The organism is Pseudocitrobacter sp. CD920760 (assembly GCF_057782505.1).
Genome location: NZ_CM173490.1, coordinates 1,499,060 through 1,613,164 on the forward strand (window position 1 = coordinate 1,499,060; position 114,105 = coordinate 1,613,164).

Here is a 114,105-nt window from a genome sequence, read left to right on the forward strand (position 1 = left end):
ACGGAAATCGTGGCCAAAATCGATACTGGCGCGGAAAAACGCGCAGCGGAAGAGCTGAGCACCCGTGATGCTTATGAAGTGCTGATCGTGGGTTCCGGCCCATCCGGTGCCGCTGCCGCTGTCTACTCAGCGCGTAAAGGCATCCGTACCGGCCTGATGGGCGAGCGTTTCGGCGGCCAAGTGCTCGATACCGTTGATATTGAAAACTATATCTCCGTACCGAAAACCGAAGGTCAGAAACTGGCTGGCGCACTGAAAGCCCACGTCAGTGAGTATGATGTTGATGTGATTGATAGCCAGAGCGCATCGAAACTGATTCCGGCGGCACAGGAAGGTGGCTTACACCAGATTGAAACCGCGTCTGGCGCTGTGCTGAAAGCGCGCAGCATCATCATCGCGACCGGTGCAAAATGGCGCAACATGAATGTGCCGGGCGAAGATCAGTATCGCACCAAGGGCGTAACCTATTGTCCGCACTGTGACGGCCCGCTGTTTAAAGGCAAACGCGTAGCGGTTATCGGTGGCGGTAACTCCGGTGTGGAAGCGGCAATCGACCTGGCGGGCGTGGTTGAACACGTTACTCTGCTGGAATTTGCCCCGGAAATGAAAGCGGATCAGGTTCTGCAGGATAAAGTCCGCAGCCTGAAAAACGTTGATATCATTCTGAACGCGCAAACCACGGAAGTAAAAGGCGACGGCAGCAAAGTGACCGGCCTGGAATACCGTGACCGTGTAAGCGGTGATACGCATCAGATTGAACTGGCGGGGATCTTCGTCCAGATTGGCCTGCTGCCGAACACCACCTGGCTGGAAGGCGCGATTGAGCGCAACCGGATGGGGGAAATTATCATCGATGCGAAATGTGAAACCAGCGTTAAAGGCGTCTTTGCCGCGGGTGACTGCACCACCGTTCCGTACAAACAGATTATCATCGCCGCCGGCGAAGGCGCGAAAGCGTCACTCAGCGCCTTTGATTATCTGATTCGTACGAAAACGGCATAAAAAAAGAAGTAAGACGACACCTGCAAAAGTAAAAGGCTACCGAAAGGTAGCCTTTTTTTTTATCTCACCACCATCACCGGCACATGGGCGTGGCGAATAACGCTGGAGGCATTCGAACCCAGCAGGTGAGTGGAGATGGACGGATTACGGGAACCGATAACCACCACGTCAGCTTTCAGTTCTTCAGCGAGCTCGTTCACCACGTCGCGAACGCTGCCGATGCGCACGTGCAGTTTCAGGCGCTCGGGGTCGATACTGAAGTGGCTTTTCATCGTTTCTAAACGGTTGATCGCTTCCTGATGAAGGTGCTCTTCAAAGCGACGCACATCCGCCGCGAAACGGCTCATGGTGTAGCTGGCGGAGCCGGGCAGCACGTGGAGCAGATGAATAATCCCATCCTGCTGCGCCAGAAATTCAGCGTGAGCGATAGCCTTATCACTCAATTCCATCTCGAATACGTCAACGGGCATAATGATTGTCTTGTACATATGCATTCCTCCTTGTCTCTGTATTTGATATCAAAGCATATTATGACTTTTTAGTTTGTCATTGATATCTCAAATTTATCGTTCGCTGCGTGGAAGGGTGTAAAGTTTTTTCAATCTCGCCAGATACCGCCACCAGAGACAGAAAGAGGATGCCGGGGCATCCTCTTAATTCATCGCAATTAGCGTTGGTAATCACCGGCTGCTTCCGGCTGGTAGAGCAGTTCCAGCACCTCAAGATGCGTGGACGTGCCGCCGGGGAGTTCCCAGTGAATCGTGCTACCAACGCGCAGCCCAATCAGCGCCGCGCCCACCGGGGCCAGCACTGAAAGCTGCGTGTTGCTGTCTGTCATTTGCGTAGGAAATACCAGAGTTCGCACGCGCTCTTCGCCGCTGGTCAGATCGCGAAATCTCACCTTGCTGTTCATGCTCACGACATCAGGCGGAACCTGTTCCGGCGGGCACATTTGCGCGCGGTCCAGTTCGTCGTTCAGCGCGCCAGCCACCGGAGAGTTTGCGTAAGCAGGCAGTTCCAGCAGTCTGTCGATACGCTCCGCATCGAACTCATTAATGATGATGGCAGGTCTGGTCATAGTTACTCCATGTCGTTCCAGAAACGTCTATCCAAAAGAAAACCCTCACCGCCAGCGGCAAGGGTTCATCTCACACCATCATACGCATTCAATCATCAGGTTTGAAGTGATACAACGCACATTCAATCACTGAAAATTATCGATTTATCTCGATTATTGTCAGTATCCCACTTTATCCAGCACAAACTGTTTACCACAGTTGCCTGGGTGCGGCTGAGGCAGGAACGACGCGGCAGAAAGTGGCGCGTTGATGTTCCCGGCTTTTAGTGAAATTTGCATTTCGGTAAGGTAGTTTGGGTTGCCATTACAGGTCAGTTTAAACGCTTTGACGTTCTCTTTACCGAAGGCGCTGGCAACGGCGGCATCAAAGTCGCTGCGCTTCACTTTTTGCCCATAATTAGCGGCTAAAAATTGCCCCAGCGCGCTGGCTTTCACTTCGCTGTTCAGGCGCACCATGGTGCCGAAATACGTGTCCGGGTCGAAACCAAAACAGACGCCATGTTTGGCATATTCATAACGCTCAAGGCAGGATTTTCCACCGCTGCCGGGCATCACACCGTTCAGCTTGTTTGCCATTTCCAGCGATAAACCGGTTTCGGGGGCTGAACATTTACGGCTGCCTTTGGCTTCCGCCATATTCGGAATCGGGCGCGTCGCGCAACCAAAGCGCATCCAGCGGCCTTCATCAACGCCGCGAGAGGCGATAGATTTTGGCAGCCCCGGCCAGAGACCGTGGACGGTGAGATGATCGGCTTTGTTGGCCGTCTCTTTCTGGATTTTGCACTCCTGCGGCTCTTTGCGATTTCTGTCGTTCATGCTCTGACAAAAACCGGTTTGCCACGAAAGCGCCAGCACATAGCGGTCAAAATCGCCATATTGCGTGGGAGTGAGGGGGGCAGCACTGGCGCATTGCGCGACGAGCAGCAGGGTGCCTACGCATCCGGCCAGAAGATCCTTCCTGAACATAGTACGTATCCGGGGTGTTAACGATTCAAGGCAATTATTAAAGCATAAAAAAGGCGTCGTTAGACGCCTTTTATCAGTTTCGCGAATACTTACAGCGCGCTACCCGGTACCAGAATTTCAGTCGCGATGATCACCACGACCAGGCCAACCAGCACCGGAACGGAGGTGCGTTTCACCACTTCAAACGGCGAGATTTTTGCCATCCCGGCTACCGCAACCACGACGCCGGAAACCGGGGAGATGGTACGGCCAAGGTTGGATGCCTGCAGCATCGGAATGGAAAGATAAGCCGGGTTGATACCCGAGGTGTGCGCCAGCTTAGGAATCATTTCGACGAACGCATAGAACGGCGCGTTACCGGAACCGGTGGTCATCGCCGCCAGCATGGTCAGCACCACCAGCACCAGCATCAGAATAATGCTCGCGGAACCAAACGAGGTGGCGATGGAAATCAGGCTATCGATAAAGCCGATCGTGCTCAGGCCCTGGGCAAAGACGCCTGCGGCAACCAACAGCATCACCACGCCGGCGAAGGCGTCCGCCATGCCGCGATAGGCCACTTCCAGACCGGAGAAGACGTTCTGCGTGTTGAAACTGCGGCAGAATTCCAGCACCGCCGCCAGCAGCATGCAGATAACCAGAATGGTAATAATGTGCAGCTGCGGGCCCCATTTACCGTCGAAAATCAGCACGCCAATGATCGGCGCAAAGGGCAGAATGGCGTAAAAGCTCGGTGCGGTGGTGGTGATTTCATTCACATCGAGCATTTCATGGGACACGTTCTCTTTTTTATCGAGATAGCGCTGCCAGAAGAAGTGCGCAATCGCCATTGCGATAATCGCTGCGATTGAGATTGGGAGCGTCGTTTTAAAGGCAAAATCAATTAACGGCATCTCCGCCGCTTTTGCCGCCAGCACGACGTCACCGGAAGTAGGAGAAAGAATAATCGCCGCCGGAGAGGCGCAAATAGCAGCAGCCGCACCACGGCTAATGCCGACGTTTACCATCACCGGGAACAGTGTTGCCATTAACAATACGCCAAGGCCCGTCGCGGATGACACAGCCAGCGACATCAGGCAGGCGACGAAATAGGCGGCAATCATCAACAAATAGGGTGAGTTAATATAACGCAGCGGTTTTGAGGCCAGTTTTACGACCATGTCGTTGGCGCCAATATGCGTCATATAGGCGGCAAAACCACACAGCATCATGATCATCATGCCGAGGTCGCCGCCGCGGCTCATCAGCAGGATTTTGATGTATTCAACGATATCCGTTGCGGAATAGCCGGTGCTTGCTTCGCTGGCGGGTAACACTTTATGGCCCATCAGCGCGCTTGCGATCAGCAAGACAATCCCACCGACGAACAACACGCCGGTGGCGGAAAAGCCTTTAATGATATAGCGGGCAACGCCCACAATGACCACAACCCCAATCAGGAGCTCAAATGCCGTTAACATGAGTATACCTATCACCATTGTCGAAAATATGCGCTACAAATGGCGCATAAAAAAGAATAATAAAGGGAATGTGCCGAAATAAGCGGCAATACTTGCTGATGGAAATCAATAAAATGATTATTTGTAGTAATACAACAGGCAATTGATCGAGTAAATCACAAAGCTGAAAACCTCTTGATTATAGCGGGGCAGGGCGTATCTGAAAGCAATAAGTGAATTAATTGTTATAATTATTTCCAGTTTGTTGAATCGTAAAGCAATTAAAAAAGACTTTATTTCACGAATATTGCCTGCGTATACTCCGGTTACTTTCATTAACCGAATCGTGATTATGTACGCATCCTGGAACTGGCGCTTACGCTTCATCAGAAAACATTTTCTGATGCTTCTGCTCGCGTTCGGTTTTTGGTTTATCCAGTGCCAGGTAGCAATTGCTTCTCATGACTGTCAGTTAAGCCCGGCGGGCGAGGCGGCGATGATCCAGCATATGGATCACCAGATGTCATCGCATGCGACGGAAAACAACATGTCGCTGTGCGGGCAGCACTGTGTGCCCGACTCCTCGCAGAAAACGCACGATAACTCCTCTTTAGTCGCGATTCCGGTGGTTTCCAGCCTGGCGTTAGTTATGCCGACCTGTGAAGCCGTCCAGGAAGACGCGTGGTCACTGGCACCTCCCGCCGTAGGGCCTCCGGCAACGATCCGTTTTTGCCGGTTCCGCGAATAGAAACCTGATAATCCGTTTAACTATCAATTAATTAACGATTATCAGGAGTTTACTATGTCTGCAATTTATACTCGTGCGCTGGCTGGCGTACTGTTTGCTGTATCCGCATTTTCCGTTTCTGCTCACGAGATGAGCGCACACGCCACAATGACCATGCCGTCCGCCGCCAGTTGGCAGGGGGAAGGTGTTATCAAAAAAGTGACCCCCACTTCCATCACCATTGCCCATCATCCCATCCCCGCGCTGAACTGGCCTGCGATGACGATGCAATTTGCCCAACCGACAAGCCAACCCGTGACCGCGCAACGCGTGGGCGAGGATGTGGATTTCACCTTTACCGAAGGTGATAGCGGTTACCAGATTGTATCCCTGAATCCGCACCGCTAAGCCGGAGGTGATATGAAACAACGCACGTTGAGCCTTTGGCTCGGCGGGGTGTTGCTTGGGTTTTTTGGCTCCGCCGTGCAGGCGGAGTCATGGACACTCACGCAAACTCTGTCGCAAGCCCAGCGCTATTCCGCTGAACTTTCCGCTAATCGCAATGAAGCGCGGGCGCTGGAAAATATGGCGGATTCCGCAGGTGAATTGCCGGATCCGAAACTGAAATTTGGTATCGAGAACGTCCCGGTACAGGGCAGTAATAACCAACGTCTGACCCGCGAAGGGATGACCATGCAGCGCGTGGGCATCATGCAGCGTTACGTCAGCGCCGAAAAACGCGAACGCAAGGCGCAGACGTTACAGGCGCAGGCGCAAAGCGTTAGCGCGAAATCAGAAGCGATTCGTGCCGCGCTGCAACGCGATACCGCGCAAGCGTGGCTCGATCTCGCGCTCTCGGAAAAAGCGCTGCAATCGGCCAAAAAGCTGGTGGCGGAAACCGAGCGACAGCAGGGAACGCAGCGCGCCAGCGTCGGCAGCGGAACCGCCGCACCGGACAGCGTACTGGCGCTAAAGGTCACGCTGAACGCAATGCGCAATAACGTCACACTGGCGGAGCGCGATGTGCAGGTGGCGCGGGCAAAACTGATGAAGTTTACCGGTCAGCCGATTGAATCGGTTTCCGGCGCACTGCCGCCGTATCAACGCTTGCCTGCGGATGAAGCCACGCTGCTGGCCGGTGTGGATCAGCACCCGGAAGTGATTGCCGCCGCGCGGGAAGCCAACGAGGCCAAAGCGCGCTCGGCGCAGTCGGCGGTGGCGGCCATCCCCGATGTCGATGTCGAGGTGTACTACGGCCATCGCTCGGAAGGGTATGACGATATGGCGGGGGTGATGTTTACCGTCGATTTGCCGCTGTTCAAAGATAAACGTCAGGATAAAGATTACGCGGCGGATGTCTCTCGCACTATGCAGGCCAACGATCAGCTTTCGCTGACTGAACGCGATCACGCCGCCCAGATTAGCTCGCTGATTGCCGAATATCAGGCCGCGCAAAATATCTGGTTGCGCCTGCGCGATGAAACACTACCGCTCCAGCAGCAGCGCCTTTCCTTACTGACCGCCCAGTATCGCGCCGGGCAGTCTGACCTTTCCTCCTTGCTCGCCGCGCGTCGCGATGTGCTGGACAGCACCCTTGCCACCAGTCAGGCCGAACGCGAGGTCGCCCGAACCTGGGCGGCCATTCACTACTTAATTCCACAGGAGCTGGCGCTATGAACAAGAACTTACTGACGCTGGCGATTGTGGCCGTGCTGGCGGCGGGAGCGGGCTATTACGCCGGACATCGTAGCCCGGCGACAGACTCCGCCGCCACGGATGCGACGGCGCGCAAAGTGCTCTATTGGTACGACCCGATGGTCCCCGGCCAGCGCTTTGATAAGCCGGGAAAATCACCATTTATGGATATGCAACTGGTGCCGCGCTATGCCGATGAAACGCCGGATAACGGCGGCGTTAGCATTAGCCCGCAACAGCAGCAAAGTCTCGGCATGCGCATCGGCAGTGTGGAAAAACGCGCGCTGGTACAGCCTTTTTCCGCGTTTGCCACGGTCACCACCGATGAGCGTAGCCTGCAAATTATTCCGTCTCCGGCCAACGGCGTCGTCGAGAAACTGTTTGTTCGCGCCCCGCAGCAGTGGGTGAAAGCCGGTGAGCCGCTGGCGCAGCTGTGGATCCCCGAATGGACGGCGGCGCAGCAGGAGTATCTGGCTGTACGTCAACTTGGCGATGCCGCGCTCAGCCGGGCCGCTCGTGAGCGCCTGACGCTGACCTTTATGCCGGAATCCGTCATTCGCCAGGTGGAACGCAGCGGCAAACCGCAGTCGCGAATGGTGCTGCGTGCCGAGCAGGAGGGGTACGTTTCGAAGCTCGATACGCGTGAAGGCGCGCAGGTTACCGCCACCGCGCCGTTGTTTGAACTGGCAAGCCAGGACCCGGTATGGGTGGTGATTGATTACCCACAAACCCAGGCGCAACGCCTGATACCGGGCAGTGACGTCGTGGCGAGCGCTGACGGTTGGCCGGGCGAGCAGTTCCACGGCAAGGTAAGTGAACTGCTGCCGCAGATGGAAACCACCACACGCACCCTGAAGGCGCGCATTGTGCTGGATAACCCGCAGCACAAACTGAAGCCCGGGATGTTTTTAACCGTGCGTTTGCAGGATGAATCCGCGCAGCCGCCGGTGCTGGCTATCCCGGAAGAAGCGCTGATTGCCACCGGCAGTGAAAATCGGGTGATTGTCGCCACCGGAGACGGGCACTTCGCACCGGTACGCGTCACCACAGGCGTAACCGCCAACGGCTGGACGGAGGTAAAAGAAGGGCTGAAAGAGGGCGATAAGGTGGTGACCTCCGGTCAGTTCCTGATTGATTCCGAAGCCAGCCTGCGCAGCGCCTTGCCGCAGGAAACGAAAAAGGCGCAAGAGTATGTCGGCAACGGCGTCGTCAAAGCTATCGAAGGGAGCACGGTAACGCTGTCGCACCAGCCAATTCCTGAACTGCACTGGGGCGCGATGACCATGGACTTCACCCTCAGCGCCAGCGCGGCAAAACCGAAGCCTGGCGATAACATCATGTTTCACTTTACGCTGGATGATGCGCAGGGGCCGCTGATTTCACAATGGATGCCAATGACGGGAGGCGAGAAATGATTGCCGCCGTGATTCGAGCTGCGTTGCGTAATCGCCTGCTGGTGATTTTTGCGGCGCTGGGGATGGCGCTGTGGGGCGCCTGGGCGGTGCAACGCGCGCCGCTGGATGCGCTGCCGGACCTCTCTGATGTGCAGGTGATTATTCGCGCCAGCTATCCGGGAAAAGCGCCGCAGATTATTGAAGATCAGGTCACTTATCCGCTTACCACCACCATGCTTTCGGTGCCTGGCGCGAAGACGGTGCGCGGCTTTTCGATGTTTGGCGACGCTTATGTGTACGTGTTGTTTGAAGACGGTACTGACCTTTACTGGGCGCGTTCGCGCGTGCTGGAGTATCTGAGTCAGATTCAGGCGCAAATGCCGGAAGGCGTCACGGTGGCATTAGGGCCGGATGCCACAGGTGTGGGCTGGATTTACGAGTATGCGCTGGTTGACCGTACCGGCAAACACAGCCTTGCGGATCTGCGTGCGCTCCAGGACTGGACGCTGAAGTACGAACTGAAAACCGTGCCTAACGTTTCGGAAGTCGCCAGCGTCGGCGGGATGGTGCGCCAGTATCAGGTGATTGCCGATCCGACGCGGATGCGGGCGCTAAATGTGACGCATCAGCAAATTGTCGATGCGCTGAAATCCGCCAACCAGGAGGGCGGCGGCGCGCTGATGGAGATGGGCGAAGCAGAATACATGGTGCGCACCACCGGTTATCTGCATTCGCTTGATGAGTTCCGCAAGGTGGTGGTGACCAGCCGTGATGGCGTGCCGGTGCTGCTGGCAGATGTCGCCGATGTACGGATGGGGCCGGAAATCCGGCGCGGCGTCGCGGAGCTTAACGGCGAAGGGGAAGTGGCCGGCGGCATTATCATCATGCGTTATGGCAAGAATGCCCGTCAGACCATTATGGACGTGAAAGCGAAACTTCAGTCGCTGCAAAAAACGTTGCCGGAAGGGGTGGAGATCGTCCCGGTTTACGACCGTTCGCAGCTTATCGACCACGCGATCGAAACGTTAACCCATAAGCTGATCGAAGAGTTTATCGTCGTTGCCCTGGTTTGTACCCTGTTTCTGTTCCATTTCCGCTCGGCACTGGTGGCAATTGTCTCGCTGCCGCTTGGCATACTTGGTGCGTTTATCGTTATGCACTATCAGGGGATCAACGCCAACATTATGTCGCTGGGTGGGATTGCGATCGCCATCGGTGCCATGGTGGATGCGGCGATCGTGATGATCGAAAACATGCATAAAGTACTGGAACAGTGGCGGCACGATCATCCCGATAAAACGCCTTCCGGCCCCGATTACTGGCACATTGCCGGGCAAGCGGCGACCGAAGTGGGGCCTGCGTTGTTTTGCAGCCTGCTGATCATCACGTTGTCGTTTATTCCGGTCTTCTCGCTGGAAGCGCAGGAAGGGAAGATGTTCGCGCCGCTGGCGTTCACCAAAACCTGGGCGATGGCAATGGCTGCGGGGCTCGGTATCACCTTAGTGCCGGTGCTGATGGGCTATTTTATTCGCGGAAAAATCCCGGATGAGCAAGCCAACCCGATTAACCGCTGGCTGATTCGTGCCTATGAGCCGCTGCTTGATAAAGTGCTGGCCTGGCCGAAGGCGACACTGGCGCTGGCGTTGCTGCTGCTGGGCATTACGCTTTGGCCGCTCAGCCACTTGGGCAGCGAATTTATGCCACCGCTTGACGAGGGCGATTTGCTCTATATGCCGTCTACGCTGCCGGGCATTTCTGCACGCGAAGCGAGCCGTCTGCTGCAACAAACCGATCGGCTGATTAAAAGCGTGCCGGAAGTGGCCAGCGTGTTCGGTAAGGCCGGGCGCGCGGAAACGGCGACCGACCCTGCGCCGCTGACCATGCTGGAAACTACCATTCAGTTCAAACCTCGCGACCAGTGGCGACCGGGCATGACGCCGGACAAACTGATTGAGGAGCTGGATAAAACGGTGAAAGTACCGGGGATTGCCAACGTCTGGGTACCGCCGATTCGCAACCGTCTCGATATGCTGGCGACAGGCATCAAGAGCCCGGTGGGAATCAAAGTGAACGGCAATAACCTGGCGGATATCGAACGTGTCGCCCGCGAAATCGAGCAGGTGGTGAAAGGCGTACCTGGCGTGACGTCCGCGTTGGCTGAGCGGCTTTCCGGCGGACGTTATGTTGATATCGCCATCAACCGCCAGCAGGCGGCACGCTATGGCGTGTCGGTGAAAGAGTTGCAATCGCTGGTGTCGACGCTGGTGGGCGGCGAGAACGTTGGTCAGACTATCGAAGGGCGAGAACGCTATCCCATTAACATCCGTTACCCGCGCGAATGGCGCGATAATATCGATAAATTGCGGGCAATGCCGGTGGTGACGGCCAGTGGGAGTCAGGTGGCACTCAGCGAACTGGCGGATATCCGTATCACCGAAGGCGTGCCAATGCTGAAAAGCGAAAATGCGCGACTGTCGAACTGGATCTATGTCGATTTACGCGGACGTGACCTGAAATCCGCGGTGGATGAGATGCAGCAGCGTGTAGCGCAACAGGTGGCCTTGCCGCAGGGGGTAACGCTCTCCTGGTCCGGGCAATTTGAATATCTTGAACGCGCTACGGCAAAACTGAAAATAGTCCTTCCGGTGACCTTAGTGATTATTTTTACACTACTTTGGTTAACCTTTAGACGTATTTCAGATGTATTACTGATAATGGGAACTCTTCCTTTTTCGCTGATCGGCGGCGTCTGGCTGTTATGGCTGCTGGGGTATAATCTCTCGGTGGCTGGCGCGGTAGGATTTATCGCCCTTGCAGGCGTATCTGCTGAATTTGGCGTGATTATGGTGCTCTATTTGAATCACGCGCTTGAGAAACATCGTAAATCCGATCCTGATGGCGGTACACCGCTATTAATGCGCGCAATTCATGAAGGGGCGGTACTACGAGTGCGCCCCAAAGTGATGACAGTCGCGACCATCATGGCCGGCCTGCTGCCTATCATGTGGGGCAGTGGTACGGGCTCGGAGGTGATGAGCCGGATTGCCGCACCGATGATCGGCGGGATGATTTCCGCACCGTTACTCTCGATGTTGGTTATTCCTGCGCTTTATCGCATCATCCACCGTAAACAATGAATACAAGCACCCTGCGGGGTGCTTAATTACTTTACTTTATTTACTAAGAATTACCCTAAAATAAAGAATAACCCGATATTGTTAAGCCTTGATTAAGGTTAGCATTGGTACGCTATTTCTATTATGTAATAAGCTTTGGTAATGCTAACGTGTTAATGCTCAAACGAATTTATTTAGTGGCTGCGCTAATTGCGGCTCAACTCTGCATTCTGCCTGCGGCGAATGCCTCATTTACCGAATCGGTGCGCAACGGCTTCTCCACGCTCAACGATAATATTGCGCAAACCTGGGATGAACCCCAGCATTACGATCTCTATGTTCCGGCAATCACCTGGCATGCGCGCTTTGCCTACGATAAAGAGAAAACCGACCGTTACAACGAACGTCCATGGGGCGCGGGTTTTGGTGTCTCTCGCTGGGATGAAAAAGGGAACTGGCACGGCATCTATCTGATGGCGTTTAAAGACTCCTGGAACAAGTGGGAGCCGATTGGCGGCTACGGCTGGGAGAAAACATGGCGACCGCTGAGCGATGATAATTTCCGTCTGGGACTGGGCTATACGGTAGGGGTTACGGCGCGTGACAACTACAATTATGTGCCGATTCCGGTGCTGCTGCCGATGGCGTCTATCGGCTATGGTCCGGCAACCTTCCAGATGACCTATATACCGGGCACCTATAACAACGGCAACGTTTACTTCGCCTGGATGCGCTTCCAGTTTTAATCCTGGTTTTGCGCATGGGAGCAGTGGGGTTGACTGGGTTGCTAACAAACTCGAATTAAAGTCAACCCCCGTATAAAAGTTAGAGACATTTATCACTTTTTAGCTAACCTGCACTAGACAAAACGCAGCATTATTGTTGTACTGATACCTGACACAGCATTTGTGTCGTTTTTTCATATAAAGGTAATTTTGATGTCTAAGATTAAAGGTAACGTTAAGTGGTTTAATGAGTCCAAAGGATTCGGTTTCATTACTCCGGAAGATGGCAGCAAAGACGTGTTCGTACACTTCTCTGCAATCCAGACCAATGGTTTCAAAACTCTGGCTGAAGGTCAGCGTGTAGAGTTCGAAATCACTAACGGTGCCAAAGGCCCTTCTGCTGCTAACGTAATCGCTCTGTAATCAGCGCATTAGCAGTCAGAATTCAAAACCCGCCTAATCGCGGGTTTTTTTTCGTCCATTTATCGACTGGCGTTAAACAGCCAGAAGGCCAGGGCGGTCATCGCAAACGAGCCCAGCAGATTCACCCCGACATTCAGCAGCGCCCATCCCGGCTTCCCCGCCTGTAACAGAAAGACCACTTCCGCCGAAAAAGTGGAGAAGGTGGTTAAACCGCCGCAGAACCCTGTGGTGATAAGCAGTTTCCACATCGGGTCGATATGCGTCATTCGGTTAAACCACGCCAGCCCCGCACCAATGATAAACGCGCCCAGCAGGTTTGCCGTTAACGTGCCAATCGGCAGCGCATGATGCATTGGGTTGAGCCGGGTGCTGAGCATCCAGCGCGCGACGCTACCGGTTCCGCCGCCGATAAAAACTGCCAGGAGAACGTTGAACACCTGATTTTTCCTGTTTTCAAACCATCGAAGTGGGTGAGTTTAGCGTTGAAGCTGCTAATCTTGCCAGAACCAACGTAAAAAAGAGGACGTCATATGTGGGTCGCGGCGGGTCAATTTAGCGTTTCTGCCGACTGGCAGGCCAACGCGCAGGAATGCATCTCGCTGATGCGCACGGCAGCAGAACGTGGCGTCTCATTGCTGGTACTGCCTGAGGCGTTGCTGGCGCGTGATATCGCTGACCCCGATCTCAGCGTGAAATCCGCTCAGATGCTCGATGGCGGCTTTATGCAGGAACTGAAGGCACAGAGCCGTCAGGATACGCTGACGACCATCCTGACGCTGCACGTGCCCTCTACGGCGGGCAGGGCCGTGAACACGCTGGTAGCGCTGCGTGGCGGAGAGGTGATTGCGCAGTATCAGAAGCTGCACCTCTATGACGCGTTTAACGTGCAGGAGTCAAAACTTGTGGATGCGGGCGCGGTGGTGCCGCCGCTGCTTGAGGTTGGTGAGATGCGCGTGGGGTTAATGACCTGCTACGATCTGCGCTTTCCTGAGCTGGCGTTAAGCCTGGCACTTCAGGGGGCAAATCTGCTGGTTCTACCTGCAGCATGGGTACGCGGGCCGCTGAAGGAGCACCACTGGTCAACGCTTCTGGCGGCACGCGCGCTCGATACGACCTGTTATATCGTCGCCTCGGGCGAATGTGGCAGTCGGAATATCGGCCAGAGCCGTATTATCGACCCCCTGGGCGTCACGCTCGCCGGTGCCGGGGCCACGCCGCAACTTATAATGGCGGAAGTCTTTGAACAGCAGGTGAAAGAGGTGCGCGCACAATTACCGGTATTAACTAACCGCCGTTTTGCGCTACCGCAATTACTGTGACGTTTTTTTAAACAACACTTGATTCACCTTGTTACAGATTGCTATTGTGTGCGCGCGGTAAGATGACCGTTAATACGCTATGGTCATTTAACGCATTTTGCAGCCTGTTTTAGAGAAGAAGGTATCTATGGGTGAGATTAGTATTACCAAACTGCTGGTTGTCGCAGCGCTGATTGTTCTGGTGTTTGGTACCAAAAAATTACGTACGCTGGGCGGCGACCTGGGCTCAGCAATCAAGGGCTTCAAGAAAGCCATGAACGAGGATGAGGTCAGCGCTAAGAAAAGTGTTGATGCGGATGACATCCCGGCGGAAAAACTCTCTCACAAAGAGTAAGCAGCAGACATTGGATAAGGCGTGCGGATAAATTCTGCTCTAAGCAGGTGCATGTCTTATAGCGGGCAATTATAGCCTGTTAAAAAGGCCAACGCGGAGACGCAATGGCCTTTTTTGATACCTGAAATATGACGAAAGGTATTAAGTTGCAATCAGATGTTTCTAATGCCGGTATAAAAAAGCCGCTGCTTAAAAGCAACGGCTTCGCTAAACGCTGCGTCTGCGTTTATTTCACTTCCATTCCTTTCGCCTGAAGATCGGCGTGATAGGAGGAACGAACGAACGGGCCGCACGCGGCGTGGGTGAAGCCCATCGCCAGCGCTTCCGCTTTCATCTCTTCAAACTCATCCGGGCTCACATAACGCTGTACCGGCAGGTGATGGCGACTTGGCTGCAAATACTGACCCAGGGTCAGCATGGTGACGCCGTGGCGACGCAGATCGCGCATCACTTCGATGATTTCCGCGTTGGTTTCACCCAGGCCGACCATCAGGCCAGACTTGGTTGGGATTTCCGGGTGCGCTTCTTTAAAGCGTTCCAGTAGCTTCAGCGACCAGTTGTAATCCGCGCCTGGACGCACCTGGCGATAGATACGCGGTACGTTTTCCAGGTTGTGGTTAAAGACGTCTGGTGGGGTTGCCGTCAGGATCTCTAACGCGCGATCCATACGACCACGGAAGTCAGGAACCAGCGTCTCAATTTTAATCGTTGGGCTTTTCTCGCGGATGGCGCTGATGCAATCGGCAAAGTGCTGAGCACCACCGTCGCGCAGGTCATCACGGTCAACGGAGGTGATGACCACATAACGCAGCGCCATGTCGGCGATGGTTTGCGCCAGTTTGCCCGGTTCGTTGGCATCCGGGGCTACCGGGCGACCGTGGGCAACGTCACAGAATGGGCAACGACGGGTACAGATAGCACCCAGAATCATGAATGTCGCGGTGCCGTGGTTAAAACATTCCGCCAGGTTCGGGCAAGAGGCTTCTTCACAAACAGAGTGCAGGCCATTCTTGCGCATCGCCGCTTTGATACCCTGAATACGGGAGGAGTCAGCCGGAAGTTTGATTTTCATCCACTCGGGTTTGCGTAGCAGCGCTTCGCGCTCGGTGGCCACGTTTTTGACCGGGATAAGTGCCATTTTATCGGCGTCGCGGTACTTAACACCGCGTTCCATCACAATGGGTTTACTCATAGCGTGCGTGTTCCAGTTGCGAGTCTTTAAGGAAAGCGTTTCAATTCAATGAAATGTTGCATTTATCAACTATTTTTGAATTCATTGTAAGCAGTATACCATTGAAACGGGTGTCAAAGCAGCCTGCCAGTGCGGCAAATTGTAAAATAGTTGTTGTTTTATGCTTTTTAGTTATCGGACGGGCTAACTGTTTTCGCGATCAGAATGCCTGACGAATGACATCAATGACACCCTGTAAAACCGGATCGCGCAGGCTGAGCTTGTTGTAATGCAATGAAAATTCGACTTCTTCTTGCTGAATGGGCGCAAAATCAATGCAGGCCAGCGGCCAGCACTGACGATAAAGAGAGAAGAATCGACGCGGCATGATCCCCAGCAGGTCGCTGCCGCCAATCAGTGACGCAATGGTGAACAAATTGTAACTGCTGAAACTCACCTGACGGTCTGGCAGCATCTCATGAATGCGTTTATGCAGGCTGCTGTGGCTGCTGCCATCGGGCGTCAACAGTGTATATTCATACGCCTTCAGCAATGTCAGGGTAACGGATTGCTGTAAAACGGGATGCCCATGGCGACAGACCAGCACCAGCGGGTCGCGAAACAGCGTGTGGCTGTAAAGCGCTGGCATTGTCTGAGCATGACTATCGATGATCAAATCCGTCTGGAACTGGCTGAGCTGATTGCCTGTGTCGTTGACGGCAATATTACGTACCAGAATCTGCGGGTAGCTTTCTTTAATGGCCTGGTAAATCGCAGGCATGATAAGCGCCCCGACGGAGGGCGGCGTACCAATGGTGAGGATACGCTGTTTATCATAACTGCCGGTAAGATCCAGCGCGCCAAGTATCGACTCCAGCCCCTGGCTAATATATTCATGCAGATGCGTGGCATAGGCCGTTGGCGTCACCCCCTGACCTTTACGGATAAACAGCGGGTCAGGGAAAAGACCACGCAGTTTTTGAATCGACTGGCTGATGGCAGACGGCGTGATATTTAACACTTTCGCTGCGTTAACAATCCCCTTATGGACATAGACCGCTTCAAAAATCGTCAGCAAATTAAGATCAATATTACGTAAGGTGCGGAAAATCTGGGTTGTATCATTATCGATACGTGGCGGTGATTTATTTTCTAACGGTTGCTGATATTCCACTCTATTTACCCTTTTACATTCACTATGTGAATGGTTTATTGCTTTTGTCGTTATTATTATCTTCGATACAAAATTGCAATTTGTGATTTTATTTTAATTTTATCTCATTTATTCAATGAGTTGTCTTTATGTATTGGTTGCTGTGGTAGTCTGGTATGTTATTTTTGCTGAATGAAGCTGAAGAGAAAATATAGAATTTTGATATTTTTGTAAAGGGGGGCAGGAGGGAAATAACGCCAGCCCAACGGTAAGGTTGGGCTGGGGAGAATATATATTAACTGTGAATATATTCGTGTGGTGGATTGTTTAGCAGCGCTAAAAAATGTGAGACTAAAAGCGGTGATATATTGTCAGGCGTGGCATCAGCTTTCCACTGCTGTACCTGGGTCATCTCCATACCGGCGTAACCGCAAGGATTGATGCGCAGGAAGGGCGATAAATCCATCGCAATATTCAGGGCCAGGCCGTGGAAAGAACACCCTTTACGAATGCGCAGCCCCAGGGAGCAGATTTTTTTCTCACCCACATAAACGCCCGGCGCATCGGCGCGCGGATGCGCGTCAATACCGCACTCCGCCAGGGTATTCACCACCGTTTGTTCCAGCAGCGTCACCAGTTCACGCACGCCAAGCTTACGACGCTTCAGATTCAGCAATACGTACATCACCTGCTGACCCGGCCCGTGATAGGTCACCTGGCCGCCACGGTCGCTTTGAATTACGGGAATATCGCCCGGCACCAGTACATGTTCCGCTTTACCGGCCTGGCCCTGAGTAAAGACAGGGTGATGCTCAACCAGCCAGATTTCATCGAGCGTTGTGTCGTCGCGTTGATCGGTAAACTCATGCATGGCCTGCGATACGGGTTCGTACGGCTGTAAGCCAAGCTGGCGGATGAGAAGGGTATTGGTGTCCAAAACAGCATCTCCGTAGAGAGAGGAATTCATGGACGGGGAGTATATCACAAACAATTAACGTTACCCGGCAGGCCGGGTAACGTGGCAGGGATTACAGCACCATACGAACAATTTCGATATTGCCTAACTCTTCGTACAGCGTCTCCACTTGCTCAATATGCGTCGCGTTGATGGTAATGGACACCGAGTGGTAGTTGCCTTTGCTGCTCGGTTTTATCTGCGGAGAGTAATCACCAGGCGCATGGCGCTGTACCACTTCCACCACCTGGTCAACCAACTCAGGTTTCGCCAGACCCATCACTTTGTAAGTAAAGGGAGTCGGGAATTCAAGCAGTTCGTTCAGTTTGGTTTTCATGTCAGCTCCAGTGGTAAAAAGAACAACTCCCGCCGGACAGGCGGGAGTTGCTTAACGTTACATAGTATATGGGGATCGAAATCACACTTTCAAGTGGGTGATTTTTAACCAAACCAGTGATGGAACATTAATTTAATGTAATCAATGATTTTGCCGAAGAAGTTACCTTCCGGAATTTCCTGCAGCACTACCAGTGGACGCTGTTCAATTGTTTTGCCGTCCAGCTGGAAGTTAATAGTGCCCACGACCTGATTTTTCTGCAGCGGTGCATGCAGTTCGGTGGAGGTCAGCACATAGCTGGCTTTCAGATCTTTCATGCGGCCACGCGGGATGGTCAGATAAACGTCTTTGTCCACGCCGAGGGAAGCACGATCGCTGTCGCCAAACCAGGCGGGCTCAGAGGCGAACTCTTTACCGGCTTTCAGCGGGCTAACGGTTTCGAAGAAGCGGAAGCCCCAGGTCAGCAGTTTTTTACTTTCCGTTTCGCGACCTTTGTAGGTGCGACCGCCCATTACGGCGGAGATCAGACGCATCTGACCTTCGGTAGCGGAAGCCACCAGGTTATAGCCTGCTTTATCGGTGTGGCCGGTTTTAATACCGTCTACGTTGAGGCTGTTATCCCACAGCAGGCCGTTGCGGTTAGTCTGGCGGATACCGTTAAAGGTGAACTCTTTCTCTTTATAGATCGTGTATTCGTTCGGCACATCGCGGATCAGCGCCTGACCGATTTTCGCCATATCACGAGCAGAGCTGTACTGACCGTCAGCGTCCAGGCCGTGAACGGTCTGGAAATGGGTGTTTTGCAGGCCCAGCGCGCTAACGTAGCTGTTCATCAGACCCACGAAGGAATCCTGGCTGCCTGCCACGAAGTCGGCCATCGCCACGCAGGCATCGTTACCGGATTGCAGGTTGATACCGCGGATCAGCTGAGAAACAGGAACCTGCATGCCAGGTTTCAGGAACATCAGTGAAGAGCCTTTGAAGACCGGGTTGCCGGTCGCCCAGGCGTCGTTGCCGACAGTGACCAGATCGGACTCTTTGAATTTACCCGCTTTCATCGCCTGACCGATAACATAGCTGGTCATCATTTTGGTCAAGCTGGCCGGGTCGCGGCGGGCGTCGGCGTTCTGTTCAGCCAGAACTTTGCCTGAGTTGTAGTCGATCAGGATGTAGGACTCCGCGTCAATCTGCGGTACGCCCGGGATCATGGTTTTGATGTTTAAATCATCGGCATGGGCAGCGGAGGTCAGTACGGCGACTGAGAGCGCTGGGATAAGTAAGCAAGCAGAAAGAGAGGTCTTCATGGTCAGAACAACGACGTCCGTTTATGGAATTAAAAAAAGTGCCTTACTATAGCAAATGCAGTGCGGGCAGGCATCCGACATCGCATACGACTTTGTTAATGACTTTTACATTCATTAGCAAACGATATCGGAAGCCTGGATACATCTTAGTTGGCGCGAGTGATAAACGATTGCAGTTGGGCTTCGCTCTGCAAACGTTGTTGTAAGGTGCTGGCTTCGCCTTTGCTGCTGAACGGGCCCAGTTGAATACGCCAGACGGCACCGTTCTGCGTGACGCGTCCCGGTACAGAGAACTGCTGGCTCAGGCGCTGTTGATACTGTTGCGCGCGCGCTTGATCGCTGACGGCGCCAACCTGGACCACAAAGTCGCCGGTCGCGGCAGACGCCGCTACGGGTGCAGCGACAGCCGCAGGGGCAGGCGTTGCGGCGGGCGCGGTCACCGGTGCGGCTGTTTGCACGGGTTGGGTTGGCTCGCTGCTTTCCAGCACACCGTTGTTAAGTGGAGTAGGGGCGCCGAGGAAACCGCTGCTGCTGACGGGCGCACCCGCGGTGTCTTCAGGTTTCAGTGTATCGTTGCTGATAGCGCGCACATCGCCCTGCGGCGAAGAGGCTTGCGGAGCCGATGACGCGCTGCCTAACCCGCCGCTCAGATCCGGGCGGCTGGGTAAGGCGTAAGTTTGTTTCGCGACGGTCGTACAGGCCATGCCTGGGCCGGAAAGCGTGCCGTCCTGGGCTACGATAATCGGATCGATACGCACTTTGGTATTGTTTGACGTATTCAAACGATCGGCTGCCGCGCGGGAAAGGGAAATCACGCGATCGTTGCCGTACGGGCCGCGATCGTTAATGCGCACGACGATCATGCGGCCATTCGCCAGGTTGGTGACGCGCGCGTAGCTCGGCACCGGCAGCGTGGGGTGCGCGGCAGTGATTTGCGTCGGGTCAAACGCCTCGCCCGTCGCCGTCAGATTGCTGCCGGGTTCAGCGTCGTAGATAGCGGCAAAACCCGCCTGGCTGAAGTTGGCAGGATCCTGCACGATTTTGTAGTTTTTACCGTCGCGCTGGTAATCCTGGTTTGCGGTGGCGCTCAGCGGCTCAAAGCGCGGATCGGCCCCGCTGATTTCCACTATCGGGCCATTACATACTGCGGGCTGCGGAACGGTGACGGTTTTTTGTTGCACATCATCATTCGAACAACCTGCCAGCAATCCTGCTGCGATGCAGATCCCCAGCCAAAGCTTTTGCATTGAGCACCTCTTAGACGCTTTTCGACAACATTTTTCTGTGGGTATGTATCGACATGACGATACCGAACCCGGCCATCAGTACAATAAGGGCCGAGCCCCCGTAGCTGACCAGCGGTAGCGGAACGCCCACCACCGGAAGAATGCCACTTACCATACCAATATTTACAAAGACATAAACGAATAAAATCAGCATCAGGCCACCGGCCATGACGCGGCCAAAGGTGGTTTGCGCCTGGGCGGCAATCCAGAGCCCACGCATAATCAGCAGCACGTACAGCGCCAGCAGTACCAGAATGCCAATCAGCCCCAGTTCTTCCGCCAGAACGGCGAAGATAAAGTCGGTGTGACGTTCAGGCAGGAATTCCAGCTGCGACTGGGTACCGTGCAGCCAGCCTTTGCCACGCAGGCCACCGGAGCCTATCGCAATTTTAGACTGAATAATATGATAGCCCGCGCCGAGCGGGTCCGATTCCGGATCGAGCAGCATCATGACGCGCTGACGTTGATAGTCGTGCATCAGGAAGAACCACAATATCGGAATAAAGGCGGCGATAAGTACCACGGCGATGCCGATAAGTCGCCAGCTCAGGCCGGAGAGGAACAGCACAAATAAACCGGAGAGCAGAACCAGAATGGATGTTCCGAGGTCAGGCTGCGCCGCGACCAGCAGCGTTGGCATGAAGATCAATATCAGCGCGATACCGGTGTTTTTCAGCGACGGCGGACAGACATCACGGTTAATAAAGCGCGCGACCATCAGCGGGACGGCGATCTTGGCTATCTCTGATGGCTGGAAACGCACGACGCCGAGGTCAAGCCAGCGCTGAGCGCCTTTCGAAATCGCGCCGAAGGCATCGACCGCCACCAACAGAATAATACAGAAGATATAGAGCCATGGCGCCCAGCCTTCGTACACGCGCGGCGGGATTTGCGCCATTACAACCATGATCACCAGACCCATGGCGATCTGGCCGATTTTACGCTCCATCATGCCGATGTCCTGGCCGCTCGCGCTCCAGATGACCAGCGAGCTGTAGGTCAGCAGCGCCAGCAGGATCAGCATCATGGCCGGATCGATGTGGATTTTATCCCACAGCGATTTTTTGTTCGGATTATCCGTCATGTTTATTGGTCCTCCGCCGCCGTTGCGGCCGGATTTTCGGCTGGTAAATCGGTGTTGTTATCGCCAAGCATAATGTGGTCGAGAATTTGACGCATAATCGTCCCCACCGCCGGGCCTGCGCCGCCGTTCTCCAGAATAATGGCAACGGCAACTTTCGGATCGTTGTACGGCGCGAAAGCGGTCATCAGTTTATGGTCACGCAGACGCTCGGCAATTTTATGCGCGTTATAGGTTTCATTCGCTTTCAGGCCGAATACCTGCGCGGTACCGGACTTGGCCGCAATTTTATACGGCGCGCTGGCGAAGTATTTATGCGCGGTACCGTTGCCACGGTTGGCGACGCCATACATCCCGTCTTTGGCGATTTCCCAGAAGCCGGAATGAATATCACCAACTGGCGGTTCATGTGGCTGCTCCCAGGGGATCTGTTTCCCGGCTTCGGTGGTGCTCATCAGCAGATGTGGCACTTTCACCACGCCATCGTTAATCAGGATCATCAGCGCTTTGCTCATCTGAATCGGCGTTGCCGTCCAGTAGCCCTGGCCGATACCGACCGGAATGGTATCGCCCTGATACCACGGCTTTTTAAAGCGTTTCTGCTTCCATTCACGGGTCGGCATATTACCAGAGCGCTCTTCTGCAAGGTCGATACCTGTGTAATGGCCATAGCCAAATTTCCCCATCCACTCGGACAGGCGGTCAATACCCATGTCATAGGCGACCTGATAGAAGAAGGTATCCGCTGATTCTTCCAGCGCTTTCGTCACGTTCAGGTGGCCGTGGCCCCATTTTTTCCAGTCACGATAGCGTTTTTCAGAGCCCGGCAACTGCCACCAACCGGGGTCAAACAGGCTGGTATTGCGGGTGATCACGCCCGCGCTGAGCGCGGATACGGACACGTAAGGTTTCACGGTCGAGGCTGGCGGGTAAACCCCCTGGGTGGCACGGTTAACCAGCGGTGTATTCGGGTCGTTCAGTAGCCCCGAGTAATCTTTGCTGGAGATGCCATCGACGAACAGGTTTGGGTCATAGCTTGGCATGGAAACCAGCGCCAGAATGCCGCCCGTTCGCGGGTCGGTAACCACGACTGCTGCACGGCTGCCGGCCAGCAGCGTTTCAATGTACTGCTGCAGCTTAAGATCGAGCGTCAGGTGGATATCATGTCCGGCCTGTGGCGGCACTTCCTTCAACTGACGGATGACGCGCCCACGGTTGTTGACCTCAACTTCTTCATAACCAGTCTGGCCGTGCAGCACATCTTCGTAATAGCGTTCGATACCGAGCTTACCGATATCATGCGTTGCCGCGTAGTTTGCCAGCTTGCCGTCTTTGTCGAGCCGCTCAACGTCTTTATCGTTAATTTTTGAGACGTATCCAATGACGTGGGTGAGGGCGGATCCAAACGGATAATAGCGGCGTTTATAGCCTTTCACTTCCACGCCGGGGAAGCGGTACTGATTCACCGCAAAGCGCGCAACCTGAACTTCTGTCAGGTTGGTTTTCACCGGGATAGACGTAAAGCGATGCGAGCGCGAGCGCTCCTTTTTGAAATTGGCGATATCATCATCGTTGAGATCGACCACGCCGCGCAGCGCTTCCAGCGTGTCCTGCACGCTGTCGACTTTTTCCGGCATCATCTCCAGTTGGTAGATGGTGCGGTTGAGCGCCAGTGGGGTACCGTTGCGATCGTAGATAATGCCGCGGCTTGGCGCTATTGGCACCAGCTTAATGCGGTTCTCGTTGGAACGGGTTTGATAATCGGTAAAACGGACGATCTGCAGATTATAGAGGTTAGCGATCAGCACGCCGGTAAGCAGCAAAATCCCCGTAAAGGCGACCAGCGCCCGGCGCACAAACAGCGCAGACTCAGCCGAATAGTCGCGAAAAGAATTCTGTAGTTTCATTCGCTGCTTAATTTACCCTGGTCATCATTACTCGCGGTGGTAAGGGTGGTTAGTGGTGATGCTCCACGCCCGGTACAGGCTCTCGGCGACCAGCACGCGCACCAGCGGGTGCGGCATCGTCAGATTCGAAAGCGACCAGCTCTGTTCAGCGGCGGCTTTGCAGGCCGGAGAAAGCCCCTCAGGCCCGCCAATCAGCAGGCTGACGTCGCGGCCATCCTGCTTCCAGCGCTCCAGTTCGACCGCCAGATGCGGCGTATCCCACGGTTTGCCGGGAATATCGAGCGTGACAATGCGATTTTTACCGGCGGCGGCGAGCATCAGCTCGCCTTCTTTATCGAGAATACGTTTGATGTCCGCATTCTTACCGCGCTTGCCGGCAGGAATTTCTACCAGTTCAAACGGCATGTCTTTCGGAAAACGGCGCAGATATTCGGTAAACCCGGTTTGTACCCAATCCGGCATTTTGGTGCCGACGGCGACCAACTGCAGCTTCACAACTTAACTCCAGAGCTTTTCCAGTTCATACAGGCGACGGCTCTCTTCCTGCATGACGTGGACAATCACATCGCCTAAATCGACAACAACCCAATCGGCGACGTTTTCGCCTTCCACGCCCAGCGGCATTAAGCCCGCAGCGCGAGATTCCTGAACAACATGATCGGCGATAGACATGACATGACGGCTGGACGTGCCGGTGCAGATCACCATGCAATCGGTGATGCTGGATTTACCGTGAACGTCGATAGCCACGATGTCCTGACCTTTCAGGTCATCAATTTTGTCGATTACAAAATCCTGGAGTGCTTTACCCTGCAAGTGTGTTCCCCTTGGGTGTGTGAAGAAAATAGTCGTAGAGCCCGACAGTATACCCGAACTGAAGGCGTTGTCGGGACAAATGTCACCGGACGGGTCGTAAGGCGGGCTATCATCCCATTCATTAATAACGAATGCATCGCCATTTTTGTAAAACAATTTTTGCCAATAGCTGCATCTGGAATGATTCTGGCTGCGGAGAATAACAGTCTGTCGCCGGGTGTCAATGGCTGCGCCGGACGCGGCGGTAGAAATCGGGATTATCCCGCTTCCGGCTGCCAGCGCGCGCGGCTATTGAGGACGCGAAGCGTGGTAAACGTGGGCGTAAACTCAATCACGCTCCATGCGCCCTGGTCGATGCGAAAATGCCACATTGCCGACGACGGCATCTTCAGTAAAAGTGCGGTCAAAAGGCTTAGCACACCCTGATGACTGACCAGCAGCAGGTTCTGATAATCGAGCTCGGGAAGCCTGTCGATAAAGACATTAACCCGCGCAGAGAAAGCCTGGAAGCCTTCGCCGTTGGTGGGGATAGCATTCTGCCAGTCGTTACACCAGGCGTCATAATTGGCTGCGTCTTCAACAACCAAATCACGGTGATGGCGCATCTCCCAGTCGCCAAAAAACATCTCATTGAGCTGCGGGACAATTTCAGGTTGCAGTGGGCTGCTGCCCAGCAGCAGGCGCGCCGTTTGCTGCGTACGTTCCAGTTCGCTGCACATCACATGATCAAAAGGCACCTGTTGCAGAAGCGTACCGAGCGTTTCGGCTTGCCCGATGCCTTTTGCCGTCAGCGGGGTAGGCGAGTGGCCGGAGTACAGCCCATCGACGTTTGCCTGGGTTTCTCCGTGACGAACCAGCCAGAGTTTCATTGTGTTTCTCCCTGAATCAACAAACTGAAGTAAGATACTGCTTTTTGGCGGAGAAGTATCATGGCTAAGCTTACCAGCACCCACGGCGGTAACATTCGCGAGGCGGCGCAACTGCTGGGCATTGAACCCGCTTTGCTCGTTGATTTTAGCGCGAATATCAATCCGCTGGGTATGCCGGAACCGCTCAAACAGGCGCTAATGGCGCAAATTGGCGTGGCGGAACGCTATCCGGATGTGGAGTATCAGCGTCTGCATCAGCAACTGGCGGCGCACCATGATGTTCCCGCTGAGTGGATTCTGGCCGGTAATGGCGAAACGGAGTCAATTTATACGCTGGCGCAGGGGCTCCAACCGCAGCGAGCCATGCTGGTGACGCCGGGGTTTGCGGAATATCGACGCGCGCTGGCGCAGGTCGGTTGTCAGATCAGCGAATTTTCCCTGTGCGAAGAAGAGGGCTGGCAGCTTACCGAGCGCTTACTTCCGGCCCTGACCGCTGAGCTGGATTGCCTGTTTCTGTGTACGCCGAATAACCCGACCGGGCTTTATCCTGACGCATCATTACTGGCGGCGATTGTTGAACGCTGTCGGGCGCTGTCGATAACGCTGGTGGTGGATGAGGCGTTTCTCGATTTCCTTCCTGATGAACCAGGGCTGATCCCGCACCTGGAAAATAACCCGCATGTTTGGGTGCTGCGCTCGCTAACCAAATTTTATGCCATTCCGGGGCTGCGTCTGGGGTATCTGCTGAACAGCGACGCTGACGCCGTGGCGCGAATGCGTCAGCGCCAGATGCCCTGGTCTATCAATGCGTTTGCCGCGTTGGCAGGTGAGATGGTCCTGCACGACCGCGCGTATCAGCAGGCAACCTGGCAGTGGCTGGCGCAGGAACGCGATGGTTTGCTGACGCAGCTGCGAGGCTTTTCCGGGCTTACGGTCTGGGAAGGGCGTGCGAACTACCTGTTCTTACGCTGTAATGTTCTGGGTCTGGATTTACAGCAGGCGCTGTTGATGCGCCATGTACTCATCCGCAGCTGTGCGAATTATCCGGGGCTGGACGGGCGCTATTACCGTGTGGCGATCCGCAGTCGGGAAGAAAACGCCCGACTGTGCCAGGCGTTGAATGAGGTATTTAGCGGTACAAGCCCTGCTGCATGATGTATTCCAGCACTGGCGCGGGCATCATTTCGTCGCAGGATTCGCCGTTTTGTAATCGCTCGCGAATAATGGTGGCGGAGATATCAAACCACGGCGTCTCGGCGAGGAAGATTTTCCCCGCAGGCTGTTCGTGCAGATCTTCCGAACGTAGCGTCAGCCGATCATCCAGCCACTGCTGATGTTCCGGCTGTTGCATGGTCATCGGATAACCGGGGCGACGCGTGACAATCAGATGCGCGTTCTCAAGGATTGTTTCGTACTGGTGCCAGGTGGGAAACGTCAGCAGGGAGTCCTGGCCGATAATAAACGCCAGCGCGGCTTCAGGCCCTTCTTCCTGACGCCACTCCTGTAACGTTTGCGCCGTATACGACGGCATGTCACGGCGCAGCTCACGTTCATCCAGTACAAATAACGGTTTATCGGCAATCGCCAGTTCCACCATATGTTTGCGCTGGTCGCTGGTGGCTTCCGGCTGCGGGCGGTGCGGCGGCACGTTATTCGGCATAATAATAATGCGCGATAACCCTATCTGATTTGCCAGAATTTCTACCGGCTTCAGATGACCATAATGAATGGGATCGAAAGTACCGCCAAACAGTGCCTGGAGCTTTGTCATATCATCCGTCAATAAATACGTCGGCTAAGGCTTTATGGCAAAGCAGTAGCGACAGGCTTTCCAGTTCAGCCCAAACAGACTGACCGTAATCCTGCTTCAGAGTAAGTTCCGCCTGCGTCAACAGGGTGACCGCCTGGCGTAGCTGATTGCCGCTCAGACGATTAATGGCGTCGCCAACCAGACCACGGCGATTCTGCCAGACGCGATGTTTATCAAACAAGGCGCGCAGCGGCGTGTGAGCGCTTTGGCGCTTCAGGTTCACCAGTAATAGCAGTTCGCGTTGTACGGTACGCAGCAAAATGACCGGCTCGCTGCCTTCAAGCCGCAACTGTTGCAGGATGTGCAGGGCGCGTTTACTTTTTCCCGCCAGCAGGGCATCGACCCAGTGGAAGGGCGTAAAGTGCGCCGCATCATTCACCGCCTGCTCTACGCGCGGCAGTGTCAGTTTACCGTCTGGCCACAGCAGTGATAAGCGCTCCAGCGCCTGCGACAGCGCCAACAGGTTACCTTCGTAGCAGTAACACAATAGCTGGCTGGCGGGTTCATCTAACTGAAGATTCAGCAGTTTCGCGCGCGTCGCTAACCAGCGGGGAAGCTGGGCTTGCTCTGGCGTCTGACAGCTTACCTGAACGGCATTGCTGGCAAGTGCGCTCACCCAGGCCGCATTTTCCTGGGCTTTGGTGAGCTTATTGCCGCGAATAATGAGCAACAGATCGTCATGCAGCAGCGAAACCAGGCGCGTTAGCTGTTCGTTGATGGCGGCGTTCGGGCCATTTTCCGGCAGCAGCAGCAGCAGCGTCTGGCGGCTGGAGAACAGGCTCAGGGCCTGGCTTAGCGAGAAGATCTCGTTCCAGTCGGTGCTGGCGTCGAGTGAAAAGGTGTGATGCTCGATAAAGCCCTGTTCAGTGGCCGCATGGCGCACGGCGTCCTGGCTCTCCTGAAGCAGCAACGGATCGTTACCGAGCAGCAGATACGCCGCGCGCAGCCCTTCAGAGAGCTGCGCGCGGAGTTGTTCCGGATACAACCGAATCATCAGTTACCCAGAGTGGTGGAGACGCGGCCAGGACCAATCGGCGATTCTTCCGCCATTGGAACGGTATCTGGCGCCGTTTTACTGTCGGCGATGTGTACGCTCGGCAGTTTACGGATCAGCTGTTCAGCCGCCTTATCGTACATTTCGTTGATGATAATCGTCTGCTCGGCATCTTTCGCCAGAGCGCGCTGCGGGTTATCGAAGAACGAACGGTACACTTTGGTCGAGATCGGGAAGATATCCTGACCCGGGATCAGCACCGACGCACGCACGGTTAATACCATCTGGTATTCCGCCGTCTGGCCGTTCTGGAACACGGATGCCGTATCTTTCGAAATGCCGGAGCTGATAATACGCAGCGACGGCACATCTTTACGCAGAGTGCTGTCTTCCAGCAGGGTGATGTCGTTCAGACGCAGCTGATTACGCACCGCACGGCTTAACGGGCCGTTCGGATCGCCAGACTGGAAGATCATCGTTTTCATTTCGCTGGGAACCTGCGTAGTACTACGCAGGTGCCAGCCGCATCCGGCGGTGACGAGCACCGCCAAAGATAACAACAGAGTTGTCAAATATCGCACGCTTCCTCCCGCGCTTAGCCCACGACCAGGTTAAGGAGTTTACCCGGCACGTAAATCACTTTACGCACGGTAACGCCATCAAGGTATTTCGCGACCAGATGTTCCTGGCCTGCACGTTCACGAACCTGTTCTTCGGTTGCGTCAACGGCCACGGTGATTTTACCGCGCACTTTACCGTTCACCTGGACGACGACCAGCGTGGTGTTTTCCACCATCGCTTTTTCGTCAGCCACCGGCCACGGTGCGTTGTCGATATCGCCTTCACCGCCCAGTTCACGCCACAGGGTGAAGCTGGCGTGCGGAGTGAACGGGTTGAGCATACGCACAACCGCCAGCAGCGCTTCCTGCATCAGGGCGCGATCCTGCTCGCCTTCCACCGGCGCTTTCGCCAGTTTGTTCATCAGCTCCATGATCGCCGCGATAGCGGTGTTGAAGGTCTGACGACGACCGATATCATCGGTGACTTTGGCGATGGTTTTATGAACGTCACGGCGCAGAGCTTGTTGATCTTCGCTCAGCGCATCCACGTTCAGCGCCGCAACCGGGCCCTGAGAGGTGTGCTCGTAAACCAGTTTCCAGACACGTTTCAGGAAGCGGTTAGCCCCTTCCACGCCGGATTCCTGCCATTCCAGCGTCATATCCGCCGGGGAAGCAAACATCATGAACAGACGAACGGTGTCTGCGCCATAGCGCTCAACCATCACCTGCGGGTCGATGCCGTTGTTTTTGGACTTGGACATTTTGCTCATGCCGGTATACACCAGCTCATGGCCTGCCGCGTCCTTCGCTTTCACGATACGACCTTTGTCGTCACGTTCAACGATAGCATCAACCGGGGAAACCCAGTTACGCTCGCCGTTCGCGCCAACATAGTAGAAGGCATCAGCCAGAACCATGCCCTGACACAGCAGCTGTTTAGCCGGTTCGTCAGAGTTCACCATGCCGGCATCGCGCATCAGTTTGTGGAAGAAGCGGAAGTAGAGCAGGTGCATGATGGCGTGTTCGATACCACCAATGTAGATATCCACCGGCAGCCAGTAGTTGGCCGCATCGGAATCCAGCATGCCTTCCTGATACTGCGGGCAGGTGTAGCGCGCGTAGTACCATGAAGATTCCATAAAGGTGTCAAAGGTGTCGGTTTCACGCAGCGCAGGCATGCCGTTAACGGTGGTTTTCGCCCACTCCGGGTCAGCTTTAATTGGGCTGGTGATGCCGTCCATAACCACATCTTCCGGCAGGATAACCGGCAGCTGATCTTCAGGCGTTGGGATAACGGTGCCGTCTTCCAGTGTTACCATCGGAATCGGCGCGCCCCAGTAACGCTGACGGGAAACACCCCAGTCGCGCAGACGGTAGTTCACTTTACGTTCGCCCACGCCCATCGCGGCCAGTTTGTCGGCGATGGCGTTAAAGCCGTCTTCATAGCTCAGCCCGTCGAATTCGCCGGAGTTGAACAGGGTGCCTTTTTCGGTCAGTGCTTGCTCGGAGAGGTCCGGTTTCGAACCGTCTGCCGCCAGGATAACCGGCTTGATGTTCAGACCGTATTTGGTGGCGAACTCATAGTCGCGCTGATCGTGACCCGGAACGGCCATGACGGCGCCGGTGCCGTATTCCATCAGAACAAAGTTAGCCGCCCAAACCGGAATGGCTTCGCCGGTCAGCGGATGAATCGCTTTAAAGCCGGTATCGACGCCTTTTTTCTCCATGGTCGCCATATCGGCTTCGGCCACTTTGGTGTTACGGCATTCATCAACGAAAGCCGCCAGCGTCGGGTTGTTTTCAGCAGCCTGTTGCGCCAGCGGATGACCCGCAGCGACGGCCAGGTAAGTACAACCCATAAAGGTGTCTGGACGGGTGGTGTAGACGGTCAACTTATCGGCGTAGTCATTTACGTCGAAGGAGATTTCCACGCCTTCGGAACGGCCAATCCAGTTGCGCTGCATGGTTTTCACCGTGTCAGGCCAGTGGTCCAGCGTATCCAGGTCGTTCAGCAGTTCGTCAGCGTAAGCGGTGATTTTGATAAACCACTGTGGGATCTCTTTACGCTCAACTTTGGTATCGCAGCGCCAGCAGCAGCCGTCGATAACCTGTTCGTTCGCCAGGACGGTCTGGTCGTTCGGGCACCAGTTGACCGCAGAGGTTTTCTTGTAGACCAGGCCTTTTTTATACAGCTCGGTGAAGAATTTCTGCTCCCAACGGTAATATTCCGGGGTACAGGTCGCCAGCTCGCGGCTCCAGTCATAGCCGAAGCCCAGCATTTTGAGCTGGTTTTTCATGTAGGCGATGTTGTCATACGTCCACGGAGCCGGTGCCGTATTGTTTTTAACCGCAGCACCTTCTGCCGGCAGACCGAACGCATCCCAACCAATCGGTTGCAGTACGTTTTTGCCCAGCATGCGCTGATAACGGGCGATCACGTCACCGATGGTGTAGTTACGCACGTGGCCCATGTGTAGTCGACCAGAAGGATAAGGAAGCATCGACAGGCAGTAATACTTCTCTTTGCTCTCGTCTTCAGTTACTTCAAAGGTACGCTTCTCGTCCCAATGTTGCTGGACTTTCGATTCTATCTCTTCCGGGCGGTATTGCTCTTGCATGGCAGCCAGTGGTCCTGTTTTCAATACAGCTACAATGTAGCCAATGGATGTGGTAATCAGATCCGCATAGCATAGCCCAAAGCGCATCGTCAAAACAGCCTTTCACACATTATGGCGGTGAAAAGCCCGGACACTGATTTACGAACTCTGTGGGGTAGCTGACAGAGTAGTAAAGAAATAAGGTCTATTATAAGAGTAGGTTAACTGCCCGGGAGAGGAAACAATGAACAAGGTTGCTCAATTTTACCGCGAACTGGTGACGACGCTGACCGAACGTCTACGCAACGGCGAGCGTGATATCGATGCGCTGGTGGAACAGGCGCGTGCGCGGGTTGCTCAGACCGGCGAGTTAACGCGAACCGAGGTGGACGAACTGATTCGTGCGGTCAGGCGTGACCTGGAAGAGTTCGCCATGAGCTACAGCGAAAGCCAGGACGACGAAGAAGACAGCGTATTTTTACGCGTCATCAAGGAGAGTATCTGGCAGGAGCTGGCGGACATCACCGATAAAACGCAGCTGGAATGGCGCGAAGTCTTTCAGGACCTCAATCACCACGGCGTATATCACAGCGGTGAGGTGGTAGGGCTTGGCAATCTGGTGTGCGAGAAGTGTCATTTCCACCTGGCGGTGTATACGCCGGATGTACTGCCGCTGTGCCCGAAATGCGGGCATGACCAGTTCCAGAGAAGGCCGTTCGAGCCGTAAGGATTTGTGCCGGATGCGCTACGCTTATCCGGCCTACAATATGGCTTCTCCGTAGGCCCGGTAAGCGAAGCGCCACCGGGCGTTTATCAATGGTAAAACGCTAATCTTTCCGCCAGCAAATCCACAAACCCCTGACGATCCACATCCACCATCACCTGCGCGTTCGGTTTATTGCCGGTGAGGAAATAGTAATCCACAACGGTCATGCCCTGGGTATATTTGCCCTGTGTTTCCACGCCAACCCAACGTTCCACGGTGGTAAACAGCTCGGGTTTCAATAGCCAGGCGATGGTGCACGGGTCATGCAGCGGCGCGCCGACAAAACCCCATTTTTCATCTTTGTGATATTCGAGGAAGAAGTCGAGCAGCTCGGCAACGATGGTGGAAATCGGGTTACCAATGGCGCGGAATCGCTCTGTATCTTCGACGTGAATCTGTGCTTTGTGTGTGACGTCCAGCCCCGCCATCACCACCGGAATGCCGGACTGGAAGACGATTTCGGCGGCTTCCGGGTCAACGTAGATGTTGAATTCTGCGGCTGGCGTCCAGTTCCCCAGGCTCATGGCGCCACCCATAATCACGATTTGCGCGATCTTCGCGTGCAGTTCCGGGTGGCTGTTGAGCAGCAGAGCGACGTTGGTTTGCGGGCCGGTGGAAACAATCGTGATCGGTTCTGCACTTTCACGCAGCGTTTTGGCCATTAACTCCACGGCGGTGCATGTCAGTGGGGCAAAACCGGGTTCCGGCAGCGCCGGGCCATCAAGACCGCTTTCTCCATGCACGTTATCGGCAATAATCAGCTTACGCATCAGCGGTTTAATCGCTCCGCCTGCCACCGGAATATCGGGGCGCTTCAGCAGTGTGAGCATGCGCAGCACGTTACGCAGTGTTTTGTCCGGCGTTTGGTTTCCGGCGGAGGAGGTGATGGCTTTGACATCCAGTTCCGGGGAGGCAAGAGCCAGCACGATGGCAATAGCATCGTCGTGTCCTGGGTCGCAGTCGAGAATGATCGGGGTTGCCATAGTTACTCCTTGTCTGGTCAGGCATTTTTTGCGACAAGGTTAGCGCTGCATGGCAATGCATTCGAGGGGATATGCAGAAAAGCGTGAAGCGGCGCGCACTCTGAAGCGCGCGCCGAAAAGATTAATGCAGAATTTTCGCGAGGAAGTCTTTGGCGCGTTCCGATTTCGGGTTGGCGAAGAAGGCCTCTTTCTCGGAGTCTTCAACGATTTTCCCTTCATCCATAAAGATCACCCGGTTCGCCACTTTACGGGCAAAGCCCATTTCGTGAGTCACCACCATCATGGTCATGCCTTCGTTGGCCAGCTCAACCATAACGTCCAGTACTTCGTTGATCATCTCGGGATCGAGCGCTGAAGTCGGTTCATCAAACAGCATCGCCACCGGGTCCATACACAGGGCGCGGGCGATCGCCACACGCTGCTGCTGGCCGCCGGAAAGCTGAGACGGGAACTTGTTGGCGTGCGCGGAAAGCCCCACGCGCTCCAGCAGTTTCAGGCCTTTTTCGCGGGACGCTGCTTTGTCGCGCTTCAGCACTTTTACCTGCGCCAGCGTCAGGTTTTCGATAATCGATAAATGCGGGAACAGCTCGAAATGCTGGAACACCATCCCAACCTTTGAGCGCAGCGTGGCGAGGTTGGTTTTTTTATCGTTAACCTGAATCCCGTTCACCAGGATCTCACCTTTCTGTACTGGCTCCAGGCCGTTAACGGTTTTGATAAGCGTCGATTTACCCGATCCTGACGGGCCGCAAACCACCACCACTTCACCCTTTTTCACTTCGGTGGAGCAGTCGGTCAGCACCTGAAATTGACCATACCATTTAGAAACATTTTTCAGGGTAATCATTGAACTGTCCTTCTTTTCAAGTAGCTGACCAACAACGAAGCACTCAGGCTAATCACAAAATAAACGGCGCCGGCAAACAGGATCATTTCGACCTGGGTTCCGTCACGCTCACCGATGGTGGACGCGGTACGGAAGAAATCGGCAAGACTTAAGACATACACCAGCGAGGTATCCTGGAACAGGACGATCCCCTGGGTGAGCAGCAGCGGCACCATCGCGCGGAACGCCTGCGGCAGAATGATGAGCTTCATCGACTGCCAGTGAGTCATCCCGAGCGCCAGTGCGGCGCTGGACTGACCGCGCGAAATACTTTGAATACCGGCGCGGATAATTTCCGAATAGTAGGCGGCTTCAAACATCGAGAACGCCACCATCGCGGAGATCAGGCGGATATCGGTTTTCGGCGATAGCCCCAGCACATCCTGCAACAGCCCCGGCACAATGAGGTAAAACCACAGCAGCACCATCACCAGCGGAATGGAGCGGAAAACGTTAACGTAGGTTTTGGCAAACCAGGAAACGGGCGCGAAGGTTGACAGGCGCATCACCGCAAGGATGGTGCCCCAGACAATACCGACGATCACAGCCGTTACGGTAATTTTCAGCGTCACCACCAGCCCGGCAAGCAGATAGGGCAGGGAAGGAACGATAGAACTCCAGTCAAACTCGTACATTAATTGCCTCCCATATTGCCCGGCAGGCGAACTTTACGTTCCACCAGGGTCATCACCAGCATAATGAAGGCGTTGATCAAGACATAAGCAAGGGTGATAGCGGTGAACGATTCCCAGGCATGCGCCGAGTAATCCAGCAGTTTGCCTGCCTGCGCGGCCATATCGACCAGGCCGATGGTCGAGGCGATGGCGGAGTTTTTCACCAGGTTCATCATCTCTGAGGTCATCGGCGGCACAATCACGCGGTAGGCGTTTGGCAGCAGCACATAACGGTACGTTTGCGGCAGCGTTAAGCCCATCGCCAGACCGGCGTTTTTCTGCCCGCGCGGCAGCGACTGAATCGCCGCACGCACCTGCTCACACACGCGTGCCGCGGTAAATAGGCCAAGACAAATCATCGATGAGAGGAAGAACTGAATGTTAGGGTCCAGCTCTGCTTTAAACCACATTCCCAGATCTTCCGGCAGCAATTCCGGCACCACCAGGTACCAGGTAAAGAACTGCACGATCAGCGGAACGTTACGGAAGAGTTCAACATACAGGGTGCCGATCCCCGAGAGGAAGCGGTTGGGGACGGTACGCAGGATGCCGAACAGGGAGCCAACGAAGAAAGCGATAATCCAGGCGGTAATCGACAGGGCGACGGTGACCTGAAAACCACTCCATAGCCAGCCAAGATAGGTGGTGTTGCCGAACGGGGCTTGCTGCAGAAAGATCCCCCAGTTCCAGTCTATTGACATAAATCTACTCCAGAAAAAAAAGGGTAGCAGTGCTACCCTCGAAGATTGGTGAACGGCGTACTGCGATATTCGGGCCCGGCGGGGAACGACCGCCAGACCTGTAGTCTGTCCGTGCTATTCAACAATCGAGAGGGCAGGTAGTCCCGCCCTGGTTGTTATAATTAGTTCAGAGCTTTGTCATTCGGTTCTTTAAACAGGGCCTTCATTTCGTCAGACAGTTCAAAGTTCATGTTCAGGTTTTTCGGTGGGATTGGGTTTTTGAACCACTTCTCAAACCATTTTGCTGACTCACCGGAGGTTTGCGCCTGGGCGATGGTGTCATCCATCAGCTTTTTGAAATCCGGGTCGTTTTTACGCAGCATACAGCCGTAGGCTTCCTGCGACTGCGGCTTGCCGACGATTTCCCAGTTGTCTGGTTTCTTCGCTTTCGCGCGCTCACCGGCCAGCAGGGCATCATCCATCATAAACGCGACCGCGCGACCGCTTTCCAGGGTACGGAAGGAGTCACCGTGGTCTTTGGCGCTGATGATGCGCATATCCATTTTCTGTTCGTCATTCAGCTTGTGCAGCAGAATTTCAGAGGTGGTGCCGGAAGTCACAACAACCGCTTTGCCTTTCAGATCCGCGAAGTCTTTAATGTCGCCGCCTTTTTTGGTCAGCAGACGGGTGCCGACGACAAAGATGGTGTCAGAGAAAGCCGCTTGTTTCTGGCGTTCGAGGTTGTTGGTGGTAGAGCCACACTCGAAATCGAAGGTGCCGTTTTGCAGCAGCGGGATACGGTTCTGAGAGGTGATAGGAATCAGTTTCACCTGAAGGTCAGGCTTGTTCAGCTTCTTCTTCACGGCTTCAACGATGGCGTTGGAGTAATCCTGAGAATAGCCGACCACTTTTTGCTGGTTGTCGTAGTAAGAGAACGGAACGGAAGATTCACGGTGCCCGACAACGATTACGCCGTTTTTGGCGATTTTGTCCAGGGTGCTACCTGCCGCCGGTGCATCTTCTGCGTGAGCCAGCCCGGCGCATAATCCCATCGCCAGCATAGCAGCGGTCAGTTTACGTAATTGCATATCCAACTCCTTTATCCTCTGCGTCATCGACGCATAGATACCCATAGTGATGTTTGTGTTGTTATCGTCTGCAATTTCAGCGTGCAGCGTTATCTGTGTTTGTTAACATTTAGTGTGGCTTAATGTAAAGAATTTGCTGATTTATTGTTTATTTTTGCGAACTGCTCCGCACCGTTTTGAGGCAAAAATCGCAGATTGCACTAAAGAGGTGCTACCGGTGATTCGTTTTGGTGCTACCAGGTTGCGCTCATGCAGAATTCGTTACTGCCTGTATTTATTAAGCAATTGGCGTGCCAGAAAAGGCAGAAAAGGAGAGTGGTAGGCCGGATGGCGCTAACGCGTATCCGGCCTGAAACGTGGGGGATTATTTTTTACGCTGACGCAAACTCATCACCAGCGCACCAAAGCCAAACAGCGCGGTGAGCGCCCACAGCGGCCAGTTGCCGGTACGTGCATACGGCGTTAAGCCGGTTGTTGGCGTCACGGTGGTGGTTAATACCTGACGAGTAAACTGCGGGATCATCGCCTGAATCTCACCCTGCGGGCCAATCACGGCGGTGATGCCGTTATTGGTGCTGCGCAGCAACGGACGTGCCAGCTCCAGCGAACGCATGCGCGCCATCTGGAAGTGCTGCCACGGGCCGATAGACTTACCAAACCACGCATCGTTAGAGATGGTCAGCAGGAAGTCTGTATCCGGACGGAAGTTATCGCGTACCTGCTCGCCGAGAATAATCTCGTAGCAAATCGCCGCTGTCAGCCTCAGGTTGTGCGCCAGCAGCTGCGGCTGAACATATGCGCCTCGGCTAAAGGACGACATCGGCAGGTCAAAGAACGGTGCCAGCGGGCGCAGAATCGATTCCAGCGGTACAAACTCACCAAACGGGACCAGGTGGTTTTTATTGTAGCGATTCTTTGATTCGTAGCTGTACGGGCTATCTTTACCCAGCGTAATGATGGTGTTGTAGGTGTCGTAACGGTTCTGTTTATTCAGACGCGCGTCAACGATACCGGTCACCAGCGTGGTGTCTTTCGAACGTAGCAGGTCGTCCATCATGCGCAGGAAGTTCTGCTGATTAATTTCGAGGTCCGGGATAGCGGATTCTGGCCAGATAATCAGTTGCGACTTGCCCATCTCCGGCTGCGTGGCATCGAGATAAATTTTCAGCGTATTAATCAGCTGATTTTCATCCCATTTTAATGACTGCGCGATATCGCCCTGTACCAGAGAAACCTGCGTCGCGCGTTGTGGTTCAAGTTGATACCACTGAATGTAACGCAGCGGGAAGGGCAGCGCGAAGAGCACGATGGCGATAACCGCCGGACGCCAGTTGCGGGTACAGGCAGCAAGCACCAGCAGACCGCTGACCGACATCAGCAGGAAGTTGATCGCTTCCACACCCATAATAGGCGCAATGCCTTTCAGCGGGCCGTCAATCTGACTGTAGCCAAACTGCAACCATGGGAAGCCGGTCAGCACCCAGCCGCGCAGGAATTCAGTGATTTGCCACACCACAGGCGCAGCAATGGCGACACGTATCCAGGTCGCTTTTGGCCACAGGCGCGACAGAATACCGGTAAACAGCCCGGTATAAAGTGACATGTAAGCGGCGAGTAACGCCACGAGGAAGACGTTCACCGGGCCAGGCATACCGCCAAACTGGGCGATACTGACGTAAATCCAGTGAATGCCGGAGCCGAACAGTCCCAGCCCCCAGAAGTAGCCAATCCAGGCGCTTTGCAGTGGGCGGCGATTGAATGTGAGCCCCTGTAAGCCCATCAATGAGATGAGCGCGGCAGGCCAGATATCATAAGGAGAAAAAGCCAGCGTTCCGCTGGCTCCGAATAACAGCGCCAGCAGTAAGCGCACGCGCTGGCGTTCAATAAGAGAGGCAAATACCATTTAGGCTAAATGTCCTGTTAGTTTAGTCTTCCATTTTCGGCTGTGGCGCGTCATCAGGAAGTTTGACATGAACCTGAATGATACGGCGGCTATCCGCCATTGCCACTTTGAATTGGTAACCGTCGATGTCGATGGTCTCGCCGCGTGCCGGCAGATGACCAAACGCCTGCATCACCAGCCCGCCGATCGTATCGACTTCTTCATCGCTGAAGTGGGTGCTGAAGGCTTCGTTGAAATCTTCGATAGAAGCCAACGCGCGCACCGTCCAGGTGTGGCGGCTGAGCTGACGGAAGTCGATATCATCTTCTTCGTCGTACTCATCTTCAATTTCACCGACGATCAATTCCAGAATATCTTCGATGGTGACGAGGCCGGAAACGCCGCCAAACTCATCGATAACAATCGCCATGTGATAGCGCTGTGAGCGGAACTCTTTGAGCATCCGGTCAACCCGTTTACTCTCAGGCACGACAACCGCCTGGCGTAACACTTTGTCCATGCTGAAGGCTTCGGCATCGCTGCGCATAAACGGCAGCAAGTCTTTAGCCATCAAAATCCCTTCGATGTGATCTTTGTCTTCGCTGATCACCGGGAAACGGGAGTGCGCAGATTCGATGATGACGTCGAGACATTCATCAAGGGTCTGGTTACGTTTCAGGGTAATCATCTGGGAACGCGGGATCATGATATCGCGAACGCGCTGGTCGGCGATGTCCATTACCCCTTCGAGCATATCGCGCGTATCTTCGTCGATAAGGTCGTTCTGCCCGGAATCACGGATCAGCTCCAGCAGTTCATCGCGGTTTTTCGGTTCACCGTGGAAAAGCTGGCTGAGTAAGAGGGAGAAAAATCCCTTTTTGCTGCTTACTGTGTCACTACTGTGTGAATTGTCGTCGCTCATGGCGTCGTTTGGGTTCTCATGGTTAGTTAATCAGGGCCGTCACGCGCAAACTCAGCGTTAGACGGCAATAAAACACTGTCGGGCCGAAGCCCGGCAGTTACTCTTTCTCGGCAATGTACGGATCCTCATAGCCCAGAGCAAGCATTATCTCCGTTTCGATGCCTTCCATCTCTTCGGCTTCTTCATCTTCGATATGGTCGTAGCCCAGCAGATGCAGGCTGCCGTGCACCACCATGTGCGCCCAGTGGGAATCGAGCGACACGTTCTGTTCTTTTGCTTCGCGTTCAACCACCTGACGGCAGATGATGAGATCGCCCAGCAGCGGCATTTCCATTCCCGGCGGTGCTTCAAACGGGAAAGAGAGCACGTTGGTCGGCTTGTCCATCCCGCGATAGGTCAGGTTGAGCTCATGGCTTTCGGCGGTATCCACCAGGCGAATCGTCACTTCTGATTCTTCCTGAAATTGCGGGATAACGGCATCCAGCCATGTCTGAAATTGACTTTCGTCGGGCAGACCGGTGTTGTCTTCACAGGCCAACTGGAGATCGAGGATCACCTGACTCATTTCTGCTCCTGTTCCTGAGCTTCGCGTTTTCTTTCCGCCGCCAGCTCAGCTTTACGTTTTTGTTCTGCTTCTTCCCAGGCTTCATAGGCGTTAACGATGCGCGCCACCACAGGGTGACGGACCACGTCTTCGCTGTGGAAGAAGTTAAAGCTAATTTCATCGACGTTCGCCAGTACTTCAACCGCGTGGCGCAGGCCAGATTTGGTATTACGCGGCAGGTCAATCTGGGTGACGTCGCCGGTGATCACCGCTTTCGAGTTAAAGCCGATGCGGGTCAGGAACATCTTCATCTGTTCGATGGTGGTGTTCTGGCTCTCATCGAGAATGATAAAGGCGTCGTTGAGCGTGCGCCCGCGCATGTAGGCCAGCGGAGCCACTTCAATCACATTGCGCTCAATCAGTTTTTCCACTTTTTCGAAGCCGAGCATCTCGAACAGCGCGTCGTACAGTGGGCGCAAGTACGGGTCAACTTTCTGGCTTAAATCCCCCGGCAGGAAGCCGAGTTTTTCACCGGCTTCTACCGCCGGACGAGTGAGCAGAATACGGCGAATATCCTGACGTTCCAGCGCATCGACTGCCGCCGCGACCGCCAGATAGGTTTTACCCGTACCCGCCGGGCCCACACCGAAGGTGATGTCGTGGTCAAGAATATTGGCGATGTACTGCGCCTGGTTCGGCGTACGCGGTTTAATCACGCCGCGCTTGGTTTTGATATTGATCGCTTTGCCATATTCCGGCACGCTTTCGGCGCTCTGTTCCAGCACGCGCGCTTCTTTAATCGCGAGGTGGATTTGCTCGGGTTCAATATCCTGAATCTGACCGCGCATCGGGGCGGTATCGACATACAGGCTGCGCAGAATATCTGCCGCAGCGGTGACGCAAATCGCGCGTCCGGTGAGTTTGAAATGGTTGTCGCGGCGGTTGATTTCGATGCCCAGTCGCCGCTCAAGCTGTTTGATGTTGTCATCAAACGGGCCGCAAAGGCTCAGCAGGCGGGCGTTGTCTGCTGGTTCCAGCGTAATTTCGCGAGTGTCTATGTTCAAACTGTTCCTCTTTCATGTTTGCCGGAAGGCGATACGCGTATCCGGCCTACGATTAGGCTCATCCCGAAAATCGGGTCATCATTGATGAAATTATTCACGCCAGCGAATAAAGGCGCAAGCATTGCAGTGGATATTTGGGTGAAAGGCTGAGAAAACAAGGCCTGCCGGAGCGGCAGGCCGAAAGGTTTACGGCTGGTAGACACCGACGCCCAGGTCATTCTCTTTACGGGTACGAGAGATGACGGACTCTGGCGATTCGACCACGCGCAGCCCCATTTCATCTTCCGTACGCACCAGTTTGCCGCGCAGTGAGTTGGTGTAGACATCCACAATCTCAACATCGACAAACTTACCGACCATATCCGGAGTGCCTTCAAAGTTCACCACGCGGTTATTTTCTGTGCGCCCGGTCAGTTCCATCACGCTCTTGCGCGACAGGCCTTCAACCAGAATACGCTGGGTGGTGCCCAGCATACGGCGGCTCCACGCCATGGCCTGCTGATTGATACGCTCCTGCAAAATGTACAGACGCTGTTTTTTCTCTTCATCCGGCACGTCATCAACCATATCGGCGGCTGGCGTACCTGGGCGGGCAGAGAAAATAAAGCTGTAGCTGACGTCGAAATTCACTTCGCCAATCAGCTTCATGGTTTGCTCGAAGTCCTGTGTCGTTTCACCGGGGAAGCCGACGATAAAGTCAGAGCTAATCTGAATATCCGGACGCGCAGCGCGCAGCTTGCGGATAATCGATTTGTACTCCAGCACGGTGTGCGTGCGGCCCATCAGGTTCAGTACGCGGTCGGAACCACACTGAACCGGCAGATGCAGGAAGCTCACCAGTTCCGGCGTATCGCGATACACATCGATAATATCGTCGGTAAATTCGATGGGGTGGCTGGTGGTGAAACGCAGGCGGTCGATGCCGTCGATAGCCGCGACCAGGCGCAGCAGTTCGGAGAATGAACCCGTCGTACCGTCATAGTTCTCACCACGCCAGGCGTTGACGTTTTGGCCGAGCAGGTGAATTTCACGCACGCCCTGGGCCGCCAGTTGCGCCACTTCAAACAGAATATCGTCGCACGGACGGCTTACTTCTTCACCACGGGTATACGGCACCACGCAGTAAGTACAATATTTGTTGCAGCCTTCCATGATGGAGACGAAGGCGGTCGGGCCTTCTGCACGCGGTTCCGGCAGACGGTCAAACTTCTCAATTTCCGGGAAGCTGACGTCGATGACCGGGCGGCGGTTGCCACGCACGGTATCAATCATCTCAGGCAGGCGGTGTAAGGTCTGCGGGCCAAAAATAATATCGACGTAATGCGCCCGCTGGCGGATCAGTTTCCCCTCCTGAGAGGCAACACAGCCGCCCACACCAATAATCAGCTTCGGATTTTTTTCCTTTAATAATTTCCAGCGGCCTAATTGGTGGAAGACTTTTTCCTGTGCCTTCTCGCGGATTGAGCAGGTATTCAACAGCAGCACATCCGCTTCTTCAGCCACATCAGTGAGTTGATACCCGTGAGTGGCATCCAGCAGATCGGCCATCCTGGATGAATCATACTCATTCATCTGACAGCCCCAGGTTTTAATATGGAGTTTTTTTGTCATCGACTTGCTCTTGCTCAAATGTTTAAACCCCGAAAATGGCGGGGAAATAGCCAGGAATGCAGGGCGCGTATTGTAATGCTTTGACGCGGTTGTGACCAGTATGACCTCAAGCGGCGCAAAATCCGGTAAACTTAAGGCATTAACGGTTAAGGATAATTGACTATGACAATTCAGCAAACAGACATCGTCGTGGTAGGCGGGGGGATGGTCGGCGGCGCGCTGGCGTTGGGGTTGGCGCGGGAAGGGTTCTCCGTCACCGTGCTGGAGAAATCAGCGCCTGTTGCGTTTGATCCGGCATCGCCGCCTGATGTGCGTATCTCGGCTATCAGCGCCGCGTCCGTATCGCTCCTGCGCGGGCTTGACGTCTGGGATGCGATTCAGGCGATGCGCGTGCATGCCTGGCGTCGCCTCGAAACCTGGGAGTGGCAAAACGCGCACGTGGTATTTGATGCCGCTGAGCTGAAGCTGCCGCAGTTGGGTTACATGGTGGAGAACAACGTCTTGCAGCTGGCGCTGTGGCAGGCGCTTGAGGCACATCCGCAGGTCACGCTGAAAACCGGTCAAACCCTCAGCGCCATGACGATGGACGCTGGGCGCCGGATGGTGACGCTGGCTGAAGGCGAAACGTTGTCCGCGCGTCTGGTGATTGGCGCGGATGGCGCATTTTCTCAGGTACGTCAGATGGCTGGCATTGGCACACATGGCTGGCAGTATCCGCAATCCTGCATGCTGATCACCGTGCAGTGTGAAAACGATCCGGGCGACAGTACCTGGCAGCAGTTTTCACCTACCGGGCCGCGCGCGTTTTTACCGCTCTTTGAACACTGGGCATCGCTGGTGTGGTACGACACGCCCGCCCGGATTCGCCAGCTACAGGCGCTCACCATGACGCAGCTGCAACAGGAAATTCATACTCATTTTCCGCAGCGTTTAGGACACGTCACGCCGGTTGCTGCCGGTTCGTTCCCGCTAACGCGTCGTCATGCCTTACAGTATGTCCAGCCGGGGCTGGCGCTGGTGGGCGATGCGGCGCATACCATTCATCCGCTGGCGGGGCAGGGCGTGAATCTGGGGTATCGTGATGTGGATGCGTTAATTGACGTGCTGGCGAATGCGCGCGGTTATGCCGAAGATTGGGCCAGTGAAACGGTGCTGAAGCGCTATCAGGCGCGCCGTCGCGCGGATAACCTGCTGATGCAGTCCGGGATGGATCTCTTCTATGCTGGCTTTAGTAACGATCTCAGCCCGCTGAAAGTGGTGCGTAATATCGGCCTCATGGCCGCCCAACGCGCAGGCGTGTTAAAACGTCAGGCGCTGAAGTATGCGTTAGGACTGTAGTTTTTCGTGGGCCGGATAAGCGTAGCGCATCCGGCACTTCCTCTGAACGACAAAAACAAAAAAGCCCGCCGAAGCGAGCTTTTTTGTTTTATATGGCTGGGGTACGAGGATTCGAACCTCGGAATGCTGGTATCAGAAACCAGTGCCTTACCGCTTGGCGATACCCCAACAGGGTGCGCTCACAAGGTGAACGTCTTTTTAAAATGGCTGGGGTACGAGGATTCGAACCTCGGAATGCTGGTATCAGAAACCAGAGCCTTACCGCTTGGCGATACCCCAACAATTCTTGCTAGTTTACCGAAATAATCGATAAATTCCTAATTTGGTGGCTACGACGGGATTCGAACCTGTGACCCCATCATTATGAGTGATGTGCTCTAACCAACTGAGCTACGTAGCCAATTTACTGCTTTCTTCGATGGCTGGGGTACCTGGATTCGAACCAGGGAATGCCGGTATCAAAAACCGGTGCCTTACCGCTTGGCGATACCCCAATACCGTCGCGGTTATCCGCAAATATCGAAGAAATATGGCTGGGGTACCTGGATTCGAACCAGGGAATGCCGGTATCAAAAACCGGTGCCTTACCGCTTGGCGATACCCCATCCGTGCAACGCATATTGGTGAATGGTGCGGGAGACGAGACTTGAACTCGTACACCTTGCGGCGCCAGAACCTAAATCTGGTGCGTCTACCAATTTCGCCACTCCCGCAAAAAAGATGGTGGCTACGACGGGATTCGAACCTGTGACCCCATCATTATGAGTGATGTGCTCTAACCAACTGAGCTACGTAGCCATCTTTTTTTCGCGTTACCTTATCGGCGTTGCGGGGCGCATTATGCGTATTGAGCCTTGTAGCGTCAACCTCTTTTTCAAGGAAAATTGCCGGAATGTGACTGTTTGGTTAGGTTGCGAACAGCGTGATGGAATATTCGGCAAAAATTGGTTACTTCGTGTTTTTATGCACGGCATGAAGCTGTTATTTCAGCGTAAAGGATGAAATTCGGATTCCATCAATAGTGTTGAGAAATTGCTCTGTGAAATACTGATAACGCCAAATTTGTCAGGGCAGGAAGCGTTGCGCCTGCATGTTTGTCACGACCATAAGGGGATGCTCCCCATCGCTACATTATTGAGGGAATAGTATGTTGCGTTTGATTACCGCTTTTTTAGGTGTTTTTTTACTGATGCAGTCCGCGTTTGCCGATCAGGCTCGGCCGGAAACCAGCAAATATGTGCAGGCTTATCGCGGGCAGGAAGGTGCCGTTGTCTGGCTGATGCGCATCGGGCCACGCGAAGCGAATGAAGCGTTAGTGCAGGTTTCGCATGTCGATAACGACATTGACGGGCGTATTTTCCGCTGCAAAGTTCAAATTACGCGAGACGGCGAGAAAAGCTATACCGCTGAAATAAAAGGGAAACCGTTTGAACTGGCGCGCATTAAAGACGGCAACGGTAGCCTGTATCTTCCTGATGAGCAATCCAACTGGTGGATCAACTATAACGAGGAACTCTCTAACGGGTCGGGTGCTAACGCGGAACATTTCCTGACAGCGTACCTGGAACAGGATACGAAAAAACAGTAATAAAAAACCCCGGCTCGTGGGCCGGGGCATTTCACAACACGCTCTTATTTGTAGGCTGACTGGTGAACGCCCACCGCGCGACCAGACGGATCGTCCATGGTTTTGAACGCTTCATCCCACTCAATCGCTTTCGCGGAAGAGCACGCGACTGACGGGCCGCCCGGCACGCATTCCGCTGCGCTTGGCACCGGGAATAACTCTTCGAAGATTTCGCGGTACAGATAACCCTCTTTAGAGCTCGGCGTGTTGTACGGGAAGCGGAAGTGCGCGGTTTCCAGTTGCTGGTCGGTAACCTGTTTCGCCGCTACTTCTTTCAGTGTGTCAATCCAGCTGTAGCCTACGCCATCAGAGAACTGCTCTTTCTGGCGCCATGCGACGCTTGCCGGCAGGTAGGATTCAAAACATTCGCGCAGAACGTGTTTTTCCATTTTGCCGTTGCCGCACATTTTGTCCTGCGGGTTGATACGCATCGCCACATCGAGGAATTTTTTATCCAGGAACGGTACGCGAGCCTCCACGCCCCATGCTGACATCGCTTTGTTGGCACGCGCGCAGTCGTACATGTGCAGCGCCTGCAATTTACGTACAGTCTCTTCGTGCAGCTCTTTCGCGTTTGGCGCTTTATGGAAGTAAAGGTAGCCGCCAAACACTTCATCAGAACCTTCGCCAGAGAGCACCATTTTGATGCCCATCGCTTTGATTTTACGCGACATCAAATACATCGGCGTAGAGGCGCGAATTGTCGTCACATCATAGGTTTCGATGTGATAGATAACATCCCGAATGGCATCCAGACCTTCCTGCACGGTGAAGTGAATTTCATGGTGCACGGTGCCGAGGTGGTTTGCCACTTCCTGCGCGGCTTTCAGGTCAGGCGACCCTTCCAGACCAACGGCGAAGGAGTGCAGCTGCGGCCACCAGGCTTCGGAGCGTTCCCCATCTTCCACGCGACGTGCGGCGAATTTTTTGGTGATGGCGGAAATCACGGAGGAATCCAGACCACCGGAGAGCAGGACGCCGTAAGGCACGTCAGACATCAGGTGGCTTTTCACGGACTCTTCCAGCGCCTGACGCAGTTCGTTTTTATCGGTAACGTTGTCTTTCACCGCATCATAGTCAAACCAGTCACGCTGATAGTACTGACGAATTTCGCCATCTTTGCTCCACAGGTAGCTGCCTGCCGGGAACTCTTTGATGGTGCGGCAAACCGGCGTCAGCGCTTTCATTTCTGAAGCAACATAGAAGTTACCGAATTCGTCGTAACCCATATACAGCGGGATAATGCCGATGTGGTCGCGGCCAATCAGGTAGGCGTCTTTTTCGCTGTCGTAGAGGGCGAAAGCAAACATCCCCTGCAAATCGTCGAGGAATTCCGGGCCTTTTTCCTGATACAGCGCGAGGATCACTTCGCAGTCAGAACCGGTCTGGAACTGGTAGCGGTCAGCGTATTCCGCGCGCAGTGCCTGATGGTTGTAGATTTCACCGTTCACGGCCAGCGCATGCGTTTTCTTTTCGTTATACAGCGGCTGCGCACCGGCATTGACGTCAACAATCGACAGACGTTCGTGCGCCAGAATGGCTTTGTCGCACGCATAAATACCGGACCAGTCCGGGCCGCGATGGCGCATCAGGCGGGAGAGCTCAAGCGCTTTTTTACGCAGCTCGCCCGCGTCAGTTTTAATATCCAGTACACCAAAAATCGAACACATAGACTTCTCCGTTAACCCTGTAATGTCGTGAAATTGTTGTGGCTATGGGATAAAAAATGCCGCAAAGCGGGAGAGGGCGCAAGCGTTTTAGGGGCTGAAAAAGAAATAGTGCAACAGGAGTTGCCGGATGCTGAAAAATGGACAGGTTTTGAACTGAGGAATTAGCGAATCATCAATAATTTGACGTTTTCATTGAAGAATCGATGTTTGCGGAGGTTGCCGGATAAGCGAATGGTTATCCGGCAACGTAAATCTTAAATCACATCGATTTCCGCGACTGACGGATAAATCCACGATGGGCGGAACGGCATACTGTCGATATCGTCCAGCGTCGAGACGCCAGAGAGCACCAGGATGGTTTCCAGCCCGGCCTGGAAGCCCGCCAGAATATCGGTACGCAGGTTATCGCCAACGATCACCGTCTGCTCGGAGTGCGCCTGCATTTTGTTCAGCGCGGCGCGAATAATCCACGGGCTTGGCTTGCCCACGTAGAACGGCTTGCGCCCGGAAATTTTTTCGATACCCGCGCACAGTGCGCCGCAGGCCGGGTAAAAACCGCGACCGTGGGTGTCCGGGTTGGTGGCAATAAAGCGTGCGCCGTTGGCGACGAAGAAGGCCGCTTTATGCATCATCTCCCAGTTATAGGAGCGGGTTTCACCCACGATCACGAAATCCGGGTTCACATCGGTGATGGTAAAACCGGCTTTGTAGAGTTCGTGGATCAGCGCGCCTTCCCCGACAACGTAGGCTTTTTTTCCTTCCTGACGACGCAGGAAATCCGCGGTTGCCATCGCCGAGGTGTAAAACACGCTGTCCGGCACGTCAACGCCTGCGGTGGCAAAACGGTTCGCCAGGTCTTGCCCGGTTTGGGAAGGGTAGTTGGTCAACAGTACCAGCGGCAGGCCTTTCTCCAGAATTCGAGTTAGAAATTCTGCGGCACCCGGTACGGCCACGTTATCGTGCATCAGCACGCCGTCGATATCACAAATTACATTCTGAATGGTCATGGACTACCTGACATGGTCTGAAAGAGGCGTAATTATACACGGAATTACGCAGGCTGCCTTGCGAGAGGCCGCCTCGCGCAAGAGGATTAACCTTCCAGCAAATGCTGCAACAGAATACCGTTGAGCATCGCACGTTTGACCAGCGCAAACGCGCCAATCGCGGAGCGGTGATCGAGCGTAGAGCGCACCACCGGCAGATTTTTGCGAAACGCTTTCAGCGCCTGGGTGTTAATGCAGCCTTCGATGGCGGGCAGCAAAATACGTTCCGCCTCGGTAATTTCACCGGCAATGACGATTTTCTGCGGGTTGAACAGGTTGATAGCAATGGCGATGGTTTTACCCAAATGGCGTCCTACGTGCTCAACCACTTCTGTCGCCAGCGCATCGCCTTTATTAGCGGCTTTGCAGATAGTTTTGATATTGCAATCATCAAGCGTCATGCGGCTCTGATAGCCTTGTTCCAGCAGGTGACGCACGCGGTGTTCAATCGCGGCGTTGGCGGCAACGGTTTCCAGACAGCCGAAGTTACCGCAGTGGCAGCGCTCGCCGAGCGGGTCGACCTGAATATGACCAATTTCACCGACGTTACCGTTACGGCCAATGAAAATCCGCCCGTTAGAGATAATCCCTGCGCCGGTGCCGCGATGTACGCGCACCAGAATGGAGTCTTCACAGTCCTGGCTTGCACCGAAATAGTGCTCCGCCAGCGCGAGGCTGCGGATATCGTGGCCGACAAAACAGGTGACGTTAAAGCGTTTTTCCAGTGCGCCAACCAGCCCCCAGTTTTCCACCGCAATGTGCGGCATATAGCGGATCACGCCGCTTTCCGGGTCAACCAGGCCGGGCAAAATCACGGAAATAGCGATCAGCTCGCGAATTTTTCGCTGGCAGGTTTCTATAAAGGTGGCGATGGTATTGAGCAGCGCGTGTTCCAGCGTTTCCTGGGTGCGTTCAGGCAGCGGATAGTGCTCTTCGGCCACCGCTTTGCTGCTGAGATCGTAAAGGGTGAGCGTCGCATCGTGACGGCCCAGGCGCACGCCGATGGTGTGGAAATTGCGGGTTTCGGTGACGATAGAGATAGCGCGGCGGCCCCCGGTGGAGGCCTGTTGATCGACTTCTTTAATCAATCCGCGCTCAATAAGCTGACGCGTAATTTTGGTTACGCTGGCAGGAGCAAGCTGGCTCTGTTCGGCGATTTGAATGCGCGAGATTGGCCCATGCTGGTCAATCAGGCGGTAAACGGCCGCACTGTTAAGCTGTTTTACGAGGTCAACATTACCAATTTGAGCTTGTCCGCCTGATGTCATACTTTCGCTTACTCAGTTAACGACCTCGTCACCATTAACGATGGTCTTGGTGATTTTATAATCGCGCGTGAACGCGGTCAGGTTTGCGGTCATGCCCGGGGCAATCTGGCCCAGATGGCTATCGACGCCAATTGCGCGAGCCGGGTAGAGCGTGGCCATGCGCAGCACTTCGTCGAGCGCAATACCGCAGTGCTCAACCAGATTGCGAACCCCTTCAATCATGGTTAAAGAGGAGCCGCTCAGCGTACCGTTTTCATCTACGCACAAACCGTTACGGTAGTATATTGTTTTACCAGCAAAAATGAACTGATCAATGTTTGCACCTGCCGGCGCGGTGGCGTCCGTAACCAGACACAGTTTCTCACCTTTCAGGTGTTTGGCGTTACGGATGTTGGCGTAGTTGACGTGCAGGCCATCAGCGATGATCCCGCAGTAGACGTCGGCATTGTCAAAAATGGCGCCCGCCAGACCCGGTTCGCGGCCACTGATGTACGGCATCGCGTTATAAAGGTGGGTGGCAAACGTAATGCCTGCGCGGAAGCCGGTTTTGGCTTCTTCCAGCGTCGCATTGGAGTGACCGGCAGAAATCACGATCCCCGCGGCAACCAGTTTACGGATAACTTCAGGCTCTACCATTTCCGGGGCCAGGGTGATTTTAGTAATCACGTCCGCGTTCTCACACAGGAAGTCGACCAGCGAGGCTTCGGGTTTGCGGATATAGGCCGGGTTATGGGTGCCTTTCTTAATGATGTTCAGCCACGGCCCTTCCAGATGAAGGCCCAGCGCCTGATTCGGATGTTTGGCCAGGTACTCGCGCATCACGCGCACGCCCTGTTTCATGAGATCGTCGCTACAGGTAATCAGCGTTGGCAGGTAGCTGGTACAGCCCGATTTTTCGTTGGCTTTCTGCATGATTTCCAGCGTTTCAACGCTCACGGCTTCTGCCGTATCGTTGAACTGCACGCCGCCGCAGCCATTCAGCTGAACGTCGATAAAACCAGGGGCAATAATGGCGCCGTTGACTGAACGTTGTTCAATATCTGACGGTAATTCTGCCAGCGGGCAGAGACGTTCGATAAGGCCATTGGCGATAATAATCGCGTGGTCATCCAGAATTTCGCGGCCAGTGTAAATCCGACCATGAGTTAATGCATACATTACGACCCCCGGGTTTCTAAAAAGCGCCCTGCACATGCCGCAGGGCGATAATACATTACAGACCTTTGATGTTTTCCGCTTCCAGTTCGTTGAAATATTTCAACGTTTTCACTTTCAGCTCCATCGTGGACGGCTCATCGCACACCATAACGGCTTTCGGATGCAGCTGCAGGCAGCTGATGGTCCACATGTGGTTGACGTTGCCTTCTACAGCAGCCTGCAGCGCCTGTGCTTTCTGGTTGCCCAGCACCAGAATCATCACTTCTTCTGCGTCCAGCAGGGTGCCCACGCCAACGGTCAGCGCGTATTTTGGAACCAGAGAGACGTCGCCGTCAAAGAAACGGGAGTTTGCCACGCGGGTGTCGTGTGTCAGGGTTTTGATACGGGTACGGGAAGCCAGAGAAGAAGCCGGTTCGTTGAACGCGATGTGACCATCGTTACCTACGCCACCCATAAACAGGTGGATTTTGCCGTAAGAACGAATTTTTTCTTCATAACGACGGCATTCTGCGTCAATATCTGCGGCGTTACCATTCAGTAAATTAATGTTTTCAGCCGGAATATCAACGTGGTCGAAGAAATTACGGTGCATGAAGCTGTGATAGCTTTCCGGGTGCTCTTTCGGCAGGCCCACGTATTCGTCCATGTTGAACGTCACAACGTGCTTGAAGCTAACCTGGCCCGCTTTATGCATTTCTACCAGTGCTTTATAGGCAGTCAGCGGTGTGCCGCCAGTCGGCAGACCCAGCACGAACGGACGATCGGCGGTTGGGTTGAACGCGTTGATGCGGTTAACGATATGACGCGCGGCCCATTTGCCCACTTGTTCTGCTGTAGCCAGGGGAATCAGTCTCATTGTTCACCTCTATAGTTAATTTAAAAAGGTCGTGGATTGACGAATGCTTATCATAAAGCGTAACGCACTTTCGCGGTAACAAGGGGTCAATCCGCTTTGATTTTTTGAATGATAAAATAAGTTTTGCGAGTTAGCCAGCAAAAGGGAGAGAGTATAGCGATATTTGGTGACAAAAATCACAAAAAATGGGTGTTTAATTTGCGATACGAATTAATTTTTCACACACTCCACATGTCAATGAATAATTCGTCGTACTTATCAGTTGTAACACTATAAAAAAACAGCAAAGCGTGAGCCTAACAGGGTCTCATAGGGGGAATAAAGTGAGTATTCTAGGTTATTTACAGAAGGTCGGTCGCGCACTGATGGTGCCGGTCGCCACGCTGCCTGCAGCGGCAATTTTGATGGGGGTTGGTTACTGGATCGACCCTGTTGGCTGGGGTGGCGATAATGCCCTTGCCGCGTTCTTCATTAAGTCTGGCTCGGCCATTATTGATAACATGTCCGTCCTGTTTGCCATTGGTGTGGCTTATGGGATGTCAAAAGATAAAGACGGTGCTGCGGCGCTGACCGGCTTTGTGGGCTTCCTCGTGTTGACCACGCTGTGTTCTCCGGCGGCGGTAGCGATGATCCAGAAGATCCCGGCGGACCAGGTTCCGGCGGCGTTCGGTAAGATCAGCAACCAGTTCGTGGGTATTCTGGTCGGTATTATCTCTGCGGAACTCTACAACCGCTTCAGCAGCGTTGAGCTGCCGAAGGCGCTGTCGTTCTTCAGCGGTCGCCGTCTGGTGCCGATTCTGACCTCGTTTGTGATGATCGTGGTCGCTTTTATTCTGATGTACATCTGGCCGGTAATTTTCGACGGTCTGGTGAACTTCGGTGAGCACATCCAGAAACTGGGCTCCGTTGGCGCGGGCGTTTACGCCTTCTTCAACCGCCTGCTGATTCCGGTTGGCCTGCACCACGCGCTGAACTCCGTGTTCTGGTTCGACGTGGCGGGCATTAACGACATTCCTAACTTCCTCGGTGGCGCACAGTCTATCGAAGCGGGTAAAGCGGTTGTCGGTATCACCGGTCGTTATCAGGCGGGCTTCTTCCCAATCATGATGTTCGGCCTGCCGGGTGCAGCGCTGGCTATCTATCACTGCGCGCGTCCTGAGAACAAAGCGAAAGTGCTGGGTATCATGATGGCGGGTGCTTTCGCGGCATTCTTCACCGGGATCACCGAGCCGCTGGAATTCTCCTTCATGTTCGTGGCGCCGGTACTGTACGTGATCCACGCCTTCCTGACCGGTATCTCCGTATTTATCGCGGCCAGCATGCAGTGGATTGCCGGTTTCGGCTTCAGCGCCGGGCTGGTGGATATGGTGCTCTCCTCGCGTAACCCGCTGGCGACACACTGGTGGATGCTAATCCCGCAGGGCCTGGTGTTCTTCGTTATCTACTACGTGGTGTTCCGTTTCACCATCACCAAATTCAACCTGATGACCCCGGGTCGCGAGCTGGCGGTTGCCGGTAGCGAAGCGGATGGTCAGGACACGAATGTAGGTAGCGATAAAGAGCAGGATGTTTCCGGCCTGGCGCGCCAGTACATCGCCGCGATTGGTGGTTCTGACAACCTGACCGGCATTGATGCCTGTATCACCCGTCTGCGTCTGAACGTGAAAGACTCTTCTCTGGTGAACGACGCCATGGCGAAACGTCTGGGCGCATCCGGCGTGATTCGCCTGAACAAAACCAGCGTGCAGATTATCGTTGGCTTCGTGGCAGAGAAAATCGCCAACGCGATGAAAACCACAGGCCCGGTTGCGGCGGCTGAAGCCACTGCGGCACCGGCAGCAGCGCCTGCGGCTAAACCGCAAGCTGTGCCGAATAACAGCACGGTGATTGCCGAGCTGGTTTCCCCGGTAACCGGTGAAGTGGTGGCGCTGGAAGAGGTGCCAGACGAAGCCTTTGCCAGCAAAGCGGTAGGCGACGGCGTAGCGGTTAAACCAACGGAAAAAACCGTGGTTTCCCCGGCTGCGGGCACCATCGTGAAAATCTTTAATACCAACCATGCGTTCTGCCTGGAAACCGAGAAAGGCGCGGAAATCGTTGTCCACATGGGTATCGATACCGTTGCGTTGAACGGCCAGGGCTTTACTCGCCTGGTGGAAGAGGGTGCCGAAGTGAAAGCAGGTCAGCCGGTTCTGGAAATGGATCTCGACTACCTGAACGCCAATGCACGTTCAATGATTAGCCCGGTGGTTTGCAGCAACATTGACGACTTCAGCGGCCTGGTGATTAAGGCGCAGGGTCATGTCGTTGCGGGGCAAACAGCGTTGTATGAAATTAAAGGTAAATAATCGCTCCTGAGTTCGCGATTGCCTTAAGCGGCGGGGGACTTTCCTCCGCCGCTTTTTTTTGCAGCAAATGATCCCCATATTCCTCTTCAAAGACGCATTTTCTGCAAGTTAAGGGTTGTCTCTGCGTCCGGCTTATAAGATCATACGCCGTTATACGTTATTTACGCTTTTGAGGAATCCACGATGAGTGAGGCTGAAGCCCGCCCGAGTAACTTTATTCGTCAGATCATCGATGAAGATCTGGCCAGTGGGAAGCACACCACAGTCCATACCCGTTTTCCGCCTGAGCCGAACGGTTATCTGCACATCGGCCATGCGAAATCGATCTGCCTGAACTTTGGCGTCGCGCAGGACTATCAGGGCCTGTGCAACCTGCGTTTTGATGACACTAACCCGGTAAAAGAAGATATCGAATACGTCGAGTCGATCAAACACGACGTCGAGTGGTTAGGTTTTCACTGGGCCGGTGATATTCACTACTCCTCAGACTATTTTGATCAACTGCATCAATATGCCGTTGAACTGATCAACAAAGGCCTGGCCTACGTTGACGAACTGTCGCCGGAAGAGATCCGCGAATACCGCGGCACCCTGACTGCGCCGGGTAAAAACAGCCCGTTCCGCGACCGCAGCGTCGAAGAAAACCTGGCGCTGTTCGAAAAAATGCGTACCGGCGGCTTCGAAGAAGGTAAAGCCTGCCTGCGCGCGAAAATCGACATGGCGTCGCCGTTCATCGTGATGCGCGATCCGGTGCTGTACCGTATTAAATTTGCCGAGCACCACCAGACCGGCAACAAGTGGTGCATCTACCCGATGTACGACTTCACCCACTGCATCAGCGATGCGCTGGAAGGCATTACGCACTCCCTGTGCACTCTGGAATTCCAGGACAACCGTCGCCTGTATGACTGGGTTCTCGACAACATCTCTATTCCGGTTCACCCGCGCCAGTACGAATTCTCGCGTCTGAATCTGGAATACACCGTGATGTCCAAGCGTAAGCTGAACCAGCTAGTGATGGAAAAACACGTTGAAGGCTGGGATGACCCGCGTATGCCGACCATTTCCGGTCTGCGTCGTCGTGGCTACACCGCCGCCGCTATCCGTGAGTTCTGCAAACGCATCGGCGTGACCAAGCAGGACAACACCATTGAGATGGCGTCGCTGGAATCCTGTATTCGCGAAGATCTCAACGAAAACGCTCCGCGCGCAATGGCGGTTATCGATCCGGTGAAACTGGTTATCGAAAACTACCAGGGCGAAGGCGAAATGGTCACCATGCCGAACCATCCGAACAAACCGGAAATGGGCAGCCGTGAAGTACCGTTTAGCGGTGAAATCTGGATCGATCGTGCTGACTTCCGCGAAGAAGCCAACAAGCAGTACAAGCGTCTGGTGATGGGTAAAGAAGTGCGTCTGCGTAATGCTTACGTGATTAAAGCAGAACGCGTAGAGAAAGATGCAGAAGGTAATATCACCACCATCTTCTGTACCTACGATGCCGATACCCTGAGCAAAGACCCGGCAGATGGCCGTAAAGTGAAAGGCGTTATTCACTGGGTGAGCGCGGCACACGCGCTGCCGGTTGAAATCCGCCTGTACGATCGTCTGTTCAGCGTGCCGAACCCAGGTGCGGCAGATGACTTCCTGTCGGTGATGAACCCGGATTCGCTGGTTATCAAGCAGGGCTTTGCTGAACCGTCTCTGAAAGCTGCTGTTGCCGGTAAAGCGTATCAGTTCGAGCGTGAAGGCTACTTCTGCCTCGACAGCCGCTACGCTACCGCAGAAAAACTGGTGTTCAACCGCACCGTTGGCCTGCGTGATACCTGGGCGAAAGCGGGCGAGTAATCTTCTGTTTGTGAAAAACGCCGCATTTGCGGCGTTTTTTTTATCTCTCATATTCGCGATGCGAATTAATCTTTTTAATGCAGGCATCACCCGTTTGCATCATTTCATCAAGATACATCCTTGCAACCTGCGCTATTAACCTTTTCCCCTGATGAGATAAGGCATTGCGCCGCTTAATGTTAATAAATCGCATTTGTTACAAGACGCAACGAAATATGTGCGCTTTGTCATAGTCCTGCATTTTGCTTGCGAAAAAGGATTGATAATTCGCGTCGCGAAAAATACTCTAATCCTGTAGCAAAAGGTGCTTTTCACCCGCTACTTTTTATCAGTTTTTTATTTTTAGCCTCTGCTTTGCAGCGGCATTTTAAAAGTCAAAGAGGATACACATATGCGTACGTTCAGTGGCAAACGTAGTACGCTGGCGCTGGCTATTGCCGGTGTCACAGCAATGTCGGGCCTGGTAGTTGTTCCCCAGGCGAGTGCAGCAGGCTTTGTCGATGACTCCACGTTAACGGGCGGCATCTATTACTGGCAGCGTGAGCGTGACCGTAAAGATGTGACCGATAACGACAAATATAAAACCAACCTTTCTCACTCCACCTGGAACGCCAACCTCGATTTCCAGTCCGGCTATGCTGCTGATATGTTCGGCCTCGATATTGCGGCGTTTACCGCTATCGAAATGGCAGAATCCTCAGAAAGTGGTCACCCGAACGAAATTGCGTTCTCGTCTAAAAATAAAGGCTACTCGGAAGATTACTCCGGCGATAAAAGCGGTGTGAGCCTTTATAAAGCCGCTGCGAAATTTAAGTATGGCCCGGTTTGGGCGCGTGGTGGTTATATTCAGCCAACCGGCCAAACGTTGTTAGCGCCGCACTGGAGCTTTATGCCAGGCACCTATCAGGGTGCAGAAGCGGGCGCGAACTTTGATTACGGCGATGCTGGCGCGCTGAGCTTCTCCTACATGTGGACCAATGAATATAAGGCCCCATGGCATATCGAAATGGATAATTTCTACCAGAACGATAAGCGCACGAAAGTCGATTATCTGCACTCCATCGGTATGAAATATGACTTCAAAAATGACCTGGTACTGGAAGCGGCATTTGGTCAGGCGGAAGGCTATGTCGATCAGTACTTTGCCAAAGCCAGCTACAAATTTGATATCGCCGGTAGCCCGCTGTCTACCAGCTATCAGTTCTACGGTACCCGCGATAAAGTGGATGACCGCACCGTAAACGATATTTATGACGGCACCGCGTGGTTGCAGGCGCTGACCTTCGGTTACAAAGTGGGGCAGGTTGACCTGCGTCTGGAAGGGACCTGGGTTAAGGCTGAAGGCCAGCAGGGCTACTTCCTGCAGCGTATGACGCCAACCTACGCCTCCTCTAACGGTCGCCTCGATGTGTGGTGGGATAACCGTTCTGACTTCAACGCCAACGGCGAAAAAGCGGTGTTCTTCGGTGCGATGTATGACCTGAAGAACTGGAACCTGCCGGGCTGGGCTGTAGGTGCATCATACGTCTACGCCTGGGATGCCAAACCGTCTACCTGGCAGATCAACCCGGACGCGTACTACGACAAAAACAAAACTATCGAAGAGTCTTCTTACAGCTTCGATGTGGCATACACCGTACAGGAAGGCCGCGCGAAAGGTACTCTGTTAAAACTGCACTTCACCCAGTACGACAACCACTCGGATATCCCGAGCTGGAGCGGTGGTTACGGCAACATCTTCCAGGATGAACGTGACGTGAAATTTATGGTTATCGCACCGTTCACCATCTTCTGATAAGTATTCAGGCGGGCCGCAGAGCCCGCCGTGTCGTATAAGGCTAATAACATGAAAAAAACAGTGATGATTGCTGCGCTGGTCGCGGCGCTGGCGGGCTGCGCTCAGTCTGAAGCACCAAAAGAAGATACGCGTTTAAAAGATGCCTATAGCGCCTGTATCAACACCGCAGAAGGCTCGCCGGAAAAAATCGAAGCCTGCCAGCAGGTGCTGAACGTGCTGAAGCAGGAGAAGGCGCACCAGCAGTTTGCCAATCAGGAGACCGTGCGGGTAAGCGATTATCAGGCGTGCATTCTGGCGAGAAAAACCGGTAACGATCAGGCCGTGAAGAAAGATTGCGGGTTAATCTGGCAGGAAATTCGCAGTAATAACACGACAAAGTAAGACAATAAGGCCTGCACAGAGCCGGGGACCTAAAGCGTCTCCGGCTTTTTTTGTCTTTACAGAGGCAATAAAAAAGCCAACCCGAAGGTTGGCTTTTCAGAATCTCGAAGAAATTACTTCTCTACGCCATCGTGCGCGTGTTCATCTTCGCGGCAGTCGCCCTCAGCACAGTGACCATACAGGTACAGGCTGTGGTTGGTTAAGCGGATACCGTGTTTCGCGGCAATTTCACGCTGACGAGCTTCGATGGAATCATCGCTGAATTCGATAACCTTGCCGCAGTCGAGGCAGATCAGGTGATCGTGATGGTGTTGTTGAGTCAGTTCGAAAACGGACTTGCCACCTTCAAAATTATGGCGCGTGACAATGCCCGCGTCATCAAACTGGTTCAGAACGCGGTAGACGGTCGCCAGACCAATCTCTTCACCCATGTCGATCAGGCGTTTGTATAAGTCTTCCGCGCTGACATGGTGATTGTCTGGTTCCTGAAGCACTTCCAGGATCTTTAACCGGGGAAGTGTGACTTTCAGGCCAGCCTTCTTTAATGCGGTATTGTTGTCAGTCATGCGGAATCTGTCCTGTTGCTAAACGATTGACTTCCAAACGCGGAAGTATCACAGAGAGTGCACCGAGTGTAATGCGTCTCATTATAGAATGACGCCTTCTAAATGAAAACAGCAAGACCTGGGCGAATAAAGATTTCGAAAACGAGGCTTGACCAGCAAACTCGCTAAATTCAGAAGATATTGTACAGATTTACGCTCAAAAGTTAAAAAATTGTAGCTATTATTTTGATTGCTTCTACCTATTAATGCGGCGTGATTTGAAAAGTCACGCCGCATCAAGAATCAGGCGTTTTTGATCTCTTCCAGATGCAGCTCTTCAGAAATCTGTTTTACCCATTTTTCTACACGTTCAGCGGTCAGTTCCGGCTGACGATCTTCATCAATAGCCAGACCTACGAAGTGGTCGTCATCGGCCAGGCCTTTAGAGGCTTCGAAGTGGTAACCCGCTGTTGGCCAGTGGCCGACGATGGTCGCACCGCGCGGTTCGATGATGTCGCGGATAGTGCCCAGCGCATCACAGAAGTATTCCGCATAGTCTTCCTGGTCGCCGCAGCCGAACAGTGCAACCAGTTTGCCATTGAAATCAACTTCTTCCAGCGTCGGGAAGAAATCGTCCCAGTCGCACTGGGCTTCACCGTAGTACCAGGTAGGGATACCCAGCAGCAGAATGTCGAATGCAGCCAGGTCTTCTTTGCTGCTCTTGGCAATGTCATGCACGTCGGCAACGTCTTTACCAAGCTGTTTCTGAATCATTTTTGCAATATTTTCGGTATTGCCGGTGTCGCTACCAAAGAAAATGCCAACGATTGCCATGAGTTAAATAACCTCTTGAAACTTAATGATATGGTGGTGGCGTATTGCCCACAGATAAGGGCAATCATAGCAGAACAGAGAAGGGTGCGGAATCAGCAATCGTACCGGACTGCACACTCTGCTACATGAAAGCGGGATTTTATGAAATTTTCAGAGCTTTTCCTGCGCGCGAAGCAGGGCTAACTGGCTCATCAGAATCTCTTCGATAAGCTCACTGCGACTCATATCGCGCGCGGTTGCCAGTTCGTTCAGGGCATCTACCGCATCGTTATTGAGTTTCAGCTCGACGCGCTTCAAACCGCGAACTTTATCGCGTTTTAATTGATTACGCTTATTGATGCGCAGCTGTTCGTCACGCGAAAGCGGATTGGTTTTGGGTCTTCCCGGCCGACGCTCATTTGCGAACAAATCAATTGTCGTTCGGTCCGTTTGTTCTTTTGCCATGATTCAGAGTGACTTCGGGGAAACAAGCTACCGGGAAACGCCCGGTGCAGACAGCGCGCAATCATACATCAGTGCAACCGACACGCCAACGACCACGGCCATAATGGCGCGCGGTCGTTGAGTTTTTAATCAGTCTGCTAAATATCGGCGGATGGCGCGCAGCACCGCGTCCGGTTTTTCCGCATGCACCCAGTGGCCAGCGCCTGCAATGACGTGCGCACGCGCCTGTGGGAATTGCGAGAGCAGGTCGTTACGGTAAGTTTCGGTAACATAAGGCGAATTTCCGCCGGGGATAAACAGTGCCGGATGATCCCACGCCGGAATCGTCTCCCAGCCGACGATGTGCGGGTACTGATCCCACAGCACCGGTACGTTAAAGCGCCACTCGCCGTCAACAAACGACTTCAGCAGAAACTGAATCACACCTTCTTCGGCTAAAAATTCGCGCATCACGGTTGCGGCCTGCTGGCGTGAGGAGACACCTGCGTTGGTGACTGCGTTAATCGCCGCAAAAATCTCATCGTGGCGACGCACATGATAATCCACCGGCGCGATATCAATAGCGACCAGATTATCGATGCGTTCCGGGGCTAGCGCGGTCAGGGCCATCACCGCTTTGCCGCCCATCGAGTGACCAATCACCGTGGCTTTCTCGATGTTGTGGGCGTCGAGGGTATCCAGCAGATCCTGGGCCATCGCCGGGTAGTTCATCTCATCCGCTCGCGGAGAAAGACCGTGATTACGCATATCCACTTGCAGGATATCGTGGTCGGTCACCAGGTCGCGCGCCAGTACGCCAAGGTTGTCCAGGCTGCCGAAAAGGCCGTGAACGAGCAGAATGGGGGAATTATTGTGCAGGTTTTGTGCAGATTGCGCTCGGGTATTCAATTTCATAGCAAAGTTCTTTTTTTCGCTCTGTCGGGTTAGGGTATTATGTTGGACATTCTCACGTTCAGGGGCAAGATACGATTTTTATCCCATTTTTGCCGCTATCCTGGTATGACGCTATCCGCTGTTGGGTTTTGAACATATAATCCCAGCAACTTGTATTCAGAAAAAATAATTGCACTGGATTAAGATGAAAACGATCGAAGTTGATGACGAACTCTATCGCTATATTGCCGCCCACACACTGCACATTGGCGAGAGCGCATCTGACATTTTACGGCGAATGCTGAAGTTTTCCGCCGCATCACAACCTGTTGTTGCTGCTCCGGTTGCCAAAGCTGAAGTTGCGCCTGCTCAGGTTGCTCCAGTTGCCGAGGTAAAACCGGTTAAAACCGCGAAAGATAAAGTTCGCGCGATGCGTGAACTGCTGCTCTCTGACGAATACGCTGAGCAGAAAAAAGCCGTCAATCGCTTTATGCTGATCCTGACGACGCTCTACAAACTGGATAACAACGCGTTTGCCGAAGCGACGGAATCGCTTCATGGGCGTACGCGTGTCTACTTTGCCGCCAATGAGCAAACCCTGCTGAAAAACGGTAATCAGACTAAACCGAAACAGGTACCGGAAACCCCATATTGGGTGATCACGAATACCAACACGGGTCGTAAATGCAGTATGGTGGAACACATTATGCAATTTATGCAGTTCCCCGCTGAATTAATCGAAAAGGTATGCGGCACAATCTAACCCTTGCATAAGAAGGATCAAGCAATGGCAATCCATAACCGTGCGGGCCAACCTGCACAACAGAGTGATTTGATTAACGTCGCCCAGCTGACGTCTCAGTACTATGTGCTGAAACCGGAAGTGGGTAACGCAGAGCATGCAGTGAAGTTCGGTACTTCCGGACACCGTGGCAGCGCGGCGCGCCAGAGTTTCAATGAACCTCATATTCTGGCGATCGCGCAGGCTATCGCCGAAGATCGTGCGAAAAACGGCATTACCGGCCCTTGCTTCGTCGGTAAAGATACCCACGCGCTCTCTGAACCGGCGTTTATCTCGGTGCTCGAAGTGCTTGCGGCAAACGGTGTGGATGTCATTGTGCAGGAAAATAACGGCTTTACGCCGACGCCTGCTGTGTCGAACGCTATTCTGGTCCACAACAAAAAAGGTGGTCCACTGGCTGACGGTATTGTGATTACGCCGTCTCACAACCCGCCGGAAGATGGCGGTATCAAATACAACCCGCCTAACGGTGGCCCGGCCGATACTAACGTCACCAAAGTGGTGGAAGATCGCGCCAATGCGCTGCTGGCCGATGGCCTGAAAGGCGTGAAACGTATTTCTCTGGATGCCGCGCTGGCGTCCGGTCATGTGAAAGAGATGGACCTGGTGCAGCCATTCATTGAAGGGCTGGCGGATATCGTCGATATGGCGGCTATCCAGAAAGCGGGCCTGACGCTGGGCGTCGATCCGCTGGGTGGTTCCGGTATCGAATACTGGAAACGTATCGGCGAATACTACAAGCTGAATCTGACCATCGTTAACGATCAGGTTGACCAGACTTTCCGCTTTATGCATCTCGACAAAGATGGCGCAATCCGTATGGACTGCTCCTCCGAGTGCGCGATGGCGGGCCTGCTGGCGCTGCGCGATAAGTTTGACCTCGCGTTCGCCAACGACCCGGACTACGACCGTCACGGTATCGTCACGCCTGCGGGCCTGATGAATCCGAACCACTATCTGGCGGTTGCCATCAACTACCTGTTCCAGCACCGTCCGCAGTGGGGCAAAGACGTCGCCGTGGGTAAAACGCTGGTGTCTTCCGCGATGATCGACCGTGTCGTTAACGATCTGGGCCGCAAGCTGGTGGAAGTGCCTGTCGGTTTCAAATGGTTCGTGGATGGCCTGTTTGACGGCAGCTTCGGTTTTGGCGGCGAAGAGAGCGCCGGGGCATCGTTCCTGCGCTTCGACGGCACGCCGTGGTCTACCGATAAAGACGGCATCATCATGTGCCTGCTGGCTGCGGAAATCACCGCCGTCACCGGCAAGAACCCGCAAGAGCATTACAACGAGCTGGCAAAACGCTTCGGTGCGCCAAGCTACAACCGTTTGCAGGCTGGCGCGACCTCTGCGCAGAAAGCGGCGCTGTCTAAACTCTCCCCAGAGATGGTGAGTGCCAGCACCCTGGCCGGTGACCCTATCACCGCACGTCTGACGGCTGCACCGGGTAACGGCGCATCCATCGGCGGTCTGAAAGTGATGACTGACAACGGCTGGTTCGCCGCGCGTCCGTCAGGTACGGAAGACGCGTATAAAATCTACTGCGAAAGCTTCCTTGGTGAAGAACACCGTAAGCAGATTGAGAAAGAAGCGGTAGAAATTGTTAGTGAAGTGCTGAAAAACGCGTAAAAGCGAATAAATAAAAAAGGAGCCTTGCGGCTCCTTTTTTATTGGTGACTGATGACAACCGTAAAATTGCCTGATGCGCTACGCTTATCAGGCCTACAAGGTCCGTACATATTTTGTAGGCCGGATAAGGCGTTTACGCCGCATCCGGCAAGAACAACGCGCACGTTGTCAGCGATCTGAAGAAACAAAAGGAATTCAAAATGAAGACAAAAAGGAACGTTGTCATGAGAGTGGCATTTATTATCGCCACATTATTGCTCACTGCATGTGCCCAACCTGAACAATCATCCTTAACTGGCGATTGGTTACTAACCCCTGTGGATAAAACGAAGGCCCTAAAAGGCAGCTTTCCGATCAATATTGCACCTTCCCGGTGTAAGACTAATTGCCATGGCGATAACCAACCTGATAATACCCGCCGCTGGCAGTTGTCAGCCGGGAACGCGATAGAGGTGATTTATCTTCATGATATGTCGGCACAGGAAAAAGAAGGACTGCTACCCGGTTGGCAATGCTATACCTCATTTTTTATGCTGATTTGTCAGGGCAAGCCAGGCACTCGACCGATAGTTGATGAGGATTATGTCAGCGAAAGCGGATTTTTTGGAACGATGATGCATGTTGGGATTATTGAGTTGCGACGCTGCCAGTCAAAAAACTGCCAGCAAGAACTGAAAGCGATAAATACTCATTAACGCTGCTTTCATTTGATGCTGCACTTCCCGGAATTCAGTAAGCGGAATAACGGTTCTTGTTTCTTCACTTTGTAATCATAAAAAGGGTAGAACATGCATACATTGTTCTTCACAACATAAACCGATACCCAATCCCCGTCTCCGTCAGGAAATGTTTTGGCCGTGCCGGGTCGGCTTCCAGTTTCTGCCGAATATGGCCCATATAAATCCGCAGATAATGACTATGTTCCACCGCATTTGGCCCCCAGACGTGGTTCAGCAACTGACGCTGGGTGAGCACTTTGCCGGGGTTGTTGAGCAGTTCCGCCAGCAGGCGAAATTCGATAGGGGTGAGATGCACCTCTTCGCCGCCGCGCACAATGCGGCGAGCCGCGAGATCGACCTGCACATCAGAGAACGTCACCAGCGGGTCGTTGGGCTGGGTATTGGCGTGGCGGCGTAGCGCGACGCGCAGGCGGGCCTGCAACTCGCCGATGCCGAATGGTTTGCTGAGATAATCATCCGCGCCTGCGTCCAGCGCGGCGATTTTGTCGCTCTCTTCGCTACGTGCGGAAAGCACTATAACCGGCGTAGCGCTCCACTGGCGAAAATCGCGGATAAAATCGATCCCGTCGCCATCGGGTAAGCCGAGGTCGAGGATCACCAGATCGGGTTTACGCGTTGCCGCTTCCAGTAACCCACGCTGTAATGTTTGAGCGTCAAATACGCGCAGCCCTTCGGCTTCCAGCGCGGTGCGCAGAAAACGGCGGATGGCTTGTTCATCTTCAACAATCAGAACGCTGGTCACATATCCTCATGAAATTCTTCAAGATCCGGTGGAGACTCCAGCGGAAGTGTAACATGAAAACAGGCGCCGCCTTCAGGGCGATTGCTGGCTGAAAGCGTGCCGCCATGAATATCGACAATGGCCCGGCAAATCGCCAGCCCCAGCCCGACGCCGGGAATGGCGGACTCTTTATTTCCACGTGAGAATTTATCAAAAATTCGTGATTCCTGCCCCTGCGCAATGCCCGGCCCGTCATCCCAGATATCGAGCAAGAGCTGGTGATTTTGCTCGTGGGCGTTAATGCCAATCTGTGCCTGCGACCCGGCGTACTTAACCGCATTTTCCAGCAGGTTGATCAGTACGCGTTCAAACAGTGGGCCATCGACGTGAATAAGCATCAACGGGTCGGGAAGCGATAGCGCAATCTGCTGCCCGTTCAGGCCGGGTTCCAGCATACGCAGCGCGCTGCCGACCACTTCTTCCAGCGTCAGCCACTCTTTATTAAGATTAAAGCCGCCAGACTGGATGCGCGCCATATCCAGCAAATTATTCACCAGCCGCGTGGTGTTTAGCACGTGCTGGCGAATTTCATTGGCCTGCGGGGCGTAAGGCGAGCCGCTGCTGGCGAGATCGAGCGTCAGAATTTCCGCCTGACCAAACAGCACCGTCAGCGGTGTGCGCAAATCATGGGAAAGCGCGGCCAGCAGCGAGTTGCGTAAACTTTCCCGTTCGCTGGCAAATCGCGCCTGTTCTTCACTGGCGGTGAGCGCCAGCCGTTCCAGCGCGCTGGCGGCCAGCAGTGTGAATGTCTCCAGCAAACGCTGCTGCTCAGGGATCATCAACTGGCGCAAGTTAAGCGGTTCGACCACCACCAGCCCCAGCGTTTTACTGGCGCTTTTTAGCGGCAGGATCTGATACGGCACGCCGGGCAGGGTATCGGTGCCCGCCCCGGCGGGAAGGCCTTTATCGAAGCTCCAGCGCGCAATCGCATCATCCCACGGCGTCAGGCCGTCCTGCTGTGTGGACGGCGTGAGCTTATCGTTTTCGTCGGGAAGCAGCACCTGGCTGCGCGCATGGAAGGTTGACTGAATATACTGCTCGCAGGTGCGGGCGATATCTTCGGCGCTGCGTCCCACCGCCAGGGCTTTCGACATCTCGTACAGATGGCGGGTGCGCTGTTCACGATAGCGTGCCACCCGCGCCTGGTAGCGCACACCGGCGGTCAGGTTGCCAATCACCAGCCCCACGGTGAGCATCACGCCGAAGGTCAGAAGGTATTGCACATCAGACACCGCCAGCGTACCGCGCGGAGCGATAAAGAAGAGATCGAAACTGATAACGTTGATAACCGTCGCCAGCACCGACGGCCAGCGGCCATAGAAGAGGGCGACGATCACCACGCCGAGCAGATAGAGCATCACCAGGTTGGCGGCGTCGAAGGCCATTAACCATTGCGCCGCGATAAGCGTGATAGCAGCGCAAAGGGCAAACGCCACCGCGCAGCCACGGATTTGCACCTGCCATTTGTCAAAGAAGCTGCGCGGATCGCGGGTTGATGAAGGCAGCGGATCCGGTTTCTCGTCCATCGCGACAACCAGCAGATCGAGATCCGGTGCATGACGGGCCAGGCGGTCGCCAAAGCGCTCGCCGCTCCACCAGTGACGCTTCTCCTGCCTGCCGATCACGATTTTGCCAAGGTTGTGCTCACGGGCGTAGCGGATCACTGCTTTTTCTTCCGAGGGGTCGGAAAGGGTGGCGGTTTCCGCGCCCAGCTCCTGCGCCAGACGTAGCGAACTGAGGATCGCGCGGCGCTGGGCCTCTGGCAGGCGATGCAGCGTAGGTGTTTCTACATACACGGCATGCCAGACGCTGCCTAAACGCGCCGCCAGACGTGCGGCGGTGCGCACCAGTTTTTCGCTGCCCGTATGGTGGCCGACGCAGAGCAGGATCGCGTCGCGGGTATGCCAGACTTTTTCCTGGCCCTGGGTATCGCGCCAGGCGCGCATCTGTTCATCCACGCGGTCCGCCGTGCGGCGCAGCGCCAGTTCACGCAGGGCGATGAGATTCCCTTTGCGGAAAAAATTCTCGATAGCGCGTTCGGCCTGCCCGGCAAGGTACACTTTGCCTTCGTTCAGCCGCTGGCGTAGGTCGTCCGGCGGCAGATCCACCAGCACCACTTCATCGGCGGCATCAAAGAATGGGTCGGGCACCGTTTCACGCACCTGAATGCCGGTGACGCCGCTGACAATGTCATTCAGGCTTTCCAGATGCTGGACATTAACGGTAGTAAAGACGTCGATTCCGGCTTCCAGAAGTTCGTCGATATCCTGCCAGCGTTTGGGATGACGCGAACCGGGCGCGTTGCTGTGCGCCAGTTCATCCATCAGGACCAGCGCCGGGCGGCGGGCGAGGGCGGCGTCCAGGTCAAACTCATGCAGATAACGGCCCTGCCATGACAGCCGCTTTTGCGGCAGCAGCGTCAGGCCCTTGAGCATTTCCGCCGTCTCTTTACGCCCGTGGGTTTCCACCACGCCCGCCAGGATATCCAGCCCCTGCGCCCGCAGACGCTGGGCCTCCGCCAGCATCGCCCAGGTTTTCCCCACGCCCGCGCAGGCACCGAAGAAAATCTTCAGCTTTCCGCGATGCGGGGAGGCCGTCTGCTCCAGCAGGCGATCCGGGTTTGGGCGTTGCGGCTCGTCGGTCATCATCAGTTATCCTTGTGGGCATCCAGCGCCATATTCAGCTCAACAATATTTACCACAGGTTGACCGAGAAAACCGAGCAGCGGTTTCTGCGTGGCGGCATCAATTTGTTGATTGAGCCATTCCGCTGAGACGTGACGCGCGCTGGCGACGCGCGGCACCTGCCAGCGCACACTTTCAGGCGTCAGGCCGTAATCAAGCCCGCTGGCGGAGGCCGTCACCAGTTCCGTGGGAACGGCGGCCGGCGCATCCGGGTTGGCTGCCCGAAGTTGGGCGACACGTTGGCGAATGGCATCATCCAGCGCCGGGTTGCTCGCCGCCAGATTACTGCCGCCCGATGCCATCGGGTTGTAGGGCATGTCCGCCGTGGCGGAGGGGCGACCGTGGAAATAGCCGGGTTGGGTAAAGTTTTGCCCAATCAGCGTGGAACCGCGCACCTGATTGCCCTCAATGATCAGCGAACCGTTGGCGCTATCGTGAAACCACCACTGGCCGAGCGCGGTGGTCAGCAGCGGATAAGCACCGCCGGTAACCAGTGCCAGAAAAAGAAAAATCACAACAGCAGGACGAAGCAGAGACATGGTATACCTCACACCAGACCAAACAGAGTCAGTAACAGATCGATAGCTTTGATGCCGATAAACGGCACAATCAGGCCGCCCAGACCGTAAATCCACAGGTTGCGGCGCAGCATGGCAGAAGCGGAAAGGGGCTGATAACTCACGCCTTTCAGCGCCAGCGGCAGCAGAAAAACGATGATCAGGGCGTTGAAAATCACCGCGCTCAGAATCGCTGAGTCCGGCGAATGCAGATGCATGATGTTCAACACGCCAAGTTGCGGCCAGCTTGCGGCAAACGCCGCCGGGATAATGGCGAAATATTTCGCCACGTCATTGGCGATGCTGAATGTGGTGAGTGAGCCACGGGTCATCAGCATCTGTTTACCGATATGCACCACCTCGATCAGCTTGGTCGGGTTAGAATCGAGATCAACCATGTTGCCGGCTTCTTTCGCCGCCTGGGTGCCGGAGTTCATCGCCACCGCGACGTCAGCCTGCGCCAGCGCCGGGGCGTCGTTGGTGCCGTCGCCGGTCATCGCTACCATGCGCCCTTCAGACTGATACTGGCGAATCAACGCCAGCTTGGCTTCCGGCGTCGCTTCGGCGAGAAAATCATCGACGCCCGCTTCGGCGGCAATCGCGGCAGCGGTCAGACGGTTATCGCCAGTGATCATCACCGTCTTGATACCCATTTTGCGCAGTTGCACGAAGCGTTCTTTAATGCCGCCTTTTACGATATCTTTCAGGGCAATCGCCCCAAGGACTTTCGCGCCTTCCACGACCACCAGCGGGGTTGAACCCTGACGGGCGATCCCCTCGACCAGATGCTCAACATCCGCCGGGAATTGCCCGCCGTTACTTTCAACGTGGCGGCGAATGGCATCCACTGAACCTTTACGGATCATGCGGTTATCGATGTTAATCCCGCTCATACGGGTTTGTGCGGTAAAGGGCACAAAGGTGGCGTGCAACTGCTGCACGTCGCGCTCGCGCAGGTTAAAACGCTGTTTGGCGAGCACCACGATGCTGCGGCCTTCGGGCGTTTCATCCGCCAGCGACGACAGTTGTGCCGCGTCAGCCAGCGTTCTTTCATCCACGCCCTGTGCAGGTAAAAATTGCGATGCCTGGCGGTTGCCGAGGGTAATTGTGCCGGTTTTATCCAGTAGCAACACATCGACGTCGCCTGCGGCTTCTACCGCGCGGCCGCTGGTGGCTATCACGTTAGCGCCCAACATGCGGCTCATCCCGGCAACGCCGATGGCCGACAGCAGGCCGCCGATGGTGGTTGGGATCAGACACACCAGCAGAGCTATCAGCACGATCACGCTCACCGGTTTACCGCCCCAGGTGGAGAAGGGCCACAGGGTGGCGGTCGCCAGCAGGAAGACAATCGTCAGGGCGACCAGCAGAATCGTCAGCGCCACTTCGTTGGGGGTTTTGCGACGCTGCGCGCCTTCGACCATGGCGATCATTCGGTCAAGGAAGGTTTCGCCTGGGTTGACGCTACAACGGATCACCAGCCAGTCGGAGAGAATACGCGTCCCGCCCGTCACCGACGCGAAATCGCCGCCGGATTCACGAATAACGGGTGCCGATTCCCCGGTGATGGCGCTTTCATCCACCGACGCGCCTCCTTCAATCACTTCGCCATCGCAGGGAATGATGTCACCGGCTTCCACCAGCACCACGTCACCTTTGCGCAGTTCATCAGAAGGTACATGGTCCATTTCGGCCCCGTGCTGCGGGGCGCGAAGTTTGCGGGCGAAGGCGGTTTTCTGCACGCTCTTCAGGCTGTTGGCCTGCGCTTTGCTACGGCCTTCCGCCATCGCTTCCGCGAAGTTGGCGAACAGCACCGTAAACCACAGCCACAGGGCGATCGCGCCGCTGAACAGCGCGTTACCCTGCAGGTGCCCGGTTGCCATCGCGAGGCTCATCACGGTGGTCAGCACGCTGCCAATCCAGACGATAAACATCACCGGGTTACGCCACTGAATGGTCGGGCTGAGTTTTTTAATGGCGTCGAGTAGCGCCTGCCCAACCAGTTTGCGGTCAAACAGCGCCAGTTGCTTGCGACTCATAAACACATACTCCGCAATGCTTAAAACAGGGAAAGATGTTCCGCGACCGGGCCAATCGCCAGGGCGGGAATAAAGGTCAGGGCGCCGACCAGCAGCACGGTGCCAATCAGCAGGCCGATAAACAGCGCATCGTGAGTGGCGAGCGTGCCGGGAGTAGCTGGCTGGATTTTTTTGTTCACCAGTGAACCGGCAATCGCCAGCACGGGCACAATCACCGCAAAACGGCCCAGCAACATGCAAAACGCCAGCAGGCAGTTCCAGAACGGAGTGTTGGCGCTTAACCCTGCAAAGGCGCTGCCGTTGTTGTTGGCCGCAGAGGAAACGGCGTAAAGCACTTCACTAAAGCCGTGGGTGCCAGGGTTGAGCATGCCGCTGCGCCCGGCGTCGGTCATCATTGCCAGTGCGGTGCCGAGCAACACCAGCGTCGGCGTCACCAGAATCGCCAGCGCGGTCATTTTCATTTCAGGCACTTCGATTTTTTTACCGAGATACTCTGGCGTGCGGCCAATCATCAGCCCGGCGATGAACACCGCCAGCAGAACGAACAGCAACATGCCGTACAGCCCGGAACCGACGCCGCCAAACACCACTTCACCAATCTGCATCAACCACATCGGCACCATGCCGCCAAGGGCGGTGAAGGAGTCGTGCATCGCGTTGACCGCGCCGCAGGATGCCGCCGTAGTCACTACCGCATACAGGCTGCTGGCAAGAATGCCAAAGCGGCTCTCTTTCCCTTCCAGGTTAAGGTTGCTGTCTGCGCCCAGCGCCAGGAGGTGCGGGTTACCTTTAGTTTCCGCCCACATCACTACCGCGACGCAAATGACAAAGATGATGCTCATCGCCCACAGAATCGCGCGGCCCTGGCGTTTGTCATTCACCACTTCACCAAAGGCGAAGCAGAGCGCAGCAGGGATCAGGAAGATCGCCAGCATCTGCACGAAATTCGTCAGCGCCGTCGGGTTTTCGAACGGATGCGAAGAGTTGGCGTTGAAGAAACCGCCGCCGTTGGTGCCGATCATTTTGATCGCTTCCTGTGAGGCGACCGGCCCCATCGGCAACTGCTGGCTAACGCCTTCCAGCGTGGTGATAGGCTGATACGCCAGCAGGTTTTGCAGCGTGCCTTGCTGAATAAAGAACAGCGCGACCAGCAGCGATAACGGCAGCAGCACCCACAGCGTGATGCGCACAAGATCGACCCATGCGTTCCCGAGCGTAGTCACACGCTGGCGGGAAAATGCGCGGGCGAGGGCGAAAAGCACCGCGATACCGCTCGCCGCCGACAGGAAGTTTTGCACGGTCAGGCCCGCCATCTGGCTGAGATAACTGAGCGTGGTTTCCCCGCCGTACGATTGCCAGTTGGTATTGGTGACAAAGCTGACGGCAGTGTTCAGCGCCAGATGCCAGGAGAGCCCCGGAAACCCCTGCGGGTTAAACGGCAGCACACCCTGGAGCATCAGCAGCGCGAACAGAGCCACCAGGCCGCAAAGGTTGAGCAGCAGAATGGCGAGCGCATACCGCTGCCAGCTCATTTCGTCGGTCGAAATCCCCAGCGTTCGCCACAGCACCGTTTCACCGCGCAGCGGTTCGTTGGCGATCATGCCCGCCAGCATTTTGCCTAACGGGCGCGCCAGTATGAACAGAACGACTAAGAAACTGGCGATAAGTAAAAATCCCTGAGCGGCCATCAGAACGCCTCCGCATTCAGCAGGGCGTATACCAGATACGCCAGTAACAGGAACACCAGCACCATGCCGGCTATTACGCCTGTAGTCACAACCCACCTCCAACACATTAAGTGATTGGATTAACGGTAGGATTTTCGGTGCAAAGATTTCGCAAAAATCAGGGGGAGGGGTGTAAAAAAAGTATAAAAATGGCAAAGACCATGATTTAACTCATGGTTAGTATTAATTTAACTTTTTTGTAACTTAGTTACGGAGTGAATGTAAATTAAACTTAAATAACCAAAAATAAGTGGTCGGATGAGTAGTAAAATTACAGCCAAAGCGGTATTATTTTAGCCAGATTACTGAGATTCATTTTTATGGCGTTTATTGCCAGCCAACTATAGGGGAGAGAATTATGGAACTGTATAAAGAGTATCCAGCACATATTGTCATTTTGCGTCGTACTTTCGCCGTGGCGGCTGGCGTCATTGCCCTGCCGATCATGCTGTTCTGGAAAGATCGCGCACGTTTTTACAGCTATCTGCATCGCGTCTGGTCGAAAACCAGCGATAAGCCGGTGTGGATGGATCAGGCCGAAAAAGCAGCGAGCGACTTCTACTAAGCGCTGCACAGCCTGTAAATCAGACTTTTCAACGAGAACCGCCGTCATTTGACGGCGGTTTTTTTTATGCCTGCTGGCTACACTTACAGAGAGGAAGTAAGGAGTCAGTATGCAAAAGAAAATCCCCGTTGGCATCAGCGCCTGTCTGTTAGGCGAGCCCGTCCGTTTTGACGGTGGCCATAAGCGTTTACCCTTTGCGGTGGAAGAGTTATCGCCGTGGGTGCGCTTCGAGCCGGTTTGCCCGGAGATGGCGATTGGTTTACCCGTGCCGCGTCCGGCGCTACGGCTGGTGAAGGTGGCGGAAGACGAGGTTGCGCTGCGTTTTAGCGATGGTCGGGAAGGGGATTTAACCCAGGCCATGCGCGAGTTTAGCGCGCAGCGGATCGCCACCTTTGAGACGCTGTGCGGCTATATCGTCTGCGCAAAATCACCCAGTTGCGGTATGGAGCGGGTGCGCATTTATGAGGCGGACGGCAAAAACAATCGTAAAGCCGGGCGCGGTATTTACACCGAAGCGTTGATGGCGCGCTTTCCGTGGCTTCCCGTGGAGGAAGACGGACGGCTGCACGATCCGGTGCTGCGCGAAAACTTCGTTGAGCGTATTTACGCGCTTCATGAATTGAACAGCCTGCGCGAAGATGGCCTCACGCGCGGCAAACTGATTGCGTATCACAGCCGCTACAAACTCTCGCTGTTGGCCCATTCACAGCCCGATTACCGCGAACTGGGGCGTTTTGTCGCCACGTTACATGAATGGGAATCGCTGGACGCGTGGTTTATTGCTTATCGCCAGCGGCTGATGAGCCTGCTTTCTATTCCGGCCACCCGGCGTAATCACACCAATGTGCTGATGCACGTGCAGGGCTATTTCCGTAAACAGCTTAACAGTCGCCAGCGCCAGGAGCTTTCAACCCTGATTGAAGGCTACCGTCTGGCCACGCAGCCGCTGCTTGCGCCCGTTACCCTGCTCAAACACTATATGGCAGAATTTCCCGATACTTATCTTGCCACACAACGCTATTTCGACCCCTGGCCGGAGGCCCTTCGTTTACGTTATGGATCTTAATGCAGGAGCGCTATGCCCACCCATCTGATGTGGTTTCGCCACGATTTACGTCTGAATGACAATCTTGCGCTATCCGCTGCCTGTCGCTCTGCCGATGCGACAGTGATAGCGCTGTACATCGCCACGCCAAAGCAGTGGCTAAAACATGCGATGTCGCCCAGACAGGCGGCGTATATTCATGCCCACCTCACTGCGCTGCGCGCGTCGCTGGAAGAGAAGGGTATTCCGCTGGCGTTTGTGGAAGTCGATGACTTCGCTGCCAGCGTAGAGGCGTTAAAAACCTTTTGCGATGAGCATGAGGTGAGCTCTCTTTTCTACAACTATCAATACGAAGTGAACGAACGTCAGCGCGATGCGGCGGTAGAAAAAGCGCTGGACGGGGTGCGCTGTCAGGGATTTGATGACAGCGTGATCCTGCCGCCGGGCGCGGTGATGACCGGCAATCATGAGATGTACAAAGTGTTTACGCCGTTTAAAAAAGCGTGGCTGACGCGCCTGAATGATGGCATGCCTGAGTGTGTCGCGGCCCCCGCGAAGCGAAAAAACGTGGCGCACAACGTAACGAGTGCACCGATTACGTTCAGCTATCCGCAGCAGGATTTTGATGCGTCTCTTTTTGCCGCCGATGAAAAAAGCGCGATTCGCCAGCTACGGCAGTTTTGTCAGCAGGGCGCGGGTGAGTACGCGTCTCAGCGCGATTTTCCGGCGATTGAGGGTACCAGTCGTTTATCTGCGGCGCTTGCCGTCGGGGCTATCTCCCCGCGTCAATGTCTGCACCGTCTGCTGGTGGAACAGCCGAGAACGCTGGATGATGGGCCGGGAAGCGTCTGGCTTAATGAACTGATTTGGCGGGAGTTTTATCGTCACTTAATGACCTACAATCCGGCGTTGTGTAAACATCGGCCCTTTATCGACTGGACCGAACGGGTGAAATGGCGCGTCTCGCCTGAACATTTGAAGGCATGGCAGGAAGGGCAAACGGGCTACCCGATTGTCGATGCGGCGATGCGACAGCTTAACGCTACGGGCTGGATGCATAACCGCCTGCGGATGATCGCCGCCAGTTTCCTGGTGAAAGATCTGCTTATCGACTGGCGCGAAGGCGAACGCTACTTTATGTCGCAGTTGATCGATGGCGACCTGGCGGCAAACAACGGCGGCTGGCAGTGGGCGGCATCGACGGGCACCGACGCCGCGCCGTACTTTCGCATTTTCAACCCGACGACGCAGGGAGAGCGGTTTGACAAGGAGGGCGAGTTTATCCGCCAGTGGGTGAGTGAGTTAGCGGAGGTTCCGCAAAAATCGATTCATGAACCCTGGAAATGGGCGGATAAAGAGGGCGTTACGCTTGCGTATCCGCGCCCGATTGTCGATCACAAACAGGCGCGGAGTGAAACCCTTGCCGCCTATGAGGCGGCGCGGAAAGCGTGACGCCATTTGGCATCTGAGATTGATGACAAACGCAACATTGCCTGATGCGCTACGCTTATCAGGCCTACAAGGTTTCTGCAATATATTGAATTTGCATCATTTTGTAGGCCGGATAAGGCGTTTACGCCGCATCCGGCATCTGTCAGGCTTCAGCGGCCACACGACGGGCGCGGAATTTCAGCGCCTGATAGAGCCAAATCACCAGCACGGCACCTACGCAGGCCAGCGCGCCCCAGGTTATCTCGCTAAAGACGCCGATGTAGGCGTCGATAGCGTAGTTCACCGCGCCCGCCGCATCGAAGGCGCTTTGCGAGGTCTGGTCGGCAATCACGCCCGCCAGATAGTTGGCAATCGCCCCGGACAGCAGCATGTAGATCCCGGTCAGGACGCCGGTTACGCCGGGAATTTCAATACGCGTAATTTGCGACATGGCGACCGGGTCGATAAACAGTTCGGCAAAGCCCATCACTGCCATCCCCAGCACCATCAGTGGCATAGAGGAGTGACCGTAGGCCGCCGACCAGCGTGCGCTGAGAGTCAGAATGCAGAAGCCTGCGCTCATCAGCCCTAAACCCAGGGCGAATTTGCCCCAGATACGCACGGTACGGTTACCGCTCACGCCTTCTTTAATCAGCCACGCCAGCACCACGCCGCACAGCATCACTGCAAAGCCGTTCACCGACTGGAACATGGCGGTAGGGACCTCATAACCGAAGATATCGCGATTCACGAAACGGTCGATGTACAGGCTAATGGAACTGCCGCCCTGCTGCGCGAAGGCCCAGAACAGCATGCTGAAGAAAGTCAGCACCACAATCAGCCCCAGCTCTTTACGCTGTTTGCTGTTTTCCGCTTTGGTGTAAATCTTAGCCAGCACACACAGGCCAATTATCGTCGCGACAATCAGCGCATACACCGACCACTCTTTCCAGAACAGAACGGTGATCAGTAACGGCGTGGCAACCAGCAGCACCAGCAGCCAGCCCCAGTTTGGTAGACCAAACTGGCGTGCATGCAGCGCCGCTTTATTGACGCCCGCCGTATGGGTGAAGTGACGATTACCGCACAGGAAAATCACCAGCCCGGCCAGCATACCAATGGCCGCCAGCGCAAAGCCCATCGCCCAGCTATACTCCTGCTGCACGTAGCCGCAGGCGATGGGGGCGACAATTGAACCGATGTTCCCCGCGGCGTACAGCAGTGAAAATCCCCCGTCGCGACGCGGATCTTCCGGGTGATACAGCTCACCGAGCAGGCAACTGACGTTAGATTTAAACAACCCATAACCGCAGACAATGATCGCCAGCGACAGATAGAGGAACACCGGCGCCATTTCGCTGGCACCCAGCACCAGGTGACCCACCACCATCAGGAACGCGCCGATCATCACGGCCATACGGTTTCCTAATAGCTTATCGGCCAGAAAACCGCCGAGGATAGGCGTTACATAGACCAGCGAACAGTACGCGCTGAACAGCGCATAGGCGTGGTTATCATCGTACTTAAGCTGGTTGGTGAGATACAGAATCAGCAGTGCGCGCATGCCGTAAAAACTGAAGTATTCCCAAATTTGCAGGGCGACAACGTAGTAAATCGCTCGCGGCTGTGACGTGTTCATAGTGCTCTAACCTCGGTTCTATCGGGCATCTCAGCGCCGGATAGATTTGTTTTCGTAATGTATTTTTGCGAAGCAGCTCAAAATATTTATGTAATATGCTGTCTGTTTGCATAAATATACAGGATATCGTTCAGGTAAAGAAAAGTAATTTGTGTGATTAAATGTTGAAAAGGGCAAGTTTGACGCACGATTTCGACTACAAAGAATGGGTTATCGACGTCAGGCGCAGAGGACGCTATTTTAGTCTGTGATACGACATTCGCGCACAAGGGAGCGATGATGAAAAATACCGAGCTGGAACAACTGATTAACGACAAACTCGGCAGCGCCGCCTTCAGCGACTATGCGCCAAATGGCTTACAGGTCGAAGGTCGCGAAGAGATTCAAAAAATTGCCACCGGGGTGACCGCCAGCCAGGCGCTGATTGACGAAGCGGTTCGCCAGCAGGCTGACGCGGTTATCGTCCACCATGGCTACTTCTGGAAAGGCGAATCGCCGGTGATTCGCGGCATGAAGCGCAACCGCCTGAAAGCGTTGCTCAGCAATGACATCAACCTTTTTGGCTGGCATTTACCGCTGGACGCGCACCCGGAGCTGGGTAACAACGTGCAGCTGGCGCAATTGCTGGGCATCAATGTTATGGGCGAAATTGAGCCGCTGGTACCGTGGGGCGAGCTCTCCATGCCGGTTTCCGGGCTTGAACTGGCTTCGTGGATTGAAGCGCGCCTGGGGCGTAAACCGCTGTGGAGCGGCGATACCGGGCCGGATAAAGTAACCCGCGTGGCGTGGTGTACCGGCGGCGGACAGGGCTTTATCGATAGCGCCGCCCGTTTTGGTGTGGATGCGTTTATTACCGGTGAGGTTTCCGAGCAAACCATCCACTCCGCCCGCGAGCAGGGGCTGCATTTTTATGCGGCAGGGCATCACGCCACTGAACGCGGCGGCATTCGCGCATTAAGCGAGTGGCTGAATGAAACGACCGATCTGGATGTGACCTTTGTCGACATCCCTAATCCGGCCTGATTAAAGAGGGTAAAGAGTGCAGCGAGCGCGTTGTTATCTATTAGGGGAAACGGCTGTGGTGCTCGAACTCGAGCCACCGGTCACCCTGACGAGCCAGAAAAGAATCTGGCGATTAACTCAGCGTCTGGCTGAGCAACCGGACGTGGTGGAAGCCATTCCGGGCATGAACAACATTACGGTGATTCTGCGTAACCCGCAGGAGCTGGCCCTCGATGCCATTGAGCGTTTACAGCGCTGGTGGGAGGAGAGTGACGCGCTGGAGCCGGAATCCCGCTATATCGAAATTCCGGTAATTTACGGCGGTGAGCAGGGGCCCGATCTCAATGAGGTCGCGCAGCATAGCGGTCTAACGCCAAAGCAGGTCGTTGAACTGCACTCATCGGTGGATTACGTGGTGTGGTTCCTCGGCTTCCAGCCGGGCTTCCCGTACCTTGGCGGCCTGCCGGAACAACTCGCCATGCCGCGTCGTGCCGAACCGCGTTTGTTGGTTCCAGCGGGATCGGTTGGGATCGGCGGCGCGCAAACCGGGATCTACCCGCTCGCGACGCCGGGTGGCTGGCAGCTGATTGGCCTGACCTCGCAGCCGTTGTTTGATCCACATAAAGACGATCCGGTGCTGTTACGCCCCGGCGATACCTTGCGCTTTGTGCCGCAAAAGGAGGGCGTATGCTAAAACTCATTCGCGCCGGGCTTTATACCTCGGTACAGGACAGCGGGCGAGAAGGGCTGAGGCAGTCGGGGATCAGCCGCTGCGGCGCGCTGGATAAACCCGCGTTGATCACCGCTAACCTGCTGGTGGGCAATGACGCCAACGCTGCGGCACTGGAAATCACCCTTGGGCAGGTCAGCGTTGAATTTACCCGCGACGGCTGGTTTGCCTTAACCGGCGCAGGCTGCGATGCGCAGCTGGATGATAAACCGGTCTGGAGCGGCTGGCGGCAGTGGGCAAAAGCCGGGCAGCAGTTAGTCCTCAAACGCCCCGTCCACGGTATTCGTAGCTATCTTGCGGTAGCGGGTGGCATTGATGTTCCGCTGGTGCTGGGGTCGCGCAGTACCGACCTGAAAGTGGGCGTTGGTGGCCTGGAAGGGCGGCGATTGCAGGATGGCGATACACTGCCGCTGGGTGAAGCATTGCGCCAGTTCGACGGGCCGCAGGGCGTGAAACAGTTGCAGCACAGCAACCGCATCCGTGCGCTGCCGGGGCCGGAATATCACGAATTCGATAAGGCGTCCCAGGAAGCATTCTGGCGTTCACCGTGGCAGCTGAGCCCGCAAAGCAACCGCATGGGTTATCGCCTGCAAGGGCAACCACTGATGCGCCAGACCGATCGCGAAATGTATTCGCACGGCCTGCTGCCGGGTGTGGTGCAGGTGCCGCATAACGGCCAGCCGATTGTGCTGATGAACGACGCGCAAACCACCGGCGGCTATCCGCGCATTGCCTGCATTATCGAAGCCGATATGTATCAGCTGGCGCAAATTCCCCTCGGGCAACCGATCCACTTCGTTCCCAGTACGCTGGAAGAGGCGCTAAAAGCGCGCAACGATCAGCAGCGTTATCTGGAACAACTGGCATGGCGACTGAACGATGCTCATTGATTTAAATGCCGATTTAGGTGAAGGCTGCGGCAGCGATGCCGCCCTGTTACAACTGGTCTCTTCCGCCAATATCGCCTGCGGCTTCCACGCGGGCGATGCGCAAACCATGGTTGAAAGCGTGCGTGAGGCGCTGAAAAACGGCGTCGCGATTGGCGCACATCCCAGCTTCCCTGACCGCGAAAACTTTGGCCGCACGGCAATGCAGTTGCCGCCGGAAACGGTCTACGCCCAGACGCTGTATCAAATTGGCGCGCTGGATGCCATTACCCGCGCGCAGGGCGGTACCCTGCGCCATGTAAAACCGCACGGCATGCTCTATAACCAGGCGGCCAAAGATCCACAGCTGGCGGATGCCATCGCCCGCGCGGTGCATGACTGCTCGCCATCGCTGGTTTTAGTGGGCCTGGCGGGTAGCGAATTGATTCGGGCAGGCGAACATTACGGGCTGGTCACGCGCCAGGAAGTGTTTGCCGACCGGGGTTATCAGGACGATGGCAGCCTGGTGCCGCGCAGCCAGCCGGGCGCACTCATCAGCGATGAAGAGCAGGCGCTGGCGCAAACGCTGGAGATGGTGGAATCAGGACGGGTGAAAAGCATTAACGGCATCTGGACGCCGGTAACGGCACAAACGGTATGTCTGCACGGTGACGGGGAACACGCACTTCTTTTTGCCCGCCGCTTGCGTCGCGCTTTTGACGAGCGCAGTATAAAAATTAGCGCTTAAGCGCATATAACTAGATATTTTACAACAACATAACATATGACAGGGTGGAGAGTATGGGAGAGATAGTATCTCTCTGGCCGCTGATGGGTATCGCCGTCATTGTGGCTGGATTTTTATTGCGTTTTAACCCGGTACTGGTGGTGATTGCCGCCGGTATCGTCACCGGTCTGGCGGCGCATATGCCGCTGCTGACTATCCTCGAAAAGCTCGGTGAGGGCTTTCTCAACACACGTAACCTGCCGTTTATTCTGCTGGTGCCGCTGGCGGTTATCGGCCTGCTTGAACGTCACGGCCTGAAAGAGCGCGCTCAGGCGTGGATTGCCAAAATTCACAGTGCGACCGCCGGACGCTTGCTGGTGGTCTATCTCTTCGTGCGTGAAGCCACGGCGGCGCTGGGGCTGACCAGCCTCGGCGGGCATCCGCAAATGGTGCGTCCGTTGCTGGCGCCGATGGCGGAAGGCGCGGCGGAGAAGACGCATGGTGAACTACCTGGGGCGGTGCGTTATCGCCTGCGCGCGATGTCGGCGGCGACCGATAACGTCGGGCTGTTCTTTGGTGAAGATATCTTCGTGGCTTTCGGCGCGGTGATCTTCATGCATAACTTTATGCTGGAGTCGGGCGGTATTCAGACCGAACCGCTGCACATCGCCCTGTGGGGTATCCCTACCGCATTGTGTGCGTTCCTGATCCACGGCGCCCGGATGTGGCGGCTGGATAATTATCTGCAACGCGAAGTGGCGAAAGCCCATGCGGCGGCAGCCAGGGGAGACGCATAATGCATTTTCAACAAAGTTACCTCTACTGGCTGGCGGGGATCGTACTGCTGATTGTGGCGCTGATGTCCTGGGGCGATAAAGCCAACCCGCGCCGTCTGACGACGGGCCTTTTCTGGGGCGTCTACGGCCTGCTGTTTTTACTCGGCGACTGGGCTTATGAACTGGTTGGCGAGAAGCGTACGGTGCATATCGCGGTTGGCGCGGCGGTGGTGCTGATGGCGCTGATTGCCGGTTTCGGCGGCGTACGTTTGGGGAGCTATTCTCAGCGCACGCAGAAACAGCGTGAAGAGAGCGCCAGCCGTCTGGGGAACCGTCTTTTCTATCCGGCGCTGGCGATCCCGGTGGTGACCGTTATCGGCGTGCTGTTGTTTAACAACGTGCCGGGCTTACAGACCTCGCTGTTTGGCGAAGGCAATCACTCCACGCTGGTCACGCTTTTCTCGATGACCGTCGGCACGCTGATTGGTCTGGCAATGGCAATTAAAATGACCCACGAGCGCGTGCATCAACCGATTCAGGAAGCCCGTCGCCTGCTGGACTCTATCGGCTGGGCGTTTATTCTGCCGCAGATCCTGGCGACCCTAGGCCTGCTGTTTACCGCCGCAGGCGTAGGCGAAGGGATTTCGTGGTTGACCAAAACCTATCTTGCGGTCGACAGCCGATTCATTGCCGTGGCGGTCTATACCATTGGCATGGCCTTGTTAACGATGGTGATGGGCAACGCCTTTGCGGCCTTCCCGATTGTCACTGCGGGGATAGGCATTCCGATCCTGGTGTTGCAGCACGGCGGCAACCCGGCGGTGATGGCGGCGATTGGTATGTTCTCAGGCTACTGCGGTACGCTGATGACGCCGATGGCGGCGAACTTCAATATCGTTCCGGCAGCATTGCTGGAACTGCCGGATAAAAACGCGGTGATCAAAGCGCAGGTGCCGACGGGCGTGCTGTTGCTGCTGGTTAACGTTTTCCTGCTCTATTTCCTGATGTTCCTGTAAGGAGTGCAAATGCGCACAGTATTAATCACCGGGTTCGAGCCGTTTGATGGCGAAGCGGTTAACCCTTCATGGGAAGTCGTTTCGCGTCTTGATAATGCTATCATCGGCGGGTGCCGCGTCGTGGCGCGTCAGCTGCCGTGCGTCTTTGGCGAAGTGCTGATTGAACTGAACGCGGCCATCGATTCGCTCTCGCCAACGCTTGTACTGAGCGTTGGCCAGGCCGGTGGGCGCATGGATATCAGCGTTGAGCGCGTGGCGATTAACGTCGATGACGCCCGCATTCCGGACAATCGGGGCAACCAGCCGGTCGATACGCCGATTGTGGCGAGTGGCCCGGCAGCGTGGTTTAGTTCGCTGCCGATCAAAGCCATCGTGAGCGCGCTGCGCGAGGCGGGTATTCCCGCGTCGGTGTCGCAAACGGCGGGCACTTTCGTGTGTAATCACGTGATGTATGGTCTGTTGCATAAACTGAGCGGTATACCGGAAGCGAAGGGCGGTTTTATCCATATTCCGTATCTGCCGCAGCAGGCGGCGGCGCATCCTGGTGCGCCGAGCATGGCGGCGGAAACCGTACGTCAGGGCCTGGAGCTGGCGATTGCCACTGCCTTGCAGGTGGAAAACGATATTCAGGTTACCGGCGGTGCAACGCATTAACAAAGGATGACATTATGCCTGAAGGCCCGGAGATCCGCCGCGCGGCGGATAGCCTGGAGGCAGCTGTTAAAGGCAACCCCCTCACTGAGGTGTGGTTTGCCTTCGAACAACTGAAACCTTATGAATCTCAGCTGGTGGGGCAGCGCATTACCCATATCGAAACGCGCGGTAAGGCGCTTCTCACCCACTTCTCAAACGGACTGACGCTCTACAGCCATAATCAGCTCTACGGTGTATGGCGAGTGGTGGACGCGAATTCCGTGCCGCAAACCACGCGCGTTTTGCGTGTGAAGCTGCAAACGGCGGATAAAGCGATCCTGCTTTACAGCGCCTCGGACATCGAGATGTTAACGCCCGAGCAACTGACCACGCATCCGTTTTTACAGCGCGTTGGGCCGGATGTGCTCGACCTTAAGCTGACGGAAGCCGATGTTAAAGCGCGTTTGTTATCGCCACGTTTTCGCAATCGTCAGTTTTCCGGATTGTTACTGGACCAGGCGTTTCTCGCCGGGTTAGGGAATTACCTGCGCGTTGAGATTCTCTGGCAGACGCAGCTTGCCCCTCAACGTAAAGCCTCGCAGCTTTCTGATGCACAGCTTGATGCGCTGGCGCAGGCGTTGCTGGCTATCCCGCGGCTGTCGTACAACACGCGCGGGCGGGTAGATGAAAATAAACATCACGGCGCGCTGTTCCGCTTTAAGGTATTTCATCGTGATGGCGAAGCGTGCGAGCGGTGTGGGGGAGTGATTGAGAAGACGACGATGTCGTCGAGGCCGTTTTACTGGTGCCCGAATTGCCAGAAGTAGGGTGGTTTTTGCCGGATGCGGCTTTTGCCTTATCTGGCCTACAAGGGCGATGAATGGTGGTTATCCGGCACAAAAAAAGCGCCCGCAGGCGCTTTTTTCACATCCAGACCGATTAATGCTTAAGGTCTGATTTAAAATCGCGTTTTTCGTAGCCGGTGTACAGCTGACGAGGACGGGCGATTTTCATGCCTTCGCTGTGCATTTCATTCCAGTGCGCAATCCAGCCCACGGTACGCGCCATCGCGAAGATAACGGTAAACATGGAGGACGGAATGCCCATCGCTTTCAGGATGATACCGGAGTAGAAGTCCACGTTCGGGTAGAGTTTCTTCTCGATGAAGTACGGGTCGTTCAGCGCGATGTGTTCCAGCTCCATCGCCACTTCCAGCAGGTCATCTTTGGTACCCAGCTCTTTCAGCACTTCATGGCAGGTTTCACGCATCACGGTGGCGCGCGGGTCATAGTTTTTGTAAACACGGTGACCGAAGCCCATCAGGCGGAAAGAATCATTCTTATCTTTCGCACGGCGCACGAATTCCGGAATGTGTTCAACAGAGCTGATCTCTTCCAGCATTTTCAGCGCCGCTTCGTTGGCGCCGCCGTGTGCCGGCCCCCACAAGGAAGCAATACCGGCTGCGATACAGGCGAACGGGTTCGCGCCGGAGGAGCCTGCGGTACGCACGGTAGAGGTAGAGGCGTTCTGTTCGTGGTCAGCGTGCAGGATCAGAATACGGTCCATTGCGCGTTCCAGAATCGGGTTCACTTCGTACGGTTCGCACGGTGTGGAGAACATCATGTTCAGGAAGTTGCCCGCGTAGGAGAGGTCGTTGCGCGGGTAAACGAACGGCTGGCCGATGGAATATTTGTAACACATCGCGGCCATGGTCGGCATTTTGGACAGCAGACGGAATGCGGCGATATCGCGATGACGCGGGTTATTCACGTCCAGCGAGTCGTGGTAGAACGCCGCTAACGCGCCGGTGATCCCGCACATTACCGCCATCGGGTGAGAGTCGCGACGGAACGCGTGGAACAGACGGGTGATCTGCTCGTGGATCATGGTGTGGCGAGTCACGGTGGTTTTGAATTCGTCATACTCTGCCTGCGTCGGTTTCTCACCGTGCAGCAGGATGTAGCAAACTTCGAGGTAGTTAGATTCAGTGGCTAACTGGTCAATCGGAAAACCGCGGTGCAGCAGGATGCCTTCATCACCATCAATAAATGTGATTTTGGATTCGCAGGATGCGGTAGAGGTGAAACCAGGGTCAAAAGTAAAAATACCCTTTGAACCAAGACTACGGATATCAATAACATCCTCACCGAGCGTGCCTTTTAGCACATCCAGTTCGATAGCAGTGTCACCACCGAGGGTGATTTTTGCCTTTGTATCAGCCATTTACGGTCTCCTTAGCGCCTTATTGCTTAAGACTGCCGGCTACCTGGTTTGCATTCAAAAGATATTTCGACGTTACCACTTTGTTATTTGGCTCAAGGCTCTGCTGCAGAGGTGGAACCAGGGTACAGAGCAAATGGCGCTTGACGGTATGCGTCTAATCTACAGTGAAACAACAGCAAATCAGGGTATTAGCAGTCCGAATATTCAAACCTGTCTATCACTAATAACTTTCCTGATAACTTTGGTCAATAGCAGCACACTGTTACATAACTTATTATCAGGTGAAAGAGTGACCCCATAACTTTTGGGCATTATATGCTTTTTCAGGTGATGGTTGTAACAATAATGTTTAATATTTGTCAAATCACGTGATTAATTTTTAAAATATTGTTGTAATCGTGACGCTGATCACTGTTCAGCATAAAACCCGACAAACTATATGTAGGTTAATTGTAATGATTTTGTGAACAGCCTATACTGCCGCCAGGTCTCCGGAACACCCTGCAATCCCGAGCCACCCAGCGTTGTAACGCGTCGATTTAGCATCTGGAAGCAGATTTTTATATGACGCAAAGTTATAGATAAGGACGCTGTCTGACCCGCAAGCAGACCGGAGGAAAGGAAACAATAAGAACAGCATGTGGGCGTTATTCATGATAAGAAATGTGAAAAAACAAAGACCTGTCAACCTGGACCTACAAACGATCCGGTTCCCAATCACGGCGATAGCGTCCATTCTCCATCGCGTCTCCGGAGTCATAACGTTTGTGGCTGTCGGTATTCTGCTTTGGCTGCTGGGCACCAGTCTCTCCTCTCCGGAAGGCTTCCTTTATGCGTCATCCATTATGGGCAGCTTCTTCGTTAAATTCATTATGTGGGGCATCCTGACGGCGTTGGCTTATCACGCCATCGTGGGGATTCGCCATCTGCTGATGGATTTTGGCTATCTGGAAGAAACCCTCGAAGCAGGTAAGCGCTCCGCCAAAATTTCTTTTGTTATTACTGTCGTGCTTTCAATTCTTGCAGGAGTCCTCGTATGGTAAGCAACGCCTCAGCATTAGGACGCAACGGCGTACATGACTTCATCCTGGTACGTGCCACCGCCATCGTCCTGACTCTGTACATCATCTACATGGTTGGTTTTTTCGCGACGAGCGGCGACCTCACCTGGGAAGTCTGGAGTGGTTTCTTCTCCTCTGCGTTCACCAAAGTGTTCACCTTGTTGGCCCTGTTTTCTATCCTGATTCATGCCTGGATTGGCATGTGGCAGGTGCTGACCGACTACGTTAAACCGCTGGCACTGCGCATGGTGCTGCAACTGGCAATCGTTGTTGCGCTGGTGGTTTACGTCATTTATGGATTTGTTGTGGTGTGGGGTGTGTAATGAAACTGCCAGTAAGAGAATTTGATGCTGTTGTAATTGGTGCCGGTGGCGCGGGTATGCGTGCGGCACTGCAAATTTCCCAGAGCGGCCAGACCTGTGCGCTGCTCTCTAAAGTTTTCCCAACCCGTTCGCATACCGTTTCCGCGCAGGGTGGTATCACCGTAGCGCTGGGTAACACCCATGAAGATAACTGGGAATGGCACATGTACGACACCGTAAAAGGGTCGGACTACATTGGTGACCAGGACGCGATCGAGTATATGTGTAAAACCGGCCCGGAAGCGATTCTGGAGCTGGAACATATGGGCCTGCCGTTTTCCCGTCTGGACGATGGCAAAATTTATCAGCGTCCGTTCGGCGGCCAGTCGAAAAACTTCGGCGGCGAGCAGGCGGCACGTACTGCGGCAGCGGCTGACCGTACCGGTCACGCACTGCTGCACACGCTTTATCAGCAGAACCTGAAAAACCACACCACGATTTTCTCTGAGTGGTACGCGCTGGATCTGGTGAAAAACGCCGATGGCGCAGTGGTCGGGTGTACCGCGCTGTGTATCGAAACCGGTGAAGTGGTTTACTTCAAAGCCAATGCCACCGTGCTGGCGACCGGCGGCGCAGGCCGTATCTATCAGTCCACCACTAACGCGCATATCAACACCGGTGACGGCGTCGGTATGGCCCTGCGTGCCGGTGTTCCGGTGCAGGATATGGAAATGTGGCAGTTCCACCCAACCGGTATCGCCGGTGCGGGCGTGCTGGTGACAGAAGGCTGCCGTGGTGAAGGTGGTTACCTGCTGAACAAACACGGCGAGCGCTTCATGGAGCGTTATGCGCCGAATGCGAAAGACCTGGCGGGTCGTGACGTGGTGGCGCGTTCCATCATGATCGAAATCCGTGAAGGTCGTGGCTGCGACGGTCCGTGGGGCCCGCACGCGAAACTGAAACTTGACCACCTGGGTAAAGAAGTCCTGGAATCCCGTCTGCCGGGCATCCTTGAGCTTTCTCGCACCTTCGCCCACGTCGACCCGGTGAAAGAGCCGATTCCGGTAATTCCAACCTGCCATTACATGATGGGCGGTATTCCGACCAAAGTGACAGGCCAGGCGCTGACCGTAAACGAGCAGGGCGAAGATGTAGTGATCCCTGGGCTGTTCGCAGTGGGCGAAATTGCCTGCGTATCCGTACACGGTGCTAACCGTCTGGGCGGTAACTCGCTGCTTGACCTGGTGGTATTTGGCCGTGCGGCGGGCCTGCATCTGCAGGAGTCTATCGCTGAGCAGGGCGCATTGCGCGATGCCACTGAAGAAGAGATTGACGCTTCTCTGGAACGTCTGAATCGCTGGAATGGCAACCGCGACGGTGAAGATCCGGTTGAAATTCGTAAAGCGCTTCAGGAATGCATGCAGCATAACTTCTCGGTATTCCGTGAAGGTGATGCGATGGCGAAAGGTCTTGAGCAACTGAAAGTGATTCGTGAGCGTCTGAAAAATGCCCGTCTGGACGACACTTCCAGCGAATTTAACACCCAGCGTGTTGAGTGCCTGGAGCTGGATAACCTGATGGAAACCGCTTACGCGACTGCTGTTTCCGCGAACTTCCGTACCGAGAGCCGTGGCGCGCATAGCCGCTTCGACTATCCGGATCGTGACGACGCAAACTGGCTGTGCCATTCCCTGTATCTGCCAGAGTCTGAGTCCATGACGCGTCGTAGCGTCAATATGGAACCAAAACTGCGTCCGGCGTTCCCGCCGAAGATTCGTACTTATTAATGCGGAGACAGGTCAATGAAACTCGAATTTTCAATTTATCGTTATAACCCGGATGTCGATGACGCTCCGCGCATGCAGGAATACACCCTGGAAGGCGAAGAAGGGCGCGACATGATGCTGCTGGATGCGCTCATCCAGCTGAAAGAGAAAGACCCAAGTCTGTCGTTCCGCCGCTCCTGCCGTGAAGGGGTTTGTGGTTCCGATGGCCTGAACATGAACGGCAAAAACGGTCTGGCCTGCATCACGCCAATTTCGGCGCTGGGCAATGGCAAACAGAAGATTGTTATCCGTCCGCTGCCAGGTTTACCAGTCATTCGTGATTTGGTGGTAGACATGGGGCAATTCTATGCACAATATGAGAAGATTAAGCCTTACTTGTTGAATAATGGGCAAAATCCTCCTGCTCGCGAGCACCTCCAGGGGCCAGAGCAGCGTGAAAAACTCGATGGGTTGTACGAGTGTATCCTGTGTGCATGTTGCTCGACGTCCTGCCCATCGTTCTGGTGGAACCCGGATAAGTTTATCGGCCCGGCAGGTCTGTTGGCGGCGTACCGCTTCCTGATTGACAGCCGTGATACCGAAACCGACAGCCGCCTTGATGGCCTGAGTGACGCTTTCAGCGTATTCCGCTGCCATAGCATCATGAACTGCGTCAGTGTATGTCCGAAGGGGCTGAACCCGACGCGTGCGATTGGTCATATTAAGTCAATGTTGTTGCAGCGCAGTGCGTAAGTAATAACGCCCTTATCCGGCCTACAAGTGAGTACCCGTAGGCCTGATAAGCGCAGCGCCATCAGGCGTAACAAAGATATGCAGGAAACCTCTAAAAACTGCCCCTGATTATGTTCGACAGTTTTTAAAGGTTCCTTCGCGAGCCACTACTTAGACAAGAGCTCGCAGGTGAACCCCGGCACGTACAGCCAATGTACGTGGTAGTATCCACGGCGAAGTAAGCATAAAAATGCTTAAGGGATCACGATGCAGAACAGCGCTTTGAAAGCCTGGTTGGACTCTTCTTACCTCTCTGGCTCGAACCAGAGCTGGATAGAACAGCTCTATGAAGACTTCTTAACCGATCCTGACTCGGTAGACGCTAACTGGCGTTCGACGTTCCAGCAGTTACCTGGTACCGGAGTCAAACCGGATCAACTCCATTCCACAACGCGTGAATATTTCCGTCGTCTGGCGAAGGATGCCTCACGTTACTCTTCTTCGATTTCCGACCCTGACACCAATGCGAAGCAGGTTAAAGTCCTGCAGCTCATTAACGCTTATCGCTTCCGTGGTCACCAACAGGCCAATCTCGACCCGTTAGGACTGTGGCAGCAAGATAAAGTGGCAGACTTAGATCCGTCTTTCCACGATCTGACCGAGGCCGATTTCCAGGAAAGCTTTAACGTAGGCTCATTTGCTATCGGCAAAGAGACGATGAAGCTGGGCGATCTGCTTGAAGCCCTCAAGCAAACCTACTGCGGCTCCATCGGCGCGGAATATATGCACATCACCAGCACCGAAGAAAAACGCTGGATTCAGCAGCGCTTCGAGGCAGGGCATGCCACCTTTACGGCGGAAGAGAAAAAACGCTTCCTGAGCGAACTCACCGCGGCGGAAGGTCTGGAACGCTACCTGGGCGCGAAATTCCCGGGCGCGAAACGCTTCTCGCTGGAAGGCGGCGATGCGTTGGTTCCGATGTTAAAAGAGATGATTCGTCACGCGGGTAACAACGGTACGCGTGAAGTGGTGCTGGGTATGGCGCACCGCGGTCGTCTGAACGTACTGATTAACGTGCTGGGTAAAAAATCTCAGGACCTGTTTGACGAGTTCTCCGGCAAACATAAAGAGCACCTCGGCACCGGTGACGTGAAGTACCACATGGGCTTCTCGTCTGACTTTGAAACCGACGGCGGCCTGGTACACCTGGCGCTGGCGTTCAACCCGTCGCACCTGGAAATTGTCAGCCCGGTGGTTATCGGCTCCGTGCGTGCGCGTCTGGATCGTCTGGACAACCCGAGCAGCAACATGGTTCTGCCAATCACCATTCACGGTGATGCGGCGGTTGCAGGGCAGGGCGTGGTTCAGGAAACCCTGAACATGTCGAAAGCGCGTGGTTACGAAGTGGGCGGTACCGTTCGCATCGTGATTAACAACCAGGTCGGCTTTACCACCTCTAACCCGCTGGATGCGCGTTCCACACCGTACTGTACCGATATCGGTAAGATGGTGATGGCGCCGATTTTCCACGTGAATGCGGATGACCCGGAAGCGGTTGCGTTTGTCACCCGTCTGGCGCTCGATTTCCGTAACACCTTTAAACGTGATGTCTTCATCGACCTGGTATGCTACCGCCGTCACGGCCATAACGAAGCCGACGAGCCGAGCGCAACCCAACCGCTGATGTATCAGAAAATCAAGAAACACCCGACTCCGCGTAAGATCTATGCTGACAAACTTGAGCAGCAGAAAGTCGCTACGCTGGAAGATGCCACCGAAATGGTCAACCTGTACCGTGACGCGCTGGACGCGGGCGAGTGCGTGGTGAAAGAGTGGCGTCAGATGAACCTGCACTCCTTTACCTGGTCGCCGTACCTCAACCACGAGTGGGATGAAAGCTATCCGAACAAGGTTGAGATGAAGCGCTTGCAGGAACTGGCTAACCGTATCAGTACGGTGCCGGATGCGGTCGAAATGCAGTCTCGCGTGGCGAAGATTTATGGCGATCGTCAGTCCATGGCCGCAGGCGAGAAACTGTTTGACTGGGGCGGCGCAGAAAACCTGGCTTACGCCACGCTGGTCGATGAAGGCGTTTCCGTGCGTCTGTCTGGCGAAGACTCCGGTCGCGGTACCTTCTTCCACCGCCACGCGGTTATTCACAACCAGGCGAACGGCTCTACTTATACCCCGTTGCAGCACGTGCACAACGGCCAGGGCGAGTTCAAAGTGTGGGACTCCGTGCTGTCTGAAGAAGCGGTGCTGGCGTTTGAATACGGTTATGCCACCGCAGAGCCGCGCACGCTGACCATCTGGGAAGCACAGTTCGGCGACTTCGCTAACGGTGCGCAGGTAGTTATCGACCAGTTCATCTCCTCTGGCGAGCAGAAATGGGGCCGTATGTGTGGCCTGGTGATGCTGCTGCCGCATGGTTATGAAGGTCAGGGCCCGGAGCACTCCTCCGCGCGTCTGGAGCGTTATCTGCAACTTTGTGCTGAACAGAACATGCAGGTTTGCGTACCGACCACCCCGGCGCAGGTTTATCACATGCTGCGTCGTCAGGCGCTGCGCGGAATGCGTCGTCCGCTGGTTGTTATGTCACCGAAATCCCTGCTGCGCCACCCGCTGGCGGTCTCCAGCCTGGATGAACTGGCAAACGGCACCTTTATGCCGGCGATTGGCGAAATCGACGAACTGGATCCGAAAGCGGTGAAACGCGTCGTGCTCTGTTCGGGTAAAGTTTATTTCGACCTGCTTGAGCAGCGTCGTAAGAACGAGCAGAAAGATGTCGCCATCGTGCGTATTGAACAGCTCTATCCGTTCCCGCATCAGGCGATGCAGGAAGCGCTCAAGCCTTTCGCTCACGTACATGATTTTGTCTGGTGTCAGGAAGAGCCGCTCAACCAGGGCGCCTGGTACTGTAGCCAGCACCATTTCCGTGAAGTCATTCCCTTTGGAGCGTCTCTGCGTTACGCAGGTCGCCCGGCCTCCGCTTCACCTGCGGTAGGTTACATGTCCGTTCACCAGAAACAGCAACAAGATCTGGTCAATGACGCGCTGAACGTCGATTAATTAAAGGATACACAATGAGTAGCGTAGATATTCTGGTCCCTGACCTGCCTGAATCCGTAGCAGATGCCACCGTCGCAACCTGGCATAAAAAACCGGGCGACGCGGTTGTTCGTGATGAAGTGCTGGTAGAAATCGAAACTGACAAAGTGGTACTGGAAGTACCGGCGTCGGCAGACGGCATTCTGGATGCAGTTCTGGAAGACGAAGGCACGACCGTAACGTCTCGTCAGATCCTGGGTCGCCTGCGTGAAGGCAACAGCGGTGGGAAAGAAACCAGCGCCAAGTCTGAAGCAAAAGACTCTACTCCGGCGCAGCGTCAGCAGGCGTCTCTGGAAGAGCAAAACAACGATGCGCTCAGCCCGGCGATTCGCCGTTTGCTGGGTGAACACAACCTCGAAGCCAGCGCCATTAAAGGCACCGGTGTCGGTGGTCGCATCACCCGTGAAGATGTTGAAAAACATCTGGCGAAAGCCCCGGCTAAAGCGGAAGCACCTGCTGCCGCTACCACTGCGGCGCCGGTTGCACCGCTGGCTGGCCGTAGCGAAAAACGCGTCCCGATGACTCGCCTGCGTAAGCGTGTGGCAGAGCGTCTGCTGGAAGCGAAAAACTCCACCGCCATGCTGACTACGTTCAACGAAGTCAACATGAAGCCGATTATGGATCTGCGTAAGCAGTACGGTGAAGTGTTTGAGAAGCGTCACGGCATCCGTCTGGGCTTCATGTCCTTCTACGTGAAAGCGGTTGTTGAAGCGCTGAAACGCTACCCGGAAGTGAACGCGTCCATTGATGGCGAAGATGTGGTTTATCACAACTACTTCGACGTGAGCATGGCAGTGTCTACGCCGCGCGGCCTGGTGACCCCGGTTCTGCGTGATGTTGATTCTCTGGGCATGGCTGACATCGAAAAACGCATTAAAGAGCTGGCGCTGAAAGGGCGTGATGGCAAATTGACAGTAGAAGATCTTACCGGCGGCAACTTTACCATTACAAATGGTGGTGTTTTCGGTTCTCTGATGTCTACCCCTATCATCAACCCGCCGCAGAGCGCTATCCTGGGCATGCACGCCATTAAAGATCGCCCGATGGCCGTGGATGGCAAGGTAGAAATTCTGCCGATGATGTACCTGGCTCTCTCTTACGACCACCGTCTGATCGATGGCCGTGAGTCGGTTGGTTTCCTGGTGGCGATTAAAGAGCTGCTGGAAGACCCGACTCGCCTGCTGCTGGACGTGTAGTCATTTTGTCCGGCGCGCGTCGCCGGACAGGAGCATCACCTGTAGGCCGGAGGGCGTTAAGCTCTCCGGCGAAACAAAGAAAGTCAGGATGAATATAGCCTGGCGATGATTACCTGAAGGATGGATAGAACACATGAACTTACATGAATATCAGGCAAAACAACTTTTTGCCCGCTATGGCTTACCGGCTCCGGTGGGTTATGCCTGTACTACTCCGCGTGAAGCAGAAGAAGCCGCTTCAAAAATCGGTGCAGGTCCGTGGGTAGTAAAATGTCAGGTTCACGCTGGTGGCCGCGGTAAAGCGGGCGGTGTGAAAGTCGTGAAGAGCAAAGAAGAGATTCGCGCTTTTGCTGAGCACTGGCTGGGTAAACGTCTGGTGACCTACCAAACGGATGCGCACGGTCAGCCGGTTAACCAGATTCTGGTTGAAGCAGCGACGGATATTGATAAAGAACTCTATCTGGGCGCGGTTGTAGATCGTTCCTCTCGTCGCGTGGTCTTCATGGCTTCTACCGAAGGCGGCGTGGAAATCGAGAAAGTGGCGGAAGAAACCCCGCACCTGATCCACAAAGTAGCACTGGATCCGCTGGCGGGTCCGATGCCGTACCAGGGTCGTGAGCTGGCGTTCAAACTGGGTCTGGAAGGTAAGCAGGTTCAGCAGTTCACCAAAATCTTCATGGGTCTGGCGACCATCTTCCTTGAGCGCGACCTGGCGCTGATCGAAATCAACCCGCTGGTTATCACCAAACAGGGCGACCTGATCTGCCTCGACGGTAAACTGGGCGCTGACGGTAACGCACTGTTCCGCCAGGCTGATCTGCGCGAAATGCGCGACCAGTCTCAGGAAGATCCGCGTGAAGCACAGGCTGCACAGTGGGAACTGAACTACGTTGCGCTGGACGGTAACATCGGTTGCATGGTTAACGGCGCGGGCCTGGCAATGGGCACCATGGACATCGTTAAACTGCACGGCGGCGAACCGGCTAACTTCCTCGATGTTGGCGGCGGCGCAACCAAAGAGCGCGTGACCGAAGCGTTCAAAATCATCCTTTCCGATGACAAAGTGAAAGCCGTTCTGGTTAACATCTTCGGCGGTATCGTTCGTTGCGACCTGATCGCTGACGGCATTATCGGCGCGGTAGAAGAAGTTGGCGTAAACGTACCGGTTGTCGTTCGTCTGGAAGGTAACAACGCCGAACTCGGCGCGAAGAAACTGGCTGATAGTGGCCTGAATATTATTGCAGCGAAAGGTCTGACGGATGCAGCAGAGCAAGTTGTTGCAGCAGTGGAGGGGAAATAATGTCCATTTTAATTGATAAAAACACCAAGGTTATCTGTCAGGGCTTCACCGGTAGCCAGGGTACTTTCCACTCCGAACAGGCGATTGCATACGGTACGCAGATGGTTGGCGGTGTAACGCCAGGTAAAGGCGGCACCACGCATCTGGGCCTGCCAGTATTTAACACTGTGCGTGAAGCGGTAGACGCGACCGGTGCAACGGCATCTGTTATCTACGTTCCGGCACCGTTCTGCAAAGATTCCATCCTAGAAGCCATCGATGCAGGCATTAAGCTTATCATCACCATCACCGAAGGTATCCCGACGCTGGATATGCTGACCGTGAAGGTAAAACTGGACGAAGCAGGCGTGCGCATGATTGGCCCGAACTGTCCAGGCGTTATCACCCCGGGCGCGTGCAAAATCGGCATCCAGCCAGGCCATATTCATAAGCCGGGCAAAGTGGGCATCGTTTCCCGCTCTGGTACTCTGACGTATGAAGCCGTTAAACAGACCACCGACTACGGTTTCGGCCAGTCCACCTGTGTGGGCATCGGCGGCGACCCGATCCCGGGTTCTAACTTCATCGATATCCTGAAAATGTTCCAGGAAGATCCGCAGACTGAAGCGATCGTCATGATCGGTGAGATCGGCGGTAGCGCGGAAGAAGAAGCGGCGGCGTACATTAAAGATCACGTCACCAAACCGGTTGTCGGCTATATCGCAGGCGTTACCGCGCCGAAAGGCAAACGTATGGGCCACGCTGGCGCCATCATCGCGGGTGGTAAAGGTACGGCAGACGAGAAGTTTGCTGCACTTGAAGCGGCTGGCGTTCGTACCGTTCGCAGCCTGGCTGATATCGGCGAAGCGCTGAAAGTGGTACTGGGATAAAAATCCTCTCAGCTCCCCGGTAAGCTTCGAGAAATATGGAGCAGGGGAGCCTTATATGTTCGATTTCGACATGGTTGGCCATCGTATGATGGCCTTTTTTATTTCAGCATCACGCTGAACCCCGCATAAAGCGTGAACTGCGGCTGATAATCCCCTCTGTGCGCGACGGTCCACTGCGGCTCGACAAAGCTGTTAACGATATATCCGCCAATCGGCATCGCACGCCCCACACCGAGTCCCACCGGAACATAGTAATCATCGTTTTTGACGTTATATGTCCAGATGCCGCTGGAGCGCATATACCAGCCCTTTGACATTTTGTAGATAACAAATGGCTGGAAGGTGGCGGTTTCAACATGGCTACGGTCATCATCGCCGGCGAAACTTTTTTGCCATTGCACCAGCGCCACTTTTAACCATTTAGGCGATGTATCGACGGCGACCGCCGCAAGCCCGGTCTGCCACTGCCCGGTCCCCAGTTCATCGCTTGATGCGGTGTTGGCGGTAATCAGCGGCCCGACGCCCAGCATCACGCCTTTTTGCTTGAGCAGAAAAATATCGAACAGGTTGATATCACCCAGCCCGGTGTCATAACCACCAGAAACCTGCGGGCGCGTGGCGATGGGTGCCGTTAAGCGCAGAATTTGCGGCACCGGAATGAGATCGCCTGCGGCAACAGGCATGGTGGCACGCAGTAGCGTATCGTTGGTGTGCTGATCGCTGTCGTAGAGGTTAGGCGTGTAGTAATCCTGAACGGATAATGATGTTGCCAGATGTAGCGGGTTGTTGGCTTTATCGACGGTGTCTTCGGCCCAGACGTGCAACGTGCAGCACAGTAACGCGGGCGCCAGCAGATATTTTACATGAACCATAGCGTATCCTTTCCTGAATTCCCTGTGTAAGTGCGCATAAATTGCACTCAGTTCGCGGCGCGATTATAAAAACAGCCGTAAGTCAGGGAAAACGAGAAAGATGTAATTCATTGTAAAATAAGAATTTACTATAAATTCTGTGTAATGATATGGCTGATATTTATTCAGTGCACTGATTTATCCAGCCGCAGATCGTTTAATGCTGACGACGGGCAACCAGCGTAAAACGGTAATCGTCGCTTTTAAAAGCATTGCGGCTGTATTCGAAGATCCGCCCATCGCTCAGAAAACCGCGCGAGATTTTCTCCAGAATGGGTTTACCCGGTGCGAGTTCCAGAGCTCATCGGTGCGTTTCCGCCCTTGTCAGTCGCGCACCTTTAGCATCGCGCGCGTAAAATAAGTCCGTAGAGAGGCAAAAGCCGGTCTGGCCGTTTTTGCCTCTTTTTTGAATAATAAAGTGATGGTGTTAATTTTGTCTGCATTTCAAGTGAATAAAATGTAATTATTCAAAAAGGATTCAGGTTTCCTGGCAAAATACTGTGAGTCGGCTAACATTAACTATTCTGCATAACTTCATTCTTTAAATTCCTTCTTCGGTTAAAAACTCTCGTCTCTTTTTTCGCATTATCCCTTCATGAAAATTCTCTGAGATAATTTTTAAACATACATGTAACATTCATTTCACTGATCACATCTAATAAAAACATTATTAACAAAAATAGATAAAATTGATTTATATCAATACGTAAATACTGGATATGCACCATAAAAGTAGTTAAATTGTCCTGGATCAAAGTGGCTGCAACCCGCCTGATTAGCTATAAATTGATCACCGTCGAAAATCGTAAATCTAATACAATAAAAACCTGTTTATTGTAAGGATATTACAGAGTAATATATTTTAGGGATCAATTGAGTTGTTTTTTAACGTATTTGTAACCTTTGCTCACGACTGATATCGGCTAACGCGAACGGTCAGGAGTGGGGGAGGGCGCAAATAAATTTGTATTGGGGCATGTGTATGAACCCTGTCCGCAGGTTCATTCTCGGAGTCTTCATGCGATGAGCAAGGAGTCATGATGTTAGATATAGTCGAACTGTCGCGCTTACAGTTTGCCTTGACCGCGATGTACCACTTCCTTTTTGTGCCACTGACGCTCGGTATGGCGTTCCTGCTGGCCATCATGGAAACGGTTTACGTCCTTTCCGGCAAACAGATTTATAAAGATATGACCAAGTTCTGGGGCAAGTTGTTTGGTATCAACTTCGCACTGGGCGTGGCCACCGGCCTGACCATGGAGTTCCAGTTCGGGACTAACTGGTCTTACTACTCCCACTACGTGGGCGATATCTTCGGTGCGCCGCTGGCCATTGAAGGTCTGATGGCCTTCTTCCTCGAATCCACCTTTGTAGGTCTGTTCTTCTTCGGTTGGGATCGCCTGGGTAAAGTGCAGCACATGGCGGTGACCTGGCTGGTTGCGCTGGGCTCAAACCTGTCCGCACTGTGGATCCTGGTGGCAAACGGTTGGATGCAAAACCCAATCGCTTCCGACTTCAACTTTGAAACCATGCGTATGGAGATGGTGAGCTTCTCCGAGCTGGTACTGAACCCGGTAGCCCAGGTGAAATTCGTTCACACCGTGGCTTCAGGTTACGTCACCGGCGCGATGTTCGTGCTCGCTATCAGTTCCTGGTACATGCTCAAAGGCCGTGACTTCGCGTTCGCTAAACGTTCCTTTGCTATCGCAGCAAGCTTCGGTATGGCGGCGATTCTTTCCGTTATCGTTCTGGGTGATGAATCCGGCTACGAAATGGGCGACGTGCAGAAAACCAAACTGGCAGCCATCGAAGCAGAATGGGAAACCCAGCCTGCGCCGGCGTCGTTCACGCTGTTTGGTATTCCTGATCAGGATAAGCAGGAAAACCACCTTTCTATTCAAATCCCTTACGCACTGGGCATCATTGCGACCCGTTCTGTTGATAAACAGGTTACCGGTCTGAAAGATTTGATGGTGCAGCACGAAGAGCGTATCCGTAACGGGATGAAAGCTTACTCGCTGCTCGAACAGTTGCGTTCCGGCGCGACCGATCCGGCTGTGCGTGAGCAGTTTAACGATGTGAAGAAAGATCTGGGCTATGGCCTGTTGCTGAAACGCTACACGCCGAACGTGGCGGATGCGACGGAAGAGCAGATTGCCAAAGCGACCAAAGACTCTATCCCACGTGTCGCGCCGCTCTATTTTGCCTTCCGTATCATGGTGGCGTGCGGTGTGCTGATGCTGCTGATTATCGGCGCTTCCTTCTGGACCGTTATTCGTAACCGTATCGGTGAGAAAAAATGGCTGCTGCGCGCGGCGTTCTACGGCTTACCGCTGCCATGGATTGCTGTGGAAGCGGGCTGGTTTGTCGCCGAGTATGGCCGTCAACCGTGGGCAATTGGTGAAGTATTGCCAACCGCTGTGGCGAACTCTTCGCTGACAGCAGGCGATCTTATCTTCTCAATGGTGCTGATTTGCGGTCTTTACACGCTGTTCCTGGTGGCCGAACTGTTCCTGATGTTCAAGTTCGCACGCAAAGGGCCAAGCAGCCTGAAAACCGGTCGCTATCACTTTGAGCAGTCCTCTGCGACTACTCAGCCGGCACGCTAAGACAGGAGTCGTCAAATGATCGATTATGAAGTATTGCGTTTTATCTGGTGGCTGCTAATCGGCATCTTGCTGATTGGTTTCGCAGTCGCTGACGGCTTCGACATGGGGGTGGGCATGCTCACCCGTTTCCTCGGTCGTAATGACACCGAGCGTCGAATCATGATCAACTCCATCGCGCCACACTGGGACGGAAACCAGGTATGGCTCATCACTGCCGGCGGCGCGCTGTTTGCTGCCTGGCCGATGGTGTATGCCGCTGCGTTCTCCGGCTTCTATGTCGCGATGATTCTGGTGCTGGCGTCTTTATTCTTCCGTCCGGTGGGCTTCGACTACCGTTCGAAAATTGAAGACACCCGCTGGCGCAACATGTGGGACTGGGGCATCTTTGTGGGTAGCTTCGTTCCACCGCTGGTGATTGGCGTGGCGTTCGGTAACCTGCTGCAGGGCGTACCGTTCCATGTTGATGAGTATCTGCGTCTTTACTACACCGGTAACTTCTTCCAACTGCTGAACCCGTTTGGTCTGCTGGCAGGTGTGGTGAGCGTAGGGATGATCCTGACGCAGGGCGCAACTTACCTGCAAATGCGTACGGTGGGTGAACTGCATCTGCGTACCCGCACCACCTCTCAGATGGCGGCACTGGTGACGCTGGTGTGCTTCGCGCTGGCAGGCGTTTGGGTCTACTACGGCATTGACGGCTATGTGGTGAAATCGGTAATGGATCACACCGCTGCCTCTAACCCGCTTACCAAAGAAGTCGCACATGAAGCGGGCGCGTGGATGACCAACTTTAACAACATGCCGGCGCTGTGGGCGATTCCGGTACTGGGTGTGGTGCTTCCGCTGCTGACTATCCTGATGACACGTCTGGATAAAGGTGCATGGGCGTTCCTGTTCTCCTCACTGACGCTGGCGTGCATTATCCTGACCGCCGGTATCGCCATGTTCCCGTTCATCATGCCGTCCAGCACGATGTTTAACGCGAGCCTGACCATGTGGGATGCAACGTCCAGCCAGCTGACGCTGAGCGTGATGACTTATGTCGCTGCGGTATTCGTACCTATCATTCTGCTGTACACCACCTGGTGCTACTGGAAAATGTTTGGTCGTATCACCAAAGAAGACATTGAACGCAACACCCACTCTCTGTACTAAGTAAGGAGCTTAAAATGTGGTATTTCGCATGGATTTTAGGAACGCTTCTTGCCTGTGCCTTTGGGATAATCACTGCACTGGCGCTGGAACACGTCGAAGCGACCAAAGCAGGTGAAGAAAAATAGTGATGAAAATTATCGCAACGCTGTACGCGATAATGGATAAGCGCCCCCTGAGGGCGCTTTCCCTTGTTATGGCCCTGCTGCTGGCAGGTTGCATCTTCTGGGACCCGACGCGTTTCGCGGCGAAGACCAGCGAGCTGGAAATCTGGCACGGTTTTCTGCTGATGTGGGCTGTGTGTGCAGGCGTCATTCATGGCGTGGGTTTCCGCCCTCGCGCGCTCCACTGGCAAGGGATTTTCTGCCCGCTTATCGCCGATTTAGTCCTTCTTGCAGGTCTGATTTTTTTCTTCCTGTAACCAGGAAACATCCGCAAATATTTATGGGCTTGCAATAGCCCATAAAAATTTACTCTCCGTTTACCTCTCCCCATTCCAAACCACGATTACCGCGCGTATAGTAGCGAAGTTCAAAAGCTCAAAATTTTTTGCATTACCGGGATGTAAAGTGAATACAACGCTGTTTCGATGGCCGGTTCGTGTTTATTACGAAGACACCGACGCCGGTGGTGTGGTTTATCACGCCAGCTATGTCGCTTTCTATGAGAGAGCACGCACAGAGATGCTGCGTCATCATCATTTCAGCCAACAAGTGTTGCTGGAAGAGCGCGTCGCGTTTGTGGTGCGTAAAATGACGCTGGAGTATTTTGCGCCGGCAAGGCTCGACGATATGCTCGAAGTCCAGACGGAAATTACATCAATGCGCGGCACGTCACTCGTGTTCACGCAGCGGATTGTCAACGCTGAGAATAAAGTGCTGAACGAAGCTGAAGTACTGATTGTCTGTGTTGATCCACTCATCATGAAGCCTCGTGCGCTTCCCAAGTCTATTGTCGCGGAGTTTAAGCAGTGACTGACATGAATATCCTTGATTTGTTCCTGAAGGCTAGCCTTCTGGTTAAACTTATCATGTTGATTTTGATTGGTTTTTCAATCGCATCCTGGGCCATCATCATCCAGCGGACCCGTATTCTTAACGCGGCAGCGCGTGAAGCTGAAACGTTTGAGGATAAATTCTGGTCCGGAATCGAACTTTCTCGCCTTTATCAGGAGAGTCAGGGACGCCGCGATAGTCTGGCCGGTTCGGAACAAATCTTCTACAGCGGGTTCAAAGAGTTTGCCCGTCTGCACCGTGCAAACAGTCATGCGCCGGAAGCTGTGGTTGAAGGGGCGTCGCGTGCGATGCGTATCTCCATGAACCGCGAACTGGAAACGCTGGAAACGCATATTCCGTTCCTCGGCACCGTCGGTTCCATCAGCCCGTATATCGGTCTGTTCGGTACCGTTTGGGGGATCATGCACGCCTTTATCGCGCTGGGCGCGGTGAAACAGGCGACGCTGCAAATGGTTGCGCCGGGTATCGCAGAAGCGTTGATCGCCACGGCTATCGGTCTGTTTGCCGCAATCCCGGCGGTTATGGCTTACAACCGTCTGAACCAGCGCGTCAACAAACTGGAGCTGAACTACGACAACTTTATGGAAGAGTTCACCGCCATTCTACACCGTCAGGCGTTTACCGTTAGCGAGAGCAACAAGGGGTAAGCCATGGCCAGAGCACGTGGACGCGGACGTCGCGAACTGAAGTCCGAAATTAACATCGTTCCGCTGCTGGATGTGTTGTTGGTGCTGTTGCTGATCTTTATGGCGACGGCGCCGATCATCACACAGAGCGTGGAGGTTGATCTGCCGGATGCAACCGAATCGCAGGCCGTTAGCAGCAACGATGATCCGCCGGTGATCATCGAAGTTTCGGGTGTGGGGCAGTACAGCGTGGTGGTTGAAAAGGATCGCTCCGATCAACTGCCGCCAGAGCAGGTTATCGCTGAAGCGAAAAGCCGCCTGCAGGCCAATCCGAAAACGGTCTTCTTAATTGGGGGCGCGAAAGACGTGCCTTACGATGAAATAATTAAAGCGCTAAACCTGTTACACAGCGCCGGTGTTAAATCTGTCGGGTTAATGACCCAGCCGATCTAACCCTCGGCGTGTGGTCTGTAAGCGTTGCATGCATATTGGCAACGCTTACAGGCTGACGGGCGAGCAGTTTTTGGGAACCGAGAGTGTCAAAGGCAACCGAACAAAACGACAAGCTTAAACGAGCGATAATTATTTCAGCAGTGCTGCACGTTATCCTGTTTGCAGCACTCATCTGGAGTTCGTTCGATGAGCACATGGATGCTGCGGCCGGTGGCGGCGGTGGTTCGGCCATCGATGCTGTGATGGTCGACCCCGGTGCCGTGGTTGAAAATTACCAGAAGCAGCAGAAATCCAGCGCTAAACAGCAGGCCGATAACGCCGCGAAGAAAGCGCAGCAGCAAAAAGAAAAAGAAGCCAAAGAAGCTGCCGAAAAAGCAGCGGCTGAAGCGAAAGAAAAAGCAGACGCTCAGGCGAAAGAGGCAGCAAAAGAAGCAGCCGAAGCGGCGAAGAAAGCCGAAGCTGACGCGCAGAAACAGGCTGAAGAAGCCGCGAAAGCGGCAGCCGATGCCGCGAAGAAAGCGCAAGCCGATGCGGCCAAAGCAGCGGCTGACGCACAGAAACAAGCCGAAGCAGAAGCTGCGAAAAAAGCGGCTGCTGATGCGAAGAAAGCGGCAGAAGCGGAAGCGGCCAAAGCGGCGGCGGCCGCGAAAAAAGTAGCCGAAGCAGAAGCGGCGAAAGCGGCAGCTGAAGCGGCGAAAAAAGCCGAAGCCGAGGCTGCGAAGAAAGCGCAAGCAGAGGCTGATAAGAAAGCCGCTGCCGCTGAAAAAGCAGCAGCGGAAAAAGCTGCCGCCGCCGAGAAAGCGGCAGCAGACAAGAAAGCTGCGGCTGAGAAAGCGGCTGCTGATAAGAAAGCAGCAGCAGAAAAAGCGGCTGCCGATAAAGCCGCTGCAGCGAAGAAAGCAGCAGCGGATAAAGCAGCTGCCGACAAAGCGGCTGCGGCGAAGAAAGCAGCAGCAGATAAAGCCGCTGCCGCATCCGGCGTTGACGACCTGCTGGGCGATCTCAGCTCAGGTAAGAATGCGCCGAAAGGTAACACCAGTGGTACCGCTGGGGGCTCATCTCCTGCTAAAGGTAATAAGCCGGGGCAGGGTGGTGCGTCTCAGGCAGAAATCGCGTCCTATATCGCACAGGTTCAGGCCGCGATCCGTGGGCATCTCTATGACTGGGATACCTACAAAGGTAAAACCTGTACGCTACGTGTAAACCTGGCGCAGGATGGAACTGTATTGACCGTTAAACAGGAAGGCGGCGATCCGGCGTTTTGTCAGCAGATGCTGTCAGCAACCAGTCGGATGACCAAATTCCCCAAACCGCCTTCACAGGCTGTATGGGAAACGTTCAAAAATGCACCACTGGACTTCAAACCTTAAGTTATATTTTCCCCATGTAAATGGGGAAAATAAAGGCAGCGCGGTCGCAGGGTTTTGGTAGTTTTGTGTATTTGAGTTTGTTAACATTCTGCTAAATTATCGTGGGCTTTCCGTCCAGATAAGGGAGATATGATGAAGCAGGCATTACGAGTAGCATTTGGTTTCTTAATGCTGTGGGCAGCGGTGCTGCACGCAGAAGTACGTATCGAGATCACCCAAGGGGTAGACTCGGCACGTCCAATTGGCGTGGTTCCCTTCCAGTGGGCCGGGCCGGGCGCAGCGCCTGAAGATGTCGGCGGTATCGTCGGCGCAGACCTGCGTAATAGTGGTAAATTTAACCCGTTAGACCGAGCCAAACTGCCACAGCAGCCAGGCACAGCGCAGGAAGTTCAACCTGCGGCATGGTCTGCGCTGGGTATTGACGCGGTTGTCGTCGGCCAGGTCTCACCTAACGCTGATGGCAGCTATACTGTTGCCTACCAGCTGGTCGATACCGGCGGTGCGCCGGGTACCGTTCTGGCACAGAACTCTTACAAAGTGAACAAGCAGTGGCTGCGTTATGCAGGCCATACTGCCAGTGACGAAGTGTTCGAGAAGCTGACCAGCATCAAAGGCGCGTTCCGTACACGTATTGCCTACGTTGTGCAGACTAACGGCGGTCAGTTCCCGTATGAACTGCGCGTGTCTGACTACGATGGCTACAACCAGTTTGTGGTTCACCGTTCACCGCAGCCGTTGATGTCTCCGGCATGGTCTCCGGATGGTTCCAAACTGGCTTACGTAACCTTCGAAAGCGGCCGTTCTGCGCTGGTTATCCAGACGCTGTCCAACGGTGCGGTTCGTCAGGTTGCGTCGTTCCCGCGTCACAACGGTGCGCCAGCGTTCTCTCCGGATGGCAGCAAACTGGCGTTTGCCCTGTCTAAAACCGGCAGCCTGAACCTGTATGTGATGGATATCGGTTCTGGCCAGATCCGTCAGGTAACCGATGGTCGCAGCAACAACACCGAACCAACCTGGTTCCCGGACAGTCAGAATCTGGCCTTTACTTCTGACCAGGCCGGTCGTCCGCAGGTGTATAAAGTTAATGTAAACGGCGGTGCTCCGCAGCGTATTACTTGGGAAGGTTCTCAGAACCAGGATGCGGATGTGAGCAGCGACGGTAAGTTTATGGTAATGGTGAGCTCCAATGGTGGGCAGCAGCACATTGCCAAACAAGATCTGGAAGCGGGTGGCGTACAAGTATTGTCGTCAACGTTCCTGGACGAAACGCCAAGTCTGGCACCTAACGGCACTATGGTAATCTACAGCTCTTCTCAGGGGATGGGATCCGTGCTGAATCTGGTTTCTACAGATGGGCGTTTCAAAGCGCGTCTTCCGGCAACTGATGGACAGGTCAAATTCCCTGCCTGGTCGCCGTATCTGTAATAATAAATAATTGAATTATTAAAGGAATCAAAGAAATGCAACTGAACAAAGTGCTGAAAGGACTGATGCTGGCTCTGCCGGTAATGGCAATCGCTGCGTGTTCTTCTAACAAGAATGCAAGCAACGATGGCAGCGAAGGCGGCATGCTGAACGGCGCTGGCACTGGTATGGATGCAAACGGCAGCGGCAACATGTCCTCCGAAGAGCAGGCTCGTCTGCAGATGCAACAGCTGCAGCAGAACAACATCGTATACTTCGATCTGGACAAATACGATATCCGTTCTGACTTCGCTGCAATGCTGGATGCGCACGCTAACTTCCTGCGTAGCAACCCGTCTTACAAAGTCACCGTAGAAGGTCACGCGGACGAACGTGGTACTCCTGAGTACAACATCTCCCTGGGCGAACGTCGTGCAAACGCTGTTAAAATGTACCTGCAGGGTAAAGGCGTTTCTGCTGACCAGATCTCCATCGTTTCTTACGGTAAAGAAAAACCTGCAGTACTGGGTCATGACGAAGCGGCTTACTCCAAAAACCGTCGTGCCGTACTGGTTTACTAAGAGAATTGCATGAGCAGTAACTTCAGACATCACATGTTGAGTCTGTCGTTACTGGTTGGCATAGCGGCCCCCTGGGCCGCTAATGCTCAGGCGCCAATCAGTAGTGTCGGCTCAGGCTCGGTCGAAGACCGTGTCACCTCCCTTGAGCGTATTTCTAATGCTCATAGTCAACTTTTGACCCAACTCCAGCAACAACTCTCTGATAACCAATCTGATATCGACTCCCTGCGTGGTCAAATCCAGGAAAGTCAGTACCAGATGAACCAGATTGTTGAGCGCCAGAAGCAGATCCTGTTGCAGATTGACAGTCTGACGAGCGGCGGCGCTGGCGCACAGACGCAACAGGCGTCCGGTGAGCAGGGCGGCAGCGCGACGGCGACGCCAGCACCGGCAGCCGACGCAGCGGCCTCTGGCGTGCCTGCGCAGACGGGTGACGCCAATACGGACTACAACGCAGCGATTGCACTGGTGAAGGATTCCTCTCGCCAGGACGACGCAATGGCGGCGTTTCAGAACTTCGTCAAAAAATATCCTGATTCAACGTATCAGCCGAATGCCAATTACTGGCTCGGTCAGTTGAATTACAACAAGGGTAAAAAAGACGATGCGGCGTACTATTTTGCCTCCGTGGTGAAAAACTACCCGAAATCACCGAAAGCGGCTGACGCGATGTTTAAGGTCGGGGTGATCATGCAGGATAAAGGGGATACTGCTAAGGCGAAGGCAGTGTACCAACAGGTGGTTACGAAGTACCCAGGCACCGATGGTGCTAAACAGGCTCAGAAACGCCTTAATGGGATGTAATGCCTGAAGCATGACCAGGAATCGCGTTATTTCTGGTCATGCCGCATGAAACATAAGCACTTAAGTGATCTTCGTCGAAATATTTGTTGCGCTCAATTCTGAAATCAGTAATATATGCCGCCGTTGCAACGGGATATTAAACATCTCGAAAACAACGTAAAAGTGGGTCGTTAGCTCAGTTGGTAGAGCAGTTGACTTTTAATCAATTGGTCGCAGGTTCGAATCCTGCACGACCCACCACTTAAAGCAGTATCCAGCGCAGTATCGGGTGATTAGCTCAGCTGGGAGAGCACCTCCCTTACAAGGAGGGGGTCGGCGGTTCGATCCCGTCATCACCCACCACCGGGTCGTTAGCTCAGTTGGTAGAGCAGTTGACTTTTAATCAATTGGTCGCAGGTTCGAATCCTGCACGACCCACCATCATTCTGGTGGAGTCGGTGGAAGCAGTTTGTAGTATCCAGCGCAGTATCGGGTGATTAGCTCAGCTGGGAGAGCACCTCCCTTACAAGGAGGGGGTCGGCGGTTCGATCCCGTCATCACCCACCACTCGGGTCGTTAGCTCAGTTGGTAGAGCAGTTGACTTTTAATCAATTGGTCGCAGGTTCGAATCCTGCACGACCCACCAATTTTAGATTGGTAACCGAGTAAAAATCTTTCAGGCAACACCCGAATGGGTCGTTAGCTCAGTTGGTAGAGCAGTTGACTTTTAATCAATTGGTCGCAGGTTCGAATCCTGCACGACCCACCATCCTGAATGATTTAAGCAGTAAAATCCCGCAAGGGGTCGTTAGCTCAGTTGGTAGAGCAGTTGACTTTTAATCAATTGGTCGCAGGTTCGAATCCTGCACGACCCACCAATGTAAAAAGGCGCCCTAAAGGCGCCTTTTTGCTATCTGCGGTTTGGGAAATGCCTGATGGCGCTTCGCTTATCAGGCCTACACCTCGCATCGCCTTGTAGGTCGGGTAAGCGCAGCGCCACCCGACACCGCCCGCACAAAACTCTCCCTAAAATCTCCACGACTTTTCCCCTCATTTCAGCTATCTTGTTTAGCATATAAAACACCGGTGCCCGATTGATGCGTTTTATACGCCTGTTATCGGCAATATCGTTAAGTCAGTAAAACGAGACAGCATGATGAGCGTGATGTTTGACCCAGAAGCCGCAATTTACCCCTTCCCGCCGAAACCGGTGGCCCTCAGCGTGGATGAAAAGCAGTTCTACCGCGAGAAAATCAAACGCCTGCTGAAAGAACGCAATGCGGTGATGGTGGCGCATTACTACACCGACCCGGAAATTCAGCAACTGGCGGAAGAGACAGGGGGATGCATCTCTGACTCTCTGGAGATGGCGCGTTTTGGTGCAAAGCATCCGGCAACGACCTTGCTGGTCGCCGGTGTGCGTTTTATGGGCGAGACGGCGAAAATCCTTAGCCCTGAGAAAACCATTCTCATGCCCACACTGCATGCGGAGTGTTCGCTTGATCTTGGCTGCCCCATTGAAGAGTTTAACGCCTTCTGTGATGCGCATCCGGATCGCACTGTCGTGGTCTATGCCAATACTTCCGCCGCGGTAAAAGCGCGCGCGGATTGGGTGGTGACCTCCAGCATCGCGGTTGAACTCATTGAGCATCTCGATAGTTTAGGTGAAAAAATCATCTGGGCGCCGGATCGCCACCTTGGCAGTTATGTGCAGAAACAGACCGGCGCGGATGTGCTGTGCTGGAAGGGCGCCTGTATCGTGCATGATGAATTCAAAACCCAGGCACTTGCGCGTATGAAAGCGTTGTATCCCCAGGCGGCCATTCTGGTACACCCGGAGTCGCCTCAGGCGATTGTCGATATGGCTGATGCCGTGGGCTCAACCAGCCAGCTTATCAACGCCGCGAAAACGCTGCCGCATCCACAGCTGATTGTCGCGACCGACCGTGGGATTTTTTACAAGATGCAGCAGGCCGTACCGGAAAAAGAACTGCTGGAAGCGCCGACGGCGGGGGAAGGTGCCACCTGCCGCACCTGCGCACACTGTCCGTGGATGGCGATGAATGGCCTGAAAGCCATCGCTGAAGGGCTGGAGCAGGCCGGTGCCGCGCATGAAATCCACGTTGATGAGACGCTGCGTCAGGGCGCGCTGGTGCCGCTGAACCGCATGCTTGATTTTGCGGCTACACTTCGGGGATAGCGTGATAACCCTCTGGAGATAAAATGGATTTCTTTAGTACGCAAAACATTCTGGTGCACATCCCTATCGGCGCGGGCGGTTACGATCTCTCGTGGATTGAAGCCGTCGGCACGGTAGCGGGGCTGTTGTGCATTTGGCTGGCAAGCCTGGAAAAAATCGTGAACTACTTTTTCGGGCTGGTTAACGTCACCCTGTTCGCGATTATTTTCTTCCAGATTCAGCTCTACGCTAGCCTGCTGCTGCAACTCTTCTTCTTTGCGGCAAATATTTATGGCTGGTATGCCTGGTCGCGGCAAACGCAACAACATGAAGCTGAACTGCAAATCCGCTGGCTGCCGAAGCCGAAAGCCATCGGCTGGCTGGCGGCCTGTGTGGTGGCGATTGGCCTGATGACGGTTTACATCGACCCGGTGTTTGCTTTCCTGACGCGCGTGGCGGTGAACGTGATGCAATTCTTTGGCCTGAACGTCACGCAGCCCACGCTGCAGCCTGACGCGTTCCCGTTCTGGGATTCCTGCATGATGGTGTTGTCGATTGTGGCGATGGTGCTGATGACGCGTAAATACGTGGAGAACTGGCTGCTGTGGGTGATAATAAACGTTATCAGCGTGGTGATTTTTGCCCTTCAGGGCGTGTACGCCATGTCGCTGGAATACCTGATTCTGACCTTTATCGCGCTTAACGGTAGTCGAATGTGGATGAACAGCGCGCGTGAGCGAGGCTCTCGCGCGTTTTCTCATTAATGATGGTGATGATGCCCGTGTCCGGCTGTCGTCTCGTTGAGATGGCATTCCGGGCCGCTACAGGGCTGATACTCCATCTGGATGGTAGCGTGCTCAATCTGATAATGATGTTCAAGAAAGTGCTGAATACTGTCGAGTAGCGCATCATGATCGTGCGGCGGTACCACCTGAACATGCAGCGTCATGATCGGCTTTTCGCCCACCAGCCAGACGTGAACGTGGTGCACGTCGCGGACTTCAGGAATGGCCCGGCGCAGGTCCCGTTTCAGTGCCTGGACGTCCATGGTGCGCGGCGCGCCTTCCAGTAGTTCATTAACGCTCTCTTTCAGCAGTGACCACGCGCTGCGCAGCACCAGGCACGATACCAGCACTGACAGAATCGGATCGATAGGCGTCCAGCCCGTCATCATGATCACCACCGCGGCGGCAATCGCGCCTACCGATCCCAGCAGATCGCCCATCACATGCAGTGCCGCTGCGCGTACATTAAGGTTTTTCTCTTCGCTGCCGCGGTGCAGGATCCAGAACGAAAGAATATTGGCAATCAAGCCTGCGACGGCAATGATCATCATGGTTGCCCCGGCGATGGGCTGCGGATGATAGAAGCGCTGAATAGCTTCCCAGACGATCAGAATGGTAATGACCACCAGTGCGATGGCGTTAACAAACGCCGCAAGGGTGGTGAGACGCAGCCAGCCAAAGGTATGACGGGCATTTGGCGGACGACGTGCAAAGTGGACGGCCAGTAGCGCAAACAGCAGCGCGGCGGAGTCGGTCAGCATATGCCCGGCATCGGCCAGCAGCGCCAGCGAACCAGAAATGACCCCACCGATGGTCTCCACCACCATAAAACCAGCGGTGATAATAAACGCCAGTAGCAGACGACGGGCGTTTTTGTCTTCGGGAAGGTGGGGGGAAGCGTGCGAGTGTGAGTGCGCCATAATGTCATCCGTTTTTATGCTTTTGTTAACTGTATGACATCATACCTTTTTTGCGCCAACAAAATAAAAAAGGAGAGCATAAGCTCTCCCGTTTTCGCCGTGTTTCAAACGTTACTGCGTGGTACCGTCCGTTTTGGTGTCGGCATCGTTATTGACGCCATTACCGGTCTCAACTTTCTTGTTGATATCCGGGCATCGACCGTCTTTGCACATCGAATTTTTGTGCACTTCATCTTTGGTCATGCCGTCATGACCGCTGGCCGAGCCATTCGGGTGCAGCATGGTGCCGCCAGAACCGGTATTGATCTGGCTATTATCGACACCATTCGGCGCAACGTTTTCTTTCGCATCAGGGGCGACCTGGCCGGCGTCAGCGGCGGCATTCGCTTGACCATTGTTACTTTGCGCGCCCGTATCGGCCGCCAGGGCCGCGCCGCTGGCGAGGCTGAGCGTAGCGGTAAGGAGAAGTGTGGCCAGTTTAGTCGTTTTCATAAGGTGCTCCTGTTATGAATTCAGTACCGGATAGCATCTTCCGACGTACTTATGCCAGCGAGGGTGGCAGGCAATGGTTGAAGATGTCGCCACAGGCCGCTTAGGCCAGTAGAGAATCTCGAAAAAATAATAAAACAGAGTCGTTACAGTTAAAAATTGTAGGTTAGATCTCGTTATTCGCTACTTTCTGGCGTTTTTTAGGCTAATTCCAGGATTATTCTGCGCAAAGTGTAAAATCCCGTTTACACTTTCTGGCGAAAGATATAGATTGAGGGGATTGCATTCAATCATATAAGTATGGCAACACTGGAACGAACATGAATTATCAGAACGACGATTTACGTATCAAAGAGATCAACGAGTTATTGCCTCCGGTCGCACTCCTTGAGAAATTCCCCGCCACAGAAAACGCGGCTAATACGGTTTCCCGTGCGCGCAAAGCGATTCACAAAATCCTGAAAGGCAACGACGATCGTCTTCTGGTGGTGATTGGCCCATGTTCTATCCACGATCCGGCTGCGGCGAAAGAGTACGCTTCACGCCTACTGGCGTTGCGTGAAGAGCTTAATGATTCGCTCGAAATCGTCATGCGCGTCTATTTTGAAAAACCGCGCACCACGGTGGGCTGGAAAGGGCTGATCAACGATCCGCATATGGATCACAGCTATCAAATCAACGACGGCCTGCGCATCGCGCGTAAGCTGCTGCTCGATATTAACGACACCGGCCTACCGGCGGCGGGTGAGTTCCTTGATATGATTACGCCACAATACCTGGCCGATTTAATGAGCTGGGGTGCAATCGGTGCGCGTACTACCGAATCTCAGGTGCACCGTGAACTGGCTTCTGGCCTTTCCTGCCCGGTTGGTTTCAAAAACGGTACCGACGGCACCATGAAAGTGGCTATTGACGCCATCAATGCTGCGGGCGCGCCACACTGCTTCCTTTCTGTCACCAAATGGGGGCATTCCGCTATCGTTAACACCAGCGGTAACGGCGACTGCCACATCATCCTGCGCGGCGGCAAAGAGCCGAACTACAGTGCAGCTCACGTGGCCAGCGTAAAAGAATCGCTGAAAAAAGCCGATCTTCCGGCGCAGGTGATGATCGATTTCAGTCACGCTAACTCCAGCAAGCAGTTCAAAAAACAGATGGAAGTGGGCGCGGACGTCTGCCAGCAAATTGCGGGCGGAGAACAGGCGATTATTGGCGTGATGATTGAAAGCCATCTGGTGGAAGGCAATCAGAACCCGGATAACGGCGAACCGCTGGTTTACGGTAAGAGCATTACCGATGCCTGCATCGGTTGGGAAGATACGGAAACCATCCTGCGTCAGTTGGCGAATGCGGTAAAAGCACGTCGCGGATAAGGTGCCTTATGCGCTACGCTTATCAGGCCTACGTAACTTGTGCGATGTTTTGTAGGCTGGATAAGGCGTTTACGCCGCATCCGGCAGGAACTTTGAACGGGTAGCTTGCGCTACCCGTTTTTCATGATTACTTCGCTTTACCCTGGTTCGCAACGGCCGCCGCTTTCGCAGCGATTTCGTCAGCATTGCCCAGATAGTAATGTTTGATCGGTTTGAAGTTTTCGTCGAACTCATACACCAGCGGAACGCCAGTTGGGATGTTCAGATCGATGATCTCTTCTTCGCCCATGTTATCCAGGTATTTCACCAGCGCGCGCAGAGAGTTACCGTGAGCGGCGATGATCACGCGTTCACCGCTTTTAATGCGCGGCAGAATGGTTTCGTTCCAGTACGGCACAACGCGATCGATGGTCAGCGCCAGGCTTTCGGTAACCGGCAGCTCTTTGTCGGTCAGTTTGGCATAACGCGGGTCATGGCCTGGGAAACGTTCGTCATCTTTGGTCAGCTCTGGCGGGGTGATGGCAAAACCACGACGCCACTGTTTCACCTGGTCGTCACCGTATTTCGCTGCGGTTTCCGCTTTGTTCAGACCCTGAAGCGCGCCGTAGTGACGTTCGTTCAGTTTCCAGGATTTCTCAACCGGCAGCCACGCTTGATCCAGCTCGTCCAGTACGTTCCACAGCGTATGGATGGCACGTTTCAGCACAGAGGTATAAGCAAAATCGAAGGTGTAGCCTTCAGCCTTCAGCAGTTTACCGGCCGCTTTCGCTTCGCCAACGCCTTTCTCTGACAGGTCAACGTCATACCAACCGGTGAAGCGGTTTTCGTTGTTCCACTGACTTTCACCGTGACGAACCAGTACCAGCTTAGTTACAGCCATACTCTCACTCCTCAAGCTTTATTTGAATGATAACAATTCTCATTATATTGCCGCGATCGACTCGACGGCAACGCTTATGCATAACCATAGCGAAAATAGTGGCCGAGTGTAAGGTGGTTGTGAATGCAGGGTTGTGAATTTGTCGATGGTTGACGCTAAATTCAGCAAAATGCGCAAAAAATAGTGACCGGATGTCAGGGGGACATCCGGTCTGCGCGGTTAACCGGCAATAAACTGATATTCCGTCAGGCTGACATACTCTTCGCCTGGCAGAAGCACGCAGTCAGGTTGCGGCCATTCCGGGTGGTTCGGGCTATCGGGCAGGAATTCGCTTTCCAGCGCCAGACCTTGCCACGCGGTGTAAGCTTCACTGCTGCGCGATGGGGTGCCATCGAGGAAGTTGCCGGAGTAAAATTGCAGGGCAGGGGCTGAGGTATAGACCTTCATCTGCAATTTCTCGTCCTGCGACCACAGGCGGGCGACAACCTGAGAAGCATCGCCTTTCGCCTGTAACAGGAAGGCGTGATCGTAACCTTTTACTTTCTGCTGATCGCCGTCGGCAAGGAAATCGGCGGAAATTGCCTTCGGCTGGCGGAAATCGAAGCTGGTGCCAGCCACGTCTTTCAGGCCGTCATAGGGAATACCCATTTCATCCACCGGCAGGTAGGCATCCGCCAGCAGTTGCAGCTTGTGGCTACGCACGTCGCTCTGCTCGCCATTGAGGTTGAAGTAGACGTGGTTGGTCATATTCACCGGACAGGCTTTATCGACCGTTGCGCGATACTCGATAGAGATACGGTTATCTTCCGTCAGGCGGTAAAGCGCCGAAGCGTTGAGCGTGCCCGGGAAACCCTGGTCGCCATCGTCGGACGTCAGCGTGAACAGCACCTGGGTGTCATTCTGGTTGCTGATGGCCCAGCGACGTTTATCAAACCCTTCGGTGCCGCCGTGCAGCTGGTTTTCGCCCTGACTTGGGGTCAACGCATAGGTTTTGCCATCCAGCGTAAAGCGACTTTTGGCGATACGGTTGGCGTAACGGCCAATCGACGCGCCGAAGTAGGCGGCCTGCTGGCTGTACTGTTCCGGCGAGGCGCAGCCCAGCAGCGCTTCGCGAATAGAACCATCCGCCAGCGGAATACGGGCGGAGAGCAGCGTCGCGCCCCAGTCCATGAGTGTCACCACCACACCCTGCGCATTGCGCAGAGTGATAAGGCGATAGGGAAGGCCGTCGGGGGCCAGGGTTGGCGTTTCGGTTAGCACTGTCCAGCTCCTTGTGAAGGTTTGCAGACGTAGAATGTCTCTTTGATGCCGGTTTTGGTTTCATACTGGTCAGCCACGGCCTGCTGTACGGCATCCACCATCTCTTCCGGTACCAGCGCTACGATGCAACCGCCGAAGCCGCCGCCGGTCATACGTACGCCGCCTTTGTCGCCAATGGTGGCTTTCACGATCTCAACCAGGGTGTCGATTTGCGGTACGGTGATTTCAAAGTCGTCACGCATAGAGGCGTGAGATTCCGCCATCAGTTTACCCATGCGTTGCAAGTCACCTTTTTCCAGCGCCTCAGCGGCTTCTACGGTACGGGCGTTTTCGGTCAGCACGTGACGCACACGCTTCGCAACGATGGGGTCAAGCTGGCTGGCAACCGCGTTGAACTGATCCAGCGTGACATCACGCAGGGCAGGCTGCTGGAAGAAGCGTGCGCCGGTTTCACACTGTTCGCGGCGCGTGTTGTACTCGCTGCCGACCAGGGTGCGTTTGAAGTTGCTGTTGATGATGACCACTGCCACGCCTTTTGGCATGGACACCGCTTTGGTGCCCAGGGTGCGGCAGTCGATCAGCAGCGCATGATCTTTTTTACCCAGCGCGGAAATCAGCTGATCCATGATGCCGCAGTTACACCCCACGAACTGGTTCTCGGCTTCCTGACCGTTCAGCGCAATCTGAGCGCCATCCAGCGGCAGATGATACAGCTGCTGGAACACGGTGCCGACGGCGACTTCCAGCGAGGCGGAAGAGCTGAGGCCCGCGCCCTGCGGCACATTACCGCTGATCACCAGATCCGCACCGCCGAAGCCTGCGTTGCGTTTTTGCAGATGTTTCACCACGCCGCGCACATAGTTAGACCACTGTTGCGTGTCATGCGTAACGATAGGCGCATCAAGGGAGAATTCATCGGTCTGGTTATCGTAATCGGCAGCAATCACGCGAACGGTGCGATCCTGACGCGGTGCGCAGCTGATCACCGTCTGGTAATCAATGGCGCAGGGCAGCACAAAACCGTCGTTATAGTCAGTGTGTTCGCCGATCAGGTTAACGCGACCCGGCGCCTGAATGATGTGGGTAGCAGGGTAGCCAAATTTTTCAGCAAACAGGGATTGTGTTCTTTCTTTCAGACTCATTGTTATTCTCCGGACTCGCGAAAATGGATATCACTGACCG

Annotated in this window: 109 protein-coding genes, 14 tRNA genes and 1 pseudogene (2 of these 124 only partly in view); 61 read left to right on the forward strand and 63 right to left on the reverse strand. The window is 54.5% G+C overall.

From position 1 onward, the window contains the following. Positions 1–1,002: the 3' portion of an alkyl hydroperoxide reductase subunit F gene (gene ahpF / locus AC1MKH_RS06735; protein WP_108473952.1), read on the forward strand. Its footprint begins 564 nt before the window's first position; 1,002 of the gene's 1,566 nt are visible here — the last part of the coding sequence; its start codon lies off the left edge, out of view; it ends in the stop codon at positions 1,000–1,002. Between the two features lie 59 nt (positions 1,003–1,061). On the opposite strand, the gene uspG is transcribed toward ahpF, so the two are convergent. The 4 genes from uspG to dcuC form a co-directional block, all read right to left on the reverse strand. Further along, positions 1,062–1,490 carry a universal stress protein UspG gene (gene uspG, locus AC1MKH_RS06740; protein ID WP_015965402.1) on the reverse strand — a complete coding sequence of 143 codons (429 nt, stop codon included), beginning with the start codon at positions 1,488–1,490 and terminating at the stop codon, positions 1,062–1,064. A gap of 179 nt (positions 1,491–1,669) precedes the next feature. Continuing rightward, entirely contained in the window at positions 1,670–2,080 is a 411-nt protein-coding gene (gene rnk, locus AC1MKH_RS06745) for a nucleoside diphosphate kinase regulator (protein ID WP_276218468.1), read from the reverse strand. A gap of 159 nt (positions 2,081–2,239) precedes the next feature. Continuing rightward, positions 2,240–3,046, reverse strand: coding sequence for a ribonuclease I (rna, locus tag AC1MKH_RS06750; RefSeq protein ID WP_276218467.1), 807 nt, complete (start codon positions 3,044–3,046; stop codon positions 2,240–2,242). 89 nt (positions 3,047–3,135) lie between these two features. Then, positions 3,136–4,506: an anaerobic C4-dicarboxylate transporter DcuC gene (dcuC, locus tag AC1MKH_RS06755; RefSeq protein ID WP_015965399.1), complete on the reverse strand. Its 1,371-nt coding sequence runs from the start codon at positions 4,504–4,506 to the stop codon at positions 3,136–3,138. Positions 4,507–4,888: 382 nt separating this feature from the next. Between dcuC and AC1MKH_RS06760 the strand changes: the two genes are divergently transcribed. The 7 genes from AC1MKH_RS06760 (at position 4,889) to cspE (ending at position 12,565) form a co-directional block, all read left to right on the forward strand. After that, a complete protein-coding gene (locus AC1MKH_RS06760) occupies positions 4,889–5,233 on the forward strand; it encodes a DUF2946 domain-containing protein (protein WP_327621804.1) in 345 nt (114 codons plus the stop codon). Positions 5,234–5,287: 54 nt separating this feature from the next. Next, positions 5,288–5,620 (forward strand): copper-binding protein, encoded by a 333-nt coding sequence (locus tag AC1MKH_RS06765; protein ID WP_276218462.1) that lies wholly within the window; start codon positions 5,288–5,290, stop codon positions 5,618–5,620. 12 nt (positions 5,621–5,632) lie between these two features. Beyond that, a complete protein-coding gene (locus AC1MKH_RS06770; protein WP_276218460.1) occupies positions 5,633–6,889 on the forward strand; it encodes a TolC family protein in 1,257 nt (418 codons plus the stop codon). Next, positions 6,886–8,322: an efflux RND transporter periplasmic adaptor subunit gene (locus AC1MKH_RS06775; RefSeq protein ID WP_276218459.1), complete on the forward strand. Its 1,437-nt coding sequence runs from the start codon at positions 6,886–6,888 to the stop codon at positions 8,320–8,322. The genes AC1MKH_RS06770 and AC1MKH_RS06775 overlap by 4 nt, the downstream gene beginning before the upstream one ends. Beyond that, positions 8,319–11,438, forward strand: a complete 3,120-nt coding sequence (locus AC1MKH_RS06780; protein WP_276218457.1) for an efflux RND transporter permease subunit — start codon at positions 8,319–8,321, stop codon at positions 11,436–11,438. The genes AC1MKH_RS06775 and AC1MKH_RS06780 overlap by 4 nt, the downstream gene beginning before the upstream one ends. Before the next feature lie 155 nt (positions 11,439–11,593). After that, positions 11,594–12,163: a lipid IV(A) palmitoyltransferase PagP gene (gene pagP, locus AC1MKH_RS06785; RefSeq protein WP_231828207.1), complete on the forward strand. Its 570-nt coding sequence runs from the start codon at positions 11,594–11,596 to the stop codon at positions 12,161–12,163. A gap of 192 nt (positions 12,164–12,355) precedes the next feature. Further along, on the forward strand, positions 12,356–12,565 hold the full coding sequence (gene cspE / locus AC1MKH_RS06790) for a transcription antiterminator/RNA stability regulator CspE (protein WP_000034825.1): 210 nt from the start codon (positions 12,356–12,358) through the stop codon (positions 12,563–12,565). 59 nt (positions 12,566–12,624) lie between these two features. Here the strand turns inward: cspE and crcB are convergent, their stop codons facing one another. After that, a complete protein-coding gene (crcB, locus tag AC1MKH_RS06795; protein WP_015965392.1) occupies positions 12,625–13,002 on the reverse strand; it encodes a fluoride efflux transporter CrcB in 378 nt (125 codons plus the stop codon). A gap of 93 nt (positions 13,003–13,095) precedes the next feature. On the opposite strand from crcB, the gene AC1MKH_RS06800 reads away from it, so the two are divergent. Together AC1MKH_RS06800 and tatE are read left to right on the forward strand one after the other, a co-directional pair. Then, the gene (locus tag AC1MKH_RS06800) at positions 13,096–13,884 is read left to right on the forward strand and encodes a deaminated glutathione amidase (RefSeq protein WP_276218448.1); all 789 of its coding nucleotides are present in this window, start codon (positions 13,096–13,098) and stop codon (positions 13,882–13,884) included. A 127-nt stretch (positions 13,885–14,011) separates the two neighbouring features. Next, the gene (tatE, locus tag AC1MKH_RS06805; RefSeq protein WP_276218447.1) at positions 14,012–14,218 is read left to right on the forward strand and encodes a twin-arginine translocase subunit TatE; all 207 of its coding nucleotides are present in this window, start codon (positions 14,012–14,014) and stop codon (positions 14,216–14,218) included. Between the two features lie 226 nt (positions 14,219–14,444). Here the strand turns inward: tatE and lipA are convergent, their stop codons facing one another. The 11 genes from lipA to AC1MKH_RS06860 form a co-directional block, all read right to left on the reverse strand. Continuing rightward, positions 14,445–15,410 carry a lipoyl synthase gene (gene lipA / locus AC1MKH_RS06810; protein ID WP_015965389.1) on the reverse strand — a complete coding sequence of 322 codons (966 nt, stop codon included), beginning with the start codon at positions 15,408–15,410 and terminating at the stop codon, positions 14,445–14,447. 199 nt (positions 15,411–15,609) lie between these two features. Continuing rightward, entirely contained in the window at positions 15,610–16,563 is a 954-nt protein-coding gene (locus tag AC1MKH_RS06815) for a YbeF family transcriptional regulator (RefSeq protein WP_276218444.1), read from the reverse strand. Between the two features lie 274 nt (positions 16,564–16,837). Beyond that, positions 16,838–17,509 (reverse strand): lipoyl(octanoyl) transferase LipB, encoded by a 672-nt coding sequence (gene lipB / locus AC1MKH_RS06820; RefSeq protein ID WP_442961866.1) that lies wholly within the window; start codon positions 17,507–17,509, stop codon positions 16,838–16,840. A 61-nt stretch (positions 17,510–17,570) separates the two neighbouring features. After that, on the reverse strand, positions 17,571–17,834 hold the full coding sequence (gene ybeD / locus AC1MKH_RS06825) for a DUF493 family protein YbeD (RefSeq protein ID WP_015965386.1): 264 nt from the start codon (positions 17,832–17,834) through the stop codon (positions 17,571–17,573). Positions 17,835–17,938: 104 nt separating this feature from the next. Beyond that, positions 17,939–19,138 (reverse strand): D-alanyl-D-alanine carboxypeptidase DacA, encoded by a 1,200-nt coding sequence (gene dacA / locus AC1MKH_RS06830; RefSeq protein WP_149464373.1) that lies wholly within the window; start codon positions 19,136–19,138, stop codon positions 17,939–17,941. 146 nt (positions 19,139–19,284) lie between these two features. Further along, the gene (gene rlpA, locus AC1MKH_RS06835) at positions 19,285–20,385 is read right to left on the reverse strand and encodes an endolytic peptidoglycan transglycosylase RlpA (RefSeq protein WP_276218438.1); all 1,101 of its coding nucleotides are present in this window, start codon (positions 20,383–20,385) and stop codon (positions 19,285–19,287) included. Between the two features lie 10 nt (positions 20,386–20,395). Next, positions 20,396–21,508, reverse strand: coding sequence for a peptidoglycan glycosyltransferase MrdB (gene mrdB, locus AC1MKH_RS06840; protein ID WP_015965383.1), 1,113 nt, complete (start codon positions 21,506–21,508; stop codon positions 20,396–20,398). A gap of 2 nt (positions 21,509–21,510) precedes the next feature. Then, positions 21,511–23,412 carry a peptidoglycan DD-transpeptidase MrdA gene (gene mrdA, locus AC1MKH_RS06845; RefSeq protein ID WP_276218435.1) on the reverse strand — a complete coding sequence of 634 codons (1,902 nt, stop codon included), beginning with the start codon at positions 23,410–23,412 and terminating at the stop codon, positions 21,511–21,513. Between the two features lie 27 nt (positions 23,413–23,439). After that, positions 23,440–23,907, reverse strand: a complete 468-nt coding sequence (rlmH, locus tag AC1MKH_RS06850; RefSeq protein WP_108473933.1) for a 23S rRNA (pseudouridine(1915)-N(3))-methyltransferase RlmH — start codon at positions 23,905–23,907, stop codon at positions 23,440–23,442. A gap of 3 nt (positions 23,908–23,910) precedes the next feature. Beyond that, a complete protein-coding gene (gene rsfS, locus AC1MKH_RS06855; RefSeq protein ID WP_041686290.1) occupies positions 23,911–24,228 on the reverse strand; it encodes a ribosome silencing factor in 318 nt (105 codons plus the stop codon). A gap of 257 nt (positions 24,229–24,485) precedes the next feature. Beyond that, entirely contained in the window at positions 24,486–25,097 is a 612-nt protein-coding gene (locus AC1MKH_RS06860; RefSeq protein ID WP_276218431.1) for an adenosylcobalamin/alpha-ribazole phosphatase, read from the reverse strand. A gap of 60 nt (positions 25,098–25,157) precedes the next feature. Between AC1MKH_RS06860 and cobD the strand changes: the two genes are divergently transcribed. Then, positions 25,158–26,252: a threonine-phosphate decarboxylase CobD gene (gene cobD, locus AC1MKH_RS06865; RefSeq protein ID WP_276218430.1), complete on the forward strand. Its 1,095-nt coding sequence runs from the start codon at positions 25,158–25,160 to the stop codon at positions 26,250–26,252. Here the strand turns inward: cobD and nadD are convergent. The 4 genes from nadD to leuS are packed head-to-tail and all read right to left on the reverse strand — an operon-like array spanning position 26,227 to position 31,079. Then, positions 26,227–26,868: a nicotinate-nucleotide adenylyltransferase gene (nadD, locus tag AC1MKH_RS06870; RefSeq protein WP_276218428.1), complete on the reverse strand. Its 642-nt coding sequence runs from the start codon at positions 26,866–26,868 to the stop codon at positions 26,227–26,229. The genes cobD and nadD overlap by 26 nt on opposite strands. 1 nt (position 26,869) lies before the next feature. After that, positions 26,870–27,901: a DNA polymerase III subunit delta gene (holA, locus tag AC1MKH_RS06875; protein WP_276218425.1), complete on the reverse strand. Its 1,032-nt coding sequence runs from the start codon at positions 27,899–27,901 to the stop codon at positions 26,870–26,872. Then, positions 27,901–28,482: an LPS assembly lipoprotein LptE gene (gene lptE, locus AC1MKH_RS06880; RefSeq protein WP_108473928.1), complete on the reverse strand. Its 582-nt coding sequence runs from the start codon at positions 28,480–28,482 to the stop codon at positions 27,901–27,903. The genes holA and lptE overlap by 1 nt, the downstream gene beginning before the upstream one ends. Before the next feature lie 14 nt (positions 28,483–28,496). Next, positions 28,497–31,079, reverse strand: a complete 2,583-nt coding sequence (leuS, locus tag AC1MKH_RS06885; RefSeq protein WP_276218422.1) for a leucine--tRNA ligase — start codon at positions 31,077–31,079, stop codon at positions 28,497–28,499. A 223-nt stretch (positions 31,080–31,302) separates the two neighbouring features. On the opposite strand from leuS, the gene AC1MKH_RS06890 reads away from it, so the two are divergent. Further along, the gene (locus AC1MKH_RS06890) at positions 31,303–31,785 is read left to right on the forward strand and encodes a zinc ribbon-containing protein (RefSeq protein ID WP_231828195.1); all 483 of its coding nucleotides are present in this window, start codon (positions 31,303–31,305) and stop codon (positions 31,783–31,785) included. A gap of 86 nt (positions 31,786–31,871) precedes the next feature. On the opposite strand, the gene rihA is transcribed toward AC1MKH_RS06890, so the two are convergent. From rihA to miaB, 10 genes are all read right to left on the reverse strand, one after another. Next, positions 31,872–32,807 carry a pyrimidine-specific ribonucleoside hydrolase RihA gene (gene rihA, locus AC1MKH_RS06895; protein WP_276218419.1) on the reverse strand — a complete coding sequence of 312 codons (936 nt, stop codon included), beginning with the start codon at positions 32,805–32,807 and terminating at the stop codon, positions 31,872–31,874. Positions 32,808–32,928: 121 nt separating this feature from the next. Continuing rightward, positions 32,929–33,654 (reverse strand): amino acid ABC transporter ATP-binding protein, encoded by a 726-nt coding sequence (locus AC1MKH_RS06900; RefSeq protein ID WP_276218417.1) that lies wholly within the window; start codon positions 33,652–33,654, stop codon positions 32,929–32,931. Further along, positions 33,651–34,328 carry a glutamate/aspartate ABC transporter permease GltK gene (gltK, locus tag AC1MKH_RS06905; RefSeq protein ID WP_231828187.1) on the reverse strand — a complete coding sequence of 226 codons (678 nt, stop codon included), beginning with the start codon at positions 34,326–34,328 and terminating at the stop codon, positions 33,651–33,653. The genes AC1MKH_RS06900 and gltK overlap by 4 nt, the downstream gene beginning before the upstream one ends. Beyond that, positions 34,328–35,068, reverse strand: coding sequence for a glutamate/aspartate ABC transporter permease GltJ (gltJ, locus tag AC1MKH_RS06910; protein ID WP_276218415.1), 741 nt, complete (start codon positions 35,066–35,068; stop codon positions 34,328–34,330). Before gltJ ends, gltK begins: the two co-directional genes overlap by 1 nt. A gap of 161 nt (positions 35,069–35,229) precedes the next feature. Beyond that, a complete protein-coding gene (locus AC1MKH_RS06915) occupies positions 35,230–36,135 on the reverse strand; it encodes an amino acid ABC transporter substrate-binding protein (protein ID WP_149464386.1) in 906 nt (301 codons plus the stop codon). Between the two features lie 364 nt (positions 36,136–36,499). Then, complete coding sequence (gene lnt / locus AC1MKH_RS06920) at positions 36,500–38,038, reverse strand: apolipoprotein N-acyltransferase (protein WP_276218411.1); 1,539 nt, start codon at positions 38,036–38,038, stop codon at positions 36,500–36,502. Between the two features lie 22 nt (positions 38,039–38,060). Then, positions 38,061–38,939, reverse strand: coding sequence for a CNNM family magnesium/cobalt transport protein CorC (gene corC / locus AC1MKH_RS06925; protein ID WP_015965366.1), 879 nt, complete (start codon positions 38,937–38,939; stop codon positions 38,061–38,063). A 97-nt stretch (positions 38,940–39,036) separates the two neighbouring features. Then, entirely contained in the window at positions 39,037–39,504 is a 468-nt protein-coding gene (gene ybeY, locus AC1MKH_RS06930; RefSeq protein WP_015965365.1) for an rRNA maturation RNase YbeY, read from the reverse strand. Next, positions 39,501–40,547, reverse strand: coding sequence for a PhoH family protein (locus AC1MKH_RS06935; protein WP_231828186.1), 1,047 nt, complete (start codon positions 40,545–40,547; stop codon positions 39,501–39,503). Before AC1MKH_RS06935 ends, ybeY begins: the two co-directional genes overlap by 4 nt. Before the next feature lie 186 nt (positions 40,548–40,733). Then, positions 40,734–42,158, reverse strand: a complete 1,425-nt coding sequence (gene miaB, locus AC1MKH_RS06940; RefSeq protein WP_231828185.1) for a tRNA (N6-isopentenyl adenosine(37)-C2)-methylthiotransferase MiaB — start codon at positions 42,156–42,158, stop codon at positions 40,734–40,736. 162 nt (positions 42,159–42,320) lie between these two features. On the opposite strand from miaB, the gene ubiF reads away from it, so the two are divergent. Continuing rightward, positions 42,321–43,496, forward strand: a complete 1,176-nt coding sequence (gene ubiF, locus AC1MKH_RS06945; RefSeq protein WP_276218406.1) for a 3-demethoxyubiquinol 3-hydroxylase — start codon at positions 42,321–42,323, stop codon at positions 43,494–43,496. Between the two features lie 93 nt (positions 43,497–43,589). Here ubiF and AC1MKH_RS06950 read toward each other — a convergent pair. The 7 genes from AC1MKH_RS06950 to AC1MKH_RS06980 all read right to left on the reverse strand — a co-directional run bounded on the left by AC1MKH_RS06950 (position 43,590) and on the right by AC1MKH_RS06980 (position 44,294). Then, positions 43,590–43,664 (reverse strand) — tRNA-Gln (locus AC1MKH_RS06950). A gap of 36 nt (positions 43,665–43,700) precedes the next feature. Beyond that, positions 43,701–43,775: transfer RNA gene (locus tag AC1MKH_RS06955), tRNA-Gln, on the reverse strand. A gap of 44 nt (positions 43,776–43,819) precedes the next feature. Next, positions 43,820–43,896: transfer RNA gene (locus AC1MKH_RS06960), tRNA-Met, on the reverse strand. Between the two features lie 19 nt (positions 43,897–43,915). Continuing rightward, a tRNA-Gln gene (locus AC1MKH_RS06965) sits at positions 43,916–43,990 on the reverse strand. A gap of 36 nt (positions 43,991–44,026) precedes the next feature. Then, positions 44,027–44,101: transfer RNA gene (locus AC1MKH_RS06970), tRNA-Gln, on the reverse strand. Positions 44,102–44,124: 23 nt separating this feature from the next. Beyond that, positions 44,125–44,209: transfer RNA gene (locus AC1MKH_RS06975), tRNA-Leu, on the reverse strand. Positions 44,210–44,217: 8 nt separating this feature from the next. After that, positions 44,218–44,294: transfer RNA gene (locus AC1MKH_RS06980), tRNA-Met, on the reverse strand. 349 nt (positions 44,295–44,643) lie between these two features. Between AC1MKH_RS06980 and AC1MKH_RS06985 the strand changes: the two genes are divergently transcribed. Next, complete coding sequence (locus AC1MKH_RS06985; protein WP_276218404.1) at positions 44,644–45,084, forward strand: hypothetical protein; 441 nt, start codon at positions 44,644–44,646, stop codon at positions 45,082–45,084. A gap of 44 nt (positions 45,085–45,128) precedes the next feature. Here AC1MKH_RS06985 and asnB read toward each other — a convergent pair whose 3' ends face one another. The 5 genes from asnB to nagB form a co-directional block, all read right to left on the reverse strand. Beyond that, positions 45,129–46,793, reverse strand: coding sequence for an asparagine synthase B (gene asnB, locus AC1MKH_RS06990; RefSeq protein WP_113857513.1), 1,665 nt, complete (start codon positions 46,791–46,793; stop codon positions 45,129–45,131). 254 nt (positions 46,794–47,047) lie between these two features. Then, on the reverse strand, positions 47,048–47,800 hold the full coding sequence (gene nagD, locus AC1MKH_RS06995) for a ribonucleotide monophosphatase NagD (RefSeq protein WP_015965359.1): 753 nt from the start codon (positions 47,798–47,800) through the stop codon (positions 47,048–47,050). 86 nt (positions 47,801–47,886) lie between these two features. Next, complete coding sequence (gene nagC / locus AC1MKH_RS07000) at positions 47,887–49,107, reverse strand: DNA-binding transcriptional regulator NagC (RefSeq protein WP_276218401.1); 1,221 nt, start codon at positions 49,105–49,107, stop codon at positions 47,887–47,889. Between the two features lie 12 nt (positions 49,108–49,119). Beyond that, positions 49,120–50,265, reverse strand: a complete 1,146-nt coding sequence (gene nagA / locus AC1MKH_RS07005) for an N-acetylglucosamine-6-phosphate deacetylase (protein ID WP_015965357.1) — start codon at positions 50,263–50,265, stop codon at positions 49,120–49,122. 55 nt (positions 50,266–50,320) lie between these two features. After that, the gene (gene nagB / locus AC1MKH_RS07010) at positions 50,321–51,121 is read right to left on the reverse strand and encodes a glucosamine-6-phosphate deaminase (protein ID WP_276218398.1); all 801 of its coding nucleotides are present in this window, start codon (positions 51,119–51,121) and stop codon (positions 50,321–50,323) included. Positions 51,122–51,444: 323 nt separating this feature from the next. Between nagB and nagE the strand changes: the two genes are divergently transcribed. The 4 genes from nagE (at position 51,445) to chiQ (ending at position 57,493) form a co-directional block, all read left to right on the forward strand. Beyond that, the gene (gene nagE, locus AC1MKH_RS07015) at positions 51,445–53,466 is read left to right on the forward strand and encodes an N-acetylglucosamine-specific PTS transporter subunit IIBC (RefSeq protein ID WP_276218396.1); all 2,022 of its coding nucleotides are present in this window, start codon (positions 51,445–51,447) and stop codon (positions 53,464–53,466) included. Between the two features lie 183 nt (positions 53,467–53,649). Then, entirely contained in the window at positions 53,650–55,314 is a 1,665-nt protein-coding gene (gene glnS, locus AC1MKH_RS07020; protein WP_276218395.1) for a glutamine--tRNA ligase, read from the forward strand. 391 nt (positions 55,315–55,705) lie between these two features. Next, positions 55,706–57,109, forward strand: a complete 1,404-nt coding sequence (gene chiP / locus AC1MKH_RS07025; RefSeq protein ID WP_276218393.1) for a chitoporin ChiP — start codon at positions 55,706–55,708, stop codon at positions 57,107–57,109. A gap of 51 nt (positions 57,110–57,160) precedes the next feature. After that, positions 57,161–57,493 (forward strand): ChiQ/YbfN family lipoprotein, encoded by a 333-nt coding sequence (chiQ, locus tag AC1MKH_RS07030; RefSeq protein ID WP_276218391.1) that lies wholly within the window; start codon positions 57,161–57,163, stop codon positions 57,491–57,493. Positions 57,494–57,606: 113 nt separating this feature from the next. Here the strand turns inward: chiQ and fur are convergent, their stop codons facing one another. The 4 genes from fur to ybfF all read right to left on the reverse strand — a co-directional run bounded on the left by fur (position 57,607) and on the right by ybfF (position 60,210). After that, complete coding sequence (gene fur, locus AC1MKH_RS07035; RefSeq protein ID WP_013367108.1) at positions 57,607–58,059, reverse strand: ferric iron uptake transcriptional regulator; 453 nt, start codon at positions 58,057–58,059, stop codon at positions 57,607–57,609. 282 nt (positions 58,060–58,341) lie between these two features. Next, complete coding sequence (gene fldA / locus AC1MKH_RS07040) at positions 58,342–58,872, reverse strand: flavodoxin FldA (RefSeq protein WP_015965346.1); 531 nt, start codon at positions 58,870–58,872, stop codon at positions 58,342–58,344. 150 nt (positions 58,873–59,022) lie between these two features. After that, positions 59,023–59,316, reverse strand: a complete 294-nt coding sequence (ybfE, locus tag AC1MKH_RS07045) for a LexA regulated protein (protein ID WP_276218387.1) — start codon at positions 59,314–59,316, stop codon at positions 59,023–59,025. A 129-nt stretch (positions 59,317–59,445) separates the two neighbouring features. Continuing rightward, a complete protein-coding gene (gene ybfF / locus AC1MKH_RS07050) occupies positions 59,446–60,210 on the reverse strand; it encodes an esterase (protein WP_276218385.1) in 765 nt (254 codons plus the stop codon). Positions 60,211–60,394: 184 nt separating this feature from the next. On the opposite strand from ybfF, the gene seqA reads away from it, so the two are divergent. The 3 genes from seqA to AC1MKH_RS07065 all read left to right on the forward strand — a co-directional run bounded on the left by seqA (position 60,395) and on the right by AC1MKH_RS07065 (position 63,312). Continuing rightward, complete coding sequence (gene seqA, locus AC1MKH_RS07055; protein WP_276218383.1) at positions 60,395–60,952, forward strand: replication initiation negative regulator SeqA; 558 nt, start codon at positions 60,395–60,397, stop codon at positions 60,950–60,952. Between the two features lie 24 nt (positions 60,953–60,976). Next, on the forward strand, positions 60,977–62,617 hold the full coding sequence (gene pgm / locus AC1MKH_RS07060; RefSeq protein ID WP_149464409.1) for a phosphoglucomutase (alpha-D-glucose-1,6-bisphosphate-dependent): 1,641 nt from the start codon (positions 60,977–60,979) through the stop codon (positions 62,615–62,617). Between the two features lie 200 nt (positions 62,618–62,817). Further along, positions 62,818–63,312: a hypothetical protein gene (locus tag AC1MKH_RS07065; protein WP_276218380.1), complete on the forward strand. Its 495-nt coding sequence runs from the start codon at positions 62,818–62,820 to the stop codon at positions 63,310–63,312. 109 nt (positions 63,313–63,421) lie between these two features. On the opposite strand, the gene kdpE is transcribed toward AC1MKH_RS07065, so the two are convergent. The 6 genes from kdpE to kdpF are packed head-to-tail and all read right to left on the reverse strand — an operon-like array spanning position 63,422 to position 71,171. Then, positions 63,422–64,099, reverse strand: a complete 678-nt coding sequence (gene kdpE / locus AC1MKH_RS07070) for a two-component system response regulator KdpE (RefSeq protein WP_276218377.1) — start codon at positions 64,097–64,099, stop codon at positions 63,422–63,424. Then, a complete protein-coding gene (gene kdpD, locus AC1MKH_RS07075; protein ID WP_276218617.1) occupies positions 64,096–66,783 on the reverse strand; it encodes a two-component system sensor histidine kinase KdpD in 2,688 nt (895 codons plus the stop codon). The genes kdpE and kdpD overlap by 4 nt, the downstream gene beginning before the upstream one ends. A 2-nt stretch (positions 66,784–66,785) precedes the next feature. Further along, positions 66,786–67,361 carry a potassium-transporting ATPase subunit KdpC gene (gene kdpC, locus AC1MKH_RS07080; protein ID WP_276218376.1) on the reverse strand — a complete coding sequence of 192 codons (576 nt, stop codon included), beginning with the start codon at positions 67,359–67,361 and terminating at the stop codon, positions 66,786–66,788. Between the two features lie 8 nt (positions 67,362–67,369). Continuing rightward, positions 67,370–69,418: a potassium-transporting ATPase subunit KdpB gene (gene kdpB, locus AC1MKH_RS07085; protein ID WP_276218373.1), complete on the reverse strand. Its 2,049-nt coding sequence runs from the start codon at positions 69,416–69,418 to the stop codon at positions 67,370–67,372. A 20-nt stretch (positions 69,419–69,438) separates the two neighbouring features. Further along, positions 69,439–71,106 carry a potassium-transporting ATPase subunit KdpA gene (kdpA, locus tag AC1MKH_RS07090; RefSeq protein WP_276218371.1) on the reverse strand — a complete coding sequence of 556 codons (1,668 nt, stop codon included), beginning with the start codon at positions 71,104–71,106 and terminating at the stop codon, positions 69,439–69,441. Continuing rightward, complete coding sequence (gene kdpF, locus AC1MKH_RS07095) at positions 71,106–71,171, reverse strand: K(+)-transporting ATPase subunit F (protein ID WP_347794369.1); 66 nt, start codon at positions 71,169–71,171, stop codon at positions 71,106–71,108. The genes kdpA and kdpF overlap by 1 nt, the downstream gene beginning before the upstream one ends. A 332-nt stretch (positions 71,172–71,503) precedes the next feature. Between kdpF and AC1MKH_RS07100 the strand changes: the two genes are divergently transcribed. From AC1MKH_RS07100 to phrB, 3 genes are all read left to right on the forward strand, one after another. Then, positions 71,504–71,710, forward strand: coding sequence for a YbfA family protein (locus tag AC1MKH_RS07100; protein ID WP_149464416.1), 207 nt, complete (start codon positions 71,504–71,506; stop codon positions 71,708–71,710). A 109-nt stretch (positions 71,711–71,819) separates the two neighbouring features. Further along, the gene (locus AC1MKH_RS07105) at positions 71,820–72,776 is read left to right on the forward strand and encodes a YbgA family protein (protein ID WP_276218367.1); all 957 of its coding nucleotides are present in this window, start codon (positions 71,820–71,822) and stop codon (positions 72,774–72,776) included. Positions 72,777–72,788: 12 nt separating this feature from the next. Continuing rightward, positions 72,789–74,207, forward strand: a complete 1,419-nt coding sequence (phrB, locus tag AC1MKH_RS07110) for a deoxyribodipyrimidine photo-lyase (protein ID WP_327621803.1) — start codon at positions 72,789–72,791, stop codon at positions 74,205–74,207. Between the two features lie 142 nt (positions 74,208–74,349). On the opposite strand, the gene dtpD is transcribed toward phrB, so the two are convergent. Beyond that, positions 74,350–75,825 carry a dipeptide permease DtpD gene (dtpD, locus tag AC1MKH_RS07115; RefSeq protein WP_276218363.1) on the reverse strand — a complete coding sequence of 492 codons (1,476 nt, stop codon included), beginning with the start codon at positions 75,823–75,825 and terminating at the stop codon, positions 74,350–74,352. Positions 75,826–76,104: 279 nt separating this feature from the next. On the opposite strand from dtpD, the gene AC1MKH_RS07120 reads away from it, so the two are divergent. The 8 genes from AC1MKH_RS07120 to nei are packed head-to-tail and all read left to right on the forward strand — an operon-like array spanning position 76,105 to position 82,402. Further along, positions 76,105–76,848 (forward strand): type 2 GTP cyclohydrolase I, encoded by a 744-nt coding sequence (locus tag AC1MKH_RS07120; RefSeq protein ID WP_327621809.1) that lies wholly within the window; start codon positions 76,105–76,107, stop codon positions 76,846–76,848. Positions 76,849–76,864: 16 nt separating this feature from the next. Next, the gene (gene pxpB, locus AC1MKH_RS07125) at positions 76,865–77,521 is read left to right on the forward strand and encodes a 5-oxoprolinase subunit PxpB (RefSeq protein ID WP_276218362.1); all 657 of its coding nucleotides are present in this window, start codon (positions 76,865–76,867) and stop codon (positions 77,519–77,521) included. Beyond that, the gene (gene pxpC, locus AC1MKH_RS07130; RefSeq protein WP_276218360.1) at positions 77,515–78,447 is read left to right on the forward strand and encodes a 5-oxoprolinase subunit PxpC; all 933 of its coding nucleotides are present in this window, start codon (positions 77,515–77,517) and stop codon (positions 78,445–78,447) included. The genes pxpB and pxpC overlap by 7 nt, the downstream gene beginning before the upstream one ends. Further along, entirely contained in the window at positions 78,437–79,171 is a 735-nt protein-coding gene (pxpA, locus tag AC1MKH_RS07135) for a 5-oxoprolinase subunit PxpA (RefSeq protein WP_276218358.1), read from the forward strand. The genes pxpC and pxpA overlap by 11 nt, the downstream gene beginning before the upstream one ends. A gap of 53 nt (positions 79,172–79,224) precedes the next feature. After that, positions 79,225–79,947 (forward strand): DUF969 domain-containing protein, encoded by a 723-nt coding sequence (locus AC1MKH_RS07140; protein ID WP_149464423.1) that lies wholly within the window; start codon positions 79,225–79,227, stop codon positions 79,945–79,947. After that, on the forward strand, positions 79,947–80,942 hold the full coding sequence (locus tag AC1MKH_RS07145; RefSeq protein ID WP_276218355.1) for a DUF979 domain-containing protein: 996 nt from the start codon (positions 79,947–79,949) through the stop codon (positions 80,940–80,942). Before AC1MKH_RS07140 ends, AC1MKH_RS07145 begins: the two co-directional genes overlap by 1 nt. 9 nt (positions 80,943–80,951) lie before the next feature. After that, the gene (gene pcp, locus AC1MKH_RS07150) at positions 80,952–81,596 is read left to right on the forward strand and encodes a pyroglutamyl-peptidase I (protein ID WP_276218353.1); all 645 of its coding nucleotides are present in this window, start codon (positions 80,952–80,954) and stop codon (positions 81,594–81,596) included. 14 nt (positions 81,597–81,610) lie between these two features. Further along, positions 81,611–82,402, forward strand: a complete 792-nt coding sequence (gene nei, locus AC1MKH_RS07155) for an endonuclease VIII (protein ID WP_276218352.1) — start codon at positions 81,611–81,613, stop codon at positions 82,400–82,402. A gap of 112 nt (positions 82,403–82,514) precedes the next feature. Here the strand turns inward: nei and AC1MKH_RS07160 are convergent, their stop codons facing one another. Next, a complete protein-coding gene (locus tag AC1MKH_RS07160; RefSeq protein WP_276218350.1) occupies positions 82,515–83,798 on the reverse strand; it encodes a citrate synthase in 1,284 nt (427 codons plus the stop codon). A gap of 204 nt (positions 83,799–84,002) precedes the next feature. Next, positions 84,003–84,110, reverse strand: a complete 108-nt coding sequence (locus AC1MKH_RS07165) for a hypothetical protein (RefSeq protein ID WP_442961864.1) — start codon at positions 84,108–84,110, stop codon at positions 84,003–84,005. 326 nt (positions 84,111–84,436) lie between these two features. Here AC1MKH_RS07165 and sdhC point away from each other — a divergent pair, with 326 nt between their 5' ends. The 8 genes from sdhC (at position 84,437) to sucD (ending at position 94,132) form a co-directional block, all read left to right on the forward strand. Next, entirely contained in the window at positions 84,437–84,841 is a 405-nt protein-coding gene (gene sdhC, locus AC1MKH_RS07170; protein ID WP_015965319.1) for a succinate dehydrogenase cytochrome b556 subunit, read from the forward strand. Continuing rightward, a complete protein-coding gene (gene sdhD / locus AC1MKH_RS07175) occupies positions 84,835–85,182 on the forward strand; it encodes a succinate dehydrogenase membrane anchor subunit (RefSeq protein WP_015965318.1) in 348 nt (115 codons plus the stop codon). Before sdhC ends, sdhD begins: the two co-directional genes overlap by 7 nt. Beyond that, a complete protein-coding gene (gene sdhA, locus AC1MKH_RS07180) occupies positions 85,182–86,948 on the forward strand; it encodes a succinate dehydrogenase flavoprotein subunit (protein ID WP_276218346.1) in 1,767 nt (588 codons plus the stop codon). The genes sdhD and sdhA overlap by 1 nt, the downstream gene beginning before the upstream one ends. Positions 86,949–86,963: 15 nt before the next feature. Continuing rightward, a complete protein-coding gene (sdhB, locus tag AC1MKH_RS07185) occupies positions 86,964–87,680 on the forward strand; it encodes a succinate dehydrogenase iron-sulfur subunit SdhB (protein WP_015965316.1) in 717 nt (238 codons plus the stop codon). Between the two features lie 246 nt (positions 87,681–87,926). Continuing rightward, a complete protein-coding gene (gene sucA / locus AC1MKH_RS07190) occupies positions 87,927–90,728 on the forward strand; it encodes a 2-oxoglutarate dehydrogenase E1 component (protein ID WP_276218343.1) in 2,802 nt (933 codons plus the stop codon). 14 nt (positions 90,729–90,742) lie between these two features. After that, on the forward strand, positions 90,743–91,963 hold the full coding sequence (gene odhB / locus AC1MKH_RS07195; protein WP_276218341.1) for a 2-oxoglutarate dehydrogenase complex dihydrolipoyllysine-residue succinyltransferase: 1,221 nt from the start codon (positions 90,743–90,745) through the stop codon (positions 91,961–91,963). Positions 91,964–92,096: 133 nt separating this feature from the next. After that, on the forward strand, positions 92,097–93,263 hold the full coding sequence (gene sucC, locus AC1MKH_RS07200; protein WP_015965313.1) for an ADP-forming succinate--CoA ligase subunit beta: 1,167 nt from the start codon (positions 92,097–92,099) through the stop codon (positions 93,261–93,263). Beyond that, positions 93,263–94,132, forward strand: coding sequence for a succinate--CoA ligase subunit alpha (sucD, locus tag AC1MKH_RS07205; protein WP_276218338.1), 870 nt, complete (start codon positions 93,263–93,265; stop codon positions 94,130–94,132). The genes sucC and sucD overlap by 1 nt, the downstream gene beginning before the upstream one ends. 98 nt (positions 94,133–94,230) lie before the next feature. Here sucD and AC1MKH_RS07210 read toward each other — a convergent pair whose 3' ends face one another. Next, positions 94,231–95,004, reverse strand: coding sequence for a hypothetical protein (locus AC1MKH_RS07210; RefSeq protein WP_276218336.1), 774 nt, complete (start codon positions 95,002–95,004; stop codon positions 94,231–94,233). A gap of 196 nt (positions 95,005–95,200) precedes the next feature. Further along, positions 95,201–95,344: pseudogene (locus AC1MKH_RS07215) on the reverse strand (UTRA domain-containing protein); the annotation flags it as partial. Between the two features lie 739 nt (positions 95,345–96,083). Between AC1MKH_RS07215 and cydA the strand changes: the two are divergent. From cydA to pnuC, 20 genes are all read left to right on the forward strand, one after another. Next, positions 96,084–97,652, forward strand: coding sequence for a cytochrome ubiquinol oxidase subunit I (gene cydA, locus AC1MKH_RS07220; RefSeq protein ID WP_149464558.1), 1,569 nt, complete (start codon positions 96,084–96,086; stop codon positions 97,650–97,652). A 15-nt stretch (positions 97,653–97,667) separates the two neighbouring features. Further along, on the forward strand, positions 97,668–98,807 hold the full coding sequence (gene cydB, locus AC1MKH_RS07225) for a cytochrome d ubiquinol oxidase subunit II (RefSeq protein WP_276218334.1): 1,140 nt from the start codon (positions 97,668–97,670) through the stop codon (positions 98,805–98,807). A 14-nt stretch (positions 98,808–98,821) separates the two neighbouring features. Further along, a complete protein-coding gene (gene cydX, locus AC1MKH_RS07230) occupies positions 98,822–98,932 on the forward strand; it encodes a cytochrome bd-I oxidase subunit CydX (protein ID WP_015965304.1) in 111 nt (36 codons plus the stop codon). Between the two features lie 2 nt (positions 98,933–98,934). Then, positions 98,935–99,225, forward strand: coding sequence for a cyd operon protein YbgE (ybgE, locus tag AC1MKH_RS07235; RefSeq protein WP_108473870.1), 291 nt, complete (start codon positions 98,935–98,937; stop codon positions 99,223–99,225). Between the two features lie 148 nt (positions 99,226–99,373). Then, positions 99,374–99,778: a tol-pal system-associated acyl-CoA thioesterase gene (gene ybgC / locus AC1MKH_RS07240; RefSeq protein ID WP_276218331.1), complete on the forward strand. Its 405-nt coding sequence runs from the start codon at positions 99,374–99,376 to the stop codon at positions 99,776–99,778. Next, positions 99,775–100,467 (forward strand): Tol-Pal system protein TolQ, encoded by a 693-nt coding sequence (gene tolQ, locus AC1MKH_RS07245; protein ID WP_015965301.1) that lies wholly within the window; start codon positions 99,775–99,777, stop codon positions 100,465–100,467. The genes ybgC and tolQ overlap by 4 nt, the downstream gene beginning before the upstream one ends. Before the next feature lie 3 nt (positions 100,468–100,470). Beyond that, positions 100,471–100,899 (forward strand): colicin uptake protein TolR, encoded by a 429-nt coding sequence (gene tolR, locus AC1MKH_RS07250; RefSeq protein ID WP_015965300.1) that lies wholly within the window; start codon positions 100,471–100,473, stop codon positions 100,897–100,899. Positions 100,900–100,982: 83 nt separating this feature from the next. After that, on the forward strand, positions 100,983–102,269 hold the full coding sequence (tolA, locus tag AC1MKH_RS07255) for a cell envelope integrity protein TolA (protein WP_276218327.1): 1,287 nt from the start codon (positions 100,983–100,985) through the stop codon (positions 102,267–102,269). Positions 102,270–102,401: 132 nt separating this feature from the next. Continuing rightward, positions 102,402–103,694 carry a Tol-Pal system beta propeller repeat protein TolB gene (tolB, locus tag AC1MKH_RS07260; RefSeq protein ID WP_015965298.1) on the forward strand — a complete coding sequence of 431 codons (1,293 nt, stop codon included), beginning with the start codon at positions 102,402–102,404 and terminating at the stop codon, positions 103,692–103,694. 35 nt (positions 103,695–103,729) lie between these two features. Then, on the forward strand, positions 103,730–104,254 hold the full coding sequence (gene pal / locus AC1MKH_RS07265; RefSeq protein WP_015965297.1) for a peptidoglycan-associated lipoprotein Pal: 525 nt from the start codon (positions 103,730–103,732) through the stop codon (positions 104,252–104,254). A 9-nt stretch (positions 104,255–104,263) separates the two neighbouring features. After that, the gene (gene cpoB, locus AC1MKH_RS07270; protein WP_231828133.1) at positions 104,264–105,058 is read left to right on the forward strand and encodes a cell division protein CpoB; all 795 of its coding nucleotides are present in this window, start codon (positions 104,264–104,266) and stop codon (positions 105,056–105,058) included. A gap of 164 nt (positions 105,059–105,222) precedes the next feature. Beyond that, positions 105,223–105,298, forward strand: a tRNA-Lys gene (locus AC1MKH_RS07275). A gap of 26 nt (positions 105,299–105,324) precedes the next feature. Further along, positions 105,325–105,400, forward strand: a tRNA-Val gene (locus AC1MKH_RS07280). 2 nt (positions 105,401–105,402) lie between these two features. After that, a tRNA-Lys gene (locus AC1MKH_RS07285) sits at positions 105,403–105,478 on the forward strand. 50 nt (positions 105,479–105,528) lie between these two features. After that, positions 105,529–105,604, forward strand: a tRNA-Val gene (locus AC1MKH_RS07290). A gap of 3 nt (positions 105,605–105,607) precedes the next feature. Then, positions 105,608–105,683: transfer RNA gene (locus AC1MKH_RS07295), tRNA-Lys, on the forward strand. 47 nt (positions 105,684–105,730) lie between these two features. Continuing rightward, a tRNA-Lys gene (locus AC1MKH_RS07300) sits at positions 105,731–105,806 on the forward strand. Between the two features lie 33 nt (positions 105,807–105,839). Continuing rightward, positions 105,840–105,915, forward strand: a tRNA-Lys gene (locus tag AC1MKH_RS07305). Positions 105,916–106,193: 278 nt separating this feature from the next. Beyond that, positions 106,194–107,237, forward strand: a complete 1,044-nt coding sequence (gene nadA, locus AC1MKH_RS07310; protein ID WP_276218614.1) for a quinolinate synthase NadA — start codon at positions 106,194–106,196, stop codon at positions 107,235–107,237. Positions 107,238–107,260: 23 nt separating this feature from the next. After that, the gene (gene pnuC / locus AC1MKH_RS07315) at positions 107,261–107,980 is read left to right on the forward strand and encodes a nicotinamide riboside transporter PnuC (RefSeq protein WP_231828132.1); all 720 of its coding nucleotides are present in this window, start codon (positions 107,261–107,263) and stop codon (positions 107,978–107,980) included. Here pnuC and zitB read toward each other — a convergent pair. Together zitB and AC1MKH_RS07325 are read right to left on the reverse strand one after the other, a co-directional pair. Further along, the gene (gene zitB / locus AC1MKH_RS07320) at positions 107,977–108,921 is read right to left on the reverse strand and encodes a CDF family zinc transporter ZitB (protein WP_276218322.1); all 945 of its coding nucleotides are present in this window, start codon (positions 108,919–108,921) and stop codon (positions 107,977–107,979) included. The two genes, pnuC and zitB, sit on opposite strands and share 4 nt — an antisense overlap. A gap of 111 nt (positions 108,922–109,032) precedes the next feature. Then, complete coding sequence (locus AC1MKH_RS07325) at positions 109,033–109,413, reverse strand: YbgS-like family protein (RefSeq protein ID WP_276218320.1); 381 nt, start codon at positions 109,411–109,413, stop codon at positions 109,033–109,035. Positions 109,414–109,730: 317 nt separating this feature from the next. On the opposite strand from AC1MKH_RS07325, the gene aroG reads away from it, so the two are divergent. Then, positions 109,731–110,783, forward strand: coding sequence for a 3-deoxy-7-phosphoheptulonate synthase AroG (aroG, locus tag AC1MKH_RS07330; protein ID WP_276218318.1), 1,053 nt, complete (start codon positions 109,731–109,733; stop codon positions 110,781–110,783). Between the two features lie 127 nt (positions 110,784–110,910). On the opposite strand, the gene gpmA is transcribed toward aroG, so the two are convergent. The 4 genes from gpmA to galT all read right to left on the reverse strand — a co-directional run. Continuing rightward, positions 110,911–111,663, reverse strand: a complete 753-nt coding sequence (gene gpmA, locus AC1MKH_RS07335; protein WP_276218316.1) for a 2,3-diphosphoglycerate-dependent phosphoglycerate mutase — start codon at positions 111,661–111,663, stop codon at positions 110,911–110,913. Between the two features lie 219 nt (positions 111,664–111,882). Then, positions 111,883–112,923 (reverse strand): galactose-1-epimerase, encoded by a 1,041-nt coding sequence (gene galM, locus AC1MKH_RS07340; RefSeq protein ID WP_276218314.1) that lies wholly within the window; start codon positions 112,921–112,923, stop codon positions 111,883–111,885. Further along, the gene (gene galK / locus AC1MKH_RS07345) at positions 112,917–114,065 is read right to left on the reverse strand and encodes a galactokinase (protein ID WP_276218312.1); all 1,149 of its coding nucleotides are present in this window, start codon (positions 114,063–114,065) and stop codon (positions 112,917–112,919) included. The genes galM and galK overlap by 7 nt, the downstream gene beginning before the upstream one ends. A gap of 2 nt (positions 114,066–114,067) precedes the next feature. Then, positions 114,068–114,105, reverse strand: partial view of a galactose-1-phosphate uridylyltransferase gene (gene galT, locus AC1MKH_RS07350; protein WP_276218310.1) — the end only. The gene runs 1,009 nt beyond the window's last position; only the last 38 of its 1,047 coding nucleotides appear in the window; its start codon lies off the right edge, out of view — the gene reads right to left on this strand; its stop codon occupies positions 114,068–114,070.

Coding starts and splice junctions, on each gene's coding strand:
- nadA (WP_276218614.1), top strand. CDS start 106,194: ATGAGCGTGATGTTTGACCCAGAAGCCGCAATTTACCCCTTCCCGCCG.
- rnk (WP_276218468.1), bottom strand. CDS start 2,080: ATGACCAGACCTGCCATCATCATTAATGAGTTCGATGCGGAGCGTATC.
- sdhD (WP_015965318.1), top strand. CDS start 84,835: ATGGTAAGCAACGCCTCAGCATTAGGACGCAACGGCGTACATGACTTC.
- pagP (WP_231828207.1), top strand. CDS start 11,594: ATGCTCAAACGAATTTATTTAGTGGCTGCGCTAATTGCGGCTCAACTC.
- cydX (WP_015965304.1), top strand. CDS start 98,822: ATGTGGTATTTCGCATGGATTTTAGGAACGCTTCTTGCCTGTGCCTTT.
- lipA (WP_015965389.1), bottom strand. CDS start 15,410: ATGAGTAAACCCATTGTGATGGAACGCGGTGTTAAGTACCGCGACGCC.
- dcuC (WP_015965399.1), bottom strand. CDS start 4,506: ATGTTAACGGCATTTGAGCTCCTGATTGGGGTTGTGGTCATTGTGGGC.
- AC1MKH_RS06780 (WP_276218457.1), top strand. CDS start 8,319: ATGATTGCCGCCGTGATTCGAGCTGCGTTGCGTAATCGCCTGCTGGTG.
- odhB (WP_276218341.1), top strand. CDS start 90,743: ATGAGTAGCGTAGATATTCTGGTCCCTGACCTGCCTGAATCCGTAGCA.
- uspG (WP_015965402.1), bottom strand. CDS start 1,490: ATGTACAAGACAATCATTATGCCCGTTGACGTATTCGAGATGGAATTG.
- ubiF (WP_276218406.1), top strand. CDS start 42,321: ATGACAATTCAGCAAACAGACATCGTCGTGGTAGGCGGGGGGATGGTC.
- tolB (WP_015965298.1), top strand. CDS start 102,402: ATGAAGCAGGCATTACGAGTAGCATTTGGTTTCTTAATGCTGTGGGCA.
- AC1MKH_RS07210 (WP_276218336.1), bottom strand. CDS start 95,004: ATGGTTCATGTAAAATATCTGCTGGCGCCCGCGTTACTGTGCTGCACG.
- glnS (WP_276218395.1), top strand. CDS start 53,650: ATGAGTGAGGCTGAAGCCCGCCCGAGTAACTTTATTCGTCAGATCATC.
- AC1MKH_RS07140 (WP_149464423.1), top strand. CDS start 79,225: ATGGGAGAGATAGTATCTCTCTGGCCGCTGATGGGTATCGCCGTCATT.
- seqA (WP_276218383.1), top strand. CDS start 60,395: ATGAAAACGATCGAAGTTGATGACGAACTCTATCGCTATATTGCCGCC.
- leuS (WP_276218422.1), bottom strand. CDS start 31,079: ATGCAAGAGCAATACCGCCCGGAAGAGATAGAATCGAAAGTCCAGCAA.
- gltJ (WP_276218415.1), bottom strand. CDS start 35,068: ATGTCAATAGACTGGAACTGGGGGATCTTTCTGCAGCAAGCCCCGTTC.
- chiP (WP_276218393.1), top strand. CDS start 55,706: ATGCGTACGTTCAGTGGCAAACGTAGTACGCTGGCGCTGGCTATTGCC.
- aroG (WP_276218318.1), top strand. CDS start 109,731: ATGAATTATCAGAACGACGATTTACGTATCAAAGAGATCAACGAGTTA.
- miaB (WP_231828185.1), bottom strand. CDS start 42,158: ATGACAAAAAAACTCCATATTAAAACCTGGGGCTGTCAGATGAATGAG.
- AC1MKH_RS06765 (WP_276218462.1), top strand. CDS start 5,288: ATGTCTGCAATTTATACTCGTGCGCTGGCTGGCGTACTGTTTGCTGTA.
- gpmA (WP_276218316.1), bottom strand. CDS start 111,663: ATGGCTGTAACTAAGCTGGTACTGGTTCGTCACGGTGAAAGTCAGTGG.
- pcp (WP_276218353.1), top strand. CDS start 80,952: ATGCGCACAGTATTAATCACCGGGTTCGAGCCGTTTGATGGCGAAGCG.
- sucA (WP_276218343.1), top strand. CDS start 87,927: ATGCAGAACAGCGCTTTGAAAGCCTGGTTGGACTCTTCTTACCTCTCT.
- ybfE (WP_276218387.1), bottom strand. CDS start 59,316: ATGGCAAAAGAACAAACGGACCGAACGACAATTGATTTGTTCGCAAAT.
- lnt (WP_276218411.1), bottom strand. CDS start 38,038: ATGGTATTTGCCTCTCTTATTGAACGCCAGCGCGTGCGCTTACTGCTG.
- AC1MKH_RS07120 (WP_327621809.1), top strand. CDS start 76,105: ATGAAAAATACCGAGCTGGAACAACTGATTAACGACAAACTCGGCAGC.
- AC1MKH_RS06985 (WP_276218404.1), top strand. CDS start 44,644: ATGTTGCGTTTGATTACCGCTTTTTTAGGTGTTTTTTTACTGATGCAG.
- phrB (WP_327621803.1), top strand. CDS start 72,789: ATGCCCACCCATCTGATGTGGTTTCGCCACGATTTACGTCTGAATGAC.
- sdhA (WP_276218346.1), top strand. CDS start 85,182: ATGAAACTGCCAGTAAGAGAATTTGATGCTGTTGTAATTGGTGCCGGT.
- AC1MKH_RS07325 (WP_276218320.1), bottom strand. CDS start 109,413: ATGAAAACGACTAAACTGGCCACACTTCTCCTTACCGCTACGCTCAGC.
- kdpC (WP_276218376.1), bottom strand. CDS start 67,361: ATGTCTCTGCTTCGTCCTGCTGTTGTGATTTTTCTTTTTCTGGCACTG.
- lipB (WP_442961866.1), bottom strand. CDS start 17,509: ATGAATTCCTCTCTCTACGGAGATGCTGTTTTGGACACCAATACCCTT.
- rihA (WP_276218419.1), bottom strand. CDS start 32,807: ATGGCAACCCCGATCATTCTCGACTGCGACCCAGGACACGACGATGCT.
- ybfF (WP_276218385.1), bottom strand. CDS start 60,210: ATGAAATTGAATACCCGAGCGCAATCTGCACAAAACCTGCACAATAAT.
- mrdA (WP_276218435.1), bottom strand. CDS start 23,412: ATGAAACTACAGAATTCTTTTCGCGACTATTCGGCTGAGTCTGCGCTG.
- AC1MKH_RS06900 (WP_276218417.1), bottom strand. CDS start 33,654: ATGATTACCCTGAAAAATGTTTCTAAATGGTATGGTCAATTTCAGGTG.
- kdpA (WP_276218371.1), bottom strand. CDS start 71,106: ATGGCCGCTCAGGGATTTTTACTTATCGCCAGTTTCTTAGTCGTTCTG.
- cydB (WP_276218334.1), top strand. CDS start 97,668: ATGATCGATTATGAAGTATTGCGTTTTATCTGGTGGCTGCTAATCGGC.
- AC1MKH_RS07145 (WP_276218355.1), top strand. CDS start 79,947: ATGCATTTTCAACAAAGTTACCTCTACTGGCTGGCGGGGATCGTACTG.
- mrdB (WP_015965383.1), bottom strand. CDS start 21,508: ATGACGGATAATCCGAACAAAAAATCGCTGTGGGATAAAATCCACATC.
- cobD (WP_276218430.1), top strand. CDS start 25,158: ATGGCTAAGCTTACCAGCACCCACGGCGGTAACATTCGCGAGGCGGCG.
- tatE (WP_276218447.1), top strand. CDS start 14,012: ATGGGTGAGATTAGTATTACCAAACTGCTGGTTGTCGCAGCGCTGATT.
- galK (WP_276218312.1), bottom strand. CDS start 114,065: ATGAGTCTGAAAGAAAGAACACAATCCCTGTTTGCTGAAAAATTTGGC.
- nagB (WP_276218398.1), bottom strand. CDS start 51,121: ATGAGACTGATTCCCCTGGCTACAGCAGAACAAGTGGGCAAATGGGCC.
- nagD (WP_015965359.1), bottom strand. CDS start 47,800: ATGACCATTCAGAATGTAATTTGTGATATCGACGGCGTGCTGATGCAC.
- ybgE (WP_108473870.1), top strand. CDS start 98,935: ATGAAAATTATCGCAACGCTGTACGCGATAATGGATAAGCGCCCCCTG.
- chiQ (WP_276218391.1), top strand. CDS start 57,161: ATGAAAAAAACAGTGATGATTGCTGCGCTGGTCGCGGCGCTGGCGGGC.
- rna (WP_276218467.1), bottom strand. CDS start 3,046: ATGTTCAGGAAGGATCTTCTGGCCGGATGCGTAGGCACCCTGCTGCTC.
- AC1MKH_RS07065 (WP_276218380.1), top strand. CDS start 62,818: ATGAAGACAAAAAGGAACGTTGTCATGAGAGTGGCATTTATTATCGCC.
- pxpC (WP_276218360.1), top strand. CDS start 77,515: ATGCTAAAACTCATTCGCGCCGGGCTTTATACCTCGGTACAGGACAGC.
- gltK (WP_231828187.1), bottom strand. CDS start 34,328: ATGTACGAGTTTGACTGGAGTTCTATCGTTCCTTCCCTGCCCTATCTG.
- AC1MKH_RS06760 (WP_327621804.1), top strand. CDS start 4,889: ATGCTTCTGCTCGCGTTCGGTTTTTGGTTTATCCAGTGCCAGGTAGCA.
- dacA (WP_149464373.1), bottom strand. CDS start 19,138: ATGAAGACCTCTCTTTCTGCTTGCTTACTTATCCCAGCGCTCTCAGTC.
- tolR (WP_015965300.1), top strand. CDS start 100,471: ATGGCCAGAGCACGTGGACGCGGACGTCGCGAACTGAAGTCCGAAATT.
- holA (WP_276218425.1), bottom strand. CDS start 27,901: ATGATTCGGTTGTATCCGGAACAACTCCGCGCGCAGCTCTCTGAAGGG.
- nei (WP_276218352.1), top strand. CDS start 81,611: ATGCCTGAAGGCCCGGAGATCCGCCGCGCGGCGGATAGCCTGGAGGCA.
- cspE (WP_000034825.1), top strand. CDS start 12,356: ATGTCTAAGATTAAAGGTAACGTTAAGTGGTTTAATGAGTCCAAAGGA.
- sdhB (WP_015965316.1), top strand. CDS start 86,964: ATGAAACTCGAATTTTCAATTTATCGTTATAACCCGGATGTCGATGAC.
- cydA (WP_149464558.1), top strand. CDS start 96,084: ATGTTAGATATAGTCGAACTGTCGCGCTTACAGTTTGCCTTGACCGCG.
- pgm (WP_149464409.1), top strand. CDS start 60,977: ATGGCAATCCATAACCGTGCGGGCCAACCTGCACAACAGAGTGATTTG.
- kdpD (WP_276218617.1), bottom strand. CDS start 66,783: ATGACCGACGAGCCGCAACGCCCAAACCCGGATCGCCTGCTGGAGCAG.
- fur (WP_013367108.1), bottom strand. CDS start 58,059: ATGACTGACAACAATACCGCATTAAAGAAGGCTGGCCTGAAAGTCACA.
- AC1MKH_RS07160 (WP_276218350.1), bottom strand. CDS start 83,798: ATGGCTGATACAAAGGCAAAAATCACCCTCGGTGGTGACACTGCTATC.
- AC1MKH_RS06800 (WP_276218448.1), top strand. CDS start 13,096: ATGTGGGTCGCGGCGGGTCAATTTAGCGTTTCTGCCGACTGGCAGGCC.
- nagC (WP_276218401.1), bottom strand. CDS start 49,107: ATGACATCAGGCGGACAAGCTCAAATTGGTAATGTTGACCTCGTAAAA.
- sucC (WP_015965313.1), top strand. CDS start 92,097: ATGAACTTACATGAATATCAGGCAAAACAACTTTTTGCCCGCTATGGC.
- AC1MKH_RS06860 (WP_276218431.1), bottom strand. CDS start 25,097: ATGAAACTCTGGCTGGTTCGTCACGGAGAAACCCAGGCAAACGTCGAT.
- nagA (WP_015965357.1), bottom strand. CDS start 50,265: ATGTATGCATTAACTCATGGTCGGATTTACACTGGCCGCGAAATTCTG.
- corC (WP_015965366.1), bottom strand. CDS start 38,939: ATGAGCGACGACAATTCACACAGTAGTGACACAGTAAGCAGCAAAAAG.
- ybeD (WP_015965386.1), bottom strand. CDS start 17,834: ATGAAAACCAAACTGAACGAACTGCTTGAATTCCCGACTCCCTTTACT.
- cpoB (WP_231828133.1), top strand. CDS start 104,264: ATGAGCAGTAACTTCAGACATCACATGTTGAGTCTGTCGTTACTGGTT.
- pxpA (WP_276218358.1), top strand. CDS start 78,437: ATGCTCATTGATTTAAATGCCGATTTAGGTGAAGGCTGCGGCAGCGAT.
- AC1MKH_RS07100 (WP_149464416.1), top strand. CDS start 71,504: ATGGAACTGTATAAAGAGTATCCAGCACATATTGTCATTTTGCGTCGT.
- AC1MKH_RS07105 (WP_276218367.1), top strand. CDS start 71,820: ATGCAAAAGAAAATCCCCGTTGGCATCAGCGCCTGTCTGTTAGGCGAG.
- sucD (WP_276218338.1), top strand. CDS start 93,263: ATGTCCATTTTAATTGATAAAAACACCAAGGTTATCTGTCAGGGCTTC.
- AC1MKH_RS06775 (WP_276218459.1), top strand. CDS start 6,886: ATGAACAAGAACTTACTGACGCTGGCGATTGTGGCCGTGCTGGCGGCG.
- ybeY (WP_015965365.1), bottom strand. CDS start 39,504: ATGAGTCAGGTGATCCTCGATCTCCAGTTGGCCTGTGAAGACAACACC.
- sdhC (WP_015965319.1), top strand. CDS start 84,437: ATGTGGGCGTTATTCATGATAAGAAATGTGAAAAAACAAAGACCTGTC.
- pal (WP_015965297.1), top strand. CDS start 103,730: ATGCAACTGAACAAAGTGCTGAAAGGACTGATGCTGGCTCTGCCGGTA.
- pnuC (WP_231828132.1), top strand. CDS start 107,261: ATGGATTTCTTTAGTACGCAAAACATTCTGGTGCACATCCCTATCGGC.
- rlpA (WP_276218438.1), bottom strand. CDS start 20,385: ATGCAAAAGCTTTGGCTGGGGATCTGCATCGCAGCAGGATTGCTGGCA.
- fldA (WP_015965346.1), bottom strand. CDS start 58,872: ATGGCAATCGTTGGCATTTTCTTTGGTAGCGACACCGGCAATACCGAA.
- asnB (WP_113857513.1), bottom strand. CDS start 46,793: ATGTGTTCGATTTTTGGTGTACTGGATATTAAAACTGACGCGGGCGAG.
- kdpB (WP_276218373.1), bottom strand. CDS start 69,418: ATGAGTCGCAAGCAACTGGCGCTGTTTGACCGCAAACTGGTTGGGCAG.
- dtpD (WP_276218363.1), bottom strand. CDS start 75,825: ATGAACACGTCACAGCCGCGAGCGATTTACTACGTTGTCGCCCTGCAA.
- AC1MKH_RS06890 (WP_231828195.1), top strand. CDS start 31,303: ATGAACAAGGTTGCTCAATTTTACCGCGAACTGGTGACGACGCTGACC.
- AC1MKH_RS06915 (WP_149464386.1), bottom strand. CDS start 36,135: ATGCAATTACGTAAACTGACCGCTGCTATGCTGGCGATGGGATTATGC.
- nadD (WP_276218428.1), bottom strand. CDS start 26,868: ATGACAAAGCTCCAGGCACTGTTTGGCGGTACTTTCGATCCCATTCAT.
- zitB (WP_276218322.1), bottom strand. CDS start 108,921: ATGGCGCACTCACACTCGCACGCTTCCCCCCACCTTCCCGAAGACAAA.
- AC1MKH_RS06770 (WP_276218460.1), top strand. CDS start 5,633: ATGAAACAACGCACGTTGAGCCTTTGGCTCGGCGGGGTGTTGCTTGGG.
- AC1MKH_RS07165 (WP_442961864.1), bottom strand. CDS start 84,110: ATGCCCAAAAGTTATGGGGTCACTCTTTCACCTGATAATAAGTTATGT.